General features: G+C 72.9%; 87 protein-coding genes, 6 pseudogenes and 1 riboswitch. Of the genes and pseudogenes, 39 read left to right on the forward strand and 54 right to left on the reverse strand.

Going from position 1 to position 94,034, the window contains the following annotated elements:
* Window positions 1-326: 326 nt before the first annotated feature.
* Entirely contained in the window at window positions 327-923 is a 597-nt protein-coding gene (locus ACEQ2X_RS23795; protein ID WP_370328378.1) for a hypothetical protein, read from the reverse strand.
* A gap of 12 nt (window positions 924-935) precedes the next feature.
* Window positions 936-1,244, reverse strand: a complete 309-nt coding sequence (locus tag ACEQ2X_RS23800) for a hypothetical protein (RefSeq protein ID WP_370328379.1) — start codon at window positions 1,242-1,244, stop codon at window positions 936-938.
* 1,075 nt (window positions 1,245-2,319) lie between these two features.
* On the opposite strand from ACEQ2X_RS23800, the gene ACEQ2X_RS23805 reads away from it, so the two are divergent.
* Entirely contained in the window at window positions 2,320-3,186 is an 867-nt protein-coding gene (locus tag ACEQ2X_RS23805; protein WP_370328380.1) for a hypothetical protein, read from the forward strand.
* 20 nt (window positions 3,187-3,206) lie between these two features.
* On the forward strand, window positions 3,207-5,177 hold the full coding sequence (locus ACEQ2X_RS23810) for a cell wall-binding repeat-containing protein (RefSeq protein ID WP_370328381.1): 1,971 nt from the start codon (window positions 3,207-3,209) through the stop codon (window positions 5,175-5,177).
* 753 nt (window positions 5,178-5,930) lie between these two features.
* Here the strand turns inward: ACEQ2X_RS23810 and ACEQ2X_RS23815 are convergent.
* From ACEQ2X_RS23815 to ACEQ2X_RS23830, 4 genes are all read right to left on the reverse strand, one after another.
* A complete protein-coding gene (locus ACEQ2X_RS23815) occupies window positions 5,931-6,149 on the reverse strand; it encodes a hypothetical protein (protein ID WP_370328383.1) in 219 nt (72 codons plus the stop codon).
* 176 nt (window positions 6,150-6,325) lie between these two features.
* Entirely contained in the window at window positions 6,326-6,676 is a 351-nt protein-coding gene (locus ACEQ2X_RS23820; protein ID WP_370328384.1) for a DUF5615 family PIN-like protein, read from the reverse strand.
* Window positions 6,673-7,098: a hypothetical protein gene (locus ACEQ2X_RS23825; RefSeq protein WP_370328385.1), complete on the reverse strand. Its 426-nt coding sequence runs from the start codon at window positions 7,096-7,098 to the stop codon at window positions 6,673-6,675. The genes ACEQ2X_RS23820 and ACEQ2X_RS23825 overlap by 4 nt, the downstream gene beginning before the upstream one ends.
* A 27-nt stretch (window positions 7,099-7,125) precedes the next feature.
* Window positions 7,126-8,667, reverse strand: coding sequence for a recombinase family protein (locus tag ACEQ2X_RS23830; RefSeq protein ID WP_370328386.1), 1,542 nt, complete (start codon window positions 8,665-8,667; stop codon window positions 7,126-7,128).
* 65 nt (window positions 8,668-8,732) lie between these two features.
* Here ACEQ2X_RS23830 and ACEQ2X_RS23835 point away from each other — a divergent pair.
* Both ACEQ2X_RS23835 and ACEQ2X_RS23840 read left to right on the forward strand, forming a co-directional pair.
* Window positions 8,733-8,918, forward strand: a pseudogene (locus tag ACEQ2X_RS23835) (MBL fold metallo-hydrolase); the annotation flags it as partial.
* A gap of 195 nt (window positions 8,919-9,113) precedes the next feature.
* Entirely contained in the window at window positions 9,114-9,275 is a 162-nt protein-coding gene (locus ACEQ2X_RS23840; protein WP_370328387.1) for a hypothetical protein, read from the forward strand.
* 642 nt (window positions 9,276-9,917) lie between these two features.
* Here the strand turns inward: ACEQ2X_RS23840 and ACEQ2X_RS23845 are convergent.
* From ACEQ2X_RS23845 to ACEQ2X_RS23855, 3 genes are all read right to left on the reverse strand, one after another.
* Window positions 9,918-10,268 (reverse strand): DUF5615 family PIN-like protein, encoded by a 351-nt coding sequence (locus ACEQ2X_RS23845; RefSeq protein ID WP_370328388.1) that lies wholly within the window; start codon window positions 10,266-10,268, stop codon window positions 9,918-9,920.
* The gene (locus ACEQ2X_RS23850) at window positions 10,265-10,690 is read right to left on the reverse strand and encodes a hypothetical protein (protein ID WP_370328389.1); all 426 of its coding nucleotides are present in this window, start codon (window positions 10,688-10,690) and stop codon (window positions 10,265-10,267) included. The genes ACEQ2X_RS23845 and ACEQ2X_RS23850 overlap by 4 nt, the downstream gene beginning before the upstream one ends.
* A gap of 231 nt (window positions 10,691-10,921) precedes the next feature.
* Window positions 10,922-11,890 carry a helix-turn-helix transcriptional regulator gene (locus ACEQ2X_RS23855; RefSeq protein WP_370328390.1) on the reverse strand — a complete coding sequence of 323 codons (969 nt, stop codon included), beginning with the start codon at window positions 11,888-11,890 and terminating at the stop codon, window positions 10,922-10,924.
* A 108-nt stretch (window positions 11,891-11,998) separates the two neighbouring features.
* Between ACEQ2X_RS23855 and ACEQ2X_RS23860 the strand changes: the two genes are divergently transcribed.
* From ACEQ2X_RS23860 to ACEQ2X_RS23875, 4 genes are all read left to right on the forward strand, one after another.
* On the forward strand, window positions 11,999-12,937 hold the full coding sequence (locus tag ACEQ2X_RS23860) for an alpha/beta fold hydrolase (protein WP_370328392.1): 939 nt from the start codon (window positions 11,999-12,001) through the stop codon (window positions 12,935-12,937).
* A gap of 135 nt (window positions 12,938-13,072) precedes the next feature.
* Window positions 13,073-13,861: a YceI family protein gene (locus tag ACEQ2X_RS23865; RefSeq protein ID WP_370328393.1), complete on the forward strand. Its 789-nt coding sequence runs from the start codon at window positions 13,073-13,075 to the stop codon at window positions 13,859-13,861.
* Window positions 13,862-13,923: 62 nt separating this feature from the next.
* Window positions 13,924-15,420, forward strand: a complete 1,497-nt coding sequence (locus tag ACEQ2X_RS23870) for a sensor histidine kinase (RefSeq protein ID WP_370328394.1) — start codon at window positions 13,924-13,926, stop codon at window positions 15,418-15,420.
* Window positions 15,413-16,117 (forward strand): response regulator transcription factor, encoded by a 705-nt coding sequence (locus ACEQ2X_RS23875; protein WP_370328395.1) that lies wholly within the window; start codon window positions 15,413-15,415, stop codon window positions 16,115-16,117. Before ACEQ2X_RS23870 ends, ACEQ2X_RS23875 begins: the two co-directional genes overlap by 8 nt.
* A 363-nt stretch (window positions 16,118-16,480) precedes the next feature.
* Here the strand turns inward: ACEQ2X_RS23875 and ACEQ2X_RS23880 are convergent, their stop codons facing one another.
* Complete coding sequence (locus ACEQ2X_RS23880) at window positions 16,481-16,612, reverse strand: hypothetical protein (protein WP_370328396.1); 132 nt, start codon at window positions 16,610-16,612, stop codon at window positions 16,481-16,483.
* 165 nt (window positions 16,613-16,777) lie between these two features.
* On the opposite strand from ACEQ2X_RS23880, the gene ACEQ2X_RS23885 reads away from it, so the two are divergent.
* Window positions 16,778-17,185 carry a hypothetical protein gene (locus ACEQ2X_RS23885; RefSeq protein ID WP_370328397.1) on the forward strand — a complete coding sequence of 136 codons (408 nt, stop codon included), beginning with the start codon at window positions 16,778-16,780 and terminating at the stop codon, window positions 17,183-17,185.
* A gap of 24 nt (window positions 17,186-17,209) precedes the next feature.
* Here ACEQ2X_RS23885 and ACEQ2X_RS23890 read toward each other — a convergent pair whose 3' ends face one another.
* Window positions 17,210-17,485: a hypothetical protein gene (locus ACEQ2X_RS23890; protein ID WP_370328398.1), complete on the reverse strand. Its 276-nt coding sequence runs from the start codon at window positions 17,483-17,485 to the stop codon at window positions 17,210-17,212.
* A gap of 191 nt (window positions 17,486-17,676) precedes the next feature.
* Here ACEQ2X_RS23890 and ACEQ2X_RS23895 point away from each other — a divergent pair, with 191 nt between their 5' ends.
* On the forward strand, window positions 17,677-18,483 hold the full coding sequence (locus tag ACEQ2X_RS23895; RefSeq protein WP_370328399.1) for an EAL domain-containing protein: 807 nt from the start codon (window positions 17,677-17,679) through the stop codon (window positions 18,481-18,483).
* 22 nt (window positions 18,484-18,505) lie between these two features.
* On the opposite strand, the gene ACEQ2X_RS23900 is transcribed toward ACEQ2X_RS23895, so the two are convergent.
* From ACEQ2X_RS23900 to ACEQ2X_RS23935, 8 genes and pseudogenes are all read right to left on the reverse strand, one after another.
* Window positions 18,506-18,724, reverse strand: a complete 219-nt coding sequence (locus ACEQ2X_RS23900) for a hypothetical protein (protein WP_370328476.1) — start codon at window positions 18,722-18,724, stop codon at window positions 18,506-18,508.
* Between the two features lie 203 nt (window positions 18,725-18,927).
* Window positions 18,928-19,125 (reverse strand): annotated as a pseudogene (locus tag ACEQ2X_RS23905) (MBL fold metallo-hydrolase); the annotation flags it as partial.
* 30 nt (window positions 19,126-19,155) lie between these two features.
* Window positions 19,156-19,560, reverse strand: coding sequence for a hypothetical protein (locus ACEQ2X_RS23910; protein WP_370328400.1), 405 nt, complete (start codon window positions 19,558-19,560; stop codon window positions 19,156-19,158).
* A gap of 127 nt (window positions 19,561-19,687) precedes the next feature.
* Window positions 19,688-20,242: pseudogene (locus ACEQ2X_RS23915) on the reverse strand (CocE/NonD family hydrolase C-terminal non-catalytic domain-containing protein); the annotation flags it as partial.
* Between the two features lie 23 nt (window positions 20,243-20,265).
* A pseudogene (locus ACEQ2X_RS23920) lies at window positions 20,266-21,138 on the reverse strand (CocE/NonD family hydrolase); the annotation flags it as partial.
* Window positions 21,139-21,199: 61 nt separating this feature from the next.
* Window positions 21,200-21,457: a hypothetical protein gene (locus ACEQ2X_RS23925; RefSeq protein WP_370328401.1), complete on the reverse strand. Its 258-nt coding sequence runs from the start codon at window positions 21,455-21,457 to the stop codon at window positions 21,200-21,202.
* 24 nt (window positions 21,458-21,481) lie between these two features.
* Window positions 21,482-22,162 (reverse strand): hypothetical protein, encoded by a 681-nt coding sequence (locus tag ACEQ2X_RS23930; protein ID WP_370328402.1) that lies wholly within the window; start codon window positions 22,160-22,162, stop codon window positions 21,482-21,484.
* A gap of 150 nt (window positions 22,163-22,312) precedes the next feature.
* A complete protein-coding gene (locus ACEQ2X_RS23935; protein ID WP_370328403.1) occupies window positions 22,313-23,092 on the reverse strand; it encodes a fasciclin domain-containing protein in 780 nt (259 codons plus the stop codon).
* 265 nt (window positions 23,093-23,357) lie between these two features.
* Between ACEQ2X_RS23935 and paaZ the strand changes: the two genes are divergently transcribed.
* The 4 genes from paaZ to ACEQ2X_RS23955 all read left to right on the forward strand — a co-directional run bounded on the left by paaZ (window position 23,358) and on the right by ACEQ2X_RS23955 (window position 29,293).
* Window positions 23,358-25,388 (forward strand): phenylacetic acid degradation bifunctional protein PaaZ, encoded by a 2,031-nt coding sequence (gene paaZ / locus ACEQ2X_RS23940; protein WP_370328404.1) that lies wholly within the window; start codon window positions 23,358-23,360, stop codon window positions 25,386-25,388.
* A gap of 3 nt (window positions 25,389-25,391) precedes the next feature.
* Window positions 25,392-25,859, forward strand: a complete 468-nt coding sequence (locus ACEQ2X_RS23945; RefSeq protein WP_370328405.1) for a low molecular weight protein-tyrosine-phosphatase — start codon at window positions 25,392-25,394, stop codon at window positions 25,857-25,859.
* A 69-nt stretch (window positions 25,860-25,928) separates the two neighbouring features.
* On the forward strand, window positions 25,929-27,713 hold the full coding sequence (locus ACEQ2X_RS23950) for an acyl-CoA dehydrogenase (protein ID WP_370328406.1): 1,785 nt from the start codon (window positions 25,929-25,931) through the stop codon (window positions 27,711-27,713).
* A 167-nt stretch (window positions 27,714-27,880) separates the two neighbouring features.
* The gene (locus tag ACEQ2X_RS23955; RefSeq protein WP_370328407.1) at window positions 27,881-29,293 is read left to right on the forward strand and encodes an AAA family ATPase; all 1,413 of its coding nucleotides are present in this window, start codon (window positions 27,881-27,883) and stop codon (window positions 29,291-29,293) included.
* A 9-nt stretch (window positions 29,294-29,302) separates the two neighbouring features.
* Here ACEQ2X_RS23955 and ACEQ2X_RS23960 read toward each other — a convergent pair whose 3' ends face one another.
* From ACEQ2X_RS23960 to uvrB, 3 genes are all read right to left on the reverse strand, one after another.
* Complete coding sequence (locus ACEQ2X_RS23960) at window positions 29,303-30,241, reverse strand: hypothetical protein (protein WP_370328408.1); 939 nt, start codon at window positions 30,239-30,241, stop codon at window positions 29,303-29,305.
* A 38-nt stretch (window positions 30,242-30,279) separates the two neighbouring features.
* Window positions 30,280-33,735, reverse strand: coding sequence for a S8 family serine peptidase (locus ACEQ2X_RS23965; RefSeq protein WP_370328409.1), 3,456 nt, complete (start codon window positions 33,733-33,735; stop codon window positions 30,280-30,282).
* 182 nt (window positions 33,736-33,917) lie between these two features.
* Window positions 33,918-35,984, reverse strand: coding sequence for an excinuclease ABC subunit UvrB (gene uvrB, locus ACEQ2X_RS23970; protein WP_370328410.1), 2,067 nt, complete (start codon window positions 35,982-35,984; stop codon window positions 33,918-33,920).
* Between the two features lie 114 nt (window positions 35,985-36,098).
* On the opposite strand from uvrB, the gene ACEQ2X_RS23975 reads away from it, so the two are divergent.
* Complete coding sequence (locus tag ACEQ2X_RS23975; protein ID WP_370328411.1) at window positions 36,099-36,881, forward strand: crotonase/enoyl-CoA hydratase family protein; 783 nt, start codon at window positions 36,099-36,101, stop codon at window positions 36,879-36,881.
* A 29-nt stretch (window positions 36,882-36,910) separates the two neighbouring features.
* A complete protein-coding gene (locus ACEQ2X_RS23980; RefSeq protein WP_370328412.1) occupies window positions 36,911-37,309 on the forward strand; it encodes a hypothetical protein in 399 nt (132 codons plus the stop codon).
* 288 nt (window positions 37,310-37,597) lie between these two features.
* Here the strand turns inward: ACEQ2X_RS23980 and ACEQ2X_RS23985 are convergent, their stop codons facing one another.
* The 8 genes from ACEQ2X_RS23985 to ACEQ2X_RS24020 all read right to left on the reverse strand — a co-directional run bounded on the left by ACEQ2X_RS23985 (window position 37,598) and on the right by ACEQ2X_RS24020 (window position 46,021).
* Window positions 37,598-38,281: an SRPBCC family protein gene (locus ACEQ2X_RS23985; protein ID WP_370328413.1), complete on the reverse strand. Its 684-nt coding sequence runs from the start codon at window positions 38,279-38,281 to the stop codon at window positions 37,598-37,600.
* Between the two features lie 48 nt (window positions 38,282-38,329).
* A complete protein-coding gene (locus ACEQ2X_RS23990; RefSeq protein WP_370328414.1) occupies window positions 38,330-38,983 on the reverse strand; it encodes an NTP transferase domain-containing protein in 654 nt (217 codons plus the stop codon).
* Window positions 38,980-40,083, reverse strand: a complete 1,104-nt coding sequence (locus ACEQ2X_RS23995; protein ID WP_370328415.1) for an XdhC family protein — start codon at window positions 40,081-40,083, stop codon at window positions 38,980-38,982. The genes ACEQ2X_RS23990 and ACEQ2X_RS23995 overlap by 4 nt, the downstream gene beginning before the upstream one ends.
* On the reverse strand, window positions 40,076-41,320 hold the full coding sequence (locus ACEQ2X_RS24000; protein WP_370328417.1) for a VWA domain-containing protein: 1,245 nt from the start codon (window positions 41,318-41,320) through the stop codon (window positions 40,076-40,078). The genes ACEQ2X_RS23995 and ACEQ2X_RS24000 overlap by 8 nt, the downstream gene beginning before the upstream one ends.
* Window positions 41,310-42,233 (reverse strand): AAA family ATPase, encoded by a 924-nt coding sequence (locus tag ACEQ2X_RS24005; RefSeq protein ID WP_370328418.1) that lies wholly within the window; start codon window positions 42,231-42,233, stop codon window positions 41,310-41,312. Before ACEQ2X_RS24005 ends, ACEQ2X_RS24000 begins: the two co-directional genes overlap by 11 nt.
* 63 nt (window positions 42,234-42,296) lie before the next feature.
* Entirely contained in the window at window positions 42,297-43,148 is an 852-nt protein-coding gene (locus tag ACEQ2X_RS24010; protein WP_370328419.1) for a xanthine dehydrogenase family protein subunit M, read from the reverse strand.
* 3 nt (window positions 43,149-43,151) lie between these two features.
* A complete protein-coding gene (locus tag ACEQ2X_RS24015; protein WP_370328420.1) occupies window positions 43,152-45,521 on the reverse strand; it encodes a xanthine dehydrogenase family protein molybdopterin-binding subunit in 2,370 nt (789 codons plus the stop codon).
* Window positions 45,518-46,021, reverse strand: a complete 504-nt coding sequence (locus ACEQ2X_RS24020; RefSeq protein ID WP_370328421.1) for a (2Fe-2S)-binding protein — start codon at window positions 46,019-46,021, stop codon at window positions 45,518-45,520. Before ACEQ2X_RS24020 ends, ACEQ2X_RS24015 begins: the two co-directional genes overlap by 4 nt.
* Window positions 46,022-46,239: 218 nt before the next feature.
* Between ACEQ2X_RS24020 and ACEQ2X_RS24025 the strand changes: the two genes are divergently transcribed.
* From ACEQ2X_RS24025 to ACEQ2X_RS24035, 3 genes are all read left to right on the forward strand, one after another.
* Window positions 46,240-46,698 (forward strand): MaoC family dehydratase, encoded by a 459-nt coding sequence (locus ACEQ2X_RS24025; RefSeq protein ID WP_370328422.1) that lies wholly within the window; start codon window positions 46,240-46,242, stop codon window positions 46,696-46,698.
* 118 nt (window positions 46,699-46,816) lie between these two features.
* On the forward strand, window positions 46,817-47,038 hold the full coding sequence (locus ACEQ2X_RS24030) for a hypothetical protein (protein ID WP_370328423.1): 222 nt from the start codon (window positions 46,817-46,819) through the stop codon (window positions 47,036-47,038).
* Complete coding sequence (locus ACEQ2X_RS24035) at window positions 47,035-47,670, forward strand: hypothetical protein (protein WP_370328424.1); 636 nt, start codon at window positions 47,035-47,037, stop codon at window positions 47,668-47,670. The genes ACEQ2X_RS24030 and ACEQ2X_RS24035 overlap by 4 nt, the downstream gene beginning before the upstream one ends.
* A 146-nt stretch (window positions 47,671-47,816) precedes the next feature.
* Here ACEQ2X_RS24035 and moaA read toward each other — a convergent pair whose 3' ends face one another.
* Window positions 47,817-48,833: a GTP 3',8-cyclase MoaA gene (gene moaA, locus ACEQ2X_RS24040; protein ID WP_370328425.1), complete on the reverse strand. Its 1,017-nt coding sequence runs from the start codon at window positions 48,831-48,833 to the stop codon at window positions 47,817-47,819.
* A gap of 67 nt (window positions 48,834-48,900) precedes the next feature.
* On the opposite strand from moaA, the gene ACEQ2X_RS24045 reads away from it, so the two are divergent.
* The 4 genes from ACEQ2X_RS24045 (at window position 48,901) to ACEQ2X_RS24060 (ending at window position 53,895) form a co-directional block, all read left to right on the forward strand.
* Entirely contained in the window at window positions 48,901-50,448 is a 1,548-nt protein-coding gene (locus tag ACEQ2X_RS24045; protein ID WP_370328426.1) for an ATP-binding protein, read from the forward strand.
* The gene (locus ACEQ2X_RS24050; protein ID WP_370328427.1) at window positions 50,445-51,098 is read left to right on the forward strand and encodes a LuxR C-terminal-related transcriptional regulator; all 654 of its coding nucleotides are present in this window, start codon (window positions 50,445-50,447) and stop codon (window positions 51,096-51,098) included. Before ACEQ2X_RS24045 ends, ACEQ2X_RS24050 begins: the two co-directional genes overlap by 4 nt.
* A gap of 77 nt (window positions 51,099-51,175) precedes the next feature.
* The gene (locus ACEQ2X_RS24055; protein ID WP_370328428.1) at window positions 51,176-51,760 is read left to right on the forward strand and encodes a hypothetical protein; all 585 of its coding nucleotides are present in this window, start codon (window positions 51,176-51,178) and stop codon (window positions 51,758-51,760) included.
* Window positions 51,757-53,895 carry a cation:proton antiporter gene (locus ACEQ2X_RS24060; protein ID WP_370328429.1) on the forward strand — a complete coding sequence of 713 codons (2,139 nt, stop codon included), beginning with the start codon at window positions 51,757-51,759 and terminating at the stop codon, window positions 53,893-53,895. The genes ACEQ2X_RS24055 and ACEQ2X_RS24060 overlap by 4 nt, the downstream gene beginning before the upstream one ends.
* Before the next feature lie 18 nt (window positions 53,896-53,913).
* Here ACEQ2X_RS24060 and ACEQ2X_RS24065 read toward each other — a convergent pair whose 3' ends face one another.
* The 8 genes and pseudogenes from ACEQ2X_RS24065 to polA all read right to left on the reverse strand — a co-directional run bounded on the left by ACEQ2X_RS24065 (window position 53,914) and on the right by polA (window position 64,149).
* A complete protein-coding gene (locus tag ACEQ2X_RS24065) occupies window positions 53,914-54,513 on the reverse strand; it encodes a carbonic anhydrase family protein (protein ID WP_370328430.1) in 600 nt (199 codons plus the stop codon).
* A gap of 112 nt (window positions 54,514-54,625) precedes the next feature.
* Entirely contained in the window at window positions 54,626-55,234 is a 609-nt protein-coding gene (coaE, locus tag ACEQ2X_RS24070) for a dephospho-CoA kinase (RefSeq protein WP_370328431.1), read from the reverse strand.
* A 596-nt stretch (window positions 55,235-55,830) separates the two neighbouring features.
* Window positions 55,831-56,899: pseudogene (gene rpsA, locus ACEQ2X_RS24075) on the reverse strand (30S ribosomal protein S1); the annotation flags it as partial.
* Window positions 56,900-57,358: 459 nt separating this feature from the next.
* Window positions 57,359-58,534 carry an O-succinylhomoserine sulfhydrylase gene (locus tag ACEQ2X_RS24080; RefSeq protein ID WP_370328433.1) on the reverse strand — a complete coding sequence of 392 codons (1,176 nt, stop codon included), beginning with the start codon at window positions 58,532-58,534 and terminating at the stop codon, window positions 57,359-57,361.
* Window positions 58,535-58,540: 6 nt separating this feature from the next.
* The gene (locus ACEQ2X_RS24085; RefSeq protein ID WP_370328434.1) at window positions 58,541-58,954 is read right to left on the reverse strand and encodes a rhodanese-like domain-containing protein; all 414 of its coding nucleotides are present in this window, start codon (window positions 58,952-58,954) and stop codon (window positions 58,541-58,543) included.
* A gap of 61 nt (window positions 58,955-59,015) precedes the next feature.
* Window positions 59,016-59,426: a DUF983 domain-containing protein gene (locus ACEQ2X_RS24090; RefSeq protein ID WP_370328435.1), complete on the reverse strand. Its 411-nt coding sequence runs from the start codon at window positions 59,424-59,426 to the stop codon at window positions 59,016-59,018.
* Window positions 59,423-61,372 (reverse strand): acyl-CoA dehydrogenase, encoded by a 1,950-nt coding sequence (locus ACEQ2X_RS24095; RefSeq protein ID WP_370328437.1) that lies wholly within the window; start codon window positions 61,370-61,372, stop codon window positions 59,423-59,425. Before ACEQ2X_RS24095 ends, ACEQ2X_RS24090 begins: the two co-directional genes overlap by 4 nt.
* A gap of 26 nt (window positions 61,373-61,398) precedes the next feature.
* Window positions 61,399-64,149: a DNA polymerase I gene (polA, locus tag ACEQ2X_RS24100; RefSeq protein ID WP_370328438.1), complete on the reverse strand. Its 2,751-nt coding sequence runs from the start codon at window positions 64,147-64,149 to the stop codon at window positions 61,399-61,401.
* A gap of 144 nt (window positions 64,150-64,293) precedes the next feature.
* On the opposite strand from polA, the gene ACEQ2X_RS24105 reads away from it, so the two are divergent.
* Complete coding sequence (locus ACEQ2X_RS24105; protein ID WP_370328439.1) at window positions 64,294-65,679, forward strand: ABC transporter substrate-binding protein; 1,386 nt, start codon at window positions 64,294-64,296, stop codon at window positions 65,677-65,679.
* Between the two features lie 60 nt (window positions 65,680-65,739).
* Here the strand turns inward: ACEQ2X_RS24105 and ACEQ2X_RS24110 are convergent, their stop codons facing one another.
* Window positions 65,740-66,621 carry a MaoC/PaaZ C-terminal domain-containing protein gene (locus ACEQ2X_RS24110; protein ID WP_372530589.1) on the reverse strand — a complete coding sequence of 294 codons (882 nt, stop codon included), beginning with the start codon at window positions 66,619-66,621 and terminating at the stop codon, window positions 65,740-65,742.
* Between the two features lie 93 nt (window positions 66,622-66,714).
* A complete protein-coding gene (gene sodN / locus ACEQ2X_RS24115; protein WP_370328441.1) occupies window positions 66,715-67,128 on the reverse strand; it encodes a superoxide dismutase, Ni in 414 nt (137 codons plus the stop codon).
* Window positions 67,129-67,219: 91 nt separating this feature from the next.
* On the opposite strand from sodN, the gene sodX reads away from it, so the two are divergent.
* Window positions 67,220-67,600 (forward strand): nickel-type superoxide dismutase maturation protease, encoded by a 381-nt coding sequence (sodX, locus tag ACEQ2X_RS24120; RefSeq protein WP_370328442.1) that lies wholly within the window; start codon window positions 67,220-67,222, stop codon window positions 67,598-67,600.
* A gap of 10 nt (window positions 67,601-67,610) precedes the next feature.
* Here the strand turns inward: sodX and ACEQ2X_RS24125 are convergent, their stop codons facing one another.
* From ACEQ2X_RS24125 to ACEQ2X_RS24135, 3 genes are read right to left on the reverse strand one after another with little or no spacing between them, the layout of a single operon-like run.
* Window positions 67,611-68,297, reverse strand: coding sequence for an adenosylcobinamide amidohydrolase (locus tag ACEQ2X_RS24125; protein ID WP_370328444.1), 687 nt, complete (start codon window positions 68,295-68,297; stop codon window positions 67,611-67,613).
* Complete coding sequence (gene hemB, locus ACEQ2X_RS24130) at window positions 68,273-69,268, reverse strand: porphobilinogen synthase (protein ID WP_370328445.1); 996 nt, start codon at window positions 69,266-69,268, stop codon at window positions 68,273-68,275. The genes ACEQ2X_RS24125 and hemB overlap by 25 nt, the downstream gene beginning before the upstream one ends.
* 43 nt (window positions 69,269-69,311) lie before the next feature.
* Window positions 69,312-70,598, reverse strand: coding sequence for an EAL domain-containing protein (locus ACEQ2X_RS24135; RefSeq protein ID WP_370328446.1), 1,287 nt, complete (start codon window positions 70,596-70,598; stop codon window positions 69,312-69,314).
* Between the two features lie 119 nt (window positions 70,599-70,717).
* On the opposite strand from ACEQ2X_RS24135, the gene ACEQ2X_RS24140 reads away from it, so the two are divergent.
* Window positions 70,718-71,950 carry a methyl-accepting chemotaxis protein gene (locus tag ACEQ2X_RS24140; RefSeq protein WP_370328447.1) on the forward strand — a complete coding sequence of 411 codons (1,233 nt, stop codon included), beginning with the start codon at window positions 70,718-70,720 and terminating at the stop codon, window positions 71,948-71,950.
* Here ACEQ2X_RS24140 and ACEQ2X_RS24145 read toward each other — a convergent pair.
* A complete protein-coding gene (locus ACEQ2X_RS24145) occupies window positions 71,906-72,154 on the reverse strand; it encodes a hypothetical protein (RefSeq protein WP_370328448.1) in 249 nt (82 codons plus the stop codon). The two genes, ACEQ2X_RS24140 and ACEQ2X_RS24145, sit on opposite strands and share 45 nt — an antisense overlap.
* A 74-nt stretch (window positions 72,155-72,228) precedes the next feature.
* Between ACEQ2X_RS24145 and ACEQ2X_RS24150 the strand changes: the two genes are divergently transcribed.
* Both ACEQ2X_RS24150 and ACEQ2X_RS24155 read left to right on the forward strand, forming a co-directional pair.
* Window positions 72,229-72,582, forward strand: a complete 354-nt coding sequence (locus ACEQ2X_RS24150) for a ferredoxin (RefSeq protein ID WP_370328449.1) — start codon at window positions 72,229-72,231, stop codon at window positions 72,580-72,582.
* Between the two features lie 36 nt (window positions 72,583-72,618).
* Window positions 72,619-73,212, forward strand: coding sequence for a copper resistance protein CopC (locus ACEQ2X_RS24155; protein ID WP_370328450.1), 594 nt, complete (start codon window positions 72,619-72,621; stop codon window positions 73,210-73,212).
* On the opposite strand, the gene lgt is transcribed toward ACEQ2X_RS24155, so the two are convergent.
* The 9 genes and pseudogenes from lgt to ACEQ2X_RS24200 all read right to left on the reverse strand — a co-directional run.
* Window positions 73,117-74,049 (reverse strand): prolipoprotein diacylglyceryl transferase, encoded by a 933-nt coding sequence (gene lgt, locus ACEQ2X_RS24160; RefSeq protein ID WP_370328451.1) that lies wholly within the window; start codon window positions 74,047-74,049, stop codon window positions 73,117-73,119. The genes ACEQ2X_RS24155 and lgt overlap by 96 nt on opposite strands.
* Before the next feature lie 28 nt (window positions 74,050-74,077).
* Complete coding sequence (locus ACEQ2X_RS24165; RefSeq protein WP_370328452.1) at window positions 74,078-74,593, reverse strand: copper chaperone PCu(A)C; 516 nt, start codon at window positions 74,591-74,593, stop codon at window positions 74,078-74,080.
* Window positions 74,594-75,328, reverse strand: coding sequence for an SCO family protein (locus ACEQ2X_RS24170; protein ID WP_370328453.1), 735 nt, complete (start codon window positions 75,326-75,328; stop codon window positions 74,594-74,596).
* 118 nt (window positions 75,329-75,446) lie between these two features.
* Window positions 75,447-76,373, reverse strand: a complete 927-nt coding sequence (locus ACEQ2X_RS24175; protein WP_370328455.1) for a hypothetical protein — start codon at window positions 76,371-76,373, stop codon at window positions 75,447-75,449.
* 257 nt (window positions 76,374-76,630) lie between these two features.
* Window positions 76,631-77,428, reverse strand: a complete 798-nt coding sequence (locus tag ACEQ2X_RS24180; RefSeq protein ID WP_370328456.1) for an ABC transporter ATP-binding protein — start codon at window positions 77,426-77,428, stop codon at window positions 76,631-76,633.
* Window positions 77,425-78,459: an ABC transporter substrate-binding protein gene (locus tag ACEQ2X_RS24185; RefSeq protein ID WP_370328457.1), complete on the reverse strand. Its 1,035-nt coding sequence runs from the start codon at window positions 78,457-78,459 to the stop codon at window positions 77,425-77,427. The genes ACEQ2X_RS24180 and ACEQ2X_RS24185 overlap by 4 nt, the downstream gene beginning before the upstream one ends.
* A gap of 14 nt (window positions 78,460-78,473) precedes the next feature.
* Complete coding sequence (locus ACEQ2X_RS24190; RefSeq protein WP_370328458.1) at window positions 78,474-79,646, reverse strand: FecCD family ABC transporter permease; 1,173 nt, start codon at window positions 79,644-79,646, stop codon at window positions 78,474-78,476.
* Window positions 79,647-79,657: 11 nt separating this feature from the next.
* A complete protein-coding gene (locus tag ACEQ2X_RS24195) occupies window positions 79,658-80,434 on the reverse strand; it encodes a TauD/TfdA family dioxygenase (protein ID WP_370328460.1) in 777 nt (258 codons plus the stop codon).
* 178 nt (window positions 80,435-80,612) lie between these two features.
* Window positions 80,613-81,074 (reverse strand): annotated as a pseudogene (locus ACEQ2X_RS24200) (class I SAM-dependent methyltransferase); the annotation flags it as partial.
* Between the two features lie 16 nt (window positions 81,075-81,090).
* A riboswitch (cobalamin riboswitch) is annotated at window positions 81,091-81,165 on the forward strand.
* Window positions 81,166-81,283: 118 nt separating this feature from the next.
* On the opposite strand from ACEQ2X_RS24200, the gene ACEQ2X_RS24205 reads away from it, so the two are divergent.
* The 11 genes from ACEQ2X_RS24205 (at window position 81,284) to mce (ending at window position 93,922) form a co-directional block, all read left to right on the forward strand.
* Entirely contained in the window at window positions 81,284-83,575 is a 2,292-nt protein-coding gene (locus ACEQ2X_RS24205; protein WP_370328462.1) for a cell wall-binding repeat-containing protein, read from the forward strand.
* 56 nt (window positions 83,576-83,631) lie between these two features.
* The gene (locus tag ACEQ2X_RS24210) at window positions 83,632-84,618 is read left to right on the forward strand and encodes a hypothetical protein (protein ID WP_370328463.1); all 987 of its coding nucleotides are present in this window, start codon (window positions 83,632-83,634) and stop codon (window positions 84,616-84,618) included.
* 1 nt (window position 84,619) lies between these two features.
* Window positions 84,620-85,705, forward strand: coding sequence for a CbiQ family ECF transporter T component (locus ACEQ2X_RS24215; protein WP_370328464.1), 1,086 nt, complete (start codon window positions 84,620-84,622; stop codon window positions 85,703-85,705).
* On the forward strand, window positions 85,702-87,321 hold the full coding sequence (locus tag ACEQ2X_RS24220; protein WP_370328465.1) for an ATP-binding cassette domain-containing protein: 1,620 nt from the start codon (window positions 85,702-85,704) through the stop codon (window positions 87,319-87,321). The genes ACEQ2X_RS24215 and ACEQ2X_RS24220 overlap by 4 nt, the downstream gene beginning before the upstream one ends.
* A complete protein-coding gene (locus ACEQ2X_RS24225) occupies window positions 87,318-88,130 on the forward strand; it encodes an ECF transporter S component (protein ID WP_370328466.1) in 813 nt (270 codons plus the stop codon). Before ACEQ2X_RS24220 ends, ACEQ2X_RS24225 begins: the two co-directional genes overlap by 4 nt.
* 140 nt (window positions 88,131-88,270) lie before the next feature.
* Window positions 88,271-88,726 (forward strand): copper chaperone PCu(A)C, encoded by a 456-nt coding sequence (locus ACEQ2X_RS24230; protein ID WP_370328467.1) that lies wholly within the window; start codon window positions 88,271-88,273, stop codon window positions 88,724-88,726.
* Window positions 88,727-88,771: 45 nt separating this feature from the next.
* A complete protein-coding gene (locus ACEQ2X_RS24235; protein ID WP_370328469.1) occupies window positions 88,772-89,416 on the forward strand; it encodes an SCO family protein in 645 nt (214 codons plus the stop codon).
* Complete coding sequence (locus ACEQ2X_RS24240; protein WP_370328470.1) at window positions 89,413-90,309, forward strand: cytochrome c oxidase assembly protein; 897 nt, start codon at window positions 89,413-89,415, stop codon at window positions 90,307-90,309. The genes ACEQ2X_RS24235 and ACEQ2X_RS24240 overlap by 4 nt, the downstream gene beginning before the upstream one ends.
* A gap of 1 nt (window position 90,310) precedes the next feature.
* On the forward strand, window positions 90,311-92,155 hold the full coding sequence (locus tag ACEQ2X_RS24245; protein ID WP_370328471.1) for a bifunctional homocysteine S-methyltransferase/methylenetetrahydrofolate reductase: 1,845 nt from the start codon (window positions 90,311-90,313) through the stop codon (window positions 92,153-92,155).
* Window positions 92,156-92,251: 96 nt separating this feature from the next.
* A complete protein-coding gene (locus ACEQ2X_RS24250; RefSeq protein WP_370328473.1) occupies window positions 92,252-93,385 on the forward strand; it encodes an SIP domain-containing protein in 1,134 nt (377 codons plus the stop codon).
* A gap of 126 nt (window positions 93,386-93,511) precedes the next feature.
* Window positions 93,512-93,922, forward strand: a complete 411-nt coding sequence (gene mce, locus ACEQ2X_RS24255; RefSeq protein WP_370328474.1) for a methylmalonyl-CoA epimerase — start codon at window positions 93,512-93,514, stop codon at window positions 93,920-93,922.
* Window positions 93,923-94,034: the final 112 nt, after the last annotated feature.

Consider the following 94,034-nt stretch of genomic DNA (forward strand, 5'->3'; position numbering starts at 1 on the left):
GGCGAGGATGGTCGACTCCAGCAGTCGGTGTGGCGGTGGTAGGCCCGGCCATCATGGCCGGTCACCGCGCACTGGCTGCTGGAACTCGCCGTCCCTTCGGAAGGTAATGGGTCCCCGCGGTCGTGCCCAATCATTGCCCGCTAGGCAACCAGACGCATTCCGGCCTTCCCCTCAGCATGCCCGAGGCCTAATGACGAACATGCCGCTTCGGTGCCAGCCACTCCCTCGAAGCGTCGTGGAGCACCACGGCCGGGCCGGGGGACAGCGTTGAGAGCAAGCGAGCGTCCCCGCCGGTTGGGCGGGGACGCGTTTGCCTACGATGTCGTCTAGTCTGCTGCCTCTTGGTAGGCCTGCAAGAACCTGACACCGACCGACACGGCTTCGTCGCCAGACGGGGATATACCACCGGGGGGAGTGTTCAACACGACACTCATGACCACCTCCCCCGGCAACTGGGCCATCACTTGCGTGAACAAAAGCGAATTCTCCATCACGTAGAACTGGTGCCCGTCAGCACGTACACTTGTTACGCAATCCGAGCACAGTTCTTGCTGGAGGAACTCCGCATTTTCCTCGAGACTCCCTGGCCATAGAGTGACCTTGCCTATCGCAGCGTCAGGCATGACCCGCGGGGTACCGTTCGTTTCCGTGACCAACACCATTCTAGACAGGTTGGCATCGTCCGATGCGACACTCATTGCTCGTTCGGCGCGGGCTGCGACCTCTTCGGAGACCACCGGCGTCTCATGGAATATTTCATCTGGCAGGTCGGCATAGTCCTCATCGGTGGTCTGCGGTCCCGAATCACTGCCGTCCGGCTCCGGGTCCCCCCCGGCGACGGCCGTCAAGGCTGCTGCAGTCACGACCACACCGGCGAGGGCTAGGACGACCATGGCGCGGATGCTCATCTTGATGGGAAACATGGGTGTGCTCCTCTACCTAGTCGTGTCCACAGGCGTCCACGCGCTGTTCGTGCCCGATCGGACCGTGTACCACTCCCACTGACTATCGTTCGGATAGTCTTGGCGGTAGAACGCGTACGGGCCGGTCAGGCCGACTGCCTGCCAGTAGGAGTAGTTATCGTTGGCTCCGTAGTACCCTTCAAAGGTGAGCGCATTGTCCTTCAACCAGGTCCACTCGGAAGTGAGGCCTGTGCCGTCGACGACATATCCCCCACCAAGGCCCTTGTCATTTTCGTAGTCGTGCCAGTCCTCTGCCGTTGAGCTGCCGAAGACGCCATCCACGTAGTACGGTAGCGAGCCGTTACCTGCTCCCAAGAGAATCCATTGTACTGCGGTCGTGTACGCACTGGTACGCTCATATATAGCGCTGTTGTCGCCGACGGCACAGTTGTTGGTCCAGTACCGCGTTTGCGCGTGGGTGTCACACGTCGCGGGATTCTTAGCATCAGCGAGCACTGGCGGAGCCGTCAACGCCAAACTCAGGGCAGTGGCAAGCACCACAACCAAGACCCGCAACCTTGTACTGTTGCAATCATATCGCATGCTTGCCCTCCGGCCATTTGACTAACGGACACCCGAACTGGGCCCGTTGGTTGCAACACGTTTGCGCTGTGCTGCCGCATCCGGACTCCACTTAAACCTATGGGCTCCCGTGTAGTTTGTCAAACGTCGTGTTCAGGTTGCGTCCGGAACCTGTCAATGCCTGGTTGCCGGTGATCTTCAAGTTTCTGGGCGTCCTGTAGAAGTAGTCGGTCGCTGACGGGGCAGGGGCGGTGGAGGTGCTGGTCAGCGCGACGGCGAGGTCTGGTGGCGCCTGGTGGGGTGCGCACGACCTGAGACACGATTCCGGGGCTTCCAAGCTCCCGAGATCGAAGGGTCATCAGGTCGTGCGACCTTGCGTCTAGCCAAGTGCTGGCCACGGCCTCACACATGCAGAGTCTTGGTTGGCATCCTTATGGGGACCGACTACTGCTCGTTGCCGACGGCGAGGTCATCGATGTGGAATTCGGTGGCTCACGTCTGGGGGTAGGTCCGGGAAATATCGCACGATGGGCACCAGATGGACTCAGACTCGCCGTAGGCGACAACCAGACGCTGCTCCTGAAAGACGTTGGCACGGGTGCCAGTCGAGTGTTGATAGATGGCCTAGGCCAGATTGGGGACTTTACGTGGCTCGAAGACAGCAGGTCGGTGGTGTTTGTGGCCTCTGAGATCGATCCCGGCACACTCCTTCCAATAGGAGCGATGTACATGCTGGATGCCGACAGTTCAGACCTAGAGGTACTTGCTACCGGTCTCATCCGAGATCCAGCGGTCGCTGCCTAGACCGTCTGCATCAGAGACTTAAGGAGTTCCCGTGGTAACCACCACCAAGTCACAGATCACATACGTGGTCTTCGCGCACCCTGACGACGAGTACGCTTCTTGGGCGCTCATCCACAAGTCTACGGCCAACTACCCAGTTTTCTGCATGTTGACGCGCGGAGAACAAAGCGGCCACTGTCCTGCACCGAATTACCAAGCTGGCGAGAAGCAGCACCCATCACTACTCCCCGCGCCCAAGGGGACAACGGAGTGCGCCACGGCCCGCATCAATAGTTTTCGCGATTTTCATGGGGCTATGGCGAGCATCGACAGCACGCTAGAGGACCCCGTGCTGAATCCTCAACGGCAGGGGCCGCGAACTGGGGTTAGCGGATTCGGCACAATCTCTGACCGCAACTACCTCCTCTACGCGGGATCGAAGTGCGCATTTCTCTTCTTCAACCTCGGCGACGGATCTCTCACCACAGATGAAGTGAATTGGGCCATCGCGTCCGCCCGCGCAGCCCGCTCGGCTGGGGACTTGCCAAACAAGCCGGAGTATGCGGTTATTGCAGCTTCCTACTACTGGGAGGGTACAGCGAACAGCAACGGCTCGCGCCTATATCCCCACGTAGACCACAAGACCGTCAATCAGGCCATCTACAATAAGATCAACGGATACTGGTCCGGCGGGCGTCGATGGGGCGCAACGGCGTTCAACGACTCGCGAGCTTCACGAACGGATTCCATCACGGCCTCCCACCATGAGTATGCATTCGTAAGAAGTCCGAGTGCCTCATCGATTGGTGCGTTCCAGAAGTACTACGGTTGGCTTGAGGGCTACTGGGAGTTTGGGCGATGGATCAAAGAGTCTCCCAATCGGGTCTATCAACAGAAGCACTGGCAGAAGCTGGACTAGGAAGCTGGATTAGGTCGATCATGAAGCGCGCAATCGTTGCAATCATCGGGTTGTCGGCATTGATGGTGGCCACTGCCGCGTCAGCTGACGTGGTGGTGTCGGACCCCGAGGAGGGGGTCCTGTCCATCGACTCCGTCTCAGGTGAGATCACTGAGCTGACCACCGAGGCAGGTGACCTGGAGACGAGCGTGTCACCGGACGGGTCGCGTGTGGCGTTCAGCAGGGCCACTGAGTCGGACTCGGGGATTTGGGTCGTAGACGTGCGTGGCGGCGAGGAGCGCCGCGTCAGCCCTGAAGGACTCGGCCTGAACGTACGGAACCCGGACTGGAGCCCTGACGGCACACAGCTGGCCTGGAGCGACCGAGACGACCTCTGGGTGACGGATCTGCTGAGCGACATCAGCAGGCGAGTGACGGAGGGGGCCGAGAATGACGGCGAGCCGAGCTGGGCCCCCGACGGCGGCGCAATCGCCTTCACTCGCTTCGCCGAGAACGTGGACAGTGGCTCGGCCATTGCCGTCGTCTCGATGGCGTCCGGAACCGTGCAGGTGCTCGCAGAATCCGACGGCGGTACGCGGCCGGAGTGGTCGCCCAACGGCGACCTGATCGCCTGGACGCAGTCCGCCCCTTCACCGCCACGCGTCTACACCGTGGCGATCTCCGGGGCGGGGACAGTCGGTCCGCCGATGGAGATCGGACCCGGAACGGCGGCGGCATGGTCACCTGACGGTGACGCTCTAGTCCTCGGCAGCTCATCCGCCTCTGACCCCGCATTGCCGATCGTGCGACACGACATCCGGACTGGGGCGGAACGGGTAGTCGTCGACAAGCCATCGGGTGGTGTCCAGTCGCTGTCGGTTAGCCAAGACGGCAGCGATCTCGCAGTAGTCCTCGGCGATGACGATGAGGTGGTGCTTGAGGTCTTCAGCGGTATTGAGTCTGACGAGACGACCTCTGAGGTGCTCATCCGCCGTCGGTTCCTCCGAGACGTGGAATGGGTCCGCGACATCGCGCAGCGACTCGCGGGAGCGACCCGCGTCGACACCGCCGTTGCGGTGAGTCGGGCTCTGGACTCGGCTGCCAGACCGGCGGCCGGCAGCGTGCCCATCTTCCTGGCGACGTCCACGAACTATGCTGACGCGCTTGCGGTGGGACCGCTGGTGACCAAGCTCAACGGCCGACTCCTACTCGTGGACGGTAACGGCAGGCTGTCCCGGGCCACGACGGACGAGGTCCTCCGCCTGGCCCCCGAAACCGCCTACGTCGTTGGGGGAACCGCCGCCGTCTCGGAGATGGTTGAAGACGGCCTGTCGCAGCTCGGAGTTGACTCAATCGAGCGGATCGGAGGCGCCGACCGATTCGAGACGGCAAGTCGTATCGCGGAACGCGTGGGCACTGCGGGCGGGGTTGTGATCGCGGAAGGGCAGGACGCTGACCCGTCGCGAGGCTGGCCCGATGCCCTTGTCGGCGGATCCCTTGCCTCACGCGAAGGGATTCCGATCCTGTTGGTCACCACCGAAACCGTCCCGGATGCAAGCCGCGTGATGCTCGAACAGTGGAATCCCGAACACATCATCATCGTTGGTGGGACCACCGCCGTCTCTGACGAGGTCGCACAAACCCTCGACGCGCTTGGCGGGACCATCGAGCGAATCGCCGGAGCCGACCGATACGCCACCGCGACTCAAGTCGCCGCGTATGCCGCGGGCGCAGAGGGAGACGCAGACGCCTCACGCTCCACAACCGTATGGCTGGCCTCTGGGGAGAACTGGCCGGATGCCTTGGTGGCCGTCCCCTCAGCCGGCAGACAGGGAGCGCCACTGCTGCTGAGCCCAAGGGCCGCTCTCGGAAACGCCCCACTCAACTTCCTGTGTGCTCACACCAGCACGCTGGGACGACTGGTCGCGGTCGGCGGTCCGGACGTCCTGTCAGCTCGCAGCCTGAGCGCAGCCACAGCTGTCCTCACCGACCGTCGTCCCTGCCCCAGTTGATCAGACCCCGGATGCACAGAGGAGCGGCCAGCTGAGCTTCTCCAAGGTCTACTCAGACCAGGCCCATTCGTGATGCAAGAGCCACGGCCTGGTCACGATTGGCCACACCCAAACGCAGGTACAGACCGGCAAAGCGACGGCTCATCTGTCGCGATGACCATCCCGACTGCACAGCGATCTTGTCTACGGTCTCGCCCTCGGCCAGGAGGGACAGCCACCTTCGTTCCTCGTCGGAAACTGCGTCACTTGTTATCCCGGTAGGTGGGAGCAAGGCACTGAACCGACTCAGGAGAACCTGGGGTAGCATTGCATCGCCGTCAACGGCAGCCTCAGCGGCCCTCAGGATTCGCCGAGAATCCGCTTCGATGGAAAGAACACCGCTAGCCCCCAGAGCCAGTGCTCGAAGGAGGTCCGAATCCTGGCGGGCCAGTCCTACGACCGGGCATGTATCTGACCATTCCATGAGTCGCACCAGAAGACTCCAGTTGTCCGCCCCATCGAGTCCTATGAGTAGGACTCTTCGAGACGTGAAGTCCAGACGGCCGTCCTGAACAAACCTGGTCGGGTCGTCGACTACCTCTACCTCCTGCTCTACCGAATCGGCGGCCACCAGTTGGCGAGATACGTAAGCAGGAAGGAAGACGGCACCCACCCGTGTTGCGGTCCCCATAGATTCTCCTTTGGCTAGTAGCGAGGCTACCTGCCAAGAGCTGTCAATGGCCAAGTGAAAGTCCTCACCTGGCCGGGGTGGGGTCAGGTGGTGGGGCCACCTCCTCGGGCGCGTATGCGGTGGGAGTCGACTTCGGTTGCGATGACGATGGCGTGGTGGAGGAGCCGGTCCAGGCGGCCAGCGCCGGGCCTTCCGAGGTCGGTGTCAACGGACAGTCGGTCGGTCTTGGAGTAGCCGACGAGGATCTCCACCGCCCCCCTTGGAGGACCATCACCGACGTCCTCGTCGACGCCGTACTCCACACCACGCCGGGACTCAGTTCACCCACCGCTCTTGCGCAACAGGACGGCCGTGCGACTCCCGCTCCTCCATCGGACCTACGAAGGGCGCGCGGATCCCTCCAGAGGTGATCGTCCTGCGCCAACTCGACGAGCGGCCATCGGCAGCGCGCGCCGGACCGGATCCCAGCCCATCCCATTCAGAGCCAGTGGACCTGGTCCCGGAGGTGGTCGTCGGGAAGGTCGAGCAGCGGGCGCAGCGCGTCGACGAACCGGCCGGTCGTGTCGGCCGTCCGCGGCCACCGCGCATCGTCGGTGAAGATCAGCCCGGCGTGCGACCGACCCCCTGCCGCCCACCCCTGGGCGATCACGACGAAGTCCCTGACGTTGTTCGTCATCAGCACCCGCCCCTCGGACGTGCAGTGATCGAGGAGCGCCTCATCGTGAAGGGTGTGCCAACCGCGCTGGTGCGCCGTGACCACGTCGAAGCCGTCCTCGACGAGCCGTGTGGCCAGCATGACGGGGAAGTGGTGGTCGAGGCAGAGCCTCACGCCAGCAGCTGACGCTGGTGCTCCCAACGACGGCGCTGCCGCTCCGCGAAGGCTGTCGCCTCCTCCATGGCCTGGTCGATCTCCTCGGTGAAGTCGCTGTAGTAGGCGACCGCGGCCTCAACCAGTGGCACGGCGATGTCGAAGTACCCCGCGGTCTGCGCCAGGTCGCCGTGATGTTCCCGGGCGGTGTGGATCACGTCGCGGACCTTCAGGCGGGTGCCGACCAGGTGCGGCTCGCGATCACCGGACGCGCCGGTGCGGAACTGGATCAGCGGGTGCTCGAGCGCGCGCAGCCCCTCCAAGAGCAGACGGTCAGCGAGTGCGTTGGCCGACTCTGCCCCTCGGGCCGCCTCGGCTTCGAGCCGGTCGGCGGTCTCCTGCCGCAGGCGCAGGGTCCGCTGGATGGGCTTCTGATCCGACATGCACCACAGTGTAGGCGCATGCAGTCATCAGACCGACGTGGGTACTGGATCCGAAGTCGCTCCCGCCCACTCGATCTGGACGTCGGTCGGGTCGAACCCAGGTCCCTGGCGGGTCGGCATCAGGGAGACGGAGAGTCCCAGCACCTCCAGCACCCGCCGACGCCCGCGCACGTCGAGACGGGCCCACGCCGCTTCCACGTCCGCACTGCCCAGGAGGTCGCGCAGGGGCTTGGGATCCGGAGTGGCGTAGGTGCGCAGCGCCTTGCGCTCGGCGGTCTCCATCTGCGGGCGAAGCCGCATGGAGATCTCGCGGAGCTGCTGCCGGTCGATGATCCCCTCGGCGTAGTCCACTGCCGCGGCGTCGAGTCGCCTTCTGAGGTCCTCGGCGATCCGCCGGTGGTCCTCTGCGCCCGTTCGCCGCCGGGTGGCCGTCAGGTCGGGGAGCTCGGCGTCGGGCGCCCTGAGGCGGGCGATCACGACCTGGCCGACGAGGTCGTCGACCGAGGGTTCGTCGCGGCTGGTGCAGCCCTTCGCTTCACAGGTGTAGAGCGTCCGATCGACGGTCTTGCCGGTCCGCTTGCGGTGGTAGCGCCAGGACTTGACCCGCAGATCCGCACCGCACACCCCGCAACGGCCGATCCCGTAGGTCAGCAGGTGAGCCCGCCGGTTGCTGGCGACCGTGGTCCGGCGCGTGTTGCTCGTCAGGAGCGCGACCACCTCGCGATGCTGCTCCTCGTCGATGATCGCGGGCCAGGCGGCGTCCCCGATGACGCACGCCTCGGTGCACGGGCCGCTGTGCCGCGGAGCGCGGCGACCGTGCCGGTCCCGCTTGAGCCCGTGGTGGACGCGCTTGGCGACGTTCGCAGGACGCAACGCGAGCTTGCGCACCGTACCCGCACGCCACCGCACCCCCTCACGCCCAGACGGCACGAGGATGCCGCGACGGTTGAAGTCCTCGGCGATGCCCTTCATCGAGTCTCCGCCGATGATCCGATCGACCAGATCGCGGACGACGTCGGCCTGGTCGGGATCTTCGACGTCCCGGAACGACACCTGCCGGCCCTCGCCGTCGAGGATGGGCTCACGCCGCCAGCCGTAGAGCACCGGTCCTGACGCGCGCCCTTCCTGCGCGCGTTGCAGGGCGGCCCTGGCGACGCGCTCCCCCTTGATGGCGGACTCCGCGGTGTCGAACTCGCCCAGGATGCCCGCGACCATCCGGCCCGAGGCGCTCGCCAGTTCGAGCTCAGGACCGGACACCGCCGCGACGGAGATCCGCCGATCCGCGAGCAGGTCCATCGCCTCGGCCCGCTCCCGCCGGGACCGCCACAGCCGGGACGTCATGTAGACCACGATCCGGTCGAACTCGCCGGCAGCCGCCGACTCCATCAGGGCGGTGTACCCGGCCCTGGTCGCGCCGGAGTAGGCGCTGACGTCGTTGTCCGTCCACTCCCCCACCACCTGCCAGCCGCGCGCGTCGGCCAGGGCACGGGCGTCCTCGAGTTGGCGCTGGACGCCCTTCTCGGTGCCGTGCTCGTCCTGGGAGATGCGGGCGTACAGCGCCGCCCTCATGGCCGGATCCGCCCCGTTCGCATGGCGGGAGCATATCACTTCTGGGGAGGGAATTTCCCCCCGCATTCCCGGGTGGGCCCGGGAACACCTTCGGGAACGCCAATGCGTTCGCCACGATCATGAACACCCTCGACCAGCGCATCTTCGGCGTGCTGGACGACGAGACGTGGGTGTACCCAGGCCACGGGGACGACACGACGCTCGGCACCGAGCGACCCCACCTCGAGGAGTGGCGCGAGCGCGGCTGGTGAGGCTGTGCCGCCGGTGGTTGGGAGGCCCCGGTAGGCCCGACGGCCGTTGAACCCCGCAGATGTGCACTTGCGCCACGCACCGGGCCGAAGTACATCCAGCCGGGGACGGGCCCCGTTCCGCCCCACAGGTCGACACGACTGGTCCTGGGCCGAGGTCGCGCTGTCGAGCTGCGGGACCGCGACTGGTGACGGATCTTGCGGACCGCGACGGCGTTGAACGTCGTCCACCGCGACGGGACGGTCATGCCCGTCGCCGCAGCCGGCCACCCCGACGAGCTGAAGGCGGCCCGGAAGGCACTCGTCATGCGGGCTCGTGCAGCGGGCGTCCCGCTGGTCGACCGACGCGCGGCGGGCTGACACAGGGCCGCCGGTCCGTAGGCCCCAGGCGTCGGAGGCACCGTCGATCAGGAGGGCCTCGTGACCACGCTGGAGGTCGTGGCTGATGAACGAGCTCCAGGGGCACGGAGGTGCACGCGAGCGTCTCGGCCACGAGCAGCCAGATCCGACGACGAGCGCCATCCTGTCGGGTGGCGTCTGGGCGGTGCGCAGGCTCTGGCGAGCCTAGGCTGCACAGTCGGATGGGCGGGATCGAGGCATTCATCGCGAGGGCGTACCCGCCACGCGCGCCGCAGAACTCGGTCGGTCCGCTCGCGTTGATGGCGTGGGGAGTGGTGGTGCTCGCGCTGGTGGCTGTCGCGGTCGCCTCGTGGCGAGTCCACACAGATCGAGACAGGCTCCGCGTCCTCGAGAACCTGCGCAGACAGCACCCGGCTGGGGTCGTCGGACCGCCTACGCCGCTCTCGCCCATGCCGCCGTTCTCGGCTTCTACCTCTTCCTGAGAGAGCTCGGGACGGCGTCCTGATCGATGCAGGCCCGGACGATCGGCCATGACCGACCGTCGAACCCGCTAGGCCACCCGCGTCCCCGTGTGAGATGTGATGCCCGCACCCTATCGGGGCGGACTCACCTGGCTCCCGGGTCGGATCCAGCCCATGCCGTTCAGAGCCAGTGGACCCGATCCCGGCGGTGGTCGTCGGGAAGGTCGAGCAGCGGGCGCAGCGCGTCGGTGAACCGTCCGGTCGTGTCGGCCGTCCGCGGCCATCGCGCGTCGTCGGTGAAGATCAGCCCGGCGTGCGATCGACCCTCCGCGGCCCACCGCTGGGCGATGACGACGACGTCCCTGACGTTGTTCGTCATCAGCACCCGTCCCTCGGCGGTGCAGTGATCGAGGAGCGCCTCGTCGGTGACGGTGTGCCAGCCGCGCTGGTGTGCCGTGACCACGTCGACGCCGTCCTCGACGAGCCGGTCGGCCAGCGCGCCGGGGAAGTGGTGGTCGAGGCAGAGCCTCACGCCAGCAGCTGACGCTGGTGCTCCCAACGACGGCGCTGCCGCTCCGCGAACGCCGTCGCCTCCTCCATGGCCTGGTCGATCTCCTCGCTGAAGTCGCTGTAGTAGGCGACCGCGGCCTCAACCAGCGGGACGGCGATGTCGAAGTACCCCGCGGTCTGCGCCAGGTCGCCGTGGTGTCCGCGGGCGGTGTGGATCACGTCGCGGACCTTCAGGCGGGTCCCGATCAGATGCGGTTCACGATCACCAGACGAACCGGTGCGGAACTGGATCAGCGGGTGCTCGAGCGCGCGCAGCCCCTCCAAGAGCAGACGGTCAGCGAGCGCGTTGGCCGACTCCTGCGTCCTTCCGGCCTCGGCTTCGAGCCGGTCGGCGGTCTCCTGCCGAAGGCGCAACGTCCGCTGGACGGGCTTCTGATCAGACATGAACCACAGTGTAGGCGCATGCAGTCATCACACCGATGCGGGGAATCCGACCGATCTTCACGGCCAACTGCACGGTGTCGGGTGGTGGGGATCGACCGGCTGCACGGCACCCCGGACCCTCCGGGACGACGTGCAGTCACCCGCCGCGGCGAACGGGGCGACGTGCAGTCCTGGCGACGACCTCTCGCCCTGCCAAGACCGGATCGAGGACCGCCTGGGAACGCCGGGTCGTCACGTCGTCGGGGCGGACAGGTTGGCCGCGAGCGCCCGCACCTCGGCGGCGAGCCCGTCGGGGTCGAGGACGGTGACCGGGGCCACCAGGGCGGCGCGGACGACCGAGACCGCGAGCCAGTCGCGGTCCTCCGCGCGGAGCTGGACGGTGCACGAGTCCGGCCCCTCCTCGATCACGGTGTGCTCGACCCAGCCGAGCACGCCCGCGAGCGCGGCGGCCGGGGCGGCCACCACGACCGTCGCCTCGTGCGGTCGGGGCACCTGGCCCAGCGACCTCGCGACGTACGCCGCCGCATCGCCGCCTGGGATGGCGCGGGGTGAGAAGTGCGTGCCGGCCGGCTCGACCCCGCCCATCCGGTCCAACCGGAACGTGCGCCAGTCGCCGCGGCGGCGGTCCCACGCCACCAGGTACCAGCGGCGGCCGACGGTGACGAGCTGGTGGGGCTGGACGACCCGGAGACCCCCCTCCCCGTCACGCCGCCGGTAGTCGAACTGCACGTCCTCGCGGTCACGGCAGGCCGCGGCCAGCACGCTGAGCGCATCGGGGTCCACGACGTCGCCCTCTGCCGCCCACCGCACCGACGTGACGGTCGAGTGCACCGCCGACACGCGACGGCGCAGGCGGTGGGGCAGGAGCTGCTCGATCTTGGCGAGGGCGCGCAGCGACGTCTCCTCCATGCCGCCGATGGCCGCCTCGGCGGCGTACCGCAGCCCGAGGGCCACCGCGACCGCCTCGTCGTCGTCGACGAGCAGGGGCGGCACATGCGACCCCGCGGCGAGCCGGTAGCCGCCGTGGCGCCCCGACGTGGCGTCGACCGCGTAGCCGAGGGCGCGCAGCCGATCGACGTCGCGGCGCACCGTCCGCTCCGTCACCTCGAGGCGTCCGGCGAGCTCGGCGCCGCCCCACCACCGGCGGGTCTGGAGGAGGGAGAGCAGCTGCAGCGCCCGACCGGTCGGATCCTTCGGCATCGCCGGATCCTGCCACCGATCCAGGACCGATCCTGTCCGCGATGCCCCCTACGGTGCCCGCAGCCGGCCGGGAGCCCCCGATCGGCACGACCCGAGAGGAGCCACGAAGTGCCCCATCCAACCACCTTCCCCGAGCCCACCACCGTCGCGGTCAACGGCGTGGAGCTTGAGGTCTTCGACGCCGGGCGGGAGCACGCCGGCAACCCCATCGTGCTCTGCCACGGCTGGCCGGAGCACGCCTTCTCGTGGCGCCACCAGGTGCCCGCCCTGGTCGCGGCGGGCCACCACGTCATCATCCCGAACCAGCGCGGCTACGGCGGGTCGTCCCGACCCGACGACGTGGAGTCCTACGACATCGCGCACCTGACGGGCGACCTCGTCGCGCTCCTCGACCACCACGGGTACGAGGACGCCACCTTCGTCGGCCACGACTGGGGCGCGATGGTCGTCTGGGGGCTGGCGCTGCTGCACCCGGACCGCGTGAACCGGGTGATCAACCTGAGCCTGCCCTACCAGCCGCGGGGTGATCGGCCGTGGATCGAGGTCATGGAGGCCGCGCTCGGCGAGGACTTCTACTTCGTCCACTTCAACCGCCGGCCCGGCGTCGCGGACGCCCTGTTCGAACACAACACCCACCGGTTCCTCCGCAACCTCTACCGGAAGGACCTGCCGCCCGCGGCCCCGCCCCAGGCCTTGCTCGACCTGCCGCTGGTGGACACGCCACGAGGGACGCCCCTGATGAGCGATCGCGAGCTGGCCGTCTTCGTCGACGCCTTCGAGTCGTCCGGGTTCACGCCCAGCCTGAACTGGTACCGGAACCTCGACCGGAACTGGCACCTGCTGGCGGACGTGGACCCGATCGTCCGCCAGCCCACCCTCATGATCTACGGGGAACGGGACACGGTTGCCAGAGCAGAGGACCTCACTGCCTGGGTGCCCGACGCCGACGTCATGAGCCTGGACTGCGGCCACTGGATCCAGCAGGAGGAGCCGGAGGCGACGACCGCCGCGATCCTGGGGTGGCTGGAGCGGCGCGGTACGGCCTGATCACGGGTGCCGTCGCCCCATCGACTTCCGAGGGTTCTCTGAGGATCGGCGGCGGTGCGTCTGAGGTCGCGAGCGGAGCATGCGTGCCATCCCACCGGCGCGCCACGCGCCACCGCCCCCGGAGAGGACCCCGCCATGCCCACCGCGACCCCCACCCGCCCCACACCCACCGCCGACCCGCACCCGGACCGCCCACGCCGATCGATCGCCAGGCTCCTCGTCGCCGTCGCCGTGGTCTTGACCCTCCTGGCCAGCGGCATCGCCTGGTACCTGTTCCGTCCCGCGCCCGATGCAGTCGACATCCAGGCGGCCGTCGACGGTACCACCGAGACGTCCGGCGACACTGCGGCCGCCACCGCGTCGGCCGACGTCAGCGGCACCTGGGCGGTGGACACGACTGTCGCCACGTTCTCGGTCACCGACACCACCGGGACCTTCGTCGGGTTCCGGGTCGCCGAGGAGCTCGCCAACCTCGGGGCGGTGGAGGCCGTGGGCCGCACCCCGGAGGTGACCGGCACCGTCACCCTCGACGGGACCACGCTGACCGCCGGGGAGATCACCGCCGACCTCACGGCGATGGTCAGCGACGAGTCCCGCCGCGAGGACGCCATCCAGGAGGCGCTGGGGACCAGCACCTCCCCCACCGCGACGTTCACCGTCACCGAAGCCGTCGACCTGGGCTCGGACCTGTCCGACGGCCAGGTCGTCGACGTGACCGTGCCCGGCACCCTCACCGTCAACGGCGTCTCCCGAACCGTCGACGTCACCATGCAGGTCGTGCGCTCGGGCGAGACGGTGGTGGTCACCGGCACGACCCCGGTCACCTTCGCCGACTTCGACGTCGCGACCCCCACCTCACCCATCGTGGTCTCCCTCGACGACGCCGGGACGATCGAGTTCCAGCTCTACCTCACCAGGGCCTGATCACCGCGCCGGCTGGGCCACCCGGGGTCCGGCCGGCGCTCGACGGCCATGATGGAGCCACCGTGAGCCTCCGCCTCCGCCTCGTCGCCGCCCTGGTGGTCCTGCTGGCCGTTGGGATCGCCGGGTACGGCGCGGTCACCTACCGGGCGTTCGCCGACCGGGAGCTCGCGGGGCTGGACACCGACATCCGGAGCGCCATCCCGGCGCTCGCCCGCCAGCTGGACGTGGCGGCCGGACGCCACGTCGACGTGCCGGTCCCCGGTCCCGACGCAGACGGGACCAGGCCCGACGGCGAGAGCCCACGACCGGAGGGCGCGCCCGGCGGGGTGGCCGGCATCGTGCAGCCCGACGTCCCGCGCGGCACGTACGCCGAGCTCCGCGACCCCCGAGGCGAGGTCCTCGTCACCCGCACCCCGACGGGTGACGACCGGCCTGACCTGCGCGACGTCCCGATCCCGGCGGCGGGCTTCGAGATCCGCACCGCCCCTGGCGCCGACGGGGACGGGGACCGCTGGCGGGTCGTGGTGGAGCGCCGCCCGGACGAGACCGTGCTCGTCGCCGCCGCGCCGATGGGCGCACTCGACCGGGCGCTGCGGGGCCTCCTGCTGATCGAGGTCGTCGGCGGTCTCGGGCTGGTCGTGCTGCTCGGCGGTGGGGCGTGGACCATCCTGCGCAGGGGTCTGCGACCGCTCGACCGCATCGCCGACACCGCGGCGTCGATCACGGCCGGCAGCCTCGACCAGCGCGTGCCCACCGCCCCGGGCGAGCCGACCGAGACCCGCCAGGTCGCCACCGCCATCAACGGGATGCTCGACGACCTCTCCCGGGCCTTCGCAGAACGGCAGGCCACCGAGGCGAAGCTCCGCCGCTTCGTCGCCGACGCCTCCCACGAGCTGCGCACCCCCCTCACGTCCATCCAGGGCTACGCCGAGCTGTTCCGCATCGGCGCCGACTCCCAACACGTCGACACCCCCACGATCCTGCGGCGGGTCGAGGAGGAGGCCGGACGGATGCGCCACCTGGTCGAGGACCTCCTCACCCTCGCCCGGCTCGACGAGCCGAGACCGCTCGACGTGGGACCCGTGGACCTCTCGATCATCGCCGCCGACGCCTGCAGCGACGCCGCCGCGCTGGACGCCTCCCGCGAGGTCACCCTCGACGTCCCCGGCCCGGTCGTCGTCACCGGGCAGGACCCGGCGCTCCGCCAGGCCGCCACCAACCTGCTGGCCAACGCCCTCCGCCACACCCCCGCCGGCACACCGGTCGAGGTCGCCACCGCCACGCGCGACGGCCACGGCACCCTCACCGTCACCGACCACGGCCCAGGCCTCTCGGCCGAGGGCGCCGCCCGGGCCTTCGACCGGTTCTGGCAGGCCGACGCGGCCCGCACGGGGCACGGCGCCGGCCTGGGCCTGTCCATCGTCCAAGCCGTCGCCCAGGCGCACGGCGGCCACGTCACCGCGGGCAACGCCGCGCACGGCGGCGCCACGTTCACCCTCGCCATCCCCCTCGTCGAACCCCCCGACGACGCCGACCCCGGAGCCGACCCCGATGTCTGAGGCCCCCACCATCCTCACCGTCGACGACGAGGTGCACATCCGCGAGCTCGTGCGGATGGGGCTGGCCGTCCACGGCTACCACGTCGTGGAGGCCGCCGACGGTCGCGGCGCGCTCGAGGCCCTCGCCGCCCACGAGCCCGACCTGGTCGTGCTCGACGTGATGATGCCGGGGTTGGACGGCTTCGAGGTGGCCCGGCGCATCCGGGCGGGCACCGGCCCCAGCCGGCAGGTGCCGATCATCTTCCTCACCGCCCGCGACGAGACCACCGACAAGGTGGCGGGGTTGCGACTGGGCAGCGACGACTACCTCACCAAGCCGTTCTCCATCGAGGAGCTCGCCGCCCGCGTGGACGCCGTGCTGCGCCGCAGCGGCCTGGCAGCCACCGCGACCGCCGACCGGCTCGAGGTCGCCGGACTGGTGCTGGACGACGCCACCCACGAGGTGTGGCGCGACGGCGAGCGGATCGACCTGACCGCCACGGAGTTCCGGCTGCTGCACCACCTCATGCGCAGCTCCCCGCGGGTGGTGACCCGCGCGCAGATCCTCCACGCCGTCTGGGACTACTCGTTCACCTCCAACGCGAGCGTCCTCGACACCTACATCAGCTACCTGCGCCAGAAGGTCGACGCCGGCCGCCCGGCCCTGATCCAGACCGTGCGCGGCGTCGGGTACTCCCTGCGGCCGCCGAGGGACTGAACCCGGTTCTGAGGGATCTCCGAGGATCGGCCGATCCCCGCCACAGACGCGGGCGCCACCGTGTGGACATCCCCCCGTCCCACAGGAGCGCACGCCGATGACCACACCCACCTACGAAGGCCGCCCCCTCGCCAACCCTGACGAGCCCGTCCAGGACCAGGGCCTCGCCTTCGACCTCGAGACCCTCGCCGTCCGCCGCCGCAGCCGCCGTCAGGTCCTCCGAGCCCTCGGCATCGGTGCCGGGGCGGTCGCCCTCGGGGCGTGCAGCCCGTCCGGTTCGCTGACGGAGGTCACCACGGAGCGCGCCACCGGCACCGGCGCCGCGGCGTGCGGCACGACGATCCCGCAGGAGACCGCCGGCCCCTACCCGGGCGACGGGTCGAACGGCCCCGACGTGCTGGGCGAGTCCGGCATCGTCCGCCGCGACATCACGTCCAGCATCGGCGAGCTGTCGGGCAGCGCCAGCGGCGTGCCGTTCGAGATCGAGATGTACATCGAGGACAGCGACGACGGGTGCGTCCCCTACGCCGGCGCCGCCGTCTACGTGTGGCACTGCGACGACCAGGGCCGCTACTCGCTGTACTCCGAGGGCGTGACCGACCAGAACTGGCTCCGCGGCGTGCAGGCCGCCGACGCAGACGGGATCGTCCGCTCACCTCGGTGTTCCCCGGCTGCTACGCCGGCCGCTGGCCCCACATCCACTTCGAGGTCTTCCCGAGCCTCGACGCCGCCACCGACGTCGCCAACGCGATCGCCACCTCCCAGATCGCCATCCCCCAAGCCATCTGCGAGGAGATCTACGGCGCCACGAGCGGCTACGAGCAGAGCACCCCCAACCTCTCCCAGCTGTCGCTCGAGACCGACGGCGTCTTCGGCGAGGACGCCGCCGCTCTGCAGCTCGGCACGATCACGGGCACCCCGGGCGATGGCCTCGCCATCCGCCTCGACGTCCCCGTCAGCGCCACCCCGGCGCCGGCTTCGGAGGGAGGCGGCGGTGCCCCGCCCGCCGGCGGTCCCGCGGGACCCGGAGGTCCAGGCGGCCCACCGGCCGGTGGTGCACCCGGCTGACAAGGGCGTGACCGGGAGGTGCCCTCAGGCGACCTGCGCCACGTCGCTGGTCGACGCGGTGCGGAACACGACGGCGTCCTCGGCGATGCGGCGCACGCGGAGGACGTCGCCGTGGACGAGCAGGTCGACACCGGGTTCCAGCAGTCGGCGGTGGACCTGCCCGCACCCGTCGACGACCTCGGTGAAGACGTAGGGGAGGGTGCCGGTGTGCGGCGCGTCGAAGATGACCGTCCAGCCGCCGAGCTCGAGGTGACCGGGCGCATCGCAGGACCGCTCGGTCCACCGGCGTCGGCGTGGCATGCGGGTCTCCTCCCGGTCTCGTCGCTCACCCTCCTCATCGGCAGGCGGGTGAGGACCTTGACCCTCTCCGCCGCCGACCCTGACGACCGTCCGGCCGGGAATGGCTGAGGGTTACTAGTTCCTACTGAGGGTAAGGTGGTGCTTGCCGGCGGCGGGGATCGCCGGACCCGCCGGACCACAGGGGGCTCGTCATGCAGGCGATCACCGCATCGGATGTCCACGAGGTGCTGGACACGCCCGGGTCCCTCCGCACCGTCTTCCAGCCGATCGTCGACCTCTGGGCGCGACGGACCGTCGGGTTCGAGGCGCTGTGCCGCGTCACGATCCGCGAGCCGGCGTCGCCCGGCCCGTGGCTGGCCGCCGCGCGTCGTGCGGGGCTCGGTCTCGCGCTCGAGTCCAAGGCCTTCGCAGAGGCGCTCCGGGCCCTGCCGACGATGCGCGACGGGCGGTTCCTCAGCATGAACCTCTCGCTCGAGGCGCTCGCCTGGGGCGGGGTCGGGCGGCGCCTGCGGGACGTGGACCCCGAACGCGTCGTCGTGGAGATCACCGAGGACGTCGCGATGCCGGCGGTCCCCCACCGCGACCTGGTGCTCGACGGCCTCCGCGCCCGCGGGCTGCGGTTGGCGATCGACGACGTCGGCACGGGGTACTCGAGCCTGGCGCGGATCCTCGAGGTGCGACCGGATCTGATCAAGGTCGACCGCGAGCTGGTGCAGGGCTGCGCGGTCGACCCGTCGCGGCGCATCGTGCTGCAGATGATCCGCGACCTGGCCGCCAGCCAGGACGGCGAGGTGATCGCGGAGGGCGTCGAGGACCTCGCGGACCTGCAGGTCGTGGAGCAGATCGGCATCCGCTACGCGCAGGGGTTCCTCCTCGGCCGCCCGGGCGACACGCCGACCGACGTCGTGCCGCCGGCCGCGACCCCCCGGGTCCCCGCCCGGAGCGTCGACCTGTCCGCCGTCGAGGCCGCGATCGCGACGCTGCCGCTGCGGGACTGAGCCCCCGCACCGCGGCGCTCGCTCAGACGGTGGTCGACTCGCCGTCGTCGAGCACGATCACCCGGGCGATCCCGCAGCGGTCCGCGAACATCCGCGGGTCGGCGACGAACACGTCGTGGTGGATGGGGATGGCGGTCGAGGGGCCGAGCCGCTCGACCATGCGGTAGGCGTCGCGGAACGAGATGGACGGCCCGGCGATCGGCACCGCGAGCACGTCGACGCGCACGCCGTCGACGTCCATCCCGTCGCCGGGGTGCAGCAGGTGGTCGTCGAAGACCAGCCCCGTGTTGGGGGACCCGGCGACCCGTCGACCATGACCACGTGCGGGATGTCGTGCGGCGCCACCGCCCACCCGGCCACCTGCAGGGCGCTGCCGGACTCGATGCGGGTGACGGGGCGCTCCCCCAGCGCCTCGCAGACGTCCGCGTTGCCGTACACGGGCACGTCGCGGTCGAGGAGCGCGTCGACCACGGCGGTGTCCATGTGGTCGGAGTGGCGGTGGGTGAACAGGACGGCGTCGAGGCTGCCGATCGCGTCGAGGTCGTGGGGGCCGTCGGGGCGGGTCCCCAGGTCGATGGCGATCCGGCCGCCGCCGTCCTTGGCGAGGATGACCGCGGACTGGTGCAGCTTGGTGATCTCCATGGGCAGGTACCTACCACCTGACGAGGTCGTTCAGACGTGGTCGCGCGGCACCTCGACGTTCCAGGTGCGCGCATCGACGCGGCGGTCGCCCTCGTAGGCGTCCTGGGTGGCGTGGAGGACGAACGTGCGGGGCGTGCAGGTCAGCGCGGTCGCGGTGCGCGTCTCGGCCGACCACGTGCCCCGGGCGACGCGCATGGTCCACCGGGCGTCGCCGCGCGCGGACGTGACGTCGTCGCCGACCCAGCTGTACCGCTCCTCGGCCCGACGGCGGAGGGACCAGTCGATGTCGGGGAAGCGGACCTCGCCCAGGTCCTTGACGACCTCGAGCGCGGAGCCGTAGGTCACCAGGTCGCGGACGACGCGCCAGGTCTGCTCGCCGGGCCGCACCTGCTCGGCAGCCAGCGGCGCCGTCCCCTCGGGGGGACCGAACGTCACCAGGTCGTCGTCCTCCGGACGGGGGTCGCGGACGGGGAGGCGGAGGGTGCTGTCGGCGGGGTGGACGGTCAGGCAGGCCGGTTCCGGGGGGCGGCCAGGCGAGGGGCCAGTAGGACGACGAGAGCGACAGCCGGATCCGGTGTCCGGGCGGGAACGCCTGTGCCACGCCGTTGAGGACCACCTGCACGCGATACCGCTGCCCCGGCACCAGCGGCGCGGGCTCGGCGTGGCCGTCGCGGTGGGTCAGGTTCAGCAGGCCGTAGGTCACGCGGGTCGCCCGGCCCTCCGGCGACACGTCCGAGAGCCGCGCGGCGACCATGGCCACCGGGCGGTCGGCCGCGACCTCCAGCTCGACCACCGGCATCCCCAGGATCTCCACCCGCTCGTCGAGCACGGCGGAGTCGAAGACCAGGGATCCGCCGTCCTCCTCCCGCTGGTCGTAGGGCAGGTCGGGCGGCGCGGTGTAGCTGCACCACTTGCCGGCGAACTGCCCGACCGACAGCGGCGACTCGATCTGCAGCGCCGGACCCGAGCCGGTGCTGGCGGCCCCCGCCGGGGTGGCGAGGCCCTCGGCGAGGGAGCGCTCCTCGACCCGGACCCCCGCGCTCGGCCACGACGGTTCGCCGACCCACCGGCCCGGCCGCTCGTCGTAGGCGGTGGCGGGCGGGACGCTCTCCTGCATCCAGATGCGCAGCGCCGGGCGGTCGTCGGAGGCGCCGTCGGCGTCGTCGGCCCGGTCGGACGCAGCCACCGGTCCCACCAGCCGACGACCTCCTGGAGGAAGCCGATGGCCGGTCCCGGTCGGCCCAGGTGGGGGTAGGCGTGGCTCCACGGGCCGATGAACCCCTCGCAGGGGACGTCGAGGCCCTCGAGCAGCCGGAAGACGGCGTTCGAGTACCCGTCCGCCCAGCCGCTGACGGCCAGCACCGGGACGTCGATGGCTGAGAGGTCCTCGCAGACCGACCCGTGGGCCCAGTACCCGTCGCGCCGCTGGTGCCGCAGCCAGGTCTCGAGCCACAGGCCGCTGCCCTCCAACCGTCGGCGCCACATCTCCCGCCACCGGTCACCGGCCAGGGCCGGGTCGGGCGGGCAGGAGTTGTAGGCGAACATGGTGGACGCCCACGACAGGTTGTCGCTGAGCAGGCAGCCGCCCATGTAGTGGACGTCGTCGGCGTAGCGGTCGTCGGTGGAGCAGACGGTGACGACGGCGGCGAGCGGGTCGGGTCTGCGGGCGGCGACCTGCAGGCCGTTGAACCCGCCCCAGGAGATGCCGAGCATGCCGACCCGGCCGGTGCACCACGGCTGCGCGGCGAGCCAGTCGAGGACGGCCTCGGCGTCGGCCAGCTCGGACTCGAGGTACTCGTCGGTCAGGACCCCCCCGCTGTCCCCGCTGCCGCGCAGGTCGACGCGGACCGACGCGTAGCCGTGCCCCGCCATGTACGGGTGGTGGATCGAGTCGCGGACGGCGGTCATGTCCCGCTTGCGGTACGGGATCATCTCGAGCACGGCGGGCACCGGGTCGACGTCACTCGACGCGGGCCGCCAGATCCGCGCGGCGAGCCGCACGCCGTCCGGCATCGCGATCTCGACGTGCTCGTCCTGTCGCACCTCGTGGGGCAGGTCCTCGACGACGCGCACGCTAGGCCCCCTCCCCCGCGCCGATGGTCGCCGGCACGCCGTCGACCTCGAAGGCGAGGGCGTCGACGCACGCCTCCCAGCGCGCCAGCAGCTCGTCGTGGTCCGGGGCCGACAGGTGCACCTCGGCGAGCTTCGTGCTGTAGGCGTCCTGGTCGTGGAGCTCCGACAGCCGATCACCTTCGCGGGCCACCAGCGCGACGGTGGCGCCGGGCATGCGGTCCTCGAGCTCGAGATCAACCCCCGCCACTCCCAGTCCCACGCGCCGCTGCTGAAGGCCGTGCACTCACGCACAGTCGCGGCAGTACTCCTCGTCCCCCGCGAAGAGGGTCGGGGCGCGCAGCAGCCCGCACCCGGGGCAGAGCCGGTCGGGGACCGCCGCCCGTGCGGGCTTCGCAGGCGCCGACGCCCTGGCGCGTGGCCGCGGGGTGGCGGTGCGCGCGGCCGCCTTCCGCGCGGCGAGGGGGACGTCGGACGGGTCCCGTCCGAGGAAGTCGTCGACCTCGCCGGCCAGGCGCTGCCAGCCCCGCTGCTCGGACAGCCGTCGGATCACGTCCTTCGCGGCAGCCGAGGTGAGCAGCACGTCGTCGACGTGGGCGGTCGCGACCCGGCCGAACCAGCGCATGGGACGGGCGTGGCGGTGGACGCCACGGCCCGCCTCGAAGTCGTACTCGCCGGCGATCTCGCCGAGGAGCAGGTCGTCGGCCAGCGGATCGGGGACCACCACGACGTCGCCGGTGGACAGCCGGTTGGCGAACATCCGGAGATCCCGCAGGTCGTCGGCGGGCTTCCGCCGCCCGGCCGCCTGCAGCGCGAGGAAGATCTCGGCGTCCTCGGTCGCCCGGAGGTCGGCGATCCCGTCCCACTCCCAGGCGATCGACACCAGGCCGTGGGTCACGAAGGCCTGTGGCAGCCGGCTGCGGCCGCCGGGCCGGATGAGCCAGCAGGTGCGGTCGTCGAATGCCATGGGCGGTCCCCTCTGGAGCGCGGTCGGCGCGCCAGGCTAGCCGCCGACCTCGCCGGGTCCGCCGTCGGGGGGCGCGCGCGAGCGGCGTGCACGCGACACGGCCGGCCGTCCGAGGTGGACGGCCGGCCGCGGGTGGCTCGGGAGGCTGGGCTACCCGGCCTCGGTGGCGCCCGCCTCGGCACCGCCGCTGGCGCTCGGCGGCAGCATGACGGAGTCGATCAGGTGGACGGTCGCGTTGGCGGTCTGGATGTCGGGCACGACGATCTGGGCCTGGCCGGCGACCATGTCGCCCTCGACGGTGAGGGTCTCACCGGTGAAGGTGGTGTACTCACCGGAGAGGTCGGCGGAGGCGATCTGCTCGCCCGGGATGACGTGGAAGCCGAGGACGGTGGTCAGCAGCCCGGTCGGGTCGGCGAGCGCCGCGTCGAGGGTCGCGGGGTCGAGGGCCGCGAACGCGCAGTCGGTCGGCGCGAAGACCGTCAGGGCCTCGGCCGTGTTCAGGGTGTCGACCAGGCCGGCCTCGGTGACGGCGGCCGTCAGGGTGGTCAGGACCGGGTTGTTGGAGGCCGCGGTCCCCACCGGGTCGTCGGTCATCCCGTCGAGCGTGCCCTCCTCGGCACCGCCCTCGACGGCCTCGACGATCGCGTCGGTGTCACAGGCCTGGGTCGAGTCCGCGACGGCGGCGTCGGTGGCCCCCGCGTCCTCGGTCATCTCGGTGGCCATCTCCTCGGTGGCCATCTCCTCGGTGGCCATCGCCTCGGAGGCGTCCTCCTGCGCGGCGGGGTCAGCGGTCTCGCCGGTGTCGGCGGCGGCCTCGCTGGCGCCGGTGTCGGCCTCGTCGTCGCCGCCCTCCTCCGCGGCGCAGGCACCGGCCAGCATGGCCAGGACGAGCAGCAGCATCAGGCTGCGGAGCGTGATGGTCGATCGCATCGGATGTGTCCTTCTTCGTCGGGATCGTGCGGGCTGGGCCGCGGGTGCGTCGCTGACGGCGGTCCTGCGCCGAACGCGAGGGCGGGAAACCGTTGCCTACTACTTCTGTCGTACCTTGACCCGGATCGCACCGCGGCCTCGTGGGGTCGTTCGGTGCCGACGGCGAGGTGGACTGGTCCGATCTGATCAGCCACCCGGGACGCCCGTCGCGGATGCGATGATCCGGGTCGCATCCCCCGACCCCGATGCAGGAGCCGAGATCCACATGCAGCTGGAGAGCTACGTCCGAGGACGCTGGGAAGCCGGGGAGGGGGTGCAGGTCGAGATGCGCGACGCGGCCACCGGCGCGCCCGTGGCGACCGCGTCGTCCTCCGGCCTCGACTTCGCCGGGATCCTGGCGCACGGCCGCGACGTGGGGGGTCCGGCCCTGCGCGCGATGACCCTGCACGAGCGGGCGGTCGCCGTGAAGGACGTGGCAGCGGACCTGATGGCGCACCGGGAGGACTTCGCCGAGCTGTCCTTCGCCACCGGTGCGACCAGGGCCGACCGGGGTTTCGACGTGGAGGGCGGGATCGTGACCGCCCGGTCGGTGTCCTCGGCGGCGCGACGGGGGCTGCCCAACGCCCACGTGGTCCACGACGGGGCGCCGGAGGTCCTCAGCCGGGACGGGTCGTTCATCGGCCAGCACGTCTTCACGCCGCGCCACGGCGTGATGCTGCAGATCAACGCCTTCAACTTCCCCGTGTGGGGGATGCTCGAGAAGCTGGCGCCCGCCGTCATCGCCGGCCTGCCGGCGGTGGTGAAGCCCGCGCCGCAGACGGCGTACCTGACCGCCGCCGTGGTGCGGCGGATCATCGAGTCGGGCCACCTGCCCGAGGGGGCGCTCCAGCTTGTGGTGGGCGAGCCCGGTGAGCTGCTCGCCCACGTGACCAGCCAGGACGTCGTGGCCTTCACCGGCTCGGCGGCCACCGCCCGGACGTTGAAGGCGCATCCCGCGGTGGTCGAGTCCGGCGCGGTCTTCAACGCCGAGCAGGACTCGCTCAACTGCGCGATCCTCGGTCCGGACGCCGAGCCCGGCAGCCCCGAGTTCGACGCCTTCTGCGGCGAGGTGGTGGCCGAGATCACCGCGAAGGCCGGGCAGCGTTGCACCGCGATCCGGCGGGCCCTCGTGCCCGACCGGTGGGCCGACGACGTGGCCGAGGCGCTCGCGGCGCGGCTGGCCGACGTCGTCGTCGGCGACCCGCGCGACGAGGCGACCACCGTCGGTCCGCTCGTGAGCCTGGCCCAGCGCGACGCGGTGCGCCGGGCCGTCGCCGAGCTGGGGGTGCACGCCCGCATCGTCGTCGGCGACCCCGACGGTCGCGTCGCCGGGGTGGACGTCGAGGCCGGCGCGTTCATGGCGCCGGTCGTGCTGGCCGCGGACGACCCCTGGGCCACCCCGCTGCACACCGTGGAGGCGTTCGGGCCCGTCGCCACCGTCTTCGGCTACGACGGACTCGACGAGGCGGTCGCGCTGGCGGCCCGCGGCGACGGCAGCCTGGTCGGGTCGCTGTTCACCGACGACCTGGACGTCGCCCGGCAGGTGGTGCTCGGCGCCGCCGCCCACCACGGCCGCATCCACATGGTCAACCGCGAGGTCGTGGCGTCGCAGTCCGGCCACGGCTCGCCGATGCCGACGATGGTCCACGGGGGGCCGGGCCGGGCCGGGGGCGGTGAGGAGCTCGGCGGCATCCGCGGGATCCTCCACCTGATGCAGCGCACGGCCCTGCAGGGGCCGCCGTCGCTGATCACCGGTGCCACCCGCACGTGGCTGCCGGGGGCGGACGCCCAGCGGACCGAGGTCCACCCGATGGCGAAGACCCTCGAGGAGGTCCAGGTCGGCGACCAGGTCGTCGTCGGCCCGCGGGAGGTCACCCTGGCGGACATCGAGGCGTTCGCCGACTCCACGGGCGACCGCTTCTACGCCCACGTGGACGCCGACGCCGTCGCCGACCACCCGTTCTTCGAGGGTCGGGTCGCGCACGGCTACCTGCTGCTCAGCTGGGCCGCCGGGATGTTCGTCCACGCGCCGAAGGGGCCGTTGCTGGCCAACCAGGGGCTGAACGACCTGCACTTCGGCGCTCCCGTGTACCCCGGCGACGCGATCACCGTCACCCTCACCTGCAAGTCCAAGAGCCCGCGGACCGACCAGCCCTACGGCGAGGTCCGCTGGGACACCCGGATCACCAACGGCGATGGCGCGGAGGTCGCGAGCTACGAGCTGTTGACCGTCGTCGCCAAGGGCGGCGACGCCTGAGCCATGACGACGAAGATCCTGATGGTCTGCCTCGGGAACATCTGCCGCTCCCCCACCGCCGAGGCCGCGCTCCGGCACGCCGCCGCCGAGGCGGGCGTCGACGTCGAGGTGGACTCCGCCGGGACCGCCGCGTACCACGTCGGCGAGCCCGCCGACCCGCGGATGGTGGACGCCGCCAGCGGCGTCGGCATGGCGCTCACGTCCGTCGCACGCCAGGTCGCCGACGCCGACTTCGCCGACTTCGACCTGATCGTCGCGATGGACCGCTCGAACCTCGAGGAGCTGCGCCGCCGCGCGCCGGACGAGGCCGCCCTGGCCAAGCTGCGGCTGCTGCGCGACTTCACCGATGAGCCGGGCACCGACGTCCCCGACCCCTACTACGGAGGACCCGAGGGGTTCGCCGAGGTCGTGCGGATCGTGCGGGACGGCGCGCGCGGGATCCTGGCCTCGTTGCCGGCTGGGAGCCGCTAGCCCACGCCGGGTACGCTCGCCTACCCACCGGTAACCGATCGACCGGCGACCCAGAGGAGAGCCTCCGCGATGACCTACCGCGCCCCCGTCAAGGACATGCTGTTCACCCTCGAGCACGTGGCCCGGCTCGACGAGATCCAGGGGATGGCGGCGTTCGCGCACGCCGACGCCGAACTGGTCGAGGGGCTCCTCCGGGAGGCTGGCCGGTTCTACGCCGAGGTGGTCGCCCCCACCAACGTCGACGGTGACACCCAGGGCTCGGTGCTGCGCGACGGCGAGGTCGTCACGCCGGACTCGTTCAAGGCGGCCTACGACGCCTACGTGCAGTCGGGGTGGGGGGCGCTGCAGTTCCCCGAGCGCTTCGGTGGGGGCGGGTTCCCGACCGCGGTCGCCCTGGCGGCGAAGGAGATGCTCACGTCGGCCAACATGGCCTTCAGCCTGAACCCGCTGCTGACCACCGGCGCCGTCGTCGACCTGCTCGCCCACGGCGACGACCACCTCCAGCAGACCTTCATGCCGAAGATGATCAGCGGCGAGTGGGCCGGGACGATGAACCTGTCCGAGCCCCAGGCGGGGTCGGACGTCGGTGCCCTGACCACCAAGGCCGTCCCGAACGACGACGGGACCTACTCGATCACCGGGACGAAGATCTGGATCACCTGGGGCGAGCACGACCTGACCGAGAACATCTGCCACCTGGTCCTGGCCCGGCTGCCCGACGCCCCCCCGGGCACCAAGGGCATCTCGCTGTTCCTGGTCCCCAAGTTCCTGGTCCGCGACGACGGGTCGCTGGGTGAGCGCAACGGCGTGCAGGTGGTGTCGATCGAGGAGAAGCTCGGCATCCACGCCTCCCCCACCTGCGTGATGGAGTACGACCGGGCCGTCGGGTACATCGTCGGCCAGCCCAACGAGGGCATGCGCCAGATGTTCACGATGATGAACGACGCTCGACTCGGCGTGGGCCTGCAGGGCCTGGCGATCGCCGAGCGCGCCTACCAGGACGCCGTGGCCTACGCCTGGGAGCGCCGGCAGGGCAAGGCCCCCGGCGACGAGGACCTCGAGGCGGGGCAGTCCCGCATCGTCGCCCACCCCGACGTGCGGCGTCAGCTCCTGACGATGCGGTCCCAGATCGAGGCGATGCGGGCGCTGACCTACCGCAACGCCGCCGCGCTCGACTTCGCCCACCACGCCGACGACGAGGCGCGGGCGGAGCGCGAGCGCAAGCTGGCCGACCTGCTGACCCCGCTGTCGAAGGCGTGGTGCACCGACCTGGGCGTGGAGCTCACGTCGATCGCGATCCAGATCCACGGCGGCATGGGCTACGTCGAGGAGACCGGGGTCGCCCGGCACTTCAGGGACGCCCGGATCGCCCCGATCTACGAGGGCACCAACGGCATCCAGGCGATGGACCTCGTCGGCCGCAAGCTGCCGATGGACGGCGGCGCGTTCGTCAAGGGGCTGCTGGCCGAGGTGCGCGAGCTGGCCGGCACCCTCGACGACGACGCCTACGGCCAGCTCGGGACCCAGCTCGGCCGGGCGCTCGACGCGGTCGAGGAGGCCATCGAGTGGCTGGTCACCAACCGCACCGACTTCGCCATGTCCTTCGGCGGGGCCACGCCGTTCCTCCGCATGATGGCCGTGACCCTCGGCGGGTGGCTGCTGGCGATCCAGGCGCAGGCCGCGAAGGCCGCGATCGACGCGGGCGGCGACGACCCGTTCCTGTCCGACAAGCTGGCCACGGTCCGGTTCTACGCCGCGAACGTCCTGCCGACGGTCGGCGGCCTGCTCGACTCGGTGACCGCCGGCTCGGCGGACCTCTTCACCATCGACTCCCAGCGGCTGCAGAGCGCCTGACCCCGCCGCCGTCGCGCTCGGTGGGCGGCCGGGAGGCGGCGGCACCCTGCCGGCCCCACCTGGTGCATGTGGCCGACGTGTGGGCGACATCCACAGACCGGTGAGATCTCCGCTCGCGCACGCCTCGCGGTCCCCTACGGTGCGGACCCTCCGACCGAGGGGATGCCGTGGACACCGAGGACTTCGCCCGCACCTACGCCGCCTTCCTGCGCCACGTGATCGCGCTCGAGCCGGCCGAGGACACGCCGATCAGCCGTCTGATCCGCGAGCACCTCGAGGTGGATCCGCGCGCTCTCGCCGTCATCGCCCTGTCCCTCCCGGCCCACGACCACCCGAACCTCCAGCGGGCCATCGATGCCTGGGCCGCGTCTCCTGGCCGCGACGTCACGGTCCTCGGACTCGGGATCCCCAACCGCCGCTTCAACCCGATGTCCCTCGGGGAGCTGCTCCAGCCGGTCCAGAGGGGGCTGCACGGCGGCGCCGTCGTGGACGTCGGTCCGGTGGACTACCGCTCGTGTCCGGTGTCGCTGACGGAATCGCTCTCGTGCATCCAGCACGGGTTGGTGCTCATGGTCGACGGCGACGTCCCCCTCGTGGCGCTCGTGCACGGTCCCACGGAGCACAGCGAGGACCTGGAGGTCGAGCTCCTCGCGGCAGAGGCACCCACGGCCGAGCGCGTCGTGGCGGAGCTGCGCGACCTGGTCCGCGAGCACGACGTCCACCGCGGGCAGGCCATCGTCCTCGGCACCCGCCACGGGCCGTACCACGCCGGCAGCCCGACCGTCGAGTTCGTCGCGACCGAGGTCGTCGCGCGCGACGACGTGATCCTCCCCGCGGGCGCGCTCGAGCAGATCGAGCAGCAGACCCTCGGCGTCACCCAGCGCGCGGCTGCCCTCCGCGCCGCCGGCCAGCCCCTGAAGCGCGGTCTGCTGCTGTACGGACCCCCGGGCACCGGCAAGACGCACACCCTCACGCACCTCATGGGGCGGATGCCGGACCGGACGACGATCGTCCTGTCCGGGACCGCGTTCGGCATGATCGCCCCGGCGGCGGAGATGGCCCGCGCGCTGGCCCCGTCGATGCTGGTGATGGAGGACGTCGACCTGGTCGCCCAGGAGCGTGACATCGGACCGCAGGGCACCCAACCCCTCCTCTTCGAGCTGCTGAACGAGATGGACGGCATCGGCCCGGACGCCGATGTCATCTTCGCCCTCACGACCAACCGCGCCGACCTGCTCGAACCCGCGCTCGCCCAACGCCCCGGCCGCATCGACCTCGCCGTCGAGATCCCGCTGCCCGACGCCGACGGCCGGCGGCGCCTCCTCGCCACCTACGGGCGCGGCTTCGACCTGACCGATGCCGACCGGGACGCCGTCGTCACGCGCACGGACGGGGTCACGGCGTCGTTCCTCCGCGAGCTCTGCCGCCGGGCCGTGCTGCACGCCGCCGGGCCGGACGGTCCGGTCCCCACCGTCGGTGCCGCCCACGTCTCCGCCGCGCTCGATGAGCTGCTGGGGAACGCCGACGAGCTCCGCCGGCGGATGACGGGCAGCGCCGGCGGCAGGGCCGGGTTCGCCTGAGGGCCCGGTCTAGCCCGACGTGCCGCCGGTGATGGTCGGGTTCGGCTCGGACGAACCGGCGTCCTCGCCGCGGGAGTTGTCGATGTCGTCGTCGGGGCAGAGGAAGTAGTCGCCGGCGACCGGCTGGGCGCCGGGGTCGCCCTCGTCGCAGAAGTCGATGCCGGTGCCCGGGGGCCGCTCCCCCGGCGGGCCGGCCGTCGGCCGCGCCGTCGGGGTCCCGGTCCCGCCCCCGCCCCCGGGCGTGGTCGGCTGCGGCGTGGCCGTGATCGGCGGCAGCGTCGTCGGCTGGGTGGGGGTGGTCGTCGGCCGTGACGTGGGCGTCGTGGTCGTGCCGCCGCCGCTGGTCGCCGGCGTGGTCGCCGCGGTGGTGGGGGCCGCGGCGACGATGACCTCCGGCTCCTCGCACAGCAGGAAGTGGCTGACGTCGTCGCCGATCACCTGCAGGTGCACGTTGGCGACGCGGTCGGCGACGCGGAGCAGGTCGCCCTCGTAGCTGAACGCGACGACCATGGTGAACAGGCCCTGGCCGATGTCACGGCCCGCCAGCGGCCCGGTGACCATCTGCCAGCCGGGATCGGACTCGATCGACCCCTCGAGCAGCGCGTTGCGCTCGGCGAAGCCGGGGGGGACCTCACCGTCGAACCACGCCTCGCGGCACTCCTCGGCGGTGTAGGGCAGCAGGGGGTGGTTGTTCGCGACCACGAACGCGAGGCCGGCCTCGGGACCTGCGGCGAACGCCGCGTCGCGGGCCTCCCAGTAGTCCTCGATCGCCGTGACCACGTCATCGGTGACCGGCTCGGGCGGGGTCGCCGGCATGGTCGTGACCGCGGGCACGGCGACGGGTGGCACGTCGGCGGGCGGTGGCTCGGACGACACGCACGCCGCCGCGAGGACGGTGACCGCGCCGAGCAGCGCCATCAGGCGGACGGGCGACCGGTGCGGTGACACCGGCTCATCGTAGGGCCGGGGCCGGGTGCGGTGGCGCATCAGCAGCGCACCTCGGCCGCCAGGGCGTCCTCGGCGTCGTGGCTGATAAGGCTGCCACCGCCGATGAGGCGGACCTCGTCGACCCCGGGGCACGCCCCCGCGAGCAGGTCGAGCGTGGCGGCTGGCACCTCGTCACCGCCGGTGTAGAGCAGCGGCCGGTCCTCGTCCGCGGCCCAGCCGGCGGCCGCGAGGGCGTGGACCCATCCGCGGGCGTAGTAGCCGTTGACGATGGTGTAGCCGTCGACGTCGTCGGACCACAGGCGGTCGGCGACCTCGACGGCGGTCGCGGCGCGCTCGGCACCGGCGATCCGGGTCGGGGACGGCAGCTGGTCGACGACCGCGTCGCTGATCGCTGCAGTCCCACCGAAGACGACGGTCGACGTCGTGCCCCAGCGGTCGAGCGCCTCCGCCACCGCCGGGTGCAGCTGGTCGGTGCCCGTGACCACGAGCGGGGTCGTGGTGTCCGCGGCCCAGGCGCCGCCGCTCAGCGCGTCGGCCCACTGGGCGGTCGGGCTGTTGCCGCCGTCTGCGCGCGCGACGGCGACGGTGCCGCCACCCGGGTACCGGTCCCGGACCTCGTCAGCGATCGCCACCGCGGTCTCGACGCGGCTGGGCCCGGCCAGGCGGGTCGGGGCGTAGCCGGCGTCGCGCAGCTGGGACTCGACGGCCGGTCCGAGGGCTGCCTCGCCGCCGAGCAGGTACACCTGCCCGCCGTCCGGCATGAGCTCGGCCAGCACCTCCATCGTCGAGGCGGCGATCCCGTCCTGTCGGGCGACCAGGAGCGGCCCCTCGGACAGGAGCGGCGCACCGGCCAGCGCGTCCACCGCGACGTCGCTGCGGGTGAACGTCACGAAGGGCGGGAAGTCCGTCGGCCGGCTGAGCGCGATGTCCTCGGCGGCCTCGACGACTGAATCGGCGTTCGTCCGCGGGAGCTGGGCACGGGCCGGGTCGATGAGCGGCCCGCCCACCGCCTGCACGTCGAGCATCCGGTCGACGTCGAGCCGGCCCCAGCCGTTCAGCAGGTCGTGGCCGGCCGGCGGGCGGTCCACCACGCCGTTCTGCACGGCGATGCTCACGTCGTCGACGGTGCGCTGGTACCCGTCCGGCGGGTCGGGGAAGTTGCTGCCCGGGTCCGGCGGGGTCGGCGACGGCGTGAACGGCCGCGCGATGTGCGGGTTCAGCCCGAGGTACAGCGAGATCGCGCCCGTGACGAGCGGCGCGGCGAAGCTGGTGCCCGCGACGGTCCGGATGCGGTCGAGCTCCCACAGCACGGCCAGGTCGCCGGCGAGGGTGCGGGTGTTGCTGCCACCCGGGGCGATCACATCGAGCCACCGGCCGGTCGAGGAGTAGAACGCCCGGTTGCCGTCGCGGTCGCTCGCACCCACGGCGATGACGCCGGGGTAGGCGGCCGGGTACACGACCGGGTCGCCGGAGGAGCCGAAGTTGCCGGCGGAGGTGACCACGGGGACGCCCTGCTCCATGGCGTAGTCGATCGTCTCGCGGAGCGGGTCGAAGGCCTCGGACTCGCCGTCCTTGCCCTCGAAGTCGTCATCCGGACCGCTGCAGTCCGCGTCGGCGGTGTCGGTGACGCCGTCGGCGTCGTTGTCGCGCCCGTCGCTGCACGCCGGGGTCGGATCGACCCCGCCGTCGCCGCCCGCCGTCACGTCGACGCCCTCCGATCCGTCGTCGGCGCTGTCGCAGCCGAGGTCCGGCGCGGCGCCGGCCGGTGGCTGGAAGTCCGCGGCGCCGTCGCGGTCGTTGTCGAGCCCGTCGTTGCACTCAGGCGTGTCCGCCTCGGCGTCGTCGGGGGTGAACAGCGCGGTCTCAGGGGCGCCGAGCGAGACGTGCACGACGTCGGCGCCGTGGTCGACGGCCCACTTGATGCCCTCGGCGACGACGACGTTGCTGATGCAGCCGTTCACGTCGTTGACGCGGATCGGCATCAGCCGGGCACCCCAGTCGACGCCGGCGATCCCGAAGGTGTTGTTGCCGCGGGCGCCGATCAGGCTGGCCACGCCGGTGCCGTGGGGGTCGCGGTCGGAGTTGCGCGCGTTGACCCCGATGGCCTCGTAGGCGACGCCCCGGGGGCCGATGATCGGACCGATCGCGCCGCCGTTGTCCTCACCTTCGAGCTCGAGGCCGTAGACGGCATCGAGGCCACCCACGACCCGCACGCCGCCCTCGACGAAGTCGGCCCGGGTCGAGTCGATCCCGGTGTCGACCACCGCGATGGTGACCGGGCGGCTGCGCCCGCCGGTGGAGGAGTCCCGGATGGTGTCCCAGGCGTCGTCGGCCTGGATCTGGCGCTGGTACCACTGGTGGACCCAGCCATCGTCGTTCGGCGTCACCGCCTGCGGTTGGAGCCGGTAGGTGATCCGGTCGTCGACGGCCTCGGCCTGCAGGCCGCAGGCCTCCGGCACGGGGAACTGGGGGATGTGCGTGCCGACGATCTCGTCCTCGCCGTCGCCGACGCGGAGCTGCCAGTTGCGCTCGGGGAACCAGTCACGACCGCCGGACGGCTGCTGGGTGTCGACGGCCTCGACGGTCCAGGCGAAGCCGTCGTCGGCGGTGAAGTCGCCGATCGCGCTGGTGGGCACGACACCGTCGATCTCGTAGCCGTCGATCCGCTCGGCCCGGTCGAGGAACGTCACGGTCCACGTCGAGCGGTCACGCGACGGCGTGCGGATGGCCATGATCTGGTAGGGCCGGTCCGGGACGCTGCGCTCGGGGAAGATCGTGACGATGAAGTCGGGTCCGGCCTCGGGGTCGCCGAGGATGGTCGGGTACTCGTTCGCGCTCTCCTCGATCGAGACGTGGAGGCCGAAGGTGATCCCGCCGGCGCCCAGGTTCTCGAAGCCCCACTGCTGGCAGGCGTAGACGAGGAACGCGGTCTGGTCGAAGCGCCCGCCGTCGTCGGTCGACTGGAGCATGAAGATGCTGCGCAGGTCGATCTGCGGAGGCGGTGCCGGCGCGGACGGGTTGTAGGACGTGCCGCCCGTGGTGTCCGCGCCGCCGCGGTAGAGGCCGGCGCGGGACGCCTGCACCCCGTCGTCGGGGAGGTTCGACCCGTCGTCGCACTCGTCGTAGTACTGCTGGGCCAGCGCTGAGGACCGCTGGGTGCCGACGTCGGCGTAGCCGGCGCCGGATCCCTCACCGGTCGCCTGGGCGTAGGCCGCCCGCGCATCGTCGCGGAGCGCGTCGCGGGAATCCGCGGCGACGTCGGCTGCGGACGCCCATCTGCTCGACTCGTACGCCTGCCGGTGCTCGGCGGCGAACGCGGCCCAGTCGACGTCGAGCTCGCCGGGCGTCCACCCCTCCCCCGAGGGCTCGGCCCGCACCGCAGGCGCCGGCTGGTCGGCACCGGCGTGGGACTGACCCCCCGCCGGGACGGCCGGCACCAGTGCCACGGCGAGGACCATGGCCAGCGCCGCGGGTAGAAGGGCAGACAGACGCATCCCAGACTCCTGATCGGGTGTCACAATAGTTACCTACGGCCTCACTACTTGACAAGGACCCCCGCGGAGGCCTCCCCCGGTGTGACGGCTCTGGGGCAGTGACGTCCGAGACCCTCCCGCCGGTGCACGGGGAGTGATGGTCCGACTACATCTTCGCACCTGCCGGTGGGCGGCGCCGATGATCAGCTCGCAGCCGTCATCCCCCGGAGCTCGCGCTTCAGCTCACCGATCTCGTCGCGCAGCCGCGCGGCGTACTCGAAGCGGAGGTCGGCGGCGGCCTGGTGCATCTCGTCGGTCAGGGACTGGATGAGCGTCGCCAGCTCGTCAGAGGGCATGTCGCCGATGTCCGGGATGCCCACGCGGCTCTCCGCCGTGCCGCGCGCGGACGGGTCGGCCGCCTGGTACGGCATGCCCGCCTCGGCCGCGCGGGCCATCTGGATGATGTCACCGACGCGCTTGCGGATCGTCTGGGGGTCGATGCCGTGCTCGCGGTTGAACTGCATCTGCAGCTCGCGGCGGCGGTTGGTCTCGCTGATCGCCTTCCGCATCGAGTCGGTCAGGTTGTCCGCGTACATCACGACCTTGCCGTTGACGTTCCGCGCCGCCCGGCCGATCGTCTGGACCAGCGACGTCTCGGAGCGGAGGAACCCCTCCTTGTCGGCGTCGAGGATCGCGACCAGGGCAACCTCGGGCAGGTCCAGCCCCTCGCGCAGCAGGTTGATCCCGATGAGCGCGTCGAAGTGGCCGAGGCGCAGCTCGCGGAGGATCTCGACGCGCTCGACGGTGTTGATCTCCGAGTGCAGGTACCGCACCTTCAGCCCGGCCTCGAGCAGGTAGTCGGTCAGGTCCTCGCTCATCTTCTTCGTCAGGGTGGTGACGAGGACCCGCTCGTCACGCTCGGCGTGCGCGCGGATCTCGGTGATCAGGTCGTCGATCTGGCCCTTGGTGGGGCGCAGCTGCACCTCGGGGTCGATCAGCCCCGTCGGGCGGATGACCTGCTCGACGATGGTGGAGGACATCCGCTGCTCGAACGGGCCGGGCGTGGCCGAGACGTGGAGGGTCTGGCTGGCCTTCGTGCGGAACTCCTCGAAGGTGAGGGGCCGGTTGTCGAGGGCGCTCGGCAGGCGGAACCCGTGCTCGACCAGCGTCTCCTTCCGGGAGCGGTCGCCCTCGTACTGCCCACCGATCTGGGGGACGGTCACGTGGGACTCGTCGAGGATGGTGAGGAAGTCGTCGGGGAAGTAGTCGAGCAGGCAGTACGGCGTCTCACCGGCCCGGCGGCCGTCGAGGTGGCGGGAGTAGTTCTCGATCCCCGAGCAGATGCCGATCTCGCGCAGCATCTCGAGGTCGTAGTTGGTGCGCATCCGCAGGCGCTGCGCCTCGAGCAGCTTGTCCTGGGACTCGAGCTCGGCCAGGCGTTCGCCGAGCTCGGCCTCGATGGTCTGGATGGCGCGCGACAGGTTCTCGCCACCGGTGACGTAGTGGCTGTTCGGGAAGATCATGGCCCGGTCGAACTCGCCGATCAGCTCGCCCGTGATCGGCTCGAGCCGGCTGATCCGGTCGATCACGTCGCCGAAGAACTCGATGCGCCACGCCGTCTCGCCCTGGGCGGGGAAGATCTCCAGTGTGTCGCCCCGCACCCGGAACTTGCCGCGGACGAAGTTCAGCTCGTTGCGCTCGTACTGCAGGTCGACCAGGCGCTTGATGACGTCGTCGAGCTCGACGGTCTGCCCCTCGGTCATCATCAGGTGGTACTTCTCGTACTGCTGCGGGGACCCCAGGCCGTAGATGCAGGAGACCGAGGCGACGATCAGCACGTCGCGCCGGGTCATCAGCGCCATCGTCGCCTCGTGGCGCAGCCGCTCGATCTCGTCGTTGATCGAGCTGTCCTTCTCGATGTAGGTGTCGGAGGAGGGGACGTACGCCTCTGGCTGGTAGTAGTCGTAGTAGCTGACGAAGTACTCCACCGCGTTGTGGGGGAAGAACTCCTTGAACTCGTTGGCCAGCTGGGCGGCGAGGGTCTTGTTGGGGGCCATCACCAGCGTCGGGCGCTGCACCTCGGCGATGATGTTCGCCATCGTGAACGTCTTGCCGGACCCGGTGACGCCCAGCAGGCACACGTCCGATTCACCCCGGCCGAGCGCGTCCGCGACGCCGGTGATCGCCCGCGGCTGATCACCCGCCGGGGCGTACTCGCTGACCAGCTCGAACCGGCCCTCCGTGGGACGCGCTGCGGTCGTCGTCGACATGGCCCCGAGTCTAGGTCCGGGCTGCGACACCGCCGTCGGAGAGGGGTGCGCGGCCCCGGGGGTAGCCTGCGCAGCCGCGAACCGGACCCCCACCCCTCCACCGCCGGAGCACCGATGCCCGCAGAGCACATCACCACCCGCGTCGACGGCCACGTCCTCCACATCGGCGTCGACCGGCCCGACAAGCGCAACGCCTTCGACCGGGAGATGAACGCCGCGCTGGCCGAGGCGTACCACCGCCTGGCCACCGAGGACGACCTGCGGGTCGGGGTCCTCCACGCCGAGGGCGACCACTTCTCCGCAGGCCTGGACCTGGCCGACGTCGGGCCGGCCGTGGCCTCGGGGGAGCCGTACATCCCGCCCGGGATGACCGACCCGTACGGGGTCTGGGGGCCGGCCTGCCCCAAGCCGGTGGTCATGGCCGTGCAGGGGATCGCGTTCACCCTGAGCATCGAGCTGGCCCTGGCAGCCGACATCGTGATCGCGGCGGACGACGTCCGCTTCGCCCAACTCGAGATCGCCCGCGGCATCGTGCCCTTCGGCGGCGCGACCATCCGCGCCGCGGGCCACCTGGGCTGGGGCAACGCGATGCGGTTCCTGCTGACCGCCGAGGAGTTCGGCGCCGAGGAGGCCCTGCGCATCGGTCTGGTGCAGGAGGTCGTCCCCGCCGGGACCCAGCGCGAGCGCGCCACCGAGATCGCCGAGCGGATCGCGGCGATGGCGCCGCTCGGGGTGCAGGCGACGCTCCGCCAGGCCCGGCTCGCCCGCGACGAGGGCACCGGGGCGGCGATCCGCGACATGCGGCAGTCGCTCCAGGGGATCATGACGTCCGAGGACGCCGCGGAGGGACTGGCGTCCTTCGTCGAGCGCCGCGAGGGCCGGTTCACCGGCCGCTAGGACGCCGGCACCCGAGGACGGATCGGATCGTGACGCGCCGCGTGGCCTCGGCCACCGCCGGCGGGGTGCTCGCCGCTGCGGCGCTGACGGCCGTGCTCGTGTGGTCCCCGTGGCGACCGACCGGGTTCCTCGTCGGCCTCGCGCTGATCGCCCTCGCCGTCCCCGCGGTCACCGCCGCCGGCACCTGGGCCGGTCTGCGCGCGGTGGCCGGTGCAGATGCCCCCGGTGCCGCCCGCCTCGCCGCGCTGGGCGCCCCGGTCACCACGGTCACCGCGCTCTTCTGCATCCAGCTCGCGGCCAGGCAGATCCCCGAGGGCGCCCAGCAGGCGTGGGCGGTGGTCGTCGGGGTCGCGGTGGCCGCCGCGCTCGCGGCCCGCTTCACCGGCCCGGAGGCGGAGGTGGACGCCGCCTCACCCCCGGAGCGCTGATGTCGGGGAGGTCGTGATCACCCCGACGCCGGGCACGAATCGACTCCGGTCGCTCGGGCGGGGAGCACGGGGGGTCACCCCGTCCCGCACGAATCGACTCCGACCAGGCCGCGTGGTGGAGGCGGCAGTGCACATCTGTGCGCGAACACCCTGCTCAGGGCGATCTCGGCCCGGGATGCGGAGTCGATCGGTGGGGCGTCGGAGTCGATCCGTGGGTGGCGGGGGACCACGCCGGAGTCGATCCGTGGGACGGCGGAGTCGATCCGTGCCCAGAACCCGGCGGGACCCTCAGCTGCGGCGACCGCGCACCAGCCACCAGAGGAACAGCACCAGGACCAGCACGCCGGCGACGGGGGCGGCGCGGCGGGCCACCGGGGCGCCGGCGACGTCGAGGAGGTCGATGGCCTCCGCCTCGCGGCGCGGCCGGTCGACGGGGGCGCTCGGCGGACGGACGGCCTCGCGGGCGGCCGTCGGCGCGGCAGCCCCCTCCCCTGCGGCGGGTGCGGGGTCCTCGGCGGCCTCCTCGTCCTCGCCGCCCAAGGTCGACGCCAGGCACTCGGCGAAGGAGTTGATCAGCTTCTGGCCGACCTCCTCCATGACGCCGCGGCCGAACTGCGCCGGCTTGCCGGTCACCGCGAGGTCGGTCACGACGTGGACCTCGGTGCCCTCGGGCGCCTCGGTCAGCCGCGAGGTCACGGTGGCGGTCGCGGTCCCCTGGCCCCGCTGCTCCTTGCCCTTCGCCTCGATGACCGCGGTCTTCGAGGCCTCGTCGACGGAGGTGTAGGCCGCCTCACCGGCGTAGGTGACCTTGATCGGGCCGATCTTCACCTTGACGCTGCCCGTGAAGCTGTCGCCGTCGACCGACTCGATCGTCGCGCCGGGCATGCACGGCCCGATCCGCTCGATGTCGCGGAGGACCTGGAACGCCTCGTCGGGCGGGACCGGGACGGTGAAGGTGTGCTCGAGCTCCATGTGCCTCTCCTGTGCAGGGTCCGGCCGCGGGCGGCCGGGTCGGGTCGGTCAGATCCTTGCAGTCCTCTGCTGACGTACCCACCGGTCGACGTCGGCAGGCGTGTCGAGGTCGCGGGGGTCCCCCACGTCCCCGCACTCCACGGCGGTCACGAGGTCGGGGTGGGTCCGGAGCCAGCGGCGGGCGCCCTCGTCGCCCTCCACGACGTCGGCGACGTCGGACCAGCGGCGCCGTCCGAGCAGGACCGGGTTGCGCTGCCGGCCGTCGTAGGCGGCGGCCAGGACGCCCTCGGGCGGGGCGCCGCCATCGCGCCAGACCTCGATCAGGCGGGCCACCACCGCCGGGCCGATCCCGGGGGTGTCGACCGGCAGGAGGATGACCGCGCCGGCCGTGGTGGTGGCCGCCCACCCGAGGCCCGCGGCGACCGAGCTGCCCATGCCGGACGCCCACCGGCGGTTGTGGAGGACCGCGACGTCCGCTGCGCGGCCCAGGACCTCGGCCACCTCCGCCGCCGCGGCGCCGGTGACCGCCGCCACGTGCGCGCAGCCGCCGTCGGCCAGCGCGGCCACCGCCCTGAGAACGAGGGGCTGCCCGTCGATGGTGACCAGCGCCTTCGGGCTGCCCATCCGACGCCCCGCGCCCGCGGCCAGGACCACCCCGGCCACACCAGCCACCGCGCCGCCGGTCACGTCATCACCGGTCACGGGACCGCCACGCGATCCGGGTGGATCCGCCCCTCGGTGTCGGTCAGGGGCCTGCCGCTGCCGCCCCAGCGCAGCTGGACGATCTCCGCGGCGATCGACACCGCGGTCTCCTCCGGCGTCCGGGCGCCGAGGTCCAGCCCGATCGGTGACCGGAGCTTGGACAGCTCCTCGTCCCCGAGCCCGAGCTCGCGCAGCCGCTCCAACCGGTCGTCGTGGGTGCGCCGCGACCCCATGGCCCCGATGTAGGCGGCGTCGGTCCGCAGGGCGACCTCGAGCAGCGGCACGTCGAACTTCGGGTCGTGGGTCAGCACGCAGATGGCCGTGCGGCTGTCGATCGGTGCGGTCGGGAGGAACCGGTGGGGCCACTGCACGACGACCTCGTCGGCGTCGGGGAATCTGGCCTTGGTGGCGAACACGCGGCGGGCGTCGCAGACGACGACGTGGTAGCCGAGGAACTTGCCGACGCGGGCCACGGCGGTGGCGAAGTCGATCGCCCCGAAGACGTACATCCGCGGTGGCGGCTGGAAGGACTGGATGAACACCGTGACGTCGTCGACGCGCCGCTCGCCGTGGACGCCGTAGCCGCGGTGGGCCGTGCGGCCCTGGGCGAGCAGCCCGCGGGCGTCGGACGTCACGGCCACGCCCAGGCCCTCGCTGCCGAGGTCCCCGTAGGTCTCGTCGGCGGTGACGACCAGCTTGGCGCCGACCGGGCCGGGGCCGTCCACCACGGTGGCGACGGCGACCGGCACACCGGTGGCGATGTGGTCGCGGACGGTCTCGAAGGCCGGCACCGCGAAGGGCTCGATGAACAGCGAGATCTCCCCGCCGCACGTCAGCCCGACGGCCATCGCCTCGTCGTCCGACACCCCGTAGGTGACCCTGCGGGGCGCGCCGCCGTCGAGGATCTCCCGAGCCTGCTCGACGACGGCACCCTCGACGCAGCCGCCGGACACGCTGCCGATCACGACGCCGTCGGCGTTCAGGGCCATCGCGGCCCCCGGGTCCCTGGGCGCGCTGATCCGGGTCTCGACGACCGTGGCCAGCGCGGCCGGGGTCCCGGCGGCGTGCCACGACGCCAGGTCCTCGAGGATCTCACGCATGGTCGGCCTCCTCCTCGGCGCGATCGACGGCGCGCACCGGTACCATCCTGACACCTCGGGCACGGTCCGTGGGCGCGCGGTGGGGCGAGGGGTCGGATCGGGTCGCGCCGGCCACGACCCGGGCGAGGTGCTCGAGGGCCGCCAGGCTGTGCCCGCTCAGGAAGTCGTCGACGTGGGGCAGCGCGGCGGCCATCCCGCCGACGAGCGGCTGGTAGCCCCGCGCGGCCTTCCGGGGGTTCGACCACACCACCCGGTGCGCCAGGCGGTGGAGCCGCGCGACCTGCTCCCCCAGCTGGGCCGTGTCCCCCCGCTCCCAGCCGTCGGAGAGGATCACCACGACCGCCCCGCGCGCCAGCCCCCGCTGGCCCCAGACGTCGAGCCACTCCTTCAACCCCTCCCCCAGCCTGGTGCCCCCCGACCAGTCGGGGATCGCGCCGGCCACGGCCGCCATCGCGGTGTCGGGGTCGCGGTGGCGCAGCTCGCGGGTGATCCGGGTGAGCCGGGTGCCGATGGTGAACGCCTCGGTGGGCCGGTCGCGGGCGGTCCGGCCGACGGCGACGTGGGCGAAGCGGAGGAGCGCGTCCGCGTAGGTGCTCATCGACCCCGACACGTCGACGAGCAGCACCACGGTGCGCGGGCGTCGCCGGGCACGCCGGTGGCGCAGCCGGCGGGGGTCGCCCAGGCCGTGTAGGGCCTCGCGGACGGTGCGGTGCCGGTCGAGCCCACCGCGGTGCCAGCGCTCGTGGCGGCGGGTGCGGCGGGGCTCACCGGGCAGTCGGAGGGCGGCGAGCAGCCGGTTGACGAGCTCGCGGTCGCCGGGGGTCAGGGTGGCCAGATCGCGGTGGCGCAGCAGCTCGGCGTCCGACGCGCTGGCGGTCAGGTGGAGGTCCTCAGCGTCCTCCGGCTCCTCGAGACCGGTCCGCAGCGGGGCGGTGACCGACCGGAGCGTCGGCGGTGGCGCGTCCGGCGCGGCGGGACGCAGCCGCTCGTGGGGGGCCTCGCCGCTGAAGAAGGCCTCGAACGCGCGGTCGTAGCGGCCGAAGTCCTCGTGGTCCCCGCACAGGGTGGCGTGCCCGGCCCAGTACACGTCCTGGCGGCGGGTCGGGTCGAGGACGCCGAGGGCCTCGACGAACGCCTCCACCCGACCGACGGTGACCGGCACCCCCGCCGCCCGCACGGTCCGGGCGAACGCCGTCGCGACGTCGACCGCGTCTGCTCCCCGCTCCCTAGAGCTCACCGATGGCCTTGGCGACCATGTGGCCGAGGTCCATGCGCTGGGCCTGCTCGAGGTCCTCGCGGTACTTGAGGACCGCGCCGAGGGTGTGGGTCGCCAGCTCGGCGTCGAGCGTGTCCGCGCCCAGGGCGACCAGCGCGCGGGTCCAGTCGATCGTCTCGGCGACCCCGGGGGGCTTGAACAGGTCCTCGGCGCGGAGCTGCTGCACGACGGCGACGACCTGGCGGGTGAGGGCGTCCGCCGCGTCGGGGCACCGACGCCGGACGATCGCGCACTCGCGGTCGAACCCGGGGTGGTCGACCCAGTGGTAGGTGCAGCGGCGCTTGAGCGCGTCGTGCACCTCGCGCGTCCGGTTCGACGTGATCACCACCAGCGGCGGCACCGCCGCGCGTACCTCCCCCAGCTCGGGGATGGTGACGGCGAACTCGCTGAGCAGCTCGAGGAGGAACGCCTCGAACTCGTCATCCGCGCGGTCGATCTCGTCGATCAGCAGCACGGCCGGGCTGGTCCGCAGGGCGCGCAGCAGGGGCCGCTCGACCAGGAACCGCTCGTCGTACAGCTCACCCTCGAGCGCGTCGACGTCCAGCGCCGACCCGGCGTGGGCGGCCTCGGCGGCGCGCAGGTGTAGGAGCTGGCGGGGGAAGTCCCAGTCGTAGAGCGCCTGGGCGGCGTCGATCCCCTCGTAGCACTGCAGCCGGATCAGCGGCGCGTGGAGCAGCTGGGCCATCGCCTGGGCGAGGGCGGTCTTGCCGACGCCGGGCTCGCCTTCGAGGAAGAGGGGCCGCTGGAGGACCAGGCCCAGGTAGGTCACGGTCGCCAGGCCGTCGCCGGCGAGGTAGTCGACGTCGGCCAGGGCGGCTGCCAGGTCGGCGGGGCCGGTGATCCCCTCCGGCAGGAGCGTCGTCACGGCGGTCACGGCCGGCCGGCCCCCCGGAGCGCGGGGGGACCGGCCGGCGACGGCGCAGGTCGCCTGCCCGCGCTACGCAAGTGCGCTCGTGACGGCCCGGCGGGTCAGCACCCGGGCCAGGTGGGCGCGGAACGCGGCGTCGGCGTTCAGGTCGTCCGGGGGGCTGGTGCCCTCGGCAGCGGACTCGCACGCCGCGGCGATCGCCCCGGCGTCGTCGGCTGCGACGCCGCTCAGCGCCTCCTCGACGCCGGTCGGGCGGACGGGGACGGTGCCCATGTGGGTCAGGCCGATGCGGGCCTGGTCGATCGATCCGTTCCCGGTGATGACCGCCAACGCCCCGACGATGGCCCAGTCCTGCTTGACCCGCGTGAACTTCTGGTAGTTCCAGCGGGTGCCGGCAGCCAGCAGCGGCCAGGACACCTCGACGAGGACCTCGTCCTCGCCGACGGCGGTGATCAGGTAGTCGACGAAGAACTCCGAGGCCGGAACGGTCCGCCGGCCCGATGGCCCCTCGATGGTGAACTCGGCGCCCAGGGCCAGCGCGGTCGCGGGCAGGTCGCCGGCCGCGTCGCCGTGGGCGAGCGCCCCTCCGTGGGTGCCGCGGTGGCGCACCTGGGGGTCGCCGATGGTCTTCGTGACGTGGGCGATGGCGCCGCACGCCTGGGCCACGGTCTCGTCGTGGGCCACCTGGTGGTGGGTGACGGCCGCGCCGATCACGAGGCGGTCCCCCTCGGTGCGGATGCCGCGCATCTCCTCGACGCGGCCGATGTCGACCAGCGTCTCAGGGTAGGCGAGGCGCAGCTTCATGAGGGGCAGCAGGGAGTGGCCGCCGGCGAGGAGCTTCGCGTCCTCGGCCTCGCCGAGGGCCTGGACGGCCTCGGCGACGCTCGAGACGCGGACGTAGTCGAACTCTGCGGGGATCATCGCTCAGCCCTCCCGGGCAGCGTTGATCGCGGCCCACACGTTCTTCGGGGTCATCGGCATCAGCACGTCGCTGACGCCCATCGGTCGCAGCGCGTCCACGACGGCGTTGACCACCGCCGGGGTCGACGCGATGGTGCCGGCCTCCCCGACGCCCTTGACGCCGAGGTCGTTCGACGTGGCAGGGGTCTCGGTCCGGTCGGTGGTGAAGTGCGGCATGTCCGCAGCGGAGGGGACCGGGTAGTCGACCAGCGACGCGGTCGTGAGGTTGCCGGCCTCGTCGTACTCCACCCCCTCCCACATCGCCTGGGCGATGCCCTGGGCGAGGCCGCCGTGGACCTGCCCCTCGACGATCATCGGGTTGATCACCTTCCCGACGTCATCGACGCAGACGTACTTCAGGATGCTGACCTTGCCGGTCTCGGTGTCGACCTCGGTGGCGCACAGGTGCGTGCCGTGGGGGAAGGAGAAGTTCTCCGGGTCGAAGACGTACTGCGACGTCAGGTCGAGCTCGGCGCCCTCGGGGTAGTCGTGCCCGGCGAAGACCGCGAGCGCGATGTCCTGGATCGTCGTCGACTTGTCCGGGTCGCCCTTCACGCGGAAGCTGCCGGCGTCGAACTCGAGGTCGTCCTCGGACGCCTCCAGCATGTGGGCGGCGAAGACCTTCGCCTTCTCGACCACGCGGTCGCAGGCGCGCTTCAGCGCGATGCCGCCGACGACCAGGGACCGGGAGCCGTAGGTGTCGAGGCCCTGCGGGCTGATCTTGGTGTCACCGTGCAGCACGTCGACGTCGTCGAACGGGACGCCGAGGTGGTCGGCGGCGATCTGGGACCAGGCGGTCACGTGGCCCTGGCCGTGGGGGCTGGTGCCGGTGACGACCTCGACCTTGCCGGTGGGCAGGACCCGCACGGTGGCGGCCTCCCAGCCGCCGGCGCCGTAGTCGAGCGAGCCGAGCACCCGCGAGGGTGCCAGGCCGCACATCTCGGTGAAGGTCGAGATGCCGATGCCGAGCTGCACGGGATCGCCGGACTCGCGGCGCCGCTGCTGCTCGGCGCGGAGCCCGTCGTAGTCGAACAGCTCCATCGCCCGGTCGGTCGCGGCCTCGTAGTTCCCCGAGTCGTAGGTCAGCCCGGTGATCGTGTCGAAGGGGAACTCCTCGTGGGCGATCCAGTTGCGCCGCCGCAGCTCCATCGGCTCCATGCCGAGCTCGGCGGCGAGCTCGTCGATGATCCGCTCGATCGCGAAGGTGGCCTCGGGACGGCCGGCGCCCCTGTAGGCGTCGGTCGGCGTCTTCGTGGTGAACACCCCGCGGCAGCGGAAGGAGTAGGCGTCCATCTTGTAGATCGCCGGGAACATCAGCGCGCCGAGGATCGGCACACCCGGCGTCACGAGCTGCAGGTAGGCGCCCATGTCGGCCAGCAGGTCGACCTTGAGCCCGCGGATGCGGCCGTCGGCGTCGGCGGCGATCGCGATGTCCTGGATCTGGTCGCGGCCGTGGATCGTGGCCTGGATGTCCTCCGAGCGGGTGGCCGTCCACTTGATCGGCTTGCCCAGCCGGCGGCCGACGGCGGTCAGCAGGACCTCCTCGGCGTACACGTTCAGCTTCGAGCCGAACCCGCCGCCGACGTCGGGGGCGATGACGCGGATCTTCTGCTCGCTGATCCCCATCACCATCGCGAGCATCAGCCGCAGGATGTGCGGCACCTGCGTGGTGGACCAGACGGTCACCTCACCCGATGCCGGCTGCGGGTCGACCACGACGCTGCGCGGCTCCATCGCCGCGGGGATGAGCCGCTGGTTGATGAAGCGGCGCTCCACCACCGTCGCGGCGCCGCTGAACGCCCCGTCGACGTCGCCGGCCTCGAAGGGCCAGGTGAAGGAGATGTTCGACTCGGTGTCGGCGTGGACCTTCGGCGAGCCCGGCTCGGCGGCGGCGGCGAGGTCGACGACCGCGTCGAGGGGCTCGTAGTCGATGTCGATCGCCTCGAGCGCGTCGACCGCCGAGGCCTTGTCGCGGGCCACCACGACGGCGACCGCGTCCCCGACGTACCGGACCTCGTCGACGGCGAGCGCCAGGTGGGGCGGGTTGACCATGTCCGGCGTGACGGGCCAGGCGCACGGCAGCGCCCCGTAGTCGTCGGCCAGGTCGGCGCCGGTGAAGACCGCGACGACGTTCGGCCGCTCCTTCGCGGCGCTGACGTCGAGGTTCGTGATGCGCGCGTGCGCGATCGGGGAGCGGAGCAGCGCCGCGTGGAGCATGCCCGGCAGCGCGAGGTTGTCGGTCCAGCGGGTCTGGCCGGTGATCAGCCGCGCGTCCTCCTTGCGGGGGGCGGCGGTCCCGATGCTGGGTTGGGGACGGTCCTCGATGGTGGTCACGACGCGCTCCCCTGCATCTCCGTGGCGGCCTGGGCGACGGCCGCGACGATGTTCTGGTAGCCCGTGCAGCGGCAGAGGTTGCCCTCGAGCCCGTCGCGGATCTCGTCCTCGCTGGGTGAGGGGTTCTCCGCCAGCAGCGAGGTGGCCGCGCAGATCATCCCCGGGGTGCAGTAGCCGCACTGCAACCCGTGCTTCTCGTGGAACGCCCGCTGCACCGGGTGGAGCTCACCGTCGGTCGCGAGGCCCTGCACCGTGGTGACGTCCGCCCCGTCGGCCTGGACCGCCAGCATCGTGCAGGACTTCACCGACTGGCCGTCCACGAGGACGGTGCACGCCCCGCAGTTCGACGTGTCGCAGCCGATGTTCGTGCCCGTCAGCCCCAGCACCTCGCGGAGGTAGTTGACGAACAGCAGCCGGGGTTCGACGTCGTCGGTGTACGTGGTCCCGTCCACCGAGACCGAGATGGTCGCGCGTCGTGCGCGAGCGTTCGCGTTCGCCATGTGCCCTCCAGTAGCCCTCCCGGTGCCGCGGCTCGCCGCACCGGACCGTGGCGGAGACTAGAACCACGTCGAGCTCCCCGAAAGGGGTCGCGCGTGCGGGCTTCTGCGTGCGAGGTTGCAACGCGCGACGTGCAGGTTGCAGGCAGTGGCGCACCTTGGCCCCGCTCGGTCACGCAGCGTAGGGTGCGGGCGCACTTCCCCCTCGACCCAGAGGCCCCGTGACCACGACGTTGACCATCCCGCTCGAGGACCTCCACACCATCGTGGGGCGTCCCCTCGGCCCGACCCCGTGGCGGGACATCACCCAGGCGGACGTGGACGCGTTCGCCGACGTCACCGGTGACCACCAGTGGATCCACACCGACGTCGAACGGGCCGCACGCGGACCGTTCGGCGGGACGATCGCGCACGGGTTCATGACCCTCGCCCTGCTCCCGGTCCTGATCGGCGGCCTGCTGCACGTGGAGGGTCCGGCCCTCACGGTGAACTACGGCCTCGACAAGGTGCGCTTCCCCTCCCCCGTCCCGGTCGGCACCGCCGTGCGGGCCACCGGGCAGCTCGTGGCGCTCGACCCCGTCGAGGGTGGCCTGCAGGGCCGCATGGCCGTCGTCGTGGAGCGGGACGCCGGGACGAAGCCGGTCTGCGTCGCCGAACCTGTCTTCAGGTACTACCGATGACCGGTGTCGAGCCCATGTAGGCGGATTACCCTCACGGACTAGTCACGGGCGGCGTCGGTGGGGAGCGGTGCACACACGCCCACGGACGAAGGACACGAGCGCGGGATCGGACAGCGTCATGTCGAACCAGGATGAGCGGAGAGCGCACCCGGTGCGCGTGCGGGAGCGGGTGGTCCTGAGCCCGCCCGCACGGATCCAGCCGTCGCGGCCGGAGCCGCTGGTCATCCGCTTCGTCCCGCGACGGGACCCCGACGTCGACCGCGGTCGCACCCCGTCATCGCACCAGCAGCAGACCCCCCACCACCCCGTCGACGCCGGCCCCTGGGAGGACCGCACATGAGCACCCTGCCCGACCTGCAGGATGCGGTTCGACGCATACACGGCGTCGCCTCGGCATTCATCCGCTGGCCCGACCCCGAGGGTCCCGCGATGCTGCGGGTGGAGTTCACGGACGGGGCCGACACCCAGCGCGTCGGCGAGGAGGTCGTCCGCACGCTGGTCGACGTCGGGCAGGTCGACCTGGCCACCCTGCAGGTCGGACGGGGCGCCGAGGAGGTCCAGCCGGCCCGACCCGTGTTCACCGGCATGGTCCTCGACCGGGTCGACGACGAGCTCGAGGTCGAGGTGACGCTCGAGTACCACGCCGCCACGTTCAGGGGGACCGCGCGGGGAGACGTCACGCAGGTCGACGAGCTCGCCCTGGTCGCGAGCGCCGCAGTCGACGCGGTCATGGGCATCCGCCCCGACGGACACCACCTCCGCACCGTCCAGCGCCACCACGTCCAGGGCGCCAGCGACGTCGTCACCGTGCTGCTGGACCACGACGCCTCGTGGCAGCCGTCCCTCGTCGGCACCGCGCTGGTGGAGCGCGACGCCCGCGAGGCCACCGTCCGCGCCACCCTCGACGCCCTCAACCGGGTGTGGACCTTCGCCGACCCCTCCCCCGCGAGCAACCCCGCCCTCATCGGCTAGCCGCAGCTCAGGGCCTGGTGTGGAGATGTCCTCCATCGGCTAGCCGCCGATGTAGGACATCTCACCGGACGCGATGGCGCCGGTGACACCTGGACGACGCGGCTCCGCCGCGGCCGAGGGCCTGGTGTGGAGATGTCCTCCATCGGCTAGCCGCCGATGTAGGACATCTCCACGCGGTCCTCTGGTTGGGCCTGGCCGAGGGTGCGCAGCTCGGAGTAGCGGTCGGCCCGCCCGGTCCAGATGCGGCGCAGCTCCGCGTCGAGCTCGGCGTCGTCGGCCCCGCTGCGCAGGACGGCCCGCAGGTCGTGGCCGCGGGTCGCGAACAGGCAGGTGAAGAGCTCACCGACCGCGGACAGGCGGGCGCGGACGCAGGTGCGGCAGAACGGCCGGGTGACGCTCGCGATCACGCCGACCTCGCCCGCGCCGTCGTCGTAGGCGTAGCGGTCGGCGACCGCGGTCGCGCCCGGACCGGCACCGGGCCGCACGACCGGGGAGAGGGGGTGGGCCGCGGCGATCGTCGCCACGACCTCCTCGGCGGGCACCACGTGGGTGACGTCCCAGCCGTTGGTGTGCCCGACGTCCATGAACTCGATGAACCGGACGCTGATGCCCCGCTCGCGACCGAACTCGGCGAGCGCGAGGATCTCCCCCTCGTTGACCCCGCGCTTGACGACGGTGTTGACCTTGACGACCAGGCCGGCGTCGAGCGCGGCGTCGATCGCGCCGGTCACGGCGTCCACGGCGACCTTGACGTCCGCCATCGCGGCGAACGTCGCCTGGTCCAGCGCGTCGAGGCTGACCGTCACGCGGCGCAACCCGGCGCCGACCAGGTCGTCGAGCGCCGCGGGCAGCAGGACGCCGTTGGTGGTCATCGCGACGTCGGTGATGCCGTCGACGGCGGTGACGGCCGCGACCAGCCGGTGGAGGTCGCGGCGCAGCAGCGGCTCGCCGCCGGGCAGCCGGATCTTCGTCACGCCGACCCCGGCCGCCACGCGGACCACCCGCGTGATCTCCTCGAACGTGAGCAGCGACGCGCGGGGCAGGAACGCGTGGTCGGGACCGAACTGCTCGCGCGGCATGCAGTAGGTGCAGCGGAAGTTGCAGCGGTCGGTGACGGAGATGCGCAGGTCGTCGAGCCCGCGCCCGAGCTGATCGGCGAGCATGTGCCCGCCAGGCTACGCGGCCGACCGCACCGCGTGCCCCGCAGCCGCGGATAGGCTGGGCGGACCTGTGCGCCCGGACCTCCCCCACGTCGCGGTGCCCGCGGTCCTGCGGGGCAACGGCTGGCTCCTGGCCGGCCTGCTCCTCGGCACGGCGGTGGCCTTCTGGCCGTCGACGGCGACCCCCGCGGTGGTGGCGCCCGGCGCGCGGGTGTCGCTCGAGACCGCCCGCTTCCTCGTGACCCTCGCCGCCGCCGGGCTGATGACGAGCTTCGGGGGAGGGATGGGCGGCCCGCTGCGGCGCGGGTTCGTCGCGGCGCTGGTCGTGCTGGGCCTGACCGACCTGTGGTTCGGCGTCATCCCGCACATGACCGAGGTGGCCGCCGGGGCGGCCGGGTCGGCGCTGCTCCCCTGGATCGCGGCGCGGTACCTCGCCGGCGCCCTGTTCGTGATGGCGGGCATGGAGTGGCCGCGCTGGTCGACGACGCGGCTGGTCTGGACGGCCCTGGCCGCCCACGTCGCGGTGCAGCTGGCCGTGGCGGCGACCGGGCCCACGACCCTGGTGACCCTCGAGGACCCCGACTTCGCCGGGGTCCCGCTCGCCCAGGTCCTCCTCGAGCTCGGCCCCATGGTGCTGTTCGGCGCCGGCGCCGTGCTCGCCAGCCGCCTGTACGAACGCGACCAGCAGCCCCTCGAGCGCTGGCTCGTCGCCGCCCTGCTGGTCGGCGTCTTCACCCAGGTGCACGAGGCCGCCTTCCCCGCGGGACTCGGCCCCGTCGTCAGCTCGGCCGATCTGCTGCGTGCGCTGTCGACGGTCCTGCTCCTGGTGGGCGCCATCCAGCAGGTCACCCAGCTCCGCGCCGACCGCGCCCGGGCCCTCGAGCTGTCCCAGGCCGACCTGCGCGAGCTGCGCGAGGTGTCGAGCCGCCTCCAGGACTACGTCGCCCAGGAGGCGTCCTTCCGCTCGGTGGTGACCCACGAGCTGGCCACCCCCGTGGCGACGATCTCCGCCTACGCCCACGTCCTCGGCGCCGCCCAGCTGCCGACGGCGGCGCGGGAGGCCGCGGACACCATCGGCACCGAGGCGCGCCGGCTCCGCAGCCTGATCCACCGGATGGACGAGCTCGCCGACGTCGACACCGACGCGCTCGCCGTCGACCTCCGCCCCGTCGCCGTGCGGCCGCTGCTCGAGGAGGCCGCGGCCTTCGGCCGTGCGCTCCCCGGCAACCACGCCGTGTCCACCTCGGTGGATGACGCGGTGCTCACGGCCGATCCGACACGGCTGTCGCAGGTGATGCGGAACCTGGTCGGCAACGCCGCCCGCTACACCCCCTCCGGCACGCCCATCCACCTCTCGGGGCACCGCGAGGGCGACGTGTACGCGGTGGTCGTGGTCGACGAGGGACCCGGCTTCGGCACCGCCGACGTCGAGCCGCTGTTCGCCAAGTACCGGCGCGGCGCCTCGGGTGCGCACCTGGACGGGACCGGGCTCGGGTTGTGGATCGTGCGGGAGATCGTGCAGGCGCACGGCGGTCGGGTCCACGTCATCGACCCCGCCGACGCCGGCGGCCGGGTCCAGGTCGAGCTGCCCCTCGAGGGGCCGGGAGGTCAGCCGTGATCCGCGTGCTCATCGTCGAGGACCACGCGAGCTTCCGACAGGCGCTGGCGGCCGTGCTGTCGCTCGAGCCGGACCTGACCATCGGCGGCCAGCTGGGCACCGGCGAGGTCGACGCCGCGCTCGCCGCCGCGGCGGACGCCGACGTCGCGATCGTCGACCTCGAACTGCCCGAGGGCGACGGCGTCGGCATCGTCGAGGCGCTGCGGCAGGCCGCCCGCCCCGTCCCCTCGGTGGTCCTGACGGGGTTGCGCGACGACCGCGAGCTCGGCCGGGCCATCGAGGCCGGCGCCGCCGCGGTGCTCACCAAGACCGCCGAGATGATCGCGATCGTCGACGCGGTGCGGGTGGTCGCCGCCGGCGGCTCGGTCCTGCCACCGGAGGTGACCAGCCAGCGCCTGCGCGCCCTGGCGCGCGACCGCGAGCGCCGCTGGCGGTCCGAGCTGCTCGCGAACGAGCTGACCGCGCGCGAGATCGAGGTCCTCGAGCACCTGGTCTACGGCGAGGGCAACGCCGACATCGGCGCCCGGCTGGGGATCTCGCCGGAGACGGTGCAGACCCACGTCCGGAACCTCATGGCCAAGCTGGGGGCGACGTCACGGCTTCACGCGGTCAGCCTCGCCCTCCAGCACGAGCTGGTCGACCCACCGTGAGCCGGCGCCCGGATCGGTACGGATCACTACCCGAGACCGGGTAGGGACCACCGTCCGTCGGCGGGGACGCTGGTGGCATGCAGGCCCACGTCCCGGCGCACCGCCCCCACGGCTCCCACCGGCCGGCCCTCGGCCTGGCCGCCGGCGTCGTCGTCGTGCTGGCCGGCGGCACGCTCGCGGCCACCGACGTCACGGTCGGGGTCGCCATCGCGTGCGCCGGCCTCCTGATGGCCGTCTGGTACGTGGGGGTCCTCGACGACGAGCGCACCCTCGCCAACCTCGCGGGCGTCGCCCTCGGCGACATGGCCGTGCCGCTGCCGGTCCTGCCGGCGGCGTCAGCGCACCCCCCCCGCGACGTCGCCCTGCTGTCCGACGACCTGCCGGCCGTGGTCGCCCTGCCCGCCGGCGGGTGGGGGCTCGTCCCGCGCGACTCCGCCCGAGCGGCGCTCGGGCGCGCCGGGTTCGGCGGCCGGTGGCACCGGATCGCCCGGCCCGTGGACGTCTGGGACCCAGACGTGGCGCTCCCCGACATCGGCCGGATCCCCCGGGACGCCGACGCGGTGCTGGTCAGCAACCCGGCAGGTGCGCCCCTCGGCGTGACCGGCGCCGCGATGCGGGCGCGGGCGACGGCCGTCGCGCGGGCGCAGGAGCTGAGCCGGTGACGCCGGTCCTGGCCGCCGGCGCAGTCGCCGCGGAGGACCTCCTCCGCTTCTGGATCGCCCTCGGGGTCCTGCTGGCGGCCGCCAAGGTGCTCGGGTGGGCGGCCCGCCGCGCGGGCCAGCCGGCGGTGGTCGGCGAGCTGTCGGCCGGCGTGCTGCTGGGCCCGACGCTCCTCGGCAGGATCGCCCCGGACCTGACCTCGTGGCTGTTCCCCGTGGAGGGCAACGCGGCCGCGATGATCAGCGCCGTCGCATGGCTGGGCGTCGTGCTCCTGCTCGCGGTCACGGGCTTCGAGATCGACCTCGGCACGCTCAAGCGGTTGGGCCGGACCGCGACGACGACCGCCACGGCGAGCCTCGTCATCCCGGTCGCGATGGGGCTCGCGCTCGGGTTCGCGCTGCCGACCAGCTTCGCCGGCGAGAACGGCGAGGGGTCCCTCCCCCTCTTCATCGGTGTCGCCCTGGGCATCTCGTCGCTCCCCGTCGTGGCGAAGGTGCTGCGCGAGCTGCAGCTCGCCAAGGCCGGCGTGGGCCAGGTCATGCTCGCTGCCGGCATGGTCAACGACGTGATCGGCTGGGCCCTCCTCGGTGTCGTGGCCGGTGTCGTGTCGGCCAGCGGCTCGCCCCTCATCGGGCTCGCCACCGCCCTGATCGGCTCCGTCGCGGTCATCGTCGGTGGCCTCACGGTCGGCCAGCGGGCCGTCGACTGGCTGCTCCGGCTGGTCCGCCGCCGCGACGACGACCGCGGGTCGCTCCTCGGCGTCTCGACGATCCTCATCGTCGCCGCCGGGGCGGTGACCCAGGCGATCGGGGTCGAGGCGGTGCTCGGCGCGTTCGTCGCCGGCATGGTGCTGGCGCGGTCCCCGCTGGGCGGCCGACCCATCGAGAAGCCGCTCAGCCAGATGGCCGACCAGATCCTCGCCCCGGTGTTCTTCGCGACCGCCGGCCTGCAGGTCGACCTGTTCGCGATCGTCCAGCCGCCGATCCTGTGGTGGACGCTCGCGATCGTCGCCGTCGCGGTCGTGGGGAAGGTGCTCGGCGGATGGCTCGGCGCCCGGCTCGGCGGGTTCTCCCACCGGGACAGCCTGGCCGTCGGCATCGGCCTGAACGCCCGCGGAGCACTCGAGATCGTCGTGGCGTCCGTCGGCCTCTCCCTGGGCGTGCTGTCCAGCGAGGCCTACAGCGCCATCGTGGTCATGGCCGTGCTCACGTCGCTGATGGCCCCGCCGCTGCTGACCGCCGTGCTCGGCCTGACACCGGGCCGTGGCGACGACGACGAGGAGGCCAGTCGCTTCGCCCGCATGCGGACCGCGCTGATGCCCACCCGCGGCGGAGCCTCATCGGTGCTGGCCGGCCGGGTCGCCGACGCGGTGCTGCCGCCGACGGCCACGCTGACCGCCCTGACCGTCCACGCGACCGGTGAGGACGCCCCGGCCGGCCGCGCGGCCGCCCGCGCCCTCGGGGCCCACGTCCGCCGACGGCTGCGGGGGCGCGACCACGTGGCCGACGACCCCGCGGACGAGGTCCTCGCCGAATCGGCCCTCGGCTACGACCTGCTGGCCGTCGGCGCCACGGCCGACCAGCTGGGCGGGCAGATCAGCCGGACCCTCGAGCGCATGATCGCCCACGCGCCCGTGCCGGTGCTGCTCGTCCGCAACGCCCCGGACGCCGACCCGGAGCACATCGCGCTGCGCCGCGTCGCCGTGGGGATCACCGGATCGGACGCCGCGTCCCTCGCCGTCGACCTGGCCGCCCGCGTGGCGGCCACCAACGACGCCCGGTTGACGCTGCTCCACGTCGTGGTGCGCCCCGAGCCCACCGCCCCCGCCACGGGCTCGGCGGCGGTCCCCTCCTCCTCCGCCGCGGTCGCACAAGCCGTGCCGTTCACCGACGCGACCGACCTGCTGACGACCCCCCGACGGCAGGCGGAGGCGCTCGGCGTCCACGCCGACCTGCGGGTCCTGCACAGCCGCACGGTCGCCGAGCAGCTGGTCGAGGCGGCGGTCGAGGCGGACGCCGACCTGCTGGTCATCGGCGGGCAGCGCCGGGCCGACGGGTCCTTCCTCGGCCACACCGTCGCCCACCTCCTGCGCGCCGCGCCGATGTCGGTCGCGGTGGTCATCGCCCCGCGCGGGTAGACGACCCCACCCGCGGAGTCAGGGGCCGCCGTCGACCTCGAGCGCGGCAGCGTCCACCACCCGATCCCCGAGGTCGAAGACCCTCCGCGCGTTCTCGGCGTGCTCCCCCACCAGGGCGCGCAGCTGCGCGTCGGTCACCTCGACGGCCTCATCCACCACGAACCACCGCACCTCCTGGCCGAACGGCGGTGTCGTCCGCGATCCGAGGTACGTGCACGCGGTCCGCCCAGGTGGCAGGAGCGCCGACAGGGCACCCTGCCGCTCGAGCAGGCGGTCGACGGCGGCGTTCCGTCGACCGATGGCCAACCGCAGGGCGAGGACCGACGTCCGATCCCCGTCCACGTGGACGATGTGCAGCTCCCCTGCGCCCTGGACGCCGTCCCACAGGTGCTCGGACGGGGCGTGGGTGTGGAACTCGACCACAGCCAGCGGCTCGCTCCCGTCACCGATGCGCAGGTGACCGCCGGAGCCCGCCGGCACGGGCACCATCCCCGCGTTGAACGGGCTGTCGCGCTCCTGCCACCGGGCGTCCGGGTACGAGCAGGACGGATGCCAGACCTCGCTCGTCCGGATGGTGCTGGAATCGATGTCGATCGGTGATTGCTGCGGGTAGTTCATGAGTTCCTGTGGCCGTCTGCCGGTGCGAGGGGTGTCGGCGCCCGACGGGCTCGGCGGGTTGCCCGGCCATCCCCGTCTGCGCGGCGGTGATCATCTCCCGCCGGCCTGGCACCTAACCGCCGGCAGACGCCCTCACGAGCGCGGCGGCGACCTCGTCGACTCGGGCCTCGAGCTCGGCGATGGTCCCCTCGTTGCGGATGACGTGCGTGGCGACGGCGACCTTGTCGGCCTCCGACGCCTGGCTGTCGATCCGCGCCCAGGCCTCGGTCGGGTCCATGTCCCGGTCGGCCACGAGCCGGTCGTGCTGGACCTGGCGGTCCGCGGTGACCACGACGATCTCGGGGTAGGCGTCGGCGTGCCCCATCTCCACGAGCAGGGGGGAGTCGACGACGACCGGGCCGTCGTGGTCGGCCAGCGCGGCGATCCGCCGACCCACCTCCTCGGCGATCCGCGGGTGGGTGATGGCGTTCAGCGCCTGTCGGGAGGGCTCGTCGCCGAAGACGATGGCGGCGAGGGCCGGGCGGTCGAGCGCACCGTCCGCCCGGATCACCCCGTCGCCGAAGCGGTCGGCGATCTCGGCCAGCGCGGGACGTCCCGGCTCCACGACCACCCGCGCGACCACGTCGGCGTCGATCACGGGGAACCCGTGGACCTCCGCGAAGCGCCGCGAGACCGTCGACTTCCCCGTCGCGATCCCGCCCGTGAGCCCGACCAGCAGCATGGGCGGGCAGGCTAGCGGCCCGGACCTCTCGGGGCCGGGTGCGTCGCCCGAGACGCGACGAGGGACCGTCCGGAGACGGTCCCTCGTTCGTGCAGCTGTCGCCCGGGCGGCGACGTGGAGGCGCTACTCCTACTCGTCGCTGCTCTCGGGCTCCTCGGCCTCGGCGGTCTCGGCGTCGTCGGTCTCGGCGTCCGGGGTCGCAGCCTCGTCGGTAGCGGCCTCGGTGCTCCCCTCCTCCTCGGCCGGCTCGTCCGCGGCCGCCTCGGTGGTCTCCTCCGCGACGGGCTCCTCGGAGACGTCCTCGGAGTCGGCCTCCTCGTCCTCGACGTCGGCGTCCTCGGCCGCCGCGGCCGCGGCCTGGGCCTGGACGCGGGCGATGACGTCCTGGGCGGACAGGCCGCCGGACTCACCGGACTCCTCGTCCTCCGCCTCCTCGGCGGCGCGGGCCTGCTGCGAGCGCTGCATGGCCTGGGCCAATGCGGCACCCATCGCCGAGCCGCCGTCGCCGCCGGTGTCCCCACCACGGCTGGAGGTCGGGGCCTCCGCGGCGTAGGTCGGGGCCTCGTCGATCTCGGGCGCCTCGCCGTAGCCGGCCTTGACGGCCTGCTTCAGCGACAGCGAGATCCGGCGGCGGACGTCGTCGATGTCGATGATCTTGACGGTCAGGCGGTCGTTGACCTTGACGACCTGCTCGGGCTGCTCGACGTGGGCGTCGGCCAGCTCGGAGATGTGGATCAGGCCCTCGATGCCGTCCTCGACCTTCACGAAGGCGCCGAAGGGGACCAGCTTGGTGACGTTGCCCTCGACGAACTCGCCCACGTAGTGCTGGCGGGCGAACTGCTGCCACGGGTCTTCCTGGGTCGCCTTGAGCGACAGCGACACGCGCTCGCGCTCGAGGTCCACGTCGAGCACCTCGACCTCGACCTCCTGGCCCAGCTCGACGACCTCACCGGGGTGGTCGACGTGCTTCCAGGACAGCTCGGAGACGTGCACGAGCCCGTCCACGCCGCCCAGGTCGACGAACGCGCCGAAGTTGACGCAGGAGGAGACGGTGCCCTTGCGGATCTCGCCCTTCTGCAGGGTCTCGAGGAACTCCCGGCGGAACTCGCTCTGGGTCTCCTCGAGGAACTTGCGGCGGCTCAGGACCACGTTGTTGCGGTTCTTGTCGAGCTCGATGACCTTGCACTCGAGCTCCTGGCCCACGTAGGGGTGCAGGTCGCGGACGCGCCGCATCTCGACCAGCGACGCGGGCAGGAAGCCGCGGAGGCCGATGTCGAGGATGAGGCCGCCCTTGACGACCTCGATGACCGTGCCGGTGACCGTGGAGTCCCGCTCGTGGATCTCCTCGATCTTGCCCCAGGCGCGCTCGTACTGGGCGCGCTTCTTCGAGAGGACCAGCCGACCGTCCTTGTCCTCCGTCTGGAGGACGAGGGCCTCGATCACATCGCCCACGGCGACGACCTCGTTGGGGTCGACGTCGTGCTTGATGGAGAGCTCGCGGCTGGGGATGACCCCCTCGGACTTGAAGCCGATGTCGAGGAGGACCTCCTCGGGATCGACCTTGACGACGACCCCCTCCACGATGTCACCGTCGTCGAAGTCCTTGACGGTGGCCTCGAGTGCGGCGAGGAAGGCTTCCTCGGTGCCGAACTCCTCGAGGAGGATGGCGGCTCCCCGCTCCCGCTCCTCGTCAGGGGCGGTGGCCAGGATGTGGGTCTGCTCGTCGGTCATGTAGGCGGTCCGTTCAAGGGGTTGGCAGTGTCGCAGGGACCTGTCACGAGGGACAGGGTGTGGATCTGATCCTGTTGGTCGCCACCGTGCGGGGAGGCCCGGCGGCGGGTGTGCGCGCCCGACTGGGACGGCGAGCAGCACAGAAAGCCCCCGGAGGGGCGGAGGACTCAGTCTGCCACGGCGCGTCGGGGCACGCCACCGCCAGTCCAGCCGTCCGCGCGGGGGCGTCCGACGCGGCGGACGGCCGTGGACCGGGACTCAGATCTGAGCCGCAGGGCCGCCGGCGGGGCGAACTCTCAGATCTGTGATCGCGGTCGCGCGCACCGGGACCCAGATCTGAGCCGCACCTGCGCCGGCGGAGCTGAACCTCAGATCTGAGATGACGAGCGGCGCTCAGGCGGACAACGCCCGGGCGAGGTCCTCGCGCAGGTCCTCGACGTCCTCCAACCCGACCGACAGCCGGATCACCCCGTCGGTGATGCCGACGGCCGCCCGCCCCTCCGGGCCGATGCGGTGGTGCGTCGTCGTCGCCGGGTGGCAGGCCAGGGACTTCGCGTCGGCGAAGTTGTTCGAGATGTCCACGACGTCGAGGGCGTCGAGGACCGCGAACGCCCGGTCGGTCCCGCCCTCCACCTCGAACGTCACCACGGTCCCGCCGCCGGTCATCTGCCGCCGGGCCAGGTCGTGCTGGGGGTGGGACGCCAGCCACGGGTGGCGCACCCACGTGACCGCCGGCTGCGACTCGAGCCAGCCGGCCAGATCGAGGGCGGTGGCGGCCATCCGCTCGACCCGCAACCGCAGGGTCTCGAGGCCCTTCAGCACCACCCAGGCGTTGAACGGGCTGAGGACCGGGCCGGTGTGGCGCATCAGCGGTTGGACCTCGCCGTCGATGAACGCCGCCGACCCGAGGATCACCCCGCCGAGGGTCCGTCCCTGGCCGTCCATGTGCTTGGTGGTCGAGTAGACGACGACGTCGGCGCCCAGGTCGAGGGGCCGTTGGAACACCGGGGAGGCGAAGATGTTGTCCACGATCACGCGGGCGCCCACCGCGTGGGCGAGCTCGCAGACCGCGGCGATGTCGACGAGCTCCTGCATGGGGTTCGAGGGGCTCTCGAAGAACACCGCTGCCGCCGGTGTCGACAGGGCCGACTCCCACTGGCCCAGGTCGTCGCCGTCGACGAAGTCGGTCGTGACGCCGTAGCGGGGCAGGATCTCGTCGAGGACGACGGTGCAGGACCCGAAGAGGCTCCGGGCCGCCACCACCCGGTCCCCCGCCCGCACCGACGCGAGCAGGGCGTAGAACACCGCGGCCATCCCGCTCGCCGTCGTCCACGCGGCCTCGGCGCCCTCGAGCTGGCGCACCCGCTCGGTCAGCATCGCGACGGTCGGGTTGGACACGCGGCTGTAGCGGTGGCGCTCGATGTCACCGGCGAACGCGGCCGCCGCCTCCGCGGCCGTGGCGTACACGTACCCGGAGTTCAGGAACAGCGCCTCGGAGGTCTCGTCGAACGCCGAGCGCGCCAGTCCGCCGCGGACCGCGGCGGTGTCGGGGCGCCAGTCGCCGGCCACGGGGCCTCAGGACTGCGTCCAGGGCAGGCCGGCGGCCTTCCAGCCCGCCGAGGTGCCCCGGTGGCCGGCGGCGTCCCGCGGTCCCTCGAACCCGCCGGCGACGTTGTGGGCGCGGGTGTAGCCGTGCGCGGTGGCGGCCTCGGCCGCCGCGGCGGAGCGGGCGCCGCTCCGGCACAGGAACAGGACCGGGGTGTCGGGGTCGAGCCCCTCGGCGTCGAGCTCGTCGAGGAAGGCCTCGTTGCGGCCGCCGTCCGCGGTGCTCCACTCGATCCGGACGACCGCCTTGTCGACGTCGTCGAGGTCCGGCAGCCCGACGTAGGTCCACTCCGCGCGGGTCCGCACGTCCACGAGGACCGCGTCGCGGTCGTCCTCCAGGACGTCCCACGCCTCCTCGGGGCTGATGTCACCAGCGTGCGCCATGGCGCCAGAGCCTATGCGGCGCAGCGGCCCCGATCGGGCGTGCGAAGGCGCAGAACCCCGGTCAGCGGCCGGGCCGCTCCCCCGTCGAGTACGGGTGGATCTTGAGGTCCATCCAGATCCAGAGGGTCTTCGACCGCGGGTAGAACCAGATCGCGACCACGGCGACCGCGACGATGAGGATCCAGGTCAGCGCCGTCCACGGCACGTCCGGCCAGGTGACCGCGAGCCCGATCCCGAACCCCGCCACGAACGTCAGCAGCACCGCGACGGTGTTCATGATGAGGGCGCCCACGTAGTAGCCCTCCTCACCCTGGTCGAAGTCGTAGCCGCAGCCGGGACAGGTCTCGACCAGCTCGCCGTAGCCCGACGTGATCGGCTTCTGGCCGCACAGCGGACAGCGCATCCGCAGCGCGCGGAGGAGCCGCGGGCGCTGCTGCATGCGGTGGTCGGCAGAGGGCTCCCCGGAGGTCATGCGCCCGATTGTGCCTGCCGTCGCAGTTCCTGCCGCCGGGCCTCGTCACCCAGCGCGATCGGTGCGGCGATCGCCTCCTCGGGGATCCCGAAGGCGTCGACCAGCCCCCGGGCGTGGGGCCGGACCTCGGCCAGCAGCTGCTCCACCTCGGCGGTGATGGCCTTCGACTGCTCCGGGCTGATGCGTCCGTGCTCGAGGAACCACGCGCGGTCCTCCTCGATGGTGGACAGCGCGTACAGGTCGTTGAGCAGCTCGAGCTGCGCCCGCGCGTCCGGGTCGGCGCAGCGGTCCACCGCAGCGGTCATCTGCTGCAGCACCAGGTTCTCGATGTGCACGCGCGCGGCGTACAGCACGTGGTTCTGCACGTCGTTGAACGCCCGGAAGGAATCCCCGTGGTCCTCCATGCCCGCCCGGATCCGCATCGCGGCGGTCTCGAGCGCGTGCTCCTCGCGGTAGGTGAACATCTCGACCTGCCACCCGCGGTCGCGCAGGCCGGGGTCGTCCTTCGCGCTCGGCATCACGCTGCGGAGGGACTGCACGAGCGACGCGCCGCGGAGGCGCTCGAGGAGGGTGTCGACGACCTGGTCGGCGGCGAAGCGGGCGGTGCCGAGCGTGTCGAGCTGGCTGAACTCCTCGCGGTAGCCGGTCAGGAGGCCCTTCGCGACGAGCTGGAGCAGGACGGTGTTGGCCCCCTCGAAGGTGGCGAACACGTCGGTGTCCGCGCGCAGGTCCGGCAGGCGGTTGACCGACAGGTACCCCGCGCCGCCGCAGGCCTCGCGGCAGGCCTGGATGGTCCGGACCGCGTGCCAGGTGGCGACGGCCTTCAACCCGGCCGCGACCGGTTCGACCTCACGTCGGGCGTCGGCGTCGTCGCCCGCGAAGGCCTTCACGAGCCGGTCGACCAGGTCCTCCTGGGCGAAGTGGAGGGCGTAGGTCTTGGCGAGCGCCGGCAGCAGGGCGGTCTGGTGGCTCTGGTAGTCGAGCAGCGCCTGCTCCCGCCCGTCGCCGTCGGCGTCGAACTGGCGGCGCACCTCGCCGTAGCGGATGGCGATGGCCAGGGCGACCTTCGTCGCGCTGATCGCCGCCCCGGCGATCGAGGTCCGGCCGGTGACGAGCGTGCCGAGCATCGTGAAGAAGCGGCGCGAGGGGTTCTCGATCGGCGAGGTGTAGCGGCCGTCGGCCTCGACGGCCCCGAAGCGGTCGAGCAGGTCCTCACGAGGGACGCGGACGTGATCGAAGGTGATCCGCCCGTTGTCGACGCCGTTGAGTCCGGCCTTCGGGCCGTCGTCGGCGAGCGTGACGCCGGGGCAGGGCCGCATGTCGTCATCGCGGATCGGGACGACGAGGGCGTGGACGCCGTGCTCGCCGTCCGGCGTGATCAGCTGGGCGAACACGACGGCGGCCCTGCCGTCGCGGCCGGCGTTGCCGATGTAGTCCTTCGCGGCGTCCTCGTCCGGGGTGTGGACGACGAAGGTCCCGTCGGCCGGGTCGTACGTCGCGGTCGTCCGCAGGCTCTGGACGTCCGAGCCGTGCCCCACCTCGGTCATGGCGAAGCAGCCGGGGAGGGTCAGGTCGGCCACGTCGGCGAGGTAGCGCTCGTGGTGCCGCTCGGTGCCGAGGTTGAGGATGGCCCCGCCGAAGAGGCCCCACTGCACCCCGGCCTTGATCAGCAGGCTGAGGGACCCGAACGCGAGGGTCTCGAACGCCGCGATGCCGGCACCGAGGTCGTCCTGACCGCCGACAGCCGTCGGGTAGCCGAGCGCCGGGGTGAGCTTGCGCTCCCCGAGGACCGCCATCTGCTCGGCGACGCGGGCGCGGTGCTCGTCACGCGGCAGCCCGGTCGTCGGGGCGAACAGGGGGTCCTCGAGCAGCTGGCGCACCCGGGTGCGGACGTCGCCGTAGCGGCCGTCCAGGTGGTGGGCGAGGGCACGGGTGGTGGGGTCCATGTGGTGGTCCTTCCCGGCTGACGGGGTCAGTGCTTCTCCGCCTCGGCCCACGACGGGCCAGTGGCGGTGTCGACCTCGAGCGGCACGGCCAGCTCGATCACCCCCGCCATGGCATCGACGAGCAGCTGGCGCAGCTGCTCGGCCTCGTCCGCCACCGTCTCGCAGACCAGCTCGTCGTGGACCTGGAGCAGCAGCTGGGACCGCAGGCCCGCGTCGCGCATGGCCGCCCGCACGTCGTTCATCGCGATCTTCATGATGTCCGCGGCGGTGCCCTGGATGGGGGCGTTGAGCGCCATCCGCTCGGCCATCTGCCGCCGTTGCCGGTTGTCGCTCATCAGGTCGGGCAGGTAGCGCCGCCGGCCGGTGAGGGTCTCGGTGTACCCGGTGCGACGCGCATCCTCCACCCCGCCGTAGAGGTAGTCGCGCACACCGGGGAAGCGCTCGAAGTACGCGTCCATCAGCTCCTGGGCCTCCTCCCGCGGGATGGTGAGCTGCTGGGCCAGCCCGTAGGCGCTGAGCCCGTACGCCAACCCGTAGGTCATCCCCTTGATCTTCGAGCGGAGGGTGTTGTCGACCGCGTCGGTGCTGATCCCGAAGACCATCGCCGCGGTGGTGGCGTGGATGTCCTCGCCGGAGGCGAACGCCGCGAGCAGGCCCTCGTCGCCGGAGAGGTGGGCCATCACCCGCAGCTCGATCTGGGAGTAGTCGGCGACCAGCAGGGCGTCGAAGCCGTCGCCGGGCACGAACGCGCGACGGATCTGACGTCCCAGCTCGGTCCGGATCGGGATGTTCTGCAGGTTCGGGTTCTGGCTGGACAGCCGGCCGGTGACCGCGACCGTCTGGTTGAACTCGGCGTGGACCCGCTGGCGGCGTCGGCCGCCGACCAGCGCGAGCAGCGGGTCGATGTAGGTGCCCTTGAGCTTCGAGTACTCCCGGTAGGCCAGGATCGCGGGGATGACCGGGTGCTCGTCGGTGATCTTGCCGAGCTCCGCGGCGTCGGTCGACCAGCCGGTCTTGATCCGCTTGGTCTTCTTCAGCTCGAGGTGCTCGAAGAGCAGCTGCTGCAGCTTCTTCGGCGAGTCGAGGAAGGCGAGGTCGACGAACTCGTCGAGGTCGCGCGGATCGGCGAGCAGCGCCGCCCGTGCGGTGTCCTGCGCCGAGTCGATCTGCTCGGCGAGCTGCGTGCCCAGCTCGTGGAGCACCTCGCCGTCCACGGTGATCCCGACGCGCTCGAGCTCTGCCAGCCCGGCGATGAGGGGGACCTCGATGGAGCGGAGCAGCTCGGCCTGGCCGCGCTGGGTGACCTCGGCGTCGAGGACCTCCGCCAGCTCGAACAGCGCCTGGGCCGACAGCGCCCGGCCGCGCCACTCGCCGCCGTCGTCGGCGTCGCCGACGAGCAGCCCGAGCTGGGCGGGACCGTCGGTGTCGGCGGCGGCGAGCTCGTCCTCGGTGGTGAGGGTCTTGTTCAGGTAGGCCAGGCTGAGCTGGTCGAGGTCGTAGGACCGGTCCTGGGGCTGGAGGATGTAGGCCCACAGCTCGGTGTCGATCGTGGGGGGCGCGACCTCACCCAGCTCGGCGCCGCGCGCGAAGTGGTGCAGCCGCTTGCCGTCGTGCACCCACAGCTGCAGGCCGGCGGCGCCGGTCACCACGTCGGCCAGCGCGGCGTGGTCGGCGTCGTGGAGGGTCGCCATCGACGCGGCGATCGGGTTCGCCCCGGCGGCGGCGAGGGCCACGGCGACCGGCTCGAGGTCGGGCAGCCGACCGGTGGCGAGGGGGACGACCGCCACGGGCTGGCCCGCCGGCACCCGGGCGATCCAGGCTGCGAGGTCGCCGGCGTCGGCGCGCTCGGGCTCGGTGTCGAAGCCCGATGCCGCCTGGGTCGCCTGGGCTCCGAGGACCGTCTCGTTCAGCCGGTCCCACAGCGAGCGGAACTCGAGGGTGGCGAACAGCTCGCGCACGCGATCGGCGTCGAGGTCCCCCATCCGCAGGTCCTCGATCGGACGGGGCAGCGGCAGGTCGCGGTGGACGGTGGTCACGGTCCGGCTGGCGTACACCGCGTCGCGGTGCTCGGCGAGCATGGCGGGGACCTTCTTGCCGCGCAGCGCGTCGAGGTTCGCGTAGATGCCGTCGAGGTCGCCCCACTCGACCAGCAGCTTCGCGGCGGTCTTGTCACCCACCCCCGGCACGCCGGGGATGTTGTCGCTGGGGTCACCGCGGAGGGCGGCCAGCATCGGGTAGGAGGCCGGCGGCACGCCGTAGCGCTCCTCCACCGCCGCGGCGTCCATCACGACGGTGTCGCTGATGCCCCGCCGGGTGTACAGCACCTTGACGTGCGGGTCCACGAGCTGGAACAGGTCCCGGTCGCCGGTCACGACGAGGACGTCCCAGCCCTCCGCCTTCGCCACCTCGGCGTAGCTGGCGATCAGGTCGTCGGCCTCCTGCCCCTCGAGGTCGACGCGCGGGATCGACATGGCGGCCAGCACCTCGTCGATCAGCGGCAGCTGGCTCTTGAACTCGTCCGGCGACGTGGTGCGGTTGGCCTTGTAGTCGGGCAGCAGCTCGGTGCGGGCAGCCGGCCGCCCCCGGTCGAACACCGCCGCGATCCCGTCGGGCGGGTGCTCGTCGAGCAGCTTGATGACCATCGACGTGAAACCGAACGCCGCGTTCGTGACCTGCCCGGTGGTCGTCCGCAGGTCGTCGGGCAGCGCGAAGAACGCCCGGTAGGCGAGGCTGTAGCCGTCCAGGAGCGCGAGCGTGGGGCGGGTCTCGTCGGGCATCGGCGCGATCCTATGCGGTCGCTGCGACAGCCCCTCCACCCCGACCGACTCGGGCGAGGCCGTCGCGGAAGGTGGCGACAGCCGTCTTACCCGCGTAGTAGGTTGATGCGCCCCCGAACCGAACCTCCAGGAGGAGTCTGAGGGATGACGACCAAGCTCAAGTGGGTGCGCCTCGTGGCGCTGATGGCGCTGCTCGCCATCGTCGCGGCGGCGTGCGCCGCCGACGACGGCGACGGCGACGAGGAGACCGAGGCGGCGGGCGCCGAGGAGACCGAGGCGCCGGCCGAGGAGACCGAAGCCGAGGAGACGGCCCCCACCGAGGAGGAGGCCACCGAGGAGGCGACCGCCGAGGACACCGAGGAGGCCGCGGCCTCCGGTGACGGCGAGGCGCTCCAGCTGGCCTACGTGCTGCCCGAGACCGGGCAGCTGGCCTTCCTCGGACCGCCGATCATCGCCGGGTTCGAGCTGGCGGTGGAGGACATCAACGCCGCCGGCGGCACCAACGGCGTGCCCGTCAAGTCCGACGGCGGTGACGAGGGCGACGGCGACGGCACGATCGCGAACCAGACGGTCGACCGGCTGCTGGCCGACGGCGTCGACGTGATCATGGGCGCGGCCTCGTCCGGCATCTCGCTGACCATCATCGACAAGGTGACCGGTGCGGGCGTCGTCCAGTGCTCGCCGTCGAACACCTCGCCGACCTTCACCAACTACGAGGACAACGGCCTGTACTTCCGCGCCGCCCCGACCGACGCCCTGCAGGGCCCGGTGCTGGCGGAGCAGATCGTCGCCGCCGGCGGCACCAACGTGGCCGTCCTCGCCCGCGCCGACGACTACGGCCAGGGCCTGCTCGACTCGACCGAGGCCGCGTTGACCGAGGCCGGCGCCTCCGTCGCCGTCGCCACCACCTACGACCCGATGGCCCAGAGCTTCGACGCCGAGGTCCAGCAGGTCGTGGACTCCGGCGCCGACGCGGTCGCCCTCATCTCCTTCGACGAGGGTGCGCGCATCCTGCAGACCATGATCGAGCGTGGTGTCGGCCCGGCCGACGTCATCGTCTTCGGCGCGGACGGCACGGCGTCCAACGACTTCCCCGAGGAGGTCGACCCGAACAACCCGGGGATCCTCCAGGGGATGCGGACCACCTCCCCCGCACCGGCCACCAACGAGGACTTCATCTCGACGCTGACCGAGTTCGCGCCGGACATCGCCGACACCCTGTTCGCGGCTGAGGGCTACGACTGCACCGTCGCCGCGGCGCTGGCCGCCGTGGCCGGTGGGGCGAACGACGCCCAGACCGTCGCCGACAACATGGTCGCCGTGACCACCGAGGGCACCAAGTGCACCGCCTACGCGGAGTGCCTGGAGCTGCTCGAGGGCGGCGAGGACATCGACTACGACGGCGTCTCCGGCCCGCTCGACTTCACCGACGCCGGTGAGCCGTCGCAGGGCAGCTACGCCGTGGGCGAGTTCAACGCCGAGGGCGATCTCGACACGATCGAGACCATCACCTCGACGCTGGACGGCTAGTCAGCCCAGCACCCCCGCACGAGGGCTTCGGACCACACGGTCCGGGGCCCTCGTCGCGTGTCAGCCTCCTGTGGGTCGGCTGACGCCGCCCCACCCGGTTCGAGAACGGAGGGTCAGGAGCGCCTGCTTGAGGACCGTGCGGTCGGCGACGCGGCTCTCGACGACGATCCCCTCGTCGGTCCGCCAGGCCGCGTGGGTCAGCGCGTCACCGGGCAGCACGACCCCGCTGAAGCGGGCCCCGAAGCCCGCGACCGCCGCTGCGTCGCCGTCGAGCAGCTGGTCGACGACGGCCTTCGCGGCCATCCCGAAGGTGCACATGCCGTGCAGGATCGGGCGCTCGAACCCCCCCGCCGCGGCGAACTCCGGGTCGACGTGGAGGGGGTTCGCGTCGCCGCACAGCCGGTACAGCAGGGCCTGCTGCTCGAGCGTCGGGCGGGTGATCTCCACGTCCGCGGGTCGCTTTGGGGCGCGGATCCGCGCCGGTGTGGGGCCGGGGTCCCCGCCGAACCCGCCCTCGCCCCGGATGTAGGCGGTCATCGTGTTCGTGGCGACGACCGCGCCGTCGACGGCGGTGGTCGTCTCGAACACCACCGCGGCGGCCTGGCGCTTGTCGTGCACCGCGACCGGTCGGCACGACGACGTCGAGGTCGCCGCGGTCGGCAACGGCGAGTGCAGGTCGAGGCGGTGCTCGCCGTGGACCAGCATGCGCAGGTCGACGTCGAGCCCCGGCAGCGCGGCGTAGTGGTGGATCGGCATGAACCCGATCACCGTCCCGAAGGTCGGCAGGGTCACGAGGTCCCGCTCGTAGGTCCACCGCAGCTCTCCGGGGTCGGTGGCCGGCACGCCGGCGCCGATGCCGAGGTGGTAGAGGATCACGTCCTCAGCCGTCCAGGACGAGTCCCAGGTGATGGGGTCCGCGGCGAGCAGGGCGTCGATGTCGATCGGCCTGCCCGTGGTCTCCCAGCCCCGGACGCGCCCCCGGACATGACGACGCCCCGGCCTCCTGTCGGCCGGGGCGCGTGGGGGTGCGGCTGGTCAGCTCTGCTTGGTCTTCTGGAAGATCTCGTCGATCTCGTCGATCATGCTGAGCAGCTTCTCGCCGGCGGCGGGGTCCATGGTCTTCTTCGCGTCGCCGGCCTGCTTGATGGCCCGCCAGAACAGGTCGTGGAGGTGGGGGAACTCCTCGACGTGCGGGGGCTTGAAGTAGTCGGTCCAGAGGACGGACAGGTGGTGCTTGACGAGCTCCGCCCGCTCCTCCTTGATGAGGATCGCCCGGTCGCGGAACACCGGGTCGTCGGAGTCCTGGTACTTCTGGGCGATCTTGTGCACCGACTCGGCCTCGATGCGGGCCTGCGCCGGGTCGTAGACCCCGCACATCAGGTCGCAGTGGGCGAGGGCGGTGTCGGCGGTGGTGAAGCGCTCGGTCAGGGTGAGCAGTCGTCGGAGCATGGGGTTCTCCTCGTGGTGGTGCGTGCAGTTCGCAGGGCTCAGACTCTAGCCACAGACCAGGGCAGCTAACCATCCGGAGGATCCACTCGACGTGCGCAGCACCGGTGTGGCGGGGACGGTCGTGGCTGCTCTGGCGGTCGCGACGGCCGTGGCGCTCGTCCGCACCCCGCGCGTCGCGGTGGAGGGGCCCAGCATGCTGCCGACGCTGCGCCCCCACGACCGGCTGGCCGTCCTGCCGCTCCCCCCGGTGGAGGGGCGCCTGGTCGTCCTGCGCGATCCCCGCGAGCCGTCGCGGACCATCGTGAAGCGGGTGGTCGCGGTGGCGGGCGGAGCGGTCGAGGTGGCCGGTGACAACCCGGATGCGAGCACCGACTCGCGGCACTTCGGTCCCGTGCCGGCCGGGCTGGTGCGCGGACGCCCGGTGTACCGCTACCACCCGCCGGCGACGGCCGGGTGGCTGTGGCGTGCGTGAGGGCGGCGCTTCAGGCGTGGCGGCGACGCCAGCGGGCGACGCCCTCGGTGATGCAGCGGTGGGTCGCGACGGCCAGGTCGTGGCCGATCGGCGTGGCGGTGCCGGCGAAGTCGCTCGGCGCGGCCTCCCGCGGGTGCACGCCGTGGTCCCCCGGCCCGGCGCAGGCGACCAGGACCGAGTCGGTGGCGGTCCCGGTGGCCGGCCCGTCGTGGTTTAGGGCAGGGATGCCGCACGCGGCCAGCGCCTGGGCCTTCGCCTCGGTCAGGGTCTGCACGGCGTTGACCAGACCGGCGTCGGTGAGGGGCCGGTCCAGCACCGCGGCGATGTTGATCGTGCCGAGAGCCTGCGGCGCGGGCCCGATCCACGGCGGGAGGTCGCCGGCGGCGGCGAGGGGAACCGACAACCCGACGGTGGCGATCACCCAGGCCCGTCCCTCGCGGACGTCGACGACGTCGCCGACCTCCGCCGCGGTCATGGTGGCCGCCACGGGGCCGGGGAGGCCGTCGGACTCGGCGAGCAGGTGGTCCACCGGGTCGGTGCGGGCGTAGTCCAGCGGCACCTGCAGGTTGAGCCACGACCGGACGGTGCCCACCCCTCCCCCGACGATGGTCGAGGCGACGCAGCGGCGCGGCGGGTCCAGCTGGAGCACCACCCGGTCGCCGGTGGCGCGGATCAGCCTCGACCGCTGGTGAGCCACTCCGCCGCCTGGGTCGCGAAGTACGTGAGGATGACGTCGGCACCGGCCCGCTTGATGCCGGTGAGGGTCTCGAGGATGACCTCGCGCTCGTCGAGCCACCCCGCCGCCGACGCGGCCTTCAGCATCAGGTACTCCCCCGAGACCTGGTAGGCGGCGACGGGCAGCGTCGACACCTCGGCGATGCGCCGGATCACGTCGAGGTAGGGACCGGCGGGCTTGACCATGACCGCGTCGGCGCCCTCGGCGACGTCGAGGTGGTACTCCCGCAACGCCTCGCGGGCGTTGCCGGGGTCCATCTGGTAGCCCTTCTTGTCCCCGTCCTTCGGCGCGGAGTCGAGCGCTCCGCGGAACGGCCCGTAGAACGCCGAGGCGTACTTGGCGGTGTAGGCCATGATCGACGTGGTCGTGAACCCCTCGCCGTCCAGCCCCGCCCGGATGGCCCCCACCCGCCCGTCCATCATGTCGCTGGGCGCGACCACGTCGGCGCCGGCCCGCGCGTGGGTCAGGGCCTGGCGGACGAGCACCTCGACGGTCTCGTCGTTCAGCACCCGGCCGTCGGGACCGACGATGCCGTCGTGGCCGGCGCTCGAGTAGGGGTCCAGGGCCACGTCGGTGACGACCAGCACGTCGGGGTGGGCGTCCTTGATCGCCGCGATGGCGCGGGGGACCAACCCGTCGGGGTTGGCCGCCTCCGCGCCGTCGGCGGACTTGTCGGCCTCCTCGACCTTGGGGAACAGCACGACGCCGCGGATGCCCAGCGCCGCGGCGCGGCCCACCTCGGCGACCAGGCCCGGGATGCTCCAGCGGGTGGTCCCCGGCATCGAGGTCAGGGGGACGTCGTCGGCGTCGTCGTGCAGGAAGACCGGCAGGAGCAGGTCGTCGGGGGTCAGCACCGTCTCGCGCACGAGGGCGCGGATCCCCGCGCTGTGACGGTTCCGGCGGGGACGTGCGGTCAGGTCCAGCGGGCGCATGCCCGCACGGTACCCGGCAGGCCGCCGCCCGGGCGGTGCGGGCTCAGACCAGCGCGGGGACGCCCAGGCCGTCGATCCGGGATCCGCGCCGCTCGGCGACCCGGGCCATCAGCGCGGTGCCGAGCTCGGCGACCAGGGACCGGTCGTGGGTGACCGCGAAGGCGAAGCGCCGGTCCATGTCCTCCCCGCCGCTGCCGAGGTCGCGGCCGACCAGGGCGGCTGCGTAGTGCGGGCTGATGACGACGACCGTCCACTCGTCCCGGAGCGGGTCGTCGTCGGGGATGTCAGCCCCCCGCACGCCCGCGGCCGGCTCGCTGTCCATCCCGGCGGCGAACGCGGCGACCAGGGAGCACTGGCTCGCGAGCAGCCCGTACTGCGCGGCCGATCGCCGGGTGAAGTGCCCCTGGTCCTGGAAGGTGCCGAAGACGAGGACCTCCGGCGCCTCGCGGAGCGCGCGGAGCTCGAGCTGCCGGGAGATCGGCAGCAGGGTCCGCTTGGCGGCCGTCCGGAACGTCAGCCGGGACGCCGCGATGTCGAACGGCGTCCGCCCACCCGCCGCGGGGCACGGACGTCCGGTCACGAGGGGACGGTCCGGGCGGTCGACGACGGCGGGCAGCGGCCCCGGGCGGCCGAACAGGTAGCCCTGGCCGAGGGTCGCACCTAGGACCAGCGCCCGCTCGCGGTGCACCTCGTCCTCGATGCCCTCGGCGACGACGGCCGCGCCGTGCTCCTCGACGTAGGCCTGGACCGCCAGGCCGACGGCGGCCTCGCCCGGACCCGCGCCGCGGTGGATCAGGCCCATGTCGAGCTTCACCACGTCGGGCCGGACCAGCGCCAGGGCCGCAACGCCCTCCGGGTGCTGCAGGCCGACGTCGTCGATGGCGAGCCCCCACCCGTGCTCGCGCAGGCGCTGGCCGAGCACGAGCAGGTCCGCCGGGCGTGCGAGCAGGTCGCGCTCGGTGACCTCGAACACGACCCGCATGTCGGCCGCCTGCTCGAGGACGGCCATCTGCGCGGGCTGCAGCGACTGGCCGAGCGACGCCCCCTCCACGTTCACGAACACCGGCACGTCGTGGCGGAGCCCGCCGCTGACCGCACCCTCGATGCCGCAGCGGACGCCGGCCCACTCGAGCTCGGCGGACACCCCGGCGGCCGCCGCAGCGGGGAACAGCGCCCCCGGCATCTCGAGCGGGGAGCCGACCGGGCCGCGCAGCAGGGCCTCGTAGGCCACCACGTCACCGGTCCCCAAGTCGACGATCGGCTGGTACGCCGAGCGGAGCCGACCGTCGGCGATCAGCCCGTCGATGTCGTCTGCGCATCCACTCCCCATGGCACCTCCCATCGGCACCGACCTACCCGACTTGACCGGAGAGATGCGACCGGGTCTCAACTCCGACCCGATGCGGCCGATCGGACCCCCACCCCGCCACACCGACAGAGGACACGACGATGGTTCGCACGCTGCTCGCCCAGCTGCCACGACAGGAGCTGGCACCTGCCGCGTTCGCGCGCCGCCACCGCCTGCTGACCTGGCTGCTCGGGCTCCACGTCCCGCTGCTGGCGGTGATGGGCTGGACCCAGTCGGTCCCCACCAGCCACCTGATGGCCGAGCTCGCCCTCGTCGTCGTGCTGTGGTCCGCGGGTGTCTGGCTGCCGGGCCAGCTCGCGCGGGCCAACGCGGTCGCCGCCGGGCTGCTCAGCTGCTCGGCCGTGCTGGTGCACTTCACCGACGGTCGCATCGACAGCCACTTCCACTTCTTCGTCATCCTGGCGTTCGTCGCGCTGTACCAGGACTGGCGGCCCTACGCGCTGGCGCTGCTCTTCGTCGTCGGCCACCACCTGACGATCAGCCTGGCCCTGCCCGAGGCGGTCTTCGAGACGATGGGCCCGGGCGACAACCCGCTGCCGACCGTCATCGTGCACGCGCTGTACGTCGTCGGGGCGGTCATCGCCCAGATGCTGCTGTGGCGGGTCGTCTCGGACGCCCAGGACGACGCCGAGGCGCAGGTCCGCGCGGTGATGACCGCCCGGCACCGCGACGCCCTCGCCGAGGAGCAGCAGCAGGCCGAGCGCCTGCGCGACCAGGCGGCCCTGGCGACCCAGCTCTCAGAGGAGCTGACCACGATCACGCGGGCGACCGAGCAGGTCCTCGCCCAGGTCGCCGAGGTGGACGCCGTCACGCGGTCCGTGCTGGCCCAGAGCGAGGCGGTGGAGGGCCACGCGGCAGCGGCCGTGGGCCGGGTCGGGGACCTCGACGAGGCGACGACGCAGGCCCGCGGGGCGATCGCCGACATCGAGCGGATCGCCGAGCAGACCGACCTGCTGGCGCTCAACGCCGGCATCGAGGCGGCCCGCGCCGGCGACGCAGGCCGCGGGTTCGCGGTGGTGGCCGACGAGGTCAAGGAGCTGGCCCGCGAGACCGCGTCCCTCACCGGCGAGGTCATCGGGAAGGTCGCCGTCGTCGACCGGGTCGCGACCGAGGTGTCGGCGTCGATGGACCAGGCGCTCAGCGCCCTCGACGCGGTCCGACAGGCCCAGCAGTCGCTCGTCGAGGCGGTCGCCCAGCAGCGGGCGGCCTGTGAGGACATCGGCGCGCTGGTCCGCCACGCCGAGCGGCTGCTCGACGTGCCCGTGGGATCAGCCGCGCCACTCCACGACGCCCCGCTGGTCAGCACCGGCTGAGCCCTCCGCGGTCGGCGGTGCCACCGGCGGCGACTCACGGCCATCGGCGTCGATCGCGTCGTCGCCGATCTCGTCGACCCCTGGTGCGTCGACCCCGCACCCGGCCAGGAGCAGGGCCGCGAGGAGGATGCCGACCACCCGCCGTCGGGCGTGCGGGCGGCCGCGCGCGTGCGCGCGCGTCGACGGTGGGGGTCGGTCCGGCATCCCGGCCACGGTACCCGCGGGCGGTCCACGACGACCGCGGACGGACGGGGCGCCGGGCAATACGCTCGTGGGCGATGGGCACGGACCTCGACAAGCTCGGCAAGCGCGCCGTCAAGGCGAAGGTGTCGACCATGCAGCGCCACGTGCTGGTCTGCACCTCGGGCGACTGCAAGCCGGGCAAGGACGTGGTCAAGCGGATCAAGCGAGGCATCGCCCTGGCGGGGCTCCGCGCGCAGGTGTCGACGGCCAAGACCAAGTGCATGGACATCTGCAAGGGCAAGGGGGCGATCGTCGTGGTCTACCCCGACGGCACCTGGTACGGCGGGGTCGACGAGGACCTGGCGGACCGGATCGTCGCCGAGCACCTCGTCGGGGGGCGACCCGTCGCGGAGGCCGTCTTCCTGCACAACCCCCTCACCACCGGGTAGGCCGGCCGCCGCGGCCACCCGCGTAGGTTTGGGTCCATGGCGCACCTCCGGATCCTGCTCGCCGTCACCGCCCTGCTCGTGCTGACCGCCATCCCGGCGTCGGCGCACACCGAGCTGGCCGAGACCGTCCCGGCCGAGGCCGAGGAGGTCGCCGACCCCCCGAGCGAGGTCCGGTTGACGTTCACCGCCGCGCTGCAGCCCGGCAGCACCCCGGAGGTGTCGGTCGTCGACCCGAACGGCGACGACCTCGTGGCCGCACCCCCCACCGTCGACGGGGTCGAGGTGATCGTCCCGCTCAACCTGGCGGTGACGCCCGGCGTGCACACCGTCGAGTGGGCGGTGACCGCGGTGGACGGCCATCCCCTGTCCGGGTCCTACGCCTTCGCGTTCACGCCGCCGGCCGACGTGGCGACGCCGCCGGTCCCGACCGCGACGACCACCGCCACCGCCACCCCGACCCCGACCGCCTCGGCGTCGACGCCCCCTGCCCCGTCGCCCTCCGAGGTCGACCTCGCCGCGGACGACGGCGGCGTCTCAGGCCTCTGGGTCGTCCTCGTCAGCGTCGCCGCCGTCGCCGCGGCCGGCGCGGTCGTCGTCACCCGCCTCCGCAACCCCGACCAGCACGGCTGAGGCCTCCGAGGGCTCCTCGTCCGGTGCGCCGTCGGCGCCGGCCACGGGCTCGGCGACCGGCTCGGGGCGGCCCTGCCACCAGCGGAGCAGCGCGATCCCGACCGCGATGACGCTCAGCGAGACGAGCGCGTTGCGCGACAGGCCGAGGACCCGCCACGTGGTGTCGGTGCGGATCAGCTCGAGGGTGAAGCGGATGACCCCGTAGCCGATCGCGTACACCGCCGCGAGGCCGCCCTTGCGCAGCCGACCGGTGCGCTCGATCCGGAGGATGACCGCCACGAGGAGCAGGTTGGCCAGCGACTCGTACAGGAACGTCGGGTGGAAGGTCTCGAACCCGGCGTACTCCGCCACGGGGTCCTCGATGCGCACCGCCCAGGGGAGGTCCGTCGGGGTCCCGTACAGCTCCTGGTTGAAGTAGTTGCCCCACCGGCCGATCGCCTGGGCCAGCGGCAGGGCCGGGGCCACCGCGTCGAGGAACGCGCGGAGGTCCCCGCCCCAGCGGGGCAGCAGGACGATCAGGGCGAGCAGGCCGAAGGTCAGGCCGCCGTACAGCGCGAGCCCGCCCTCCCAGATCTGGATGATCCCCAGGGGGTCGTCGAGGAACCGGTCGATCCGCGGCGCGACGTACGCCAGCCGGGCCCCGACGAAGGCGATGACGACCGCCCAGATCGTGACCCGGTCGGCCAGCTCCGCATCCCCGCCGACCCGCTCGTAGCGCCGTCGGGTCCACGCCGCCGCCACCAGCACGGCCGTGGCGATCAGGATCCCGTAGACGCGGACCTCGGTGAAGCCCAGGTCGAAGCCATCGACCGGAGGGGTCGGGAGGGTGGCGAGCATGCCGGACACCATAGCGCCCGGCTCGAGCTCAGCCCCCCTCGGTGGCGCCCATGTCCATCTCGCCCTCCGAGCCGCCCATGTCCATCGCCGGGGCGTCGCCGGCCTCCCGCTCGCGGACCTCGGAGGTGATCTCGACCTCACCGGCCTCCTCGAAGGTGAGCGTGATGGTGATCTCGTCACCGGCGGCGATCTCGTGGTCGGACCCGATCAGCATGACGTGCAGGCCGCCCGGCTCGAGGGTGACGGTCTCACCCGCGGGGATCGGGACCCCGTCGGTCTGCTCGACCATCTGGGCCGACCCGTCCTCGGTCACGGTGTCGTGGACCTGCACCGACTCGAACCCCTCCGCGGACGCGGACACCAGCACGTCGTCGGTGTCCCCCTCGTTGGTGATCTCGAAGTACGCCGCAGTCGTGTCGACGGCGGGGACGAAGCTGAACGGCTCGTCGATCGACACCTCGCCCCCACCGCCGCCACCGCCGCACCCGGCGGCGAGGACGGCCAGGAGGCCGATCAGGGTGGTGAGGGGACCTCGGATGCGCATCTAGAGCACGACTCCTTCGTCGACGAGCCTAGGCAGGTCCTGGGCGATGGCGGCGCCGTTGACCCCGAACGGGTAGGCGATCTGGGAGGACTCGCCCGTGAACGTGATGATGTTGATCGGGTGGGACGGCGGGAAGTCGCCGTCCTCTGCGATGGCCGAGGGGTGCAGCCCCATCCCGTCCATGACCCGGTTGATCTCCGCAGGTTCCCCGGTCAACCCGACGAAGGACTCGTCGAAGCTGTCGAGGTACTGACGCAGCAGGTCCTCGTCCCGCTCGGGGTCGACCGAGACGAAGACGACCTCGACCTCCTCGGCCACCGCCGGGTCCACCTCCCGCAGGGCGGTGGCGAGCGCCGCCATGTGGCCCGGGCAGATGTCGGGGCACGTCGTGTACCCGAAATAGAGGAACGTCACCGCGGCGTCGGCCGTCTCGGCCCGGAAGTCGTACGGCTCGCCGGAGGTGTCGGTCAGGGTGAAGTCCGGCTTGGGCACCGGTCGGTCGAGCACGGCGCCCTGGTAGCCGGTGACGTCGGGCTGGGGCACCAGCGTCTGCTGCAGCTGGCTGCCCGCCACCCGGTCCGCACCCGCGGCGGCCGGTGGTGCGTGGTCGTGCCCCGGGGTGTCGGTCTCGGCGACGGTCGGCCTGGCGGCGGTCAGGTCGCCGGCATCACCGCTGCCGCAGGCGGCGACCAGCAGCGCGAGGACGAGGACGAGGGGGCGGAGACGTGGACGCACGGGAGGAGGGTCCGCCCGGGGGCAGGGGTGGTTCCATGGCGGACCGGTCCCATGATGGCGAGGACCGGTTCACTCCGCCGGACCGGCCGGGCTCGCCCCCGGGCTCGTGTCCGCGGCCTCACCGGTCCGTCGGGACGCGGTGGCCGGTCATGCGGCCGATGCGGTCGGCGACGTCCCGAGCCAGGGCGAAGGAGGCGGCGGCGGCCTCGACGGAGACACCGGCGAGGCCGCACGTGGCGGTGACCACCGTGCGGGACGCCAGTTCGCGGACGTCGCCGGCCGCCGCCGCGACCGCGAGCCAGCCCGACGCGAGCGCCTCGCCCGCCGGCAGGTGGGCGGGGTGGGCGGCCGTGGGCACGAGTCCCGCCGCGAGCACCGCACCGTCCCGCCACCGTCGGGCGACCTCGCGGGGCAGCCGGTGCCCGCGACTGTGCAGGTCCAGGCTGAAGAGGGTCGCGGACGGCCCGAGCGGCAGATCCCCCCCGCCGGTGGCGCAGCTGTGCACCCCCGCGGTCGCGCCCGTCCGCGCGATGGCCGCGAGCACCACCTCGAGCGGCGGGTCCACCGGGTCCTCAACCCGGACGAGGCCGAGGACCGGCTCGTCGACGACGATCAGCACGGGCGGTCCATGGCTGCCCAGGACCTCTGCCTGCCAGGTGGCGCGCCGGGTGACCCGGTGCGTGATCGCCCGCACGAGCGCGGCGTCGGCCAGGGCGGGACCGTCCTCGACCTCGATCGCCCACGCGATGGTGGACGGGCCGGTGAGCTGCCCCTTGACCGCCCGCGCACGCGGCAGGTCGCCGCGGCGCAGGGCGCGGACGAAGGGCGCGAAGCCGGCTGCCTCGGCCGGGAGGATGGCCGGTTCGGCGTCGTGCAGCTGGTCCAGCAGCTCGTCCCGCGCGCCCGGGGCGATGCGCAGGCGCCCCCCCTCCCTCGCGACGAGGAGGTCGTCGACCACGCCGAGCGTCTGGCGGATCATCCCCTCCGCGGGGCTGCGCACCGGCAGCTGCGGCCAGAACGGCACCTCGGGGCAGTGGGCGGCCACGAAGTCGATCGCATGCCCGGGATCGCCAATGGGGAGGGACCCGACGCCGGTGACCCAAGGCGCGGCGGGTGGGAGCGGATCACCCCGCACGCCTCACCGCCCCGGTCGTGCCCACCGGCGAACCAGCTGTCGAGCGCAGCAGGTGCATGTGTCGGGTGGCGACCTCGGCCGCCTGCCTCCTCCCCGTCCGTCGCGGATGGGCGACGCTAGACACGTCGGAGCACCACACGCAAGCACCGGCCGGGGGCCACGCCGCGTCAGCCCGTCGCGTCGCTCGCGAGCTCGCGTCGGTCTGATGTCCTGAGGGGCCGGAAGAGGAGCTGGAGCTCGCCGTCGAACGTGGTCCGGCGGACGCCGATGCCGTAGACGGGCTGGAGCACCTCTGGCGACAGCACGTTCTCGGGCGCGCCGCTGGCGGCCACGCGTCCGCGGTCGAGCAGCACCACGTGGTCGCAGTAGCGGGCCGCGAGGTTGAGGTCGTGCAACACGATGACGGTCGTCCCGCCGAGCCGCGTGATGAGATCGAGGATCTCGTGCTGGTAGCGGATGTCGAGGTGGTTCGTGGGCTCGTCGAGGAGCAGGTGGTCGGCCTGCTGGGCCAGCGCCCGCGCGATCAGGACGCGCTGGCGCTCCCCCCCGGAGAGGCTGGCGAAGGTCCGGTCGGCGAGCGGCCGCACCCCGACCCGTCGGAGGGCCGCCGCGGCGATGCGGTGGTCGTCGCGGTCCGGGCGCTGGAAGTCCGAGAGGTGCGGAGACCGACCGAGCAGGACCGTCTCGGCGACCGTCAGCGGCAGGTCGCCGGGGGCCTCCTGCACCACCACGGCCATCCGGCTGGCGATGTCGCGGGGGCGCAGGTCGGCGAGGGCGTGACCGTCGACGGCCACCGATCCCCCCGCCGGGCGGAGCACGCCGTACAGCAGGCGCAGCAGGGTGGTCTTGCCGCTGCCGTTGGGACCGATCAACCCGGTGACGGCCCCGTCAGGGGCGTGGAGGTCGACGTCCTGGAGCGCCGGCGTCCCGCCGTAGGCGTGCTGCAGACCGGACGCGGTGATCATCCGCCCTCGCCGAGGACCAGGGTCTCCACGATCCGCTCGAGCCCATCGACGATGAGCGGGCTGAGGTACTCGCTGAAGCTGAACAGCTGGGCCATCACCGCCCCGTCGCGGACCGCGGTGATGCCGTCGGCGCCCGGGAGCTGGACCACGGCGTCCTCCACCGGGCCGGGCCCCCCATCGACGTGGAGCAGCAGGAGCACGTCGGGGTCGCGGGCGATCAGCTCCTCAGCGGTCACCTCGAAGACCCGTTCGTCGGTGTCGCCGAAGACGTTCGTGAAGCCCGCGGACTCGATCTGGCGGTGCGACATGCTGAGGGTGCCGTACGCGTAGGTCGTCCCTCCCCCGACCGTCGGGTAGAGGATCGCCGCAGTCCGCTCCTCGCCGGCCTCGGAGGCCATCGCCTCAGCGGCGGCGATCCGGTCCTGCAGCTCCCCGACCACCTCACGGGCTCGATCCTCCACGCCGAACAGGCTCCCGTACGCGTCGACGTAGTCGTAGATCGCGTCGTAGGAGACCTCCTCGATGCCCTCGGGGCAGTTCGCGGGCTGGTCCAGGACGGTGATGCCCTGGTCCTCGAGACCGTCGCGGTCGATCCCGTCGGGGACGCCGACGACGAGGTCCGGGTCGGTTGCCAGGATCGCCTCCTGGGAGATCTGCAGGTGCCCCGACTCGTCGAGGTCCTCGCCGAGGGACTCCGCGGCGTCGACGGCGGCTTGGCCCTCGGCGTCGAAGTACACGTCGGGGAACGCACCGGCGCGCGCCACGACGCGGTCGGCGACGCCCAGGTCGACCATCAGCGCGAACGTCTCGGCACGGGCCAGCACGACGACCCGTCCGGGCGGCGACGCGAACTCGACCTGCTCGCCGCAGTTCTCGATGCTGACCGGTCCAGTCGCCGCCCCGGCGCCGTCGGTGGCGGGGTCGGACGCCCCGCCGTCCCCGCCGCAGGCGGCGAGGAGCGCGAGGACGCCGACGAGGAGGGTCCAGGCCGAGGACGGGCGCGGGGTGGACGGGCGATGGGGAGCTGGCATGCGGGTCTCCGGGTTCAGGTGGCGGCCGCGTGCAAGCGGCGGACGAGGACGAGCAGGAAGGGGGCTCCGACGAGGGCGGTGATGATCCCGATCGGCAGCTCGCGGGGTGCGAGGGCAGTTCGGGCGACGACATCCGCGACGGTCAGGAACGTCGCGCCGAGGAGGGCGGCGACCGGGATGACCCGCTGGTGCGCGCCACCCACCAGCCGGCGGGCCAGGTGGGGGATGACCAGGCCGACGAAGCCGATCCCCCCCGACGCGGCGACGACGACGCCGATGCAGAGGGCGACGAGCACCAGCAGCCGGACGCGGAAGCGCGCGGGGTCGATGCCGAGCACGTGGGCGGTCTCGTCCCCGATCGCGAGCGCGTCGAGCCGTGGCCCCCAGGTCGTCAGCAGGGCCGCGGTGGCCGCGACCACACCGACGGTGGCCGCGAGGGCGAGGGACCAGTCCGCGAGACCGAGGAAGCCCAGGAGCCAGAACAGCACCGATCGTGCGCCCTCGGCGGAGGAGGCCGCGAAGATCAGGAAGCTCGTGGCCGCGTACAGCGCGTATCCGACGGCCACACCCGACAGCAGCAGCCGGAGGGACGTCACGCGGCCACCGATGCGGGCGATGAGGTACACGCCGACGGAGGCGGCCAGGGCCCCGAGGAACGCGCTGGCGGACAGGGCGTGCTCGCCGAGCGCCGCCCCGACGCCGAAGAGGATCGCCGCCGCCGCACCCGTCGACGCGCCGGACGTGACCCCGAGGAGGTAGGGGTCGGCCAGCATGTTGCGGACCATCGCCTGGAGCGCCGCACCCGTGACCGCCAGGCCGGCACCGACGGCGGCGCCGAGGAGCACCCTCGGCAGGCGGACGTCCCAGACGATCGCGTCCTCGGGGGCGGTCCAGGTCACGACCTCGGGGATCCCGACCAGGTGGTGGCCGATGATGCGCGCCACGACGGCTGGCGCGACCGCGACCGCGCCGATCCCCACCCCGAGCACGACGATCACGCCGAGCAGGACCGACAGGCCGAGGGTCCACCGCAGCGTGCGCCGCCGTGCGCGACCGTGGCCCAGGTCGTCGTCGGGGACCAGGTCGTCGTCCGGGACCACGTCGTCACCACTGACGTCCCCGCTGAGCACGTCGTCGAGCGCGGCAGGGTCGGCCATCCGATCGTCATCGAGTGGGGTCAGGTCCATGCCGGACTCCGTCAGGCGGCGTGCGCGGAGCGGGCGGTCATGACGTGCAGCAGGCGCTGGCCCCGGTAGGCGTCGCGGCCGTGGACCACCCGGTAGTTGTCGACGCACAGCAGGTCCCCCTCGCCCAGGAGGAACCGGGGCGCGGCGGCGAAGGCCGCTCCGACGACGTCCAGCCACTCGTCAAGCTGCGCCGCCTGGGTGTCGCGGTCCGGGTGGCGCGGCAGCGGCGTGGCCAGGTCCGAGACCGTCACGATCCGCCGACCGGCCCGCGTGTGCTCCACGGTCCGACCGACGAAGGGGTGCTCGTTGGCGCCGCGCTGGCGACCGTCGTAGCCGCCCAGGTAGTCGAGGTCCACGTCGGTCAGGAACGCGCCCAGCGCCGGCCGGGTCACCTGCACCTCGTCGACCAGCGCATAGCCGTCGAGCAGCACCGAGTGCCCACCCTCGGGCGCGGGCACCGCGCAGAGCTGCAGCAGCACGTCGTCATCGGGCACCCGCCAGGACATCGCACCCGAGCGGGTGCGGTACGTGACGGTCGCCCCGTCGGTGTGCGGGCCGAGCACGCCGTCGCCGTCGCCCTCGGCGCGGCGCACCGGCTCGACCCTGCGGAGGTCCGTGCCGAGCAGGCGGGCGGCGGCGTGCACCAGCGACGCGGGCTCGGTCGGGCAGCCCTCGACGATCGCCGCCCCGTCGCGCCGCAGGATCTCGGCGGCCACCGACCACTCGCTCGTCCGCTCGGGCACGATGCCCGTGTCCGCGCCGTCGGCAGCGTGGACGTCCGAGGTCATCACCTCCGGAGTGGCGGGCGTCATGAGGACCGGGCCACGACGGCGAAGGGGCAGCCGGACCCGAGCACGCGTAGTCGCCGTGGTGGTCCGGCGCGTCCCCACGTGCCCTCGAGAGCAGCGACCGGCCTCGGTTCAGCAGCGCTTGGCCGGGATCGGCGTCGCCCCACAGGCTCTCGAGCAGCACCAGGACGCCATGGGGTGCTGCGGCCCGCCAGGCGCGGAGGGCCGCGGCTGGATCGGGCATCGTCCACAACACGTGGCGTTCGACCACGGCGTCGAAGGGGCCGGACGGGGGTTCGTCCGCCCGCCCCTCGACGACCTCGATGTCCGCACCCGCCTCGGCGGCCCGCGCACGGAGTCGGTCGAGCATCCTCGGTGAGAGGTCGACGGCGGTGACGTGGTGGCCGAGCGAGGCGGCGAGCAGCGACACGAAGCCGGTGCCCGCACCCACGTCGAGCACGCGGGCGGGTGCTGTGGGCAGGAACCGGTCGAGCGCACCGGACCAGGCGGCGCGCTCGGCGGCATCGGCGTGGCCGTGGCGGCGACCGCGGTCGTAGGTAGCGGCGTCGACGTCCACGCGGCCGAGTTGAACCCCGCGGTGCCATTGGCTAACGTCCACGACGTCGTGCGCACCGCGCACGATCGCTCCGCCACTGGGGGAAGCCGGTCAGATGCCGGCGCTGACCCGCAGCCGTGGGCATCCGGGTGACCGGGTGCGAGCCGGAAGACCCGGGTGGAGCGGCGAGACCCTCCACCGTCGTGGTCTGCGGCCGGAGCTCACAGCCGGTGCTGCCCACCTGGGGCGGCCGGCGGTCGGGCCCGCCGGGACCCACCCCCCAAGGATCCCCGATGCAGGACCGCCCCCCGGCACCCACACCCCGCCGTCTCCTCGCCCTCCTCATGGGCGCCGTGCTCCTACTCGCCCTCGCGCCCGCCGCGGGTGCGACGACCGCGCGGGCCGGCTGGCAGCAGGCCGACCTCGACGCCGCGGAGGCTGCCGCCGGCGACTGGCTCGTCGGGCAGTACGAGGGCGGGGCCGTGACCGGCGGAGGCGCGCTCGCCGACCTGATCTTCGCCCTGACCGGCGCGGAGGCGGCACCCCCGACCGTCGACGCGGCCGCGGCCGACCTCGAGGCCGCGGTCACCGCCTACGTCGACGCGGGCGGTGAGGACGAGGGCACGCTGGCCAAGGCCCTCCTCGCCGTGGAGGTCGCCGGCGGGGACGGCGGCGACGTCGGCGGCACCGACCTCGAGGCCGCGCTGCGCGACCTCGAGCAGGCCGACGGGGCCGATGCCGGCCGGATCGCGGACGCCTCGGTCTTCACCCAGTCCCTGGCCGTCATGGCGCTGGCCACCACCGATGGCGGTGCCCCCGCCACGACGGTCGAGTGGCTCGCGGCACAGGCCTGCCCGGAGGGCGGCTTCCCGTTCGGGCCCGTCCCCGACACGGCGTCCTCGTGCGAGGCCGGTGGCACCGACGTCGACGACGCGGACGTCGACACCACCGCCGTGGCCGTCCAGGCGCTGGGCGTCGACCCGGCTGGCGAGGCCGCCCGCGAGGCGTCCGTCGCCTGGCTCCTCGACCAGCAGGCCGACGACGGCAGCCTGGCCGGGAACGCCAACTCGACCGGGCTCGCCGCCCAGGCCCTGCGCGCAGCCGGGCAGGCCGGAGCCGCCGACGACGCGGCCGCCTACGTCGCGGGCCTGCAGATCCCCGCCGGCGAGGACGACGCGGGGGCCATCCGCTTCCGCGGCGACGCGGACGGATCGCTGTTCCTCGCCACCAGCCAGGGCATCCTCGCCTTCGGCGCGCCGGCGTTCTGGGCCATGGCCCCCGCACCGGCACCCGACCCGGTCGGCGCCCCCTGCGAGCCCGGCGCCGGCGTCACCGTCTTCGTCGACCTGACCGCCTTCGACGCGGGCGTCCGGCAGGGCTGCGCCGAGGAGGACCCCGCCGACGGCCTGGCGGCGCTCGAGGCCGCGGGCTTCGAGATCATCACCCAGGACACCGACTTCGGGCCCTACGTCTGCGCGATCGACGGCTTCCCGGAGCTGGCCTGCGACCAGCCCTTCGAGGGCAGCTTCTGGTCCTACTTCGCCGGGGCCGCCGACGGCACCTGGACCACCCGGCAGGTCGGGGCCCGCGACACCGACCCCCCCCCCGGCGAGGTGGAGGGGTGGGCCTACAGCGACGGAAGCCCCCCGACGGTCCCCGCGCCGGCTCCGACGCTGCCGGCGTCGGTCACCCGCCTGGCCGGTGACACCCGCCTCGCGACCGCCATCGCCATCAGCCGCGCCAGCACCCCCGACGGCGGGGCCGGCGGCGTGGTCCTGGCCCGCGCCGACGAGTTCGCGGACGCCCTCGCCGGCACCCCGCTCGCCGTGGCCGTCGACGGTCCGCTGCTGCTGACCCCGTCCGACGCGCTGGCCGCCGACGTCGCCGCGGAGATCCAGCGCGTGCTGCCCCCGGGCGGCCGCGTGGACGTCCTCGGCGGGTCCGCGGCCATCGACGAGGCGGTCGTGCAGCAGGTGGCGGACCTCGGCTACGACGTCCAGCGCCGGGCCGGCGCGGACCGCGTCACGACCGCGATAGCCGTCGCCGAGGCGCTGGGCGACCCCTCCACCCTGCTCATCACCACCGGGTTCGCGTTCCCCGACGCCCTCGCCGCGGGCACGGCCGCCGCCGTCACCGGTGACGGGGCCGTCCTGCTGACCGGCGACGGGACGCCGCACCCGGCGGTCACCGAGTACCTGGCCGCGAACCCCGACGCCACCGCCTACGCCGTCGGCGGGCCGGCCGCCACCGCGCACCCGGAGGCGACCCCTGTGGTCGGCGCCTCGCGCGAGGAGACGTCAGTGGCCGTCGCCCGGACGTTCTTCGACCAGCCGGGCGCCGTGGGCATCGCCCGCAGCGACGCCTTCGCAGACGCCCTGGCGGGCGGCGCGCACCTGGCAAGCCTGGGCGCGCCGCTGCTGCTGACCCCGACCGGCACGCTGGCGCCGGCGGTCGGTGACTACCTGTGCACCACCGGGTCCCTCGACGCCGCGGTGCTCCTGGGCGGTGAGGCGGCGGTCACGACCGGCGTCGGCGCGCAGGCCGGCGCGTCGCTCGACGGGTGCGAGGTGGGCGAGCCCGCGTGACATCCCAGCGGCGTGCCGGGAGACCCACCGGGGTGGTGGGTCTCCCGACGCGCCCCATGCGCACGGCCGCCTGCACGCTGTGGCTCGTCGCGTGCCTGCTCGGCAGCGGCCTCGTCGGGGCGACGGGCGCGACGGCCCAGCCGACCGCAGGCCCCTGCACCGACGACGCGGGGGTCACGGTCGTCGTCGACTTCCGCGACCTCGGCGGTGACACGATCGTCCGCTGCGCGCCGGGACCGGTGTCGTCCGGCTTCGACGCGTTGTCCCGGGCGGGCATCGCCGTCCGGCAGGTGACCAGCCAGCCGGGCTTCGTGTGCACCCTCGAGGGCCGTCCGGCGGACCAGACGTGCGTGGACACGCCGCCGCCGGATGCCTACTGGGCCTACTGGCACGCCGAGCGCGGGGGCACGTGGACGTACTCCGACGTCGGGGCGGCCTCGCGCACCCCGCCGCCGGGCAGCGTCGAGGGGTGGGCTTTCTCGACCGCCGGAGGGGCCGCGACGACCGGTCCGACGACCGCCCAACCGCCGCGGACGCCGCCACCCCCTGCGCCGGGTGGTGACGACCCCGAGCAGGCCGAGGCACCCCAGGTGCCCGGGCCGGCCGCGCCGGATCCCCCACCTGCGCCGCCCCCGCCCCCACCGCCACCACCGCCACCGCCACCGCCGCCACCGCCGGCCGCAGATGCGGACGCGGGAGCCGACGACGCCGTCGATGCCGGGGCGGGCGGGCGCGACGACGACCCGGCCGCGGAGCCGCCGTCCGCCACCCCGCGCCCCACACCGTCGGCACGCATCACCATGCCGGAGGACACGCCCACGACGCCGCTGGCCCAGGCCGACGGCACCGAGGACCCGACGGCCCGTCCCTCCCCCACCGACCGGATCCCGGCCACCCAGGCCCCCGACGACCGGGAGGCCACGCTCGCGGTGGCCGCCGACGACGCCGACGGCCCGCCGACGTCGACCATCGTGGGCGCGGGTCTGCTCACCACCGTCGTCGGCACGGCCAGCGTCGTCGCCTGGCGTCGGCGGCAGGGCTGACGTGCGGACCCGTCCGGCTCGCCCGCTGCACCCCGCGGCCTGGTGGCTCTGGGCGCTCGGGCTCGCCACGGCGGCGAGCCGGACGACCAACCTGCTGCTCCTCGCCCTGATCCTGGCGGTCGTGCTGACCGTCGTCGCCGCCCGCCGGCCGGCCGCCCCCTGGGCCCTGGGCCTGCGGACCTACCTCCTGCTCGCCGCGACCGTGGTGGTCCTCCGCGTCGCGTTCCGCGTGGTGCTCGGGGCCGACGTCGGCCCCACGGTCCTCTTCACCCTCCCCGAGCTGCCGCTCCCCGACGTGGCCGCCGGCATCAGGTTGGGCGGGCCGGTGTCGGCCGAGGGGCTGGTGGCGGCCCTGCAGGACGGCCTGCGCCTGGCCACGCTCCTGGTGGCCGTGGGCGCGGCCAACCTCCTCGCCGACCCCAAGCGGCTGCTGACCCACCTGCCCGCCGCCCTGCACGAGATCGGGTCGACGGTGGTCGTGGCGCTCACCGTGGCCCCGCAGCTGGTGACCAGCATCGGCCGCGTGCGGCGGGCCCGACGACTGCGGGGCGGGAACGTCCGGGGCCTGCGCCCGCTCGGCGCGACCCTGATGCCCGTCCTCGAGGACGCCCTCGACCGGTCGATCGCCCTCGCCGCCGCGATGGACGCTCGCGGCTACGGGCGATCACGGCACGTCCCGCTCCGGCAGCGCACCCTGACGGCCGGCCTGCTGCTCGCCGGCGTCTGCGGCCTCTGCATCGGCCTCTACGGCCTCCTCGACGGCACGGCCCCCCGGGCGCTCGGCAGCCCGATGCTGGTCCTCGGGACCCTGCTCGCCGCCGCCGGCACGATCCTCGCGGGGCGGCGCGTCGGGCGGACCGTCCACCGACCCGACCGCTGGGCCGCCCCCGAGGTCGGCGTGGCCGTGCTCGGGGTGGTGGCCGGGGCGGCCGTGGTCCTCGCCGGGCAGTGGTCCCCCGCGGCCGTGTACCCGCCCGTCCCGCCGCTCACGTGGCCCGAGCTGCCGACCCTGGCGGGCGCCGGAGTCGTCGCGGCGCTGCTCGCGGCGGTCGTCGCCCCGCCGCCCGAGGCGGTGAGCCGGCGGTGATCCGCTTCTCCTCCGTCACGATCACCTACCCCGGGGCCACCGCGCCGGCGCTGCGCGACGTCGACCTCGAGATCCCCGAGGGCGAGCTCTGCCTGGTCGTGGGGCCGACCGGCGCGGGCAAGTCGACGCTGCTCGGCGCGATCAACGGGCAGGTGCCGCACTTCACCGGCGGGCTGCTGTCCGGCCGCGTCGAGGTCGCCGGGCACGACACCGCCGCGGTCAAGCCCCGCGACCTCGCCGACGTCGTCGGCGTCGTCCCCCAGGACCCGGCGGCGGGCTTCGTGACCGACACCGTCGAGCAGGAGCTCGCGTTCACGATGGAGCAGCTCGGCCTGGCTCCCGAGGTCATGCGGAAGCGCGTCGAGGAGGTCCTCGACCTGCTCGGCGTGGCCGACCTGCGCGACCGGGCGCTGCGGACGCTGTCCGGCGGGCAGCAGCAGCGGGTCGCGATCGGCGCCGTGCTGACCGCCCACCCCCGGGTCCTGGTGCTGGACGAGCCCACCTCCGCCCTGGACCCGACGGCCGCCGAGGAGGTCCTCGCCGCCATCACGCGCCTCGTCCACGACCTCGGGGTGACCGCGGTGGTGGCCGAGCACCGCCTGGAGCGCATCATCCAGTACGCCGACACCGTCGTCGAGGTCCACGCGGACCGGACCGTCACCGCGGACGCGCCCGCCGCGGCGATGGCGACCGCAGCCGTCGCCCCGCCCGTCGTCCAGCTGGGACGGCTGGCCGGGTGGTCGCCGCTCCCCCTGTCGGTCCGCGACGCCCGTCGGGCCGCCGGGCCGTTGCGTGACCGGTTGCAGGCCCTCCCCACGCCGAGCGCCCCGCCCCTCCCCGCCGTCGGGCCGCTCCTGACCGCCCGAGGGCTGCACGTCCGGTACGGCGCCACCCCCGCCGTCCGCGACGTCGACCTCGACCTGCACGCCGGCCAGGTCGTCGCGCTGATGGGCCGGAACGGGTCGGGGAAGTCCTCCCTGCTGTGGGCGCTGCAGGGCAGCGGGCGCCGCGACGGCGGGCAGGTGGTGGTCGCCGGCCAGGACCCTGCCGGCCTCGACCCGCGAGGCGCGCGGCGACTCGTCGGCCTGGTCCCCCAGACGCCCTCGGACCTCCTGTACCTGTCGACCGTCGACGCCGAGTGCGCCCAGGCCGACGACGAGTCCGACGCCCCCTCGGGCTCGTGCCGGGCGCTGCTCGACGGCCTCGTCGGCGCGATCGCCGGCGACACCCACCCGCGGGACCTGTCCGAGGGGCAGCGACTCGCCCTCGCCCTGGCGGTGCAGCTCACCGCCGAGCCCCGGGTGGTGCTCCTCGACGAGCCCACCCGAGGGCTGGACCAGCGCGCCAAGCAGCGCCTGACCGCCGTGCTCCGCCGACTCGCCGCCGACAGGGCGGCCGTGGTCGTGAGCACCCACGACGTCGAGTTCGTCGCCAGCGCCTGCGACCGGGTCGTGGTCCTCGCCCAGGGCGACCTGGTCGCGGACGGGCCGACCGCGGACGTCGTCGTCGCCTCCCCCGCCTTCGCCCCGCAGGTCGCGAAGGTCCTCGCGCCCGGCGGCTGGCTGACCGTCGACGAGGTGCGGAACGCGCTCGCGGGGGCGGTGGCGGAGCCGTGATCGGCATCCGCCCCCGGTCGGCGCTGGTGCTCGCCCTGGCGTCCCTCGCCGGCCTGGTCATGTTCTGCTGGCCGCTGCTCATCGACCCGCCACCGGGGTTCGCCCACGACACCGACGCTCCGTTCGTGTTCGTCGCGCTGCTCCCCGTCCTGCTCGCGGTGGTGCTCGTCGAGCTGACCGAGGGGGGCATGGACACCAAGTCGCTCGCGCTCATCGGCGTCCTGTCGGCACTCGGGGCGGTCCTCCGGCCCCTCGGGGCGGGGACGGCCGGGATCGAGCTCGTCTTCTTCCTGCTGGTGCTGGCCGGGCGGGTCCTCGGCCCGGGTGCCGGGTTCGTGCTGGGGTGCACCACGCTGTTCGCCTCCGCCCTGCTGACCGGCGGCGTCGGACCCTGGCTGCCGTTCCAGATGCTGGCATCTGCCTGGGTCGGCATGGGTGCGGGCCTGCTGCCCGGACCACGCCTCCGCGGGCGTCTCGAGCTCGCGCTGCTGGCGCTCTACGGCGCCATCAGCGCCTTCGCCTACGGGTTCTGCATGAACCTCGCCTTCTGGCCCTTCATCCTCGGCGGCGACACCGCCCTGTCCTACGTGCCGGGTGCGGCGGTGCTCGAGAACCTCCACCGCTTCGTCCTCTACACGGTCGCCACCTCGTCGCTCGGCTGGGACACCGGGCGGGCGATCACCAACGCGGTCGCGATCCTCCTCGTCGGGCCGGCCGTGCTGGGCGCCCTCCGGCGCGCGTCGCGTCGCGCCGCGTTCGATGCGACCCCGGCGTTCGAGCCGTCGGCTGCCACGGGTGCGGCGCGGTGATCGGGCGACGACCGGCGGATCGCGCAGATCCTCGCCGTCATGCGAGGGAGGTCCGGATCGTGCACCAGCCTCCCCGCGCCGCGCACCGATCCCCCGACGTAGGCTGACGGGTCGACCCCGCGACCGACCGCTCCCTGGCCATGCGACACCTCACCCCCCTCCGCGCCCTCGCCCTCCTCATGTCGACGACCCTCGCGCTCGCCGGCTGCGGCGGCTCCGGTGGTGGTCTCGACGTGTCGGTGACCGACGCCCGCAGCCCGGTCGTGGCGGGCACCAGCACCGCCGCGGTGTACCTCGACATCACCAACGACGGTGATGACGACGTGGTCCTCACCGGCGTGTCGAGCGACGCGGCGACCGAGGTGGTGCTGCACCACACCGCCATCGGCGAGGACGGGGCGGTGACGATGTCGATGGCCGACGAGCTGGTGATCCCGGCCGGCGGGACGGCGACGCTCACCGAGGGCGGCGACCACATCATGCTGATCGATCCCGAGCCGCGCGCGGTGGGTGACACCCTCGAGCTGACCCTCCACTTCGGCGACGAGGCGGTGTCGGTGGAGGTCCCGGCGACCGACCTCCTCGACGCGGGCTGACCGCCGGCGGCACGGGTGGCGCGGAGCGACAGACTGGGGCGGGCCATGACCGCCCCCCGACTGCTGGCCGCCTGCGCGCTCGTGCTCGTGCTCGCGGCGTGCACGCCGTCGTCCACGACCGCCCAGCTGCCCCAGCCCATCGACACCGCCGGGACGGGCTTGGCGCGGCAGGCGCTCGCCGAGCCCGTGCCGCGGCCCCACACCGACCTCGTGGGCACCGACGGCGAGCCCTTCGACCTGGCCGAGGCGACGGCCGGCAAGCCGGCGCTCGTGTTCATGGGCTACACCAGCTGCCCGGACATCTGCCCGGTCCACATGGCGGCGATCGCCCGGGCGCTCGACGAGACGGGCCTGCGGGCCGGCCGGGACCTGGACGTGGTCTTCATCTCCGTGGACCCGGACCGGGACTCCCCGGAGGTGCTCCGGACGTTCCTCGACGCCTTCGACCCCGGCTTCACCGGCGCCACGGGCTCGCGTGAGGCGCTGGACGCGCTGGCCGACGACCTCGGCCTGCCGCAGGCGGTGCTGGAGGGCGATCCCGACAGCGGCGAGTACTACACCGTGGGGCACCCCGGCCAGGTCCTGGCGTTCGGGCCCGACGGCCCCGCGGAGTTCCAGTACCCCTTCGGCGTGCGCACGTCACACTGGATCGCAGACCTCCCCGACCTCGTAGAGGGCACGCTCACATGACCGTCTCCTGGTGGTGCTCCGGCAGCGCAGGCCAGCCGTGGACCTGGACCTACCGCCCCCTCATCGGCGTGTGGCTCCTCGCCAGCGCAGTCATCGGGCTGCGCGAGCTGGCCTGGCGTCGCTGGGCGCCCGACGGCGCCGTCCGCTCCGGCCGGCAGGACGCCGCGTTCTTCGGCGCCGTCCTCGGGTTGGTCGCGGTGTCGGAGTGGCCCCTCGGTCCGCTCGGCGCGGGCTACCTGCTGAGCGTCGGCATGCTGCGGTACCTCGTCTACACGCTCCTGGTCGCCCCCCTGCTGATCATCGGCACCCCCCAGTGGATGTGGCGGCGCCTGCTGACGACCAACAGCTGGGTGCTGCGGGCCACCCGTCTGGTGACCCGCTGGCCGTTCGCTCTAGCCATCGCGAACGTCGTGCTGGTCGTCACCCACCTCCCACCCGTCGTCGACACCCTCAAGGTCTGGCAGGCCGGATCGTTCGGGCTGGACATGCTGTGGCTGCTCGGCGGCCTGATCATGTGGTGGCCGGTCATCGGCAAGCTCGAGGAGATCCCGCGGCTCGGCGACCCCGCCCGCGAGGTCTTCCTCTTCGGCCAGTCGATCGTCCCGACCGTGCCGGCGTCGTTCCTGACCTTCGCCACCCTCCCCCTCTTCGGGCTCTACGAGCTCGCCCCGCCCGTCTGGCTCGGCTACGACATCGTCGCCGACCAGCGCATCGCGGGGCTGACGATGAAGATCGGTGGGGGGATCGTGCTGTGGATCATCATCGCCACGCTGTTCCTGCGCTGGGCCACCCGGCAGGAGCGCATCGACCGCGGCAAGGCCACGGAGGCCGACATGGCCGCGGAGGTCCGGTCGTGGGAGGGCCGCGCGCCCGTGTCCGGGTCGCGGAGCTGACGTGGCCGACCAGTTCGTCGAGGACCTCCGGTCGCGCACGACCCCGCTGCTCGCCGACGGGGCGATGGGGACGCTGCTGCAGGCGCGCATCGAGCAGGCCCTGGAGGGCGGGTTCGAGGAGCTGAACCTGACCGCGCCCGAGGTCGTCGCCCAGGTGCACCGCGACTACGTGGACGCGGGTGCGGAGCTGATCACGACCAACACGTTCGCGGCCAACGCACGGGTGCTTGGCCGCGCGGACGACGTGGAGGCGCTGAACCGCGCCGGCGTCGACGTGGCCCGCGCGGTCGCCGATGCGCACGGGGGCGTGCTCGTGGCGGGTGCGGTCGGGCCGCTCGGGGACCGGGTCCAGCCCTACGGCCGGCTCGACCGCGGGATCGCGCGGGACGTCTTCGCCCAGCAGATAACCTCCCTCGCCGGCGTGGACCTCCTGGCGTTCGAGACCTTCACCGACCACGGCGAGCTGACCGCCGCGATCGAGGCCGCCCGGAAGGCAGCTCCCGGCACACCCGTCGTCGCCCACATGACCTTCGGTCGGGACGACCGCACGCTGCTCGGCTACCTGCCGGGCCGGGTCGCCCGCGAGCTCCTCGACGCTGGCGCGGACGTCATCGGCGTCAACTGCTCCGGAGGGCCCGCCCAGACCCGCCGGGTCGTGGCCGCGATGCGCCAGTCCGCCCCCGATGCGCTGATCGCCGCCCAGCCGAACGCCGGCTACGCCGAGCGCGTCGGTGGCCGGATGATCTTCCGGGCCAGCCCCGCCTACTTCGCCGAGTCCGTCGCCGTCCTCCGCGAGCTGGGCGCCGCCCTGGTCGGGGGGTGCTGCGGGACGACCCCGGACCACGTCCGGGCGATGCGCCGCGAGCTCGACCACCCGACCGCGATCGTGGAGCTGCCCCCGGCACACGTCGTGGAGCCGCCGGCGGTGGCCGAGGCCGCCGCCACGGCACGGCCGACCGAGCTGGCCGCCCGCCTGGCCGAGGGCCGGTTCACCACGACCGTGGAGGTCACGCCGCCGCGCAGCCACGACTTCGGGCCGGTGCTCGAGAGCGCCGCGCTCCTGCGCGACGCGGGCGCCCACCTCCTCGACGTGGCCGACAGCCCCGCAGCCCGCATGCGCATGAGCCCGTGGGCGGTCGGCCAGGCTCTGCAGGCCGAGGTCGGGCTCGAGACGATCCTGCACTTCCCCACCCGCGGGCGGAACCTCCTGCGCATCCAGGGGGACCTGCTGGCTGTCCACGCCATGGGCCTGCGGAACCTCTTCGTCACGATGGGCGACCCGACCCGGATCGGCGACTTCCCGCACGCCGGCGACGACGTGGACATCGCCCCCTCGGCGCTGATCGGGACCATCGCCGGCTCGATGAACGCCGGGGAGGACCTGTCCGGCAGCTCCATCGGCGGACCGACCAGCTTCACCGTCGGCTGCGCGGTCAACATGTGCGCCGACGACCTCGAGCACGAGCTCGACGTCCTCGAGCGCAAGGAGGCCGGCGGAGCCCACTTCGCCCTCGGCCAGGCGGTGTTCGAACCCGAGCGGATCGAGCGCTTCCACGCCGCCTACGCCCGTCGGCACGACCGCGACTTCACTCTCCCCGTGCTCATCGGCATCATCCCCCTGTTCAGCACGCGACAGGCGAAGTTCATGCACAACGAGGTGCCCGGCATCACGATCCCCGAGCGGATCTTCGCGCGGTTGGAGGCCGCCGGGGAGGATGCGCCCGCCGAGGGCGTCCGGATCGCCCAGGAGCTGCTCGCCGCGGTCAAGCCCGTCGTCGCCGGCGCCTACGTGATCCCGTCCCTCGGCCGCTACCACCTCGCGGCGGAGGTCGTGGCCAGCGCCTGACGCCGCGGGCGTCCTCGCCCGGCCGGTCGGCTTGCGGGGCCGGTCGACGCGGCGGTAGGTTAAGGTACCCTTACCTCTGTTCGACAGGTGCCCTGCATGTCCCGCGACGTCGCCCCGCCCGTCCCCGCCATCGAGATCCGCGTCACCGGCTTCGACCAGGAGTCGGCCGCGGTCCTGGCGGAGGTCGCCGACCACTTCAACGGCGACCACGCCGACACGGTGGGCCTGATGGCCCTCGGGGCGGGCTTCTCCCCCTCCGAGGTGCACTCAGCCGAGATCGCCGGCGTCGACCCGCACGGCCTCGACCTGTGGGTGCGGCGCACCGACGGGGTGCACGGACCGGTCCGGCTGCCCTTCGACGCCGAGCGACCCGACGTCGACGCCGTGCGCGCCGACGTGTTCGGCTTGATCGCGCGAACGCGGACCGCGGTGGGCGAGCGCGTCCCCCTGACCAGCATCGAGGAGGAGCTGGCCAGCACCCAGGACCTGGCCACCTTCGTCACGACCGTCTCCGCCGTGCGGGACCTGACCCCGGGGATGCGCGAGCTGACCGTGCGCGGGGGTCTGGAGGGGTTCGCGCCCATCGCGCCGGACCAGTTCCTGTACCTGATCACCGCAGCGCCGGGTGGCGGGCCGGTCACGCCCGGGTTCACGATGGCGCAGCTGCAGGAGGCACCCGTCGCCGACCACCCGCCGGCGGCCTACTACACCGTCCGCCGCTGGCGACCCGAGGCGGACGAGATGGACCTGTGGGTCGTCCTGCACGGCCACGACGAGGGGGTCGGCGGGTGGGCAGCCGAGGTCGGGGTCGGCGATCCGGTCGCGCTGTGGGGGCCGCGGTCCACGTACGACCCGCCGGCCGGGACCCGGTCGGTGCTGCTGGTGGGCGACGAGACCGGGCTCCCCGCCATCGCCACGATCCTCGAGCAGCTGGACGAGGGGTGGACGGCCACCGTCGTCGTCGAGGCTGCCGCCCCCTCGCACGCGGTGGACCTGCCCGCCCGGCCCGGGGTGGAGGTCAGCTGGGTGTTCCGGGACGGCGAGCCGGCTGGGACCGGGACCGGGCTGGTCGACGCGGTCCGCGGCCTGGACCTCGACCTCGACGGGCTGTACGCGTTCGGGGCCGCCGAGACCCGCCAGATCGCGGCCGTGCGCCACCACCTCCGCCACGAGCGCGGCATGGCCGCCGACCGGACGCGCATGACGGGGTACTGGCGCCGGCGCGGGTGAGGGGGCGGTGACCCGGGGGCCCCGCCGGCGGCGACCAGCTGGGCCGGATCAGCTGAGGGGCCGGCTTTGCCCCCACACGGTGCAGCCGGTGAGGATGGGCCCACGACCGACCCGGAGGAGCCCGCAGTGACCGTCACCCGCATCGATCAGATCGCCATCGCCGTGGAGGACCTCGACGAGTCCCTCGCCTTCTACGAGCGCGCGTTCGGGCTGACGCCGGAGTACCGCGAGGTCGTCGAGTCCGACGGCGTCGAGGAGGCCATGCTCAACGTCGGCGGGGTCTACATCCAGCTCCTCGCGGCCACGCGGGAGGACTCGCCGGTCGGGAAGTACCTGGCGAAGAACGGCCCGGGCCTGCACCACGTGGGCTTCGGCGTGGACTCGGTGGCCGGCCAGCTCGACCACCTGCGCGACGAGGGCGTGCGGCTGATCGACGAGCAGCCCCGCCCGGGAGGTGGCGGCCACACCGTCGCCTTCGTCCACCCCAAGGGCACCGGTGGCGTGCTCGTCGAGCTGGTCGAGGACGAAGACCACTAGCCCACCCCGCCTTCCGGGGACCGGGGGACCCGGCCCGACCGACACCGTGGCCCGCCTCCCGATGACCGGGGTCTGTCACCTTCGTCTCGCCCTCCGGAACGAAGGTGACAGA

Origin of the sequence: Euzebya sp., from assembly GCF_964222135.1 — a bacterium.
GTDB lineage: Bacteria > Actinomycetota > Nitriliruptoria > Euzebyales > Euzebyaceae > Euzebya.

What these genes read in the sequence shown, in the direction of transcription:
- ACEQ2X_RS24085 (WP_370328434.1), bottom strand. Translation starts at nt 58,954, where the DNA reads ATGGCGCACGCTGGTGACATCAGCCCCGAGGAGGCGTGGGACGTCCTG.
- ACEQ2X_RS24165 (WP_370328452.1), bottom strand. Translation starts at nt 74,593, where the DNA reads ATGCGCATCCGAGGTCCCCTCACCACCCTGATCGGCCTCCTGGCCGTC.
- ACEQ2X_RS23935 (WP_370328403.1), bottom strand. Translation starts at nt 23,092, where the DNA reads ATGCGATCGACCATCACGCTCCGCAGCCTGATGCTGCTGCTCGTCCTG.
- ACEQ2X_RS23985 (WP_370328413.1), bottom strand. Translation starts at nt 38,281, where the DNA reads ATGGAGCTCGAGCACACCTTCACCGTCCCGGTCCCGCCCGACGAGGCG.
- ACEQ2X_RS24010 (WP_370328419.1), bottom strand. Translation starts at nt 43,148, where the DNA reads ATGATCCCCGCAGAGTTCGACTACGTCCGCGTCTCGAGCGTCGCCGAG.
- ACEQ2X_RS23895 (WP_370328399.1), top strand. Translation starts at nt 17,677, where the DNA reads ATGCAGGCGATCACCGCATCGGATGTCCACGAGGTGCTGGACACGCCC.
- paaZ (WP_370328404.1), top strand. Translation starts at nt 23,358, where the DNA reads ATGCAGCTGGAGAGCTACGTCCGAGGACGCTGGGAAGCCGGGGAGGGG.
- ACEQ2X_RS24020 (WP_370328421.1), bottom strand. Translation starts at nt 46,021, where the DNA reads ATGGCGAACGCGAACGCTCGCGCACGACGCGCGACCATCTCGGTCTCG.
- ACEQ2X_RS24240 (WP_370328470.1), top strand. Translation starts at nt 89,413, where the DNA reads ATGACCGTCTCCTGGTGGTGCTCCGGCAGCGCAGGCCAGCCGTGGACC.
- ACEQ2X_RS24135 (WP_370328446.1), bottom strand. Translation starts at nt 70,598, where the DNA reads ATGGGGAGTGGATGCGCAGACGACATCGACGGGCTGATCGCCGACGGT.
- ACEQ2X_RS23945 (WP_370328405.1), top strand. Translation starts at nt 25,392, where the DNA reads ATGACGACGAAGATCCTGATGGTCTGCCTCGGGAACATCTGCCGCTCC.
- ACEQ2X_RS23865 (WP_370328393.1), top strand. Translation starts at nt 13,073, where the DNA reads ATGCCCACCGCGACCCCCACCCGCCCCACACCCACCGCCGACCCGCAC.
- ACEQ2X_RS24235 (WP_370328469.1), top strand. Translation starts at nt 88,772, where the DNA reads ATGACCGCCCCCCGACTGCTGGCCGCCTGCGCGCTCGTGCTCGTGCTC.
- lgt (WP_370328451.1), bottom strand. Translation starts at nt 74,049, where the DNA reads ATGCTCGCCACCCTCCCGACCCCTCCGGTCGATGGCTTCGACCTGGGC.
- ACEQ2X_RS24140 (WP_370328447.1), top strand. Translation starts at nt 70,718, where the DNA reads ATGGTTCGCACGCTGCTCGCCCAGCTGCCACGACAGGAGCTGGCACCT.
- ACEQ2X_RS24210 (WP_370328463.1), top strand. Translation starts at nt 83,632, where the DNA reads ATGCGCACGGCCGCCTGCACGCTGTGGCTCGTCGCGTGCCTGCTCGGC.
- ACEQ2X_RS24190 (WP_370328458.1), bottom strand. Translation starts at nt 79,646, where the DNA reads ATGGACCTGACCCCACTCGATGACGATCGGATGGCCGACCCTGCCGCG.
- ACEQ2X_RS23965 (WP_370328409.1), bottom strand. Translation starts at nt 33,735, where the DNA reads ATGCGTCTGTCTGCCCTTCTACCCGCGGCGCTGGCCATGGTCCTCGCC.
- moaA (WP_370328425.1), bottom strand. Translation starts at nt 48,833, where the DNA reads ATGCTCGCCGATCAGCTCGGGCGCGGGCTCGACGACCTGCGCATCTCC.
- ACEQ2X_RS23795 (WP_370328378.1), bottom strand. Translation starts at nt 923, where the DNA reads ATGTTTCCCATCAAGATGAGCATCCGCGCCATGGTCGTCCTAGCCCTC.
- ACEQ2X_RS23830 (WP_370328386.1), bottom strand. Translation starts at nt 8,667, where the DNA reads ATGAGGGCGGCGCTGTACGCCCGCATCTCCCAGGACGAGCACGGCACC.
- ACEQ2X_RS24090 (WP_370328435.1), bottom strand. Translation starts at nt 59,426, where the DNA reads ATGACCTCCGGGGAGCCCTCTGCCGACCACCGCATGCAGCAGCGCCCG.
- ACEQ2X_RS23880 (WP_370328396.1), bottom strand. Translation starts at nt 16,612, where the DNA reads ATGTACATCTCGATCTCGAACGGCACGCCGCTGGCGCTGCCCGACAGC.
- ACEQ2X_RS23810 (WP_370328381.1), top strand. Translation starts at nt 3,207, where the DNA reads ATGAAGCGCGCAATCGTTGCAATCATCGGGTTGTCGGCATTGATGGTG.
- ACEQ2X_RS24145 (WP_370328448.1), bottom strand. Translation starts at nt 72,154, where the DNA reads ATGCCGGACCGACCCCCACCGTCGACGCGCGCGCACGCGCGCGGCCGC.
- ACEQ2X_RS24095 (WP_370328437.1), bottom strand. Translation starts at nt 61,372, where the DNA reads ATGGACCCCACCACCCGTGCCCTCGCCCACCACCTGGACGGCCGCTAC.
- sodN (WP_370328441.1), bottom strand. Translation starts at nt 67,128, where the DNA reads ATGCTCCGACGACTGCTCACCCTGACCGAGCGCTTCACCACCGCCGAC.
- ACEQ2X_RS24180 (WP_370328456.1), bottom strand. Translation starts at nt 77,428, where the DNA reads ATGATCACCGCGTCCGGTCTGCAGCACGCCTACGGCGGGACGCCGGCG.
- ACEQ2X_RS23900 (WP_370328476.1), bottom strand. Translation starts at nt 18,724, where the DNA reads ATGGACGTCGACGGCGTGCGCGTCGACGTGCTCGCGGTGCCGATCGCC.
- ACEQ2X_RS24030 (WP_370328423.1), top strand. Translation starts at nt 46,817, where the DNA reads ATGTCGAACCAGGATGAGCGGAGAGCGCACCCGGTGCGCGTGCGGGAG.
- ACEQ2X_RS24250 (WP_370328473.1), top strand. Translation starts at nt 92,252, where the DNA reads ATGTCCCGCGACGTCGCCCCGCCCGTCCCCGCCATCGAGATCCGCGTC.
- ACEQ2X_RS24185 (WP_370328457.1), bottom strand. Translation starts at nt 78,459, where the DNA reads ATGCCAGCTCCCCATCGCCCGTCCACCCCGCGCCCGTCCTCGGCCTGG.
- ACEQ2X_RS23890 (WP_370328398.1), bottom strand. Translation starts at nt 17,485, where the DNA reads ATGCCACGCCGACGCCGGTGGACCGAGCGGTCCTGCGATGCGCCCGGT.
- ACEQ2X_RS23875 (WP_370328395.1), top strand. Translation starts at nt 15,413, where the DNA reads ATGTCTGAGGCCCCCACCATCCTCACCGTCGACGACGAGGTGCACATC.
- ACEQ2X_RS24035 (WP_370328424.1), top strand. Translation starts at nt 47,035, where the DNA reads ATGAGCACCCTGCCCGACCTGCAGGATGCGGTTCGACGCATACACGGC.
- ACEQ2X_RS23930 (WP_370328402.1), bottom strand. Translation starts at nt 22,162, where the DNA reads ATGGCATTCGACGACCGCACCTGCTGGCTCATCCGGCCCGGCGGCCGC.
- ACEQ2X_RS23825 (WP_370328385.1), bottom strand. Translation starts at nt 7,098, where the DNA reads ATGTCGGATCAGAAGCCCATCCAGCGGACCCTGCGCCTGCGGCAGGAG.
- ACEQ2X_RS23950 (WP_370328406.1), top strand. Translation starts at nt 25,929, where the DNA reads ATGACCTACCGCGCCCCCGTCAAGGACATGCTGTTCACCCTCGAGCAC.
- ACEQ2X_RS24055 (WP_370328428.1), top strand. Translation starts at nt 51,176, where the DNA reads ATGCAGGCCCACGTCCCGGCGCACCGCCCCCACGGCTCCCACCGGCCG.
- hemB (WP_370328445.1), bottom strand. Translation starts at nt 69,268, where the DNA reads ATGCGCCCGCTGGACCTGACCGCACGTCCCCGCCGGAACCGTCACAGC.
- ACEQ2X_RS24105 (WP_370328439.1), top strand. Translation starts at nt 64,294, where the DNA reads ATGACGACCAAGCTCAAGTGGGTGCGCCTCGTGGCGCTGATGGCGCTG.
- ACEQ2X_RS23975 (WP_370328411.1), top strand. Translation starts at nt 36,099, where the DNA reads ATGCCCGCAGAGCACATCACCACCCGCGTCGACGGCCACGTCCTCCAC.
- ACEQ2X_RS24205 (WP_370328462.1), top strand. Translation starts at nt 81,284, where the DNA reads ATGCAGGACCGCCCCCCGGCACCCACACCCCGCCGTCTCCTCGCCCTC.
- ACEQ2X_RS24230 (WP_370328467.1), top strand. Translation starts at nt 88,271, where the DNA reads ATGCGACACCTCACCCCCCTCCGCGCCCTCGCCCTCCTCATGTCGACG.
- polA (WP_370328438.1), bottom strand. Translation starts at nt 64,149, where the DNA reads ATGCCCGACGAGACCCGCCCCACGCTCGCGCTCCTGGACGGCTACAGC.
- ACEQ2X_RS24065 (WP_370328430.1), bottom strand. Translation starts at nt 54,513, where the DNA reads ATGAACTACCCGCAGCAATCACCGATCGACATCGATTCCAGCACCATC.
- uvrB (WP_370328410.1), bottom strand. Translation starts at nt 35,984, where the DNA reads ATGTCGACGACGACCGCAGCGCGTCCCACGGAGGGCCGGTTCGAGCTG.
- ACEQ2X_RS24155 (WP_370328450.1), top strand. Translation starts at nt 72,619, where the DNA reads ATGGCGCACCTCCGGATCCTGCTCGCCGTCACCGCCCTGCTCGTGCTG.
- ACEQ2X_RS23855 (WP_370328390.1), bottom strand. Translation starts at nt 11,890, where the DNA reads ATGCCGAAGGATCCGACCGGTCGGGCGCTGCAGCTGCTCTCCCTCCTC.
- ACEQ2X_RS23850 (WP_370328389.1), bottom strand. Translation starts at nt 10,690, where the DNA reads ATGTCTGATCAGAAGCCCGTCCAGCGGACGTTGCGCCTTCGGCAGGAG.
- ACEQ2X_RS24195 (WP_370328460.1), bottom strand. Translation starts at nt 80,434, where the DNA reads ATGACCTCGGACGTCCACGCTGCCGACGGCGCGGACACGGGCATCGTG.
- ACEQ2X_RS24150 (WP_370328449.1), top strand. Translation starts at nt 72,229, where the DNA reads ATGGGCACGGACCTCGACAAGCTCGGCAAGCGCGCCGTCAAGGCGAAG.
- ACEQ2X_RS23995 (WP_370328415.1), bottom strand. Translation starts at nt 40,083, where the DNA reads ATGCGTGAGATCCTCGAGGACCTGGCGTCGTGGCACGCCGCCGGGACC.
- coaE (WP_370328431.1), bottom strand. Translation starts at nt 55,234, where the DNA reads ATGCTGCTGGTCGGGCTCACGGGCGGGATCGCGACGGGGAAGTCGACG.